Origin of the sequence: Stenotrophomonas sp. PvP093, assembly GCF_017876915.1 — a bacterium.
Taxonomy (GTDB): domain Bacteria; phylum Pseudomonadota; class Gammaproteobacteria; order Xanthomonadales; family Xanthomonadaceae; genus Stenotrophomonas; species Stenotrophomonas muris.
Window position 1 is genome coordinate 733,099 of record NZ_JAGIOX010000004.1, and the last position, 115,010, is coordinate 848,108.

The window sequence follows — 115,010 nt, forward strand, 5'->3', positions numbered from 1 at the left end:
GAGTTCAGTTTCCTGTCGCGGCTGCTGCCGTCGCTGTACTACGGCGAGCGCGCCAACGGCGAAGCAGTGCCGTTGCCGTGGTGAACGGCGCGCCGGTCATTCAACCAGCGCATCGTAGCCTTCGCCACTGAACTGGATCAGGCAGAAGCCATGCCCGAACGGATCGGCCAGTACGGCGATGCGTCCCCAGCGACGCTCGCGCACGGACTGCTCGAGTGTCGCCCCGGCCGCAACTGCACGTGCCAGCGCGGCTTCAATGTCATCCACCACCCAGTCCAGGTGCAGCGGCGTCCAATGACGCTCGTAGTCGCGCACGTCGCCGTCTTCCGTGGCGGCGCTGCCGGCGTCGTTGTGCAGCAGGTAGAGCGGCGTTGGCCCACCGAGCAGCTCCACGGCGCCCGGGCCGAGACGGCGGCCGATGCGCAGGCCGAAGGCCCGGATGTAGAAGTCTTCGGCGGCGGCCAGGTCGGGCACGTCCATGTTGACGATGAAGCTGTGGGCAGTGGCGTTCATGGCAGCGATGGGCGGCATCCGGTGGTCGCAGTTTAGTCCTGCCGCGTGGTGCCGCCGGTTCATCTCCTGCGCGGATTCGGGCAAGCTGGGCGGTCTCGATCGACAAGGACATCCATGAGCGCGCTATCCGGCATCGAACAGGCCACCGGCCAGACCTTCCCGCCCCTGTTCAAGCAGTTGCATGCAGCGGGTCGGTTGAGCTGGGGTGCTCCCCATCCGGAATGGTCCGAGGTGGTATTCCCGGCGCTGCAGGCAGAACCGCCGGTGCTGCTGTACGCCCAGGACTATGAGCCGTTGGAACACGATGAACTGCTCGAGGCGTGGCAGGAGCTGACCGCGGAGGATCATTACAATCCCCTGCGCACTGACCTGCAGTTGCTGCCCTTTGCGCGGACCGGCGCGGGTGACAGTTACTGTTTCTGGAGCAACGCGCCCGGTTTCAGCGAACCGCCGGTGGTGATGGTGTGGCATGACGACGACCGTGCCGACGTGCTGGCCGCCAGCTACCAGGATTTCGTGTTCCGCAAGATGGTCGAAGCGGTTGCCGACTACCAGCGGCCGTACACACTGCTGTCGCACGGCGAGCTGGCCGGGAATCTGCAGCGCTGGCTGCAGACTCACCATTCCTTCCTGCGCGGCGACCAGTACGCGGCATTGCAGCGGCTGTTCGCCCGCGTTGACGATATTGAAGAAGGGAACTTCAGCGAAGACGAGGCACAGGCCATCGTCGCTGAAGTGATCGGCTTCGAGCGGTTGGACGAGTCGTTCGCCTACGTGCGCGAGGACGCCTGAGGGCTGGGGTCGGATCCGGGCGCAGCGTGGCTCTGACTCCTTGTTCGCCGAACAGGGGTCAGAGCCCTTTCCGTTGGAAAGGGATCCGACCCCGTGCGGGCCCCGTGCGGGATCAGCCTGCGGCCGGGTAATCGAGATAGCCCGCCTCGCCGCCCCCGTAATAGGTGCTGCGGTCGGGCGTGGCCAACGCGATGTTGCGCTGCAGGCGTTCGACCAGATCCGGGTTGGCGATGAACGGCTGGCCGAACGCGGCAAGGTCGATGGTGCCGGCCTCGACCAGCTGCAGGGCGCGTTCGCGGGTCATGCCGCCGGCCAGGATCACGGTGCCACCGTAGGCCTGCTTGAACTGCTGCAGGAAGGCCTCGCCCAGCACCGACTGGCCCGCCTGCTGGTTGCCGTTGAGATGCACATAGGCCAGGCCGCGCTTGCCCAGTTCCTCGGCCAGGTACAGATAGGTGGCCTCGTTGTCGGGGTAGAACGGCATGTCGAAGGTGAGATTGTTCGGTGCCAGGCGCACGCCGATGCGCTGCGCACCGATGCGCTGGGCCATCGCATCGACGGTGTCCAGGATCAAGCGCGCGCGGTTGGGCAGCGAGCCGCCGTAGTGATCTTCGCGCTGGTTGATGACCGGGTTGAGGAACTGTTCGAACAGGTAGCCGTTGGCGGCATGCAGTTCGATGCCGTCGAATCCGGCGGCGATGGCGTTCTCTGCGCCGCGCACGAAGTCGTCGACGATGCCGGGGATCTCTGCGGTCTCCAGTGCACGTGCCGGGGTGGGATCGGCGTGGCCGCGGCTGCCATCGTCCAGGTACACGAACGAGGTGTTCTTCGGTGCGCTGGCCACCGGGCGGGTACCGGCGCTGACCGGTTGCCCACCGTCGGGCTGCAGCGAGGAATGCGACATGCGGCCGACGTGCCAGAGCTGGGCGAAGATCGTGCCCTGTGCGGCATGCACCGCCTCGGTGACGAGCTTCCACCCGGCCACCTGCTCGGCCGACCAGATACCCGGGACGTCGATGTAGCCCTGGCCCTGCGGCGAGACCGGGGTGCCTTCACTGATGATCAGGCCGGCGCTGGCGCGCTGCCGGTAGTACTGCGCGGTGAGTTCGTTGGCGACCGCACCGGGGTTGCGGGCGCGGGTCATCGGGGCCATCGCGATGCGGTTGCGCAGGGCGGTGCCTGCCAGATCGAAGGGGCGGAACAGGGCGGCGATCATGTCGGTCATCTCGGTGTGGGGGAAGGCGCCAGCGGCGCGATGCACACAGGATGGAGTTGACATGCGGACGCATAAAGCGCTTCGATCTCCCTGGGCGCGGGACTATTTGTCCCCAATGGAGCGTGATAGATGCTGCCGCTGGAATCGTTGAATGGCCTGGTGACCTTCGTTACCACGGCCCGCTCAGGCAGCTTCACCGAGGCTGCCGACGCGCTGGGCATCTCGCGCTCGGCAGTGGGCAAGGCCATCGCCCGGCTGGAAGCGCGGCTGGGCGTGCGCCTGTTCCACCGCACCACGCGGCGCATCGCGCTGACCACCGATGGCGAGGCGTACTACGCATCGTGTGCGGCGGCGCTGGAAGAAATCTCCGCCGCCGAGGCCTGCCTGGGGTCGGCCGGCCTGCCCAGCGGACGGCTGCGCATCGACATGCCGTCCTCGTTCGGGCGGCTGGTGGTGCTGCCCGTGCTGCTGCGCCTGTGCCGGCAGTACCCGGACCTGCAACTGACGATGACCTTCACCGATCACTTCGTTGATCCGGTCGAAGAGGGCATCGACCTGCTGATCCGCTTCGGCGGGTTGCACCAGGCCGAGCACCTGGTCGCGCGCCGGCTGGGTCGCCAGCGCCTGGTCACCTGCGCATCGCCGGAGTACCTGCAGGCGCATGGCGTGCCTGCGACCGTGGAGGAACTGGCGCAGCATCGCAGCATCGTTGGCTTCCGTCATGGGCAACCGGTGGCGTGGCGGATTGGCAGTGATGATGCCGAGGGAACATTCATCCCGAACGCGGCCTACCAGCTCAACGATGGTGACGCGGTGATCGATGCGGCCATCGCAGGACTGGGCATCTGCCAGATGCCCATTTCACTGGTACGCCGACATCTGGAATCCGGCGCGCTGCACTCGGTGCTGGATGCGCACATGCAACGGCATATCGACATCCATGCGCTGTGGCCACCGACCCGGCACCTGCGGCCGAAGGTGCGCTATGTGGTGGATGAACTGGCGCGGCTGGCGGGTGAGGGCTTGTTCGATTGAACCGGCACGATTGAGCGGGATGGTTGCCCGTGTATACTATCCCCCAGTATAGTTTCGAGGTGGCCTGATCATGCCGCACTCCCCCGAAGAGAAGAAGAAGGTCCTGGCCCGCGTGCGCCGCATCCGTGGCCAGTGCGATGCGCTGGACCGCGCGCTGGAAGCTGGCGCCGACTGCGGGCCGGTGCTGCAGCAGATCGCCGCCATCCGTGGCGCGGTCAACGGCCTGATGTCCGAGGTGATGGAGGCCCATCTGCGCGAGGAGTTCGGGCAACCCGCCGCCTCCGACGAACAACGCGCCGAACGCGTGCGCGACATGAGCGCGTTGATCCGTTCATACCTGAAATAAACGACGGCGCAACATGGCGCCGCCCATCCTGTCATTGCCTGTCTCTGGAGAGTCCATCATGAAGTCCCGTGCCGCCGTCGCCTTTGGTCCCGGCCAGCCGCTGCAGATCGTCGAGATCGACGTCGCCCCGCCGAAGAAGGGCGAAGTGCTGGTGAAGATCACCCACACCGGTGTCTGCCACACCGATGCGTTCACGCTGTCCGGCGATGATCCGGAAGGCCTGTTCCCGGTGGTGCTGGGCCATGAAGGCGCCGGCATCGTGGTTGAAGTGGGCGAGGGCGTGACCAGCGTCAAGCCGGGCGACCACGTGATTCCGCTGTACACCGCCGAGTGCGGCGAGTGCCTGTTCTGCAAGAGCGGCAAGACCAACCTGTGCGTGGCCGTGCGCGCGACCCAGGGCAAGGGCGTGATGCCCGATGGCACCAGCCGCTTCAGCTACAACGGTGAGCCGCTGTACCACTACATGGGTTGCTCGACCTTCAGCGAGTACACCGTGGTGGCCGAAGTGTCGCTGGCGAAGATCAATCCGGAAGCAAACCCGGAACACGTCTGCCTGCTCGGCTGCGGCGTCACCACCGGCATCGGCGCGGTGCACAACACCGCCAAGGTGCAGGAAGGCGACAGCGTGGCGGTGTTCGGCCTCGGCGGCATCGGCCTGGCGGTGATCCAGGGGGCGCGCCAGGCCAAGGCTGGCCGCATCATCGCGGTGGACACCAATCCGTCCAAGTTCGAACTGGCGCGCGAATTCGGCGCCACCGACTGCATCAACCCGAAGGACTTCGATAAGCCGATCCAGCAGGTCATCGTTGAAATGACCACCTGGGGCGTGGACCACAGCTTCGAGTGCATCGGCAACGTCAACGTGATGCGCGCGGCGCTGGAATGCGCGCACCGTGGCTGGGGCCAGAGCGTGGTGATCGGCGTGGCCGGTTCGGGCCAGGAGATCTCCACCCGTCCGTTCCAGCTGGTGACCGGCCGCAAGTGGATGGGCACCGCCTTCGGTGGCGTGAAGGGCCGCAGCCAACTGCCGGGCATGGTCGAGGATGCGATGAAGGGCGATATCGAACTGGCCCCGTTCGTCACCCACACCATGGAACTGGACAAGATCAACGACGCCTTCGACCTGATGCATGAAGGCAAGTCGATCCGTTCGGTGGTCCACTACTGAGCCGCGGCGTGGGCTGGTTCGACGCCCTGCGCAGGCCGCGTGCGGAGGATCCGCGCGCGGCCCTGGTCGACCCGATCGAGCAGGCGCTGCGCGCGCTGGGGTGGGTCGAGGGCGGCGTGGGTCCACCGCGCGTGGTGGACTCGCCCTTCGGCATTGATGAAATGCCGTTCGAGCACTGGCTGGCACAGGTATTCCTGCCGCGCCTGCACGAAGCCCGCGCCGACGGCCAGTGGCCACCGCGCAGCGACGTGGCGGTGGCGGCGTACCGCAACCTGGACGGCCAGCCTGGCGTCGAATCGTTGCTGCGCCTGCTGGCACAGCTGGATGAACTGATCAACCAAGGCGTCCACGCCGGGCGTGGATAAGCCGACCAAGGTCGGCATCTACCAGAAGCACGCGTGCGCTGACGCGCCGCGCAGGAGAGCACCATGGAACGCATTGAACACCGCGCCTGTTTCGGCGGTTGGCAGGATGTCTACCGCCATCATTCGACCACGCTGGGCTGCGACATGCAGTTCGCCGTGTACCTGCCGCCGCAGGCGGAAACGCAGACGCTGCCGGTGCTGTACTGGCTGAGCGGGCTGACCTGCACCGAGCAGAACTTCATCACCAAGGCGGGCGCGCAGCGCTATGCGGCCGAACACGGCGTGATCATTGTCGCGCCTGATACCAGCCCGCGCGGTGATGACGTGGCCGATGCCGAAGGCTACGACCTGGGCAAGGGCGCAGGGTTCTACCTCAACGCCACCCGTGCGCCCTGGGCGAAGCACTTCCGCATGCATGACTATGTAGTGCACGAGTTGCCGGCGCTGATCGAAGCGGAGTTCCCGGCGACCGGCGCACGCGCCATCAGCGGGCACTCGATGGGCGGCCACGGTGCGCTGGTGATCGCGCTGCGCAATCCGGGGCGCTACCGCAGCGTGTCGGCGTTCTCGCCGATCGTCGCGCCCAGCCATGTTCCGTGGGGGCAGAAGGCCTTCCACGCCTACCTTGGCGACAACCCGGCCGACTGGGCGCAATGGGACGCCTGCGCATTGATTGCCGCGGCCAGCGAGCGCCTGCCGTTGCTGGTCGACCAGGGCGAGGCGGACGAGTTCCTGCAGACCCAGCTGCAGCCGCAGCGCCTGCAGGAGGCCTGCGCCGCTGCCGGCCATCCGCTGACCCTGCGCCTGCAGCCCGGCTACGACCACAGCTACTACTTCATTGGCAGCTTCATCGGCGAGCACATCGCCCACCACGCCCGCGCCCTGCACGGCTGAGCCCCCGGGAAAAAGGGGACGGAGGGGATTAAGTCGCATTTGCCGCTGTGCCGCAAACGACTTAATCCCCTCCGTCCCCTTTTTCAGCGATGGATCACACCCTCGTGGCGTCGCCCCGCGCTATCGTGCGCGTAGACGGCCTTGCGGATCGGGGGATGCATGCCGGTAGTGCTGGCGCTGCTGTATGTGCTGTGCCATGGCCTGGTGCTGGCCTTGTGGCCTGGTCCGGCCGGGGTAGGCTCCTTCGTTTTCCTGACCGGTGCCCCGTTGCTGGCGGCGGCCGCCTGCCTGTGGCGGGCCCGCCGCGACCGCGCGGCACTGGGGTGGCGCGCCACGGCATTGGCGCTGCTGCTGTGGGCCGGCGGCATGGCGTTCAACATGATCGACGCCCTGGGCGCCGGGCGTGCCGATTTCACCCCGCGCGCAAGCCTGTTCCTTTACGTGCTCTACGGTGTGCCCCTGGTGTTCATCCTGGCCAGGGCGCGCCGGGAACGGGTCAGCATCAGCCTGATCGATGCGGCCATGGCGGCGCTGCTGGGCGTGCTGTTCTTCGTGCACGCGCAGTCGTTCGCCGCCCGCGTTGACATCGACGACCACGCGTTGTCCAACATGCAACGCATGTTCGATATCCAGAACCTGTGCATCGCCGTGTTCGCGGTGGTGCGCTGGCTGGCCGGCGACGTTCCCGAGCGGCGTACCTTTTTCCGCGCGCTGGCGATGTATGCGGCGACCTACCTGTTGGTGGCGTATTACATCAACCACTACACCTCCGGTGATGCGTTCGGTGCCTATGCGGATCTGCTGATCGATCTGCCGTTCCTGCTGCTGGCGCTGCTCGCACTCAGCCAGGCACCGGCGCGGGTCCTGACGCCGCATCCGCGGATGGCGCGCACGGTGCAGGCGGCGGGCCCGATGATCCTGCCGCTGCTGCTGCTGGTGGTGGGCACCCTGGTGGTCGACCATGCCCGGCCCCTGGCCGTGAGCGGTTTCGTGGTGGCGACGCTGGGGTTCGGCCTGCGCAGCATCCTGCTGCAGGTGGACCTGATGGAACGGCAGGCCTCGCTGGACCAGCTGGCGCGCCAGGATGGCCTGACAGGCGTGGCCAACCGGCGCGAGTTCGACGCGCTGCTGCTGGCCGAGTGGAATCGCGCACGGCGCAGTGGCACCGAGCTGGGCCTGCTGCTGTTGGATATCGATCATTTCAAGGCCTTCAACGACCGCCACGGCCATCCCGCCGGCGACCGCTGCCTGCAGGCCGTGGCAGCGGTACTGAAGGCGAGCGCCGGTCGCGCCGGTGACAGCGTCGCACGTTATGGCGGCGAGGAATTTGCGGTGATCGTGCCCGGAAGCGCGCTGTCGGGCGTTCTGGCGCTGGCCGAGCGCCTGCGCCAGGCGGTGGAAGCGCTGCCGTTGCCGGAAGGATCGGTCAGTATCAGCATCGGCGTGGGTTACCTGCATCCGCCGGCTCTGGCCAGTGCCGATCAGTTGCTGGCAGACGCCGATGCCGGCCTGTATGCCGCCAAGCGGGCTGGCCGCAACCAGGTGATCCTGCATGCGCACGTGCTGGATGACGAGGGCAGCACGCACGGAACGATGGACTGCTGAGCAGCTCTCTGCATGCGATCACACGGGGGGCGCGACGGCTTATCGCTGCCGCGACCAGCCGGTCGGATCGAGCAGCCTCAGCCCGACCGGTGACAACGAGCGCTGCCGCAACGGCAGGTTTGCCGCCTGCACGGCCATTGCACAGCGCGCCAGCTGCTGGCGCAACGGTGCCAGCGAGTCGTCCTCGCGGGGCCGTGCATGCCGCCATTGCGCGATGCGCAGCAGGCAGACCAGCAGGTCCAGTTCACTGGCGGCAATGAAGGGAGAGCCGGCCGGCAGCAGATCGATCGGAGCGGCGGGGGTGGCCAGCAGCGGCAGCAGGCCGACGAAGGCGTCGCAGCCCTCCTGGCCAAGCCCGAGTCCGCTCAGCTGGGCAAGGCCATCGGCCTGCAGATCGGGGTCGCGCAACTGCCGTATCGCGCCCAGCAGCGCCTGCTCGCCACGGCCGAACTGTCGACCGAAGGCGCGGTAGTTGACCCGGGTGGGAAACAACGGGGAACGGGAGGCCATGGTGGCTAGGGCTGTGGGTCGCGGGTTTCCACCAGCACCGGACAGGGCGCGTGGTCGATGGTCCATTGCCCGATCGAGGGTTCGAACAGGCGTTCCAGCCGGGACAGGTGGCGATGGCCGATCACGATCAGGTCGCACTCCAGGCGCCGGGCCTGCTCGCTGATGACTTCGCCGGGATCGCCGGAGGGGATCTGCGCGATGGCATCGACGCCGCGCTCGCGCAGTTCGGCCAGGGCTTCGGCCAATACTGCCTCGGCGCGGGAGCGCTGGCGGGCGGCTTCCGGATACTCGGTGCGATCGGCTTCGCTGGCATCGGCCGCCAGCGCGAATTCGGGGTCGAGCACGCACAGCAGGTGCAGGCGGCTGTGGGGGCCGGCGATGGCGGCGGCCAGGTCCAGCACGCGTGCGTGCTGGGGGCCACCATCCAGGGCGACCAGCAGGGTAGTGAACATGGATGTCTCCTTGGCAGGACGGGGATGGTCGCCGATGTCACCGCGCGCACCCATGCCGTGCGCGACAGTCAATGAATGCGTCGAACGCAATCCACAGTGGTTGCAAGTGCCGTAGAGTCATCTGATTTACTGGAGACTGTCATGCCCCTGCCGGACCTGAACCTGTTGCTGGCACTGGACGTGCTGATTGACGAATGCAGCGTGGCCGCCGCCGCGCGCCGCATGAACCTGAGCGCGCCGGCGATGAGCCGCACCCTGGGCCGGATCCGCACTGCGCTGGGTGACCCGGTGCTGGTGCGTGCCGGCCGCGGTCTGGCGCCCACGCCCCGCGCGCTGCAGCTGCGCGAGCAGGTCCGCGATGTGATCGAGCAGGCCCACCGCGTCTTCAACGCTGGTCGTGAAGTGGACATGCGCGTGCTCGAGCGAACCTTCAGCGTGCGCGCCAATGATGTCTTCATCGGCGGATTTGGCGGTCGCCTGCGCGAGATCTTCCGCCAGCAGGCACCGCGCGCGGTGCTGCGCTTCGTGCCCGAGGGCGATACCGACGATGATGCGATGGCGCAGGGCCGGATCGACCTGTACATCAGCACCGCCGGCAAGCATGCGCCCGATACCAAGGTGCAGAACCTGTTCAGTACCTCGTTCATGGGCGCCGCGCGCGAGGACCATCCACTGTTCGACGAGGAGATCAGTGCAGAGCGCTTTGCCGCGTGTGACCACATCGCGGTGTCGCGCCGTGGCCTGCCGCGTGGGCCGATCGATGATGACCTGGCCACGCTCGGCCTGCAGCGCCGCGTGGCGCTGATCAGCCCGACCTTCCACGGTGCGATCTTCGCGGCGGCCGAATCAGACCTGATCCTGCCGCAGATGCCAAGCGTGATGCTGGAGCGGATCGTCAGCATGCGCCTGCCGCTGCGCCTGTTCCCGCTGCCGATCCCGGTGCGTACCGCGGCCATCGTGCAGGCCTGGCATCCGCGGCTGGACAACGATGCCGCGCACCAGTGGCTTCGCCGTTCGATCAAGACCATGTGCGAGCGCGTCGAGGACGCCCACCGCTGAGACCCGCAGGCGTGCGCTGGACGCACGCCTGGGATGCCGGCGACGCCATTTTTCACAGGGTACCGGCTCCCTAGACTGCGCTCCCCGGAGTTTCACTGAGCGCATTCCAATGACCCTCAACATGCCGTGCACTGCACGGATCGGTGCCTGGCGATGAGTGCGCCGGCCGCCGCTGTCCCGGCCGCCGCAGCGCCCCGTCCTGCCGCCGCCCTCGGGCTCGATCGCCGCATTCTGGTCGGCCTGTGTGGCGTGCTGCTGGCGGTGCTGGTGTCCGGCTTCAACGAGAACATCACCAAGGTCGCGCTGGCCGACATCCGTGGCGCGATGGGTTTCAGCGTCGACGACGGCAGCTGGATCGTCGCCCTCTACAGCGCGATGTCGGTCAGCGCGATGGCCTTCGCGCCGTGGTGTGCCGCCACCTTCTCGCTGCGCCGTTTCGCGCTGGCGATGATCGGTGGCTTCATGGTGCTGGGCGTGCTGTGCCCGCTCGCCCCGAACCTGCAGGTGTTCCTGCTGCTGCGTGCATTGCAGGGCCTGTGCGGCGGTGCACTGCCGCCGTTGCTGATGAGCGTGGCGCTGCGCTTCCTGCCGCCTGGCATCAAGCTGTACGGCCTGGCCGGCTACGCGTTGACGGCGACGTTCGGCCCGAGCATGGGCACGCCGCTGGCCGCGTTCTGGGTCGAGCAGGTGGGCTGGCACTGGGCGTTCTGGCAGATCGTGCCGTACTGCCTGGCCGCCATGGCGATGGTCGGCTGGGGCCTGCCACAGGACCCGCTGCGGCTGGAACGCTTCGCCCAGTTCGATGGCGTTGGGCTGCTGCTCGGCCTGCCGGCGCTGGTGCTGCTGGTGCTGGGCCTGGTGCAGGGCCCGCGGCTGAACTGGTTCGATTCGCCGATGATCACGCTGATGATCGGTGGCGGTGCCGGCCTGATGGTGCTGTTCATGATCAACGAATGGTTCCACCCGCTGCCGTTCTTCAAGCTGCAGTTGTTGGCCAATCGCAATCTCAGCTACTCGCTGGTCACGCTGGGTGGCGTGCTGTTCGTGCTGCTGGCGGTGATCTCGATCCCGTCCGGCTTCCTGGCCAGCGTGCAGGGCTACCGGCCGCTGCAGACCGCACCGATGCTGCTGTGGGTGGCACTGCCACAGGTGATCGCGCTGCCGCTGGTGGCGGCCCTGTTGAACATCCGCGCGGTGGACTGCCGCTGGGTGCAGGCCACCGGCCTGGCGACGCTGGCACTGGCCTGCTGGCTGGGCTCGCACCTGGACGTGGCCTGGATCCGCGACAACTTCCTGTGGGTGCAGCTGCTGCAGGTGTTTGCCCAGCCGATGGCGGTGCTGCCGCTGCTGATGCTGGCCACCGGCGGCCTGGCGCCACAGGATGGCCCGTTTGCCTCGGCCTGGTTCAACACGGTCAAGGGCTTCGCTGCGGTGCTCGCCGGTGGCGTACTGGATGCCATCGCCCAAGGCCGCCGTCATTTCCATTCCACCGTGCTGGTCGACCGCCTTGGCGAGCAACCGTGGCTGGCCGATGGCCCGCAGCTGGGCGCGCGCCTGCATGCACAGGTACAGGCGCTGACTTCGGCCGACCTGTACTGGGTGGTCGCACTGGTGGCGCTGGCCTTCATTCCCCTCATTGCCTGGATGCCCACCCGCATCCATCCGCCACGCGCCGTGGCCTGAACCTTTCGCAGGAACCCCTCATGACGATCAATCGAACCCCTCTCAACACCGGCCTGGGCCTGGGCGTGCTGGCCCTGGCCATCGGCGCGTGGCTGCTGCTGCGCGATGGCGGTCACCAGACCACCAACAATGCGTACGTGGTGGCCGACTACACCCTGGTAGCGCCGAAGATTGCCGGCTTCGTCAGTGCCGTGGAGGTAGAGGACAACCAGTCGGTGAAGGCCGGCGACGTGCTTGCCCGCATCGACGACCGCGACTACCAGGTGGCACTGCAGGCTGCGCGTGCCGACCTTGCCAATGCCCGTGCACAGCTGGCCAATGCGCAGGCCGCACTGGCCCAGCAGGACTCGCTGATCGCGCAGGCCAGGGCCAGCGTCGATGTCAGCCGTTCCGAACTGACCCTGGCCAGTGCCGACCAGCAGCGTTACCGCGAACTGGCCCGTGATGGCGCCGGTACCGTGCAGAACGCGCAGCAGGCGCAGTCGAAGCAGGCCGTGGCCAGTGCGCATCTGCAGCAGGGCCAGGCCGCACTGTCGACCGCACGCCAGCGCACCGACATCCTCAGCGCGGGCGTGCAGGCTGCACAGGCGGCGGTGCAGCGTGCAGAAGCGGCACAGGCACGCGCCGAACTGGATCTGTCGCACACCGTGCTGCGCGCGCCGATCGATGGCATGGTCGGTCGCCGCGCAGTGCGCGTCGGTGCCTACCTGACCCCGGGTACGCCGGTGGCTGCGGTGGTCCCGCTGAAGCGCGCCTTCGTGGTCGCCAACTTCCAGGAAACGCAGATGACCCGCATGCAGGCCGGCCAGCAGGTCGAACTGAAGGTGGACGTATTCCCGGGCACGCCGCTGCGCGGGCACATCGACAGCATTGCACCAGCCACCGGCGTCACCTTTGCTGCAGTCGCACCAGAGAACGCCACCGGCAACTTCACCAAGGTGGTGCAGCGCATTCCGGTGAAGATCGTGCTGGAGCCGGGCCAGCCGCTGCTGGACCAGCTGCGTGCCGGCATGTCGGTGGAAGCCAGCGTTGACCTGGGCAGCCGCGCGCGTGCGCAGAGCGTGCAGCACGGACCGGGCCACAAGCGCGGGGAGGGCGCATGAGCGCCGTCACCGTTTTCCGCACCTTCGTTGCGGCCACCCTGTGCACGGCCCTGGCTGCCTGCGCGATGGGCCCGGACTTCGTACGCCCGCAGGCGGAACTGCCCGGCCACTGGCGGGGTGGGGCTGTCGCCGGCAACGCCATCGATCAGGACGCCGCCTGGTGGGCCGGCTTCGACGATCCGCTGCTGGGGCAGCTGGCCCACCAGGTGCTGGCGGCCAACCTGGACCTGCAGCTGGCCGCCAACCGCGTGCAGCAGAGCCGCACCGCGCGCGGCATCACCGCCGCCGATCGCCTGCCCAGCGTCAGCGCGAGCGCCAGTGGCGTGCGTGCACGCAACAGCGAGGTGGGCCTGAATGATCCGTCCGGCAACGGCGGCCGTGATGACTACGGGCTGTTCCAGGCCGGTATCGGCCTGGGCTGGGAACTGGACCTGTGGGGCCGTGTGCGGCGCCAGGTGGAAGCGGCCGACGCACGCGTGCAGATGGCCGAAGAGGATGCACGCGCCGTGCGCATCGCGCTGCTGGCGGAAACCGCGCGTGATTACCTGCAGCTGCGTGCGACGCGGCAGCTGCTGGCGATCACCGAGGACAACCTCAGCATCGCGCATGACATCAAACGGCTGACCGAGGCGCGCCAGAAGCAGGGCGTGGCCAGCACGCTGCAGGTGTCCAGCGCGGCCGCGCAGGTGGCTTCGCTGCAGGCGCGCATTGCGCCGCTGCGGCATCGCGAATCGCAGCTGCGCAATGCGCTGGCGTTCCTGCTGGCACAGCCGCCGCAGGCACTGGACGCGCAGCTGCAGGATGTACGCCGTGACTGGCCGGCGTTGCCAGCGGTGGCGGTGGGTCTGCCGAGTGAACTGGCCGAGCGTCGCCCGGACATCCGTCGTGCCGAGGCGGCACTGCATGCGGCAACGGCCGGCATCGGCGTGGCCGAGGCCAGTTTCCTGCCGCGCATCACCTTGAATGGTGACGCAGGCTTCCAGGCCAAGCAGCTGGATGACCTGGATGGCTGGAACGCGCACCGTTTCAGCATCGGGCCGTCGATCAGCCTGCCGATCTTCCAGGGCGGGCGGCTGAAGGCGAACCTCGCGCTGAGCAGGCTGCAGCAGCAACAGTCGGCCCTGCAGTTCCGCCGTACCGTGTTGCAGGCCTGGCATGAGGTGGACGACGCCATGGATGGCTACAGTGCCGAGCAGCAGCGCACGGTGCAGCTGCACGTGGCGGTGGATGAGAGCGAGACGGCACTGGGGGCGGCGCGCCGGCAGTACCAGGCCGGCGTGGTCGACATGCTGGACGTGCTGACCACCCAGCGCATCGCGCTGGACAACCAGGCCGCGCTGGCCAACAGCCAGGCCGCCGCCGCGATCGCGCGGGTGGAGCTGTACCGCGCGCTCGGTGGCGGCTGGTAGCGATAGGGAAACGCCGGGCCATGCCCGGCGGTTCGTCGGTAGTTGCCAACCTTGGTTGGCAGTTTTTTTGGAGCGCCAACCAAGGGTGGCGTCTACCAGAGCATGGTCATCGGCACCGGGTCGATCACGACACGGGCACGGTAGCGCCGGGCCATGCCCGGCGGGCGGGTGCCTCAACGCACGTCGCGCAGTTCCCAGTGGCTGCCGGCCAGCAGGCGCAGGCGCTGCTTGAACACGTCACTGTCGATGCGGGTAGTGGCGACCAGGTTGATGCGCAGGTCCTTCTGCTCGCCGGTCACGGTGGCCTCCGGGTCGGTCACGCCCCACTGCGGTTCCACCGCATCCGGGTCGGGCTGCTTGGCCTTCCAGCGTTCGAACAGCGTGCCGCTGCGCAGGGCATCCTGCAGCTCTTCGGCGAAACCGGCGGCGCCCTGGGAATGGAAGGACAGGTCAGGGTCGTTGCCGCGGGCCTTGGACGGATCGGGCAGGCTGATGTGGTACTGCGCAGGCATGGAGTTCTCCTTGAAGTGCGGCAAGGCTGGCACAGTCGGGGTGGAATCGATGTGCAGATTCCTGCCGTGGCCAGCGCTCATTCGAACCGATGCGGCCCATCGGCAAATCCCACGGTGACTGCGCCCTTGCCGACGTTGACCATGCCGGTCAGGCTCATCACCGATTCGTACACGGTCACGCCATGGCCGGCGCAGACCTCTTTCATCTGTGCATAGCCGGGCAGGCTGCGCAGCTCGTCCAGTTCGCCGCCGTAGCTGACGCACACCGTCGGCGTCATCAGCCCGGCACGCACGCGCTGGCCGACCACCGCGAACAGCTTCTGCACGGCGCTGTCGAAGCCCTTGATCTTGGCCACCGGCCCGGTCTCGCCACGGTAGCCGTGCAGCACCGGCTTGATGTCCAGTGCACTGCCCAGTGCCGCGCTGAGCAGGCCGACACTGCGGTCGCCCTTGTGCCGCGCGCGTGCGCGCATGTAGTACAGGTCGCGGGTGATCATGTAGCCGTGCACGTTGCCGGCCAGTTCTTCCAGCCGTTCGCGGATCTGCTGCACGCTGGCGCCACTGTCACGCAGGCGGACAGCCTCCACCGCGGTCACGGCCTGCGCGGCGAACAGGTTCTGGGTATCAAGTACGCGCAGCGCGAACGGCGAGTTGTAGCCCGCTGCCTGCCGCACCGGCTTGTAATCGTTGAGGATGGCGAAGCTGGCCTGCAGCGCGTTGTCGTGGATCGGGCTGCGGGTCTTGGTGATGGTCATGCAGAACACGTGGTCGTAATCGATCACCAGCTGCTGCAGGAACAGGTCGCGGATCTGGTTGACGCTGAAGGGGATGGTTTCCGCTTCAGCGCCATGTTCGGCCACATGCGCGTGCAGGAAGCTCAGGGTGGCCTGCTCATCGCGATGATCGGCCAGCACGGCTTCGCCGATCCGTACGGTGATCGGCAGCAGCACGATGTTGTGCTCGGCAATGAAGTCCTGCGGCAGGTCGCAGGCCGAGTCGACGACGATTCCGATGCGCATCCGCGGCTCCCCCTCCAGGGCGGTTGTAGGTTCGGAAATGTGAAATCTATCTCAAATTCTGGCGTGGCGCGCGAGGGAAACGCGGCACGCCCTGTTCAGCGACTGCGCTGCACGGCCACCGGAAGCTCGGCCAGGCGCTGCCATTCGGGCTGCCGCAGCAGATCCGGGTCGGCCAGCACCGCCGCCATCAGTGGGTGGGCGTCGTTGCCCCAGAACAGTTCGCCATCGATGGCCAGGGTCGGCACGCCGAACACGCCGGTTGCAATGGCGGCCTCGGTGTTCCTCCGCAGCTGCTCCTTGACCGCGGGAGTCGCGATGGCGCTGGCGACATCCTCGATCCCCAGCCGCGCGGCTGGTTCGCGCAGGGCCTCGGCGCTGTCGGCGGCATTGCCGTCGCGCCAGATCCAGTCGAACAGCACGTCCACCGCCTGTGCGCTGCCACCCGCGGCCAGGCACAGGCGCAGGGCAGACAGCGGATTGAACGGGTGGCCCGGCGGGAACCGCAGCGGTGTGCCTTCGGCCTGCGCGGTCCACAGCAGCTGGCGGTAGATGAAGCGGCGCTTGGCCGGAATCTCGGCCGGCCCGAGGTTGCCCAGGTGATGCAGCACGGCACCAAAGGCGATCGGCACCGGCTGGATCCGCGGGAACTCGGGCAGCTGCTTCAGCTTCTGCCAATGCAGGTAGGAGTACGGCGAAACGAAGTCGAAATACCAGCGCAGGGTGGCCATGGTGGTGTCCTTCAATGCGGTCAGGGCTGCGCGTTGCGCAGCAGGTAGCGATCGCGCAGCTCGGTCTGGCGCGAGCGCATCGGCATCGCCCGGCCGCCCAGCCAGACCTGTTCGGCATAGTGCGCCACGTCCAGCGGGTCGCCCTCCCACAGCACCAGGTCGGCACGCTTGCCCGGCTCGATGCTGCCGATCTGGTCGGCCACACCGAACGCCTGCGCCGGCACCCGGGTCAGGCCGGCCAGGCCGTCGGCCCAGGGCAGTCCATTGGCCACGGCATTGCCGGCCAGCTGGCGCATCTTGCGGGCGTTGTGCGAGGCGTCGCCACGCTGCACGAACGAGACTGCCACGCCGGCCCGTTGCAGGCGTGCCGCATTTTCCAGGGTTGCACCGATCTGGTCGAAGCTGGCTGGCAGGTTGGACAGCACGTCGACGAACACCGGCACCTGCGCGGCGGCCAGCTCCGGTGCCAGCTGCCAGGCTTCGCTGCCACCGGCAATGGCGATCTTCACCTTCTCGCGGGCGGCCCAGCGCAGCAGCTGGCGGATGTCCGCCGCACGGTCCACCTCCACCACGATGCGGCCCTGGCCGGCCAGGTAGCGGCCCAGCGTGCGGCGCCCGGCCGGGGTCAGCAGCGCATGCGGTGAGTCCGCGGCGACCTGGCCACGCGCCTCGTCCACCATCTGCTGCAGCAGCATCCATTGCGCCGCACGCGAATGCCCGGTCAGTTCCACTGCGGCCGACCCCAGGCGCAGGAACAGCGCGCGCGGCCCGAGGGGATCGGCGCTGCCGTCCAGCCGCATCACACCGCCCTGGCCAGCGACGAAGCCGCCACCGGTGGCGGCCCCCAGGGCGGTGAAGCCGATGCCGTCCAGGCGCGCCACCGGGATCAGCACCGAGGCCGGGTTGTAGGCCAGGGTGACATCGAATTCGGGGCGCAACGGTTGTTCGCCGATCTTCAGCGTGCTGTCGACCGTGCTCGCTTCACCGGAGACTTCTTCGATGCCGATCTCGGTGATGCCCCCGAACAGCGCGGGTGTCAGCGGGCGGCCATCGGCCTCGACGACGTTGGCCCCGGCCGGTGCGGACAGCCCGTTGCCGACTGCGCGGATGATGCCGCCCTGCACCAGTACATCGGCGTGCTGCAGGCTGCCGCGCGCGCTGGCCGTATGTACGGTGGCGTTGCGGACCAGCAGGTCCTGCGCCTGCGCGGCTGCGGAGAGGCAGGCCAGCACCATGACCGTAGCGCCGAGCCGTGCCCGGCGACGCTTGTTCAACGCGCCCATCAGTGCACCTCCTGGCCGAGCTGGAAATCGGAACGCGGCGTCGCTGCCGGCGCACTGCGGTCGTACAGGCGGCGGCCGTCGATGAAGACCTGTTCGGCCAGCGCGTAGGAACCGAAGGGGTTGCCGTTCCAGACCACTACGTCGGCCATCTTGCCGGCCTCCAGGGTGCCGGTCTGGCCTTCAATGCCCAGCGCTCTGGCGGCATTGGCCGTCATCCAGGTGATGGCATGTTCGGGCGTGATCTCCGGCATGTGCGCGCGGCGCGCGGCGGCGATCACCTTGGCCGCTTCCTGGTTCAGGCGCTGGATGCCTTCGGGCGAATCGGAATGGACGATGGCGCAGCTGTTCTTCGGCCGGTCGACCAGTGCGATGTTCTCCGGAATGCCATCGAAGGCTTCCATCTTGAAGCCCCACCAGTCGGCCCACAGCGCACCGCAGACGCCGTCGGCGGCCAGCCGGTCGGCCAGCTTGTAGGCCTCTACGCCGTGGTGGAAGGCCGCCACCTTGAAGCCGAATTCCTTGGCCAGGTCGAGCATGGTGGCCATCTCGTCGGCGCGGTAGCAGTGGATGTGCACGCGGATGTCGCCTTCGATCGCGCCGGCCAGCGTGTCCAGCTTGAGATCGCGCTTGCCGCCGGCATCACCGGCGCTGTCGCCCTTGTCGCTGCCGAACCAGCCCTTGCGCTTGGCCGGCTTGGGTTTGTTCTTGGCGATGTAGTCGGCAGCATCGATGAAGGCGGCGCGGTAGCCGGCAACGTTGCCCATCCGCGTGGCTGGGGCGACGCCCTTGCCTTCGCCGTAAACCCGTTTCGGGTTCTCGCCGCAGGCCATTTTCAGCCCCCACGGAGCACCCGGGAATTTCATGGCCTGGTAGGTGATGGCCGGCACGTTCTTCAGGGTCACGCCACGGCCACCGACCAGGTTGGCCGAGCCAGGCAGCACCTGCATGCTGGTCACGCCTCCGGCCAGGGCTGTAGCGAAGCCCGGGTCCTGCGGCCACACCGAGTGCTCGGCCCAGACATTGGCGGTGACCGGTGCGGTCATCTCGTTGCCGTCGCTGTGCGCGCCGACGCCCGGGCTGGGGTACACGCCCAGGTGCGAGTGCACGTCGATCAGGCCCGGGGTGACCCACTTGCCCCGCGCATCGATGCGGGTGACCCCGGCATCGGCCTGCAGCTGGCGGCCCACGGCGGCGATGCGGCCCTCGCGCAGCAGCACGTCGGCGTTGTCCAGGCGCTGGCCGGTGCCGGTGAGCACGGTGGCGTTCTGGATCAGCACCGGCGCATCGGGATGCGCCTGGTAGGTGCTGGGGTAGGGATCGGCGACGAAGCGCGGGGCGCCCACCGCCGGTGCCGTGCTCAACGAAACCAGCGCCAGCCCAAGAGCGGCGCGCAACACCATCGATGCCATGCAGAGATCCCCAACCCACGCGTGAATCCGCCGACGCTATCCGTCGTCGATACCACTTGCCAAGTGACCTTGGGCAGGGGCAGGGGTGGGGATTTCCCTATACAAAAATTCTGAACGAAGCATTAATTTTTTGTGACACCTGCCGCTACCAACCGGTGGGACAGCGAGCGCTGACCCGCCGTGAGGTGTGCTTTCCATTGCTCCATGACGGAGCTGCACCTGAAATATTTCAAGGAATCAAGGACGTAACTGCAGATGATTGTCTTCCCGTCGTATCGCTCCACCGCTTCCCGCCGCTCGATCCTCCCCTCACCCCTGGCCTCGGCCATTGTTGGCTCGCTGCTGATGGCCGCCGCTCTGCCGGCGCTGGCCCAGGACAGCAACGCAGACGCCTTGTCGCGTTACCAGTTCCAGCGCAGCCTGCAGGCCGCGTTTGCCGCACCGGTCCTCACCGCTTCGCCGTCGCTGGCCGTCGCCGCCGCCGATGTGGAAGTCGATCCGGAACCCATCATGGGCAAGCCGGGTGATGCCGCCAGCTGGCGCACCACCGAATTCAACAGCGACTGGGGCCTGCAGGCGATCAACGCCGATGTGGCCTACGCACGCGGACTGACCGGCACCGGCATCCGCCTGGGCGTGTTCGACAGCGGCACCGGCCTGGACCACGACGAGTTCGCCGGCAAGGACCACCGCAGCATCCATCTGGCCGATGTGCTGGCCGATGGCAGCCTGTGCGCGCGCGAAGTGCTGAGTGGCCCGGACGCCTGCTTCGCCAGCGACGGTGACCAGGTGGCCGTGTCCTACCAGCTGCTCGACCCGGACTATGCCGATCTGCTGGAGCGCAATGGCTTCTACGAAGGCCTGAGCTACAACGTGCACGGTACCCACGTGTCGGGCACCATCGCCGCCAACCGTGATGGCAACGGCACCCACGGTGTTGCCTTCGGCGCCGACCTGAGCGTGGCCCGCCTGTTCTCCAACAGCGCCACCTACCTGTCGGTGGTGAATATCGGCGGTTCCCTGTATCTGGACGAACAGACCATCGCCGCAATCCAGGCCGACGATTCGATCTACCCGCAGCTGTATGCGCAGATGAACGAGCAGGGTGTGCGCGCCATCAACCACAGCTGGGGCCTGGCCAACGAGCCGACCACAGCGGAAGACCTGGACATGTACCAGTCGCACCCGGTGTTCGCCGCCAGTCTGGCTGCGATGGCCGAAGGTTCGCGCAGCAGCGGCCTGATCCAGGTATGGGCCGCTGGCAACACCGATTCGCCCAACACTTCGCCGGAAGAAGCGCCGATTGCCGGCATGTATGCCTCGCTGCCGCGCGCCGTCGCCGACGTCGAGCCGTACTGGCTGGCCGTGGTCAACGTCAATCAGGACCTGGAGCTGAGCAACCGCTCGATGCGCTGTGGCCTGGCGGCGAACTGGTGCCTCGCCGCGCCCGGCTCGAACATCAACTCGACCGTGTACGGTCCCGATTCGGTGATCGAAGGTGATTTCTACGATGACAATGGCAACCTGGTGGTGGACATCATCAGCCAGACCCCGTCGTCCGATTACGAGGAACTGAGCGGCACGTCCATGGCCGCCCCGCACGTCACCGGCGCGCTGGGCCTGCTGTTCGAGCGCTTCCCGTACCTGGACAGCGCGCAGGTGCGCGACGTGCTGCTGACCACCGCCACCGACCTGGGTGCTGCAGGCGTGGACGATGTCTACGGCTGGGGCCTGATGAACCTGGCTGCGGCCGTCGAAGGCTACGGCTCGCTGCGCGTGGACACCGATGTGGTGATGAACCAGAAGGCCGGCGGCCTGAAGGTGTGGGAAGGTGATGCATGGGACGACTGGACCAATGACATCGGCGGCCCGGGCAAACTGACCAAGAGCGGCATCGGCTGGCTGCGCCTGAGCGGCGACAACAGCTTCAACGGCGCGGTGGTGCGCGAAGGCGTGCTGGAACTGGACGGCGTGAACACGCTGACCAGCGCCGTGGACGTGACCGGCGGAACCTTCCTGCTGAACGGCACCCTGCAGAACACAGCGCTGAACAGCCTGGGCGGCAGCAGCCGCATCACCGCCACCGGTGTGCTGGACGGCTCGGACCTGACCGTCACCGGCGGCGTGGTGTCCTTCAACGGCGTGCAGACCGGCGGCAGCACCTTCGTGGGTGAAAAGGGCACGCTGAAGGGCGTGGGCCAGCTGGGAAACACCACCGTGGCCGGCATCATCGCTCCGGGCAACTCCATCGGCACGCTCACCATCAACGGTGACTATGTGCAGACCGCCACTGGCGTGTACCAGGCCGAGGTGGCCCCGGGCAGCCGCAGCGACCAGCTGCACGTGACCGGCACCGCCACCCTGGGCGGCACCCTGGTGGCGCTGCCGGAACCGGGCACCTACTACCTGGGCGAGCAGTTCAACTTCATCCAGGCCGACGGCGGCGTGAACGGTCGGTTCGCCAGCACCGATTTCAGCGCCTTCTCGCCCTTCCTGCAGTTCGGCCTGGCCTACTCCGCCGCCGGCGCGCGCATTGAAGTGACCCGCGGCAACGCGCTGGCTACCGCGGCCACCACCGCCAACCAGTTGGCCGTGGCCACCGTGGTCGACGGTCTGGCGGTCAACCAGGGCCTGCCGCGTCCGCTGACCATGCTGTTCCCGGAACAGGTGGGCAGCGCACTGGACAGCCTCAGCGGCGAACTGCATGCCGCCACCAGCGCGGCCCTGCTGGAAGGCAGCCGCTACGTGCGTGATGCCGCGCTGGCCCGCCGTGCCGGTGCCGCTGCACCGGGTGCCGAAGGCGGCGACGCCACCGGTGTGTGGGTGCAGGCCCTGGCCGGCAGCACCACGCTGGACGGCAACACCAACACCGCCCGCACCGAAGCCAACAGCAACGGCCTGCTGGTCGGTGCCGACCGCGAGTTCGGCGGCTGGCAGGTGGGCGTGCTGGCCGGTACCGGCCGCACCGACGTGAAGCAGGGCGAAGGGCGCCGTGCGAGGTCGAAGGTGGACAACACCCACTTCGGCGCCTACGCCAGCCACAACTGGGGCGGTTTCGGCCTGCGTGGCGGCCTGGCATGGAGCGAACACGATGTGGACAGTACCCGTGAGCTGGCGTTCGCCGGTTACAGCGACACCCTGAGCGCCCGCTACGACGCGCGTACCCGCCAGGCCTTCATCGAAGCGGCCTACCGCTTCGGTGGCCGCGAGGCTGGCCTGGAGCCGTACGTGCAGGTGGCCCGCGTGGAAGTGGACACCAAGCACGTGAACGAGCGTGGCGGTGCTGCGGCCCTGCAGGGTTCGGTGGACGACGTGCGCACCACCCTGGCCACGGCCGGCGTGCGCTTCGACAAGGGCCTGAAGGCCTCGTTCCAGCAGGACAGCTGGTTGCACGTGCGCGGCGCGGTGGCGTACCGCCACGCCAGCGGCGACCGCAACCCGTCGGCCCGCCTGGGCTTTGCCACCGGCGGTGACAGCTTCGTGGTCAACGGTGCACCCATCGCCGACAGCGCGGTGGTGGCCGAACTGGGCCTCTCGGCCTGGCTGACCGCCAAGCAGCAGCTGGAACTGGGCTACAGCGGCCAGTTCGGCGACGAAAGCCGCGACCACGGTGCCAACCTGCGCTGGTCGGTGCGTTTCTAAGCCACCGGCTCCCGCAGGGAAACCAGGAGGGGCGGCCGTTGGGCCGCCCCTTCTCTTTGTGTGGCAGGGCAGGCGCAGCGTTGCCTACAATGGCGCCCCTGCAGAACCGGACCGGGCATGAAGAGCAAACAGGAAATCGTCGACAACTGGCTGCCGCGTTATACCGGCGTTCCGCTGGACCAGTTCGGCCAGCATATCCTGCTGACCAATTTCGGCGGCTACCTGCACACCTTCTCCGCGCTGACCGGCGCCCCGGTCATCGGCCTGGACCGGCCGATGGCCAGCGCCACCATCGATGGCATCACCATGATCAACTTCGGCATGGGCAGCCCCAATGCCGCGATCATCATGGACCTGCTGTCGGCGGTGATGCCCAAGGCGGTGCTGTTCCTGGGCAAGTGCGGTGGCCTGAAGCGCAAGAACCAGCTGGGTGACCTGGTGCTGCCGATCGCAGCGATCCGCGGTGAGGGCACTTCGGGCGACTACCTGCCGCCGGAAGTGCCGGCCTTGCCGGCGTTCGCGCTGCAGCGTGCGGTCTCGACCATGATCCGTGATCTCGGCCACGACTACTGGACCGGTACCGTCTACACCACCAACCGCCGGGTCTGGGAGCACGACGAGGCGTTCAAGGAGCGGCTGCGGGCGATGCGCTGCATGGCCATCGACATGGAAACCGCCACCGTGTTCGCCGCTGGCTTCGCCAACCACATTCCCAGCGGCGCACTGCTGTTGGTGTCGGACCAGCCGATGATCCCCGATGGGGTCAAGACCGAGGCCTCCGATGCCAAGGTCAGCTCCCAGTTCGTGGAAAACCATATCCAGATCGGTATCGAGGCGCTTAAGCTTATCCGGCGCAACGGCAAGTCGGTCCGCCACCTGCGCTTCGACGAATGATGATGATGGCCTGGCGCGGCGCGCCGGCCCTGGGGAGTAGGTGATGGACGTTGCCGCGCACGTGGTGGAATTCTGGAAAGAGGCGGGCCCTGCGAAGTGGTTCGCCCGCGATGATGCGTTCGACGCGCAGTTCCGCCAGTTGTTCCTGGATGAGCATTTCGCAGCCGCCTCGCGCGCGCGCGAACACTGGCTGGGCAGTGCCGAGGGCGCACTGGCGCTGATGCTGCTGCTGGACCAGTTCCCGCGCAACTGCTTCCGCGGTAGCGCCCATTCCTACGCCACCGATGGCCTGGCCCGGCACTACGCCATGCGCGCCATCGAGGAAGGCCTGGACCTGCAGCTGGTGCCCAAGCTGCGCGCCTTCATCTACCTGCCGTTCGAGCACTCCGAGGATCCGCTGGACCAGGACCGCTCGGTGGCGATGTTCGACGTGCTGGGCGACAAGGAATACCTGCAGTACGCCGAGCTGCACCGCGACATCATCCGCCGCTTCGGTCGCTTCCCGCACCGCAACGCCGTGCTGGGTCGCATTCCTTCACCGGAAGAGCTGGACTACCTGGCCGAAGGCGGTTTCGCCGGCTAAGAAAAAGGGGACGAAGGGGATTAAGTCGTTTTTGCCACAAACGACTTAATCCCCTCCGTCCCCTTTTTAGGGGGCAGATCGCCTTTCCGCAGGAAAGGGCTCTGACCCCGGGCCTTCAATCAGTACTTCGGCACGCCGTTGTCGACGTCTTCCGACCAGGCGTTGATGCCGCCGGTGACGTTGAACACCTTGGTGAAGCCCAAGGCGCGGAACTGCTCGGCGGCCTGCGCGCTGCGGCCACCGTGGTGGCACATGAAGGCCAGCGCGGTGTCCTTGGGCAGGGCTTCCAGCGCGGCGCGGCCGTTGCCGTCGAAGGTCTTGAACGGCACGCCCACGGCGGCGATTTCACGCTCGTCGGCCGGGCGCACGTCCACCAGGGTGATGTTGCCGGCACGCACCAGGTCGTCGGCATCGCGCACGCTGATTTCCTGCACCGGCTTGGGCGCATTCGGGTTGTCGATGGCCAGGCCCTTGCCGCGGATGTCGTCCACCCAGTCGATGGTGATGCCGTTGGCGCGACGGGCGCTGGCCAGGTCGAACTGCACGCGCAGGCCGTTGGACTCGGCGGCGATGGCGCCTTCGTCGTGCGGGGCCAGCTGGAAGTTCGGCTGGAAACCGGCGTCGATGGACAGCTGCAGGGCAGCGCCCGGGGCATCGGCCAGCGCGCCCTTGAGCATTTCCACGGCCGCCGGGGTGACGGTGATGCTCGGCGGGGTACGGTCCGGCGCAGCCAGGCCCAGCACGCTGCTCAGCTCGCCGCTGGCAGCCATCTGCAGCACGATGTCGCTGCCGCCGACCAGTTCGCCGTCGATGTACAGCTGCGGAATGGTCGGCCAGTCGCCATAGACCTTGATGCCTTCACGGATTTCCTGGTCGGCCAGCACGTTGACGTGGGCGAACTCGACACCGAGGTCCTGCAGGGCGCCCACGGCCTTGGCCGAGAAACCACACTGCGGCATCGACGGCTGGCCCTTCATGAACAGCACGACGCGGTTGGCGTTGAGGATGGATTCGATGCGCGAACGCAGGGCGGGATCGAGGGACATGGACGTCGGGGTTCCGGGAATTCGAATCATCAATTCTACCCCTCATGGCATCATGGGGGATGAGCAACGCAGGAACATTGCATCGCATCCCGACCCGGCCCTGGCGCTGGCTGCCCTGGCTGGTGGCGTCGCAGCTGGCCGTGATCCTGGTCTGGGCCCTGGCCGGCTGGCACTGGGGGCTGCCCGTGATGGTGGCCAGCCACGCACTGTTCCTGGTGCCGGTATTCCTGCCCAACAGCCGCTTCTACGCGCCGGTGCTGAGCCGGATGGGAGAGGCCGGCAACAGCGTCTGGTTGACCATCGATGATGGTCCCGGCCCGGAGACCCGTGCGGTGCTCGACCTGCTGGACCGCTACCAGGCCCGCGCCACCTTCTTCCTGGTGGGCGAGCGTGCGCTGGCACAGCCGGACCTGGTGCAGGAGATCCTGCGCCGCGGCCACGACCTGGGCAACCACAGCCACAGCCATCCGCAGGCGCGCTTCTGGCGGCTGGGCCCGGCAGCGATGCGTGCCGAGATCGAGGGCTGCCAGCATGCGCTGCAGGCGGTAAGCGGCCGCCCGGTGCGCTGGTACCGTTCGGTGGTGGGCATGACCAATCCGTTCGTGGCGCCGGTGCTGAAGGCGCTGGGACTGGTGCGCGTGGGCTGGAGCGCCCGTGGCTACGACGGTGTCGGCTGCACGCCGGAGGGCGTGCTGTCGCGGCTGCTGCCGGACCTGCGCCCGGGCGCCATCGTGCTGCTGCATGAGGGGGCCGCCCACGGCCACAACCTGGCGATCATCGAACGCGTGCTGCAGGCGCTGGACGAGCGGGGGCTGAAGGCGCGGCTGCCGGTTCCGTAACGCCGGGCCCTGGTGGTGTGGAGCAGCCGAGCATGGGCTCGGCGCTGCAAGGGTTGGCGATCATCCTGTAGCGTAGCGCCGGCACATGCTGCACTCGGCGCTACAACGCGGGGCGTTCGGCCACCAGCAACCAGCTGTTGAACGGCGTGCGCCCGTGCAGGGGGCGCGGCGCCGTCACTTTCAATCCGGCCTCGGCCAGTGTCGCCTGCAGCACCTGCGGGTCGGGGTAGTGGCGCGGCCGCGTGCCCATCCAGCCGACCAGCCAGGCCAGCCGGTCCGCCACCCGCGTGGTGCGGTCGCGGCCATCGCCGGTGGCCAGTGGCGTGCGCAGCAGCAGGCGGCCGCCGGGAGCGACCCGCATACTGGCCTCACGCAGCAGTGCCTGCTGTGGGCCCGCGTCCAGGTACTGCAGCACATCCAGCAGCAGCACATGCCCGGCCTGCGCCGGCAGCGGCGCCTGCACGTCCAGACAGTCGAAGCGCACAGCGGGCAGGCCGGTGGCGGCACGCTGGGCACGGGCGATCTTGCCGGCATCCACGTCCACGCCCAGGTAGGGCTGGCAGCCACCGCGCTGGCGCAGCACGTGGGCGAACAGGCCCAGCCCGCAGCCCAGGTCCAGCACGGGTTGCCCGTCGCCAGGCAGGTGCTGCAGCACGCCCTCATACAGCGGGTCGCTGCCCAGCTTGCTGCGGGTGTAGTAGTAGTCGCGGCGGCTGGCCCAGGCGTGTGCGGGGCGGAATGCCTCGGCGATCGCGCGGGCCTGCGCGGCGCTCAAGGGTGTGCAGGGCAGGGGCTGGCCGTTCCGTGGCGTGCCATCCATCGGGTCAGTCCGTTCCGCCGAGCAGGTGGGCGGCGACCGGCAGCGCGCGCGCGCTCCACAGCGCGTACATCCGTGCTGAAGGGTGCAGGCCGTCGTCGGCGATCATCGCCGGGTCGCCACCGTGGTCACGGCTGATGTCGGTGATGTCGACGAAGGCCACGCCCTGCTGGGTGCAGATCACTTCAGCGGCCGCGTTGAATTCGTCGGTCTCGATCTCGATCGCGGCCAGGTCACGGCCGCTGCCGATACCGAACGGCGTCGCGCCCCAGTCGGGGAAGGACAGCACCAGCACACGCCCGGGGCGGCCACCGGCAAAGCCGATCGCCCGCTGCAGCAGGGCGTGGAACTGTACGCGGTACTCGTCCAGCGGCCGGCCGCGGTACTGGTTGTTGACGCCGATCAGCAGGCTGACGAAATCGAACGGGCCCTGCGGCGCGGCCGCATCGATGCCGGCGTCCAGCTCGTCGGTGGTCCAGCCGGTGGTGGCGATGGTCTGCGGGTCGGCCAGCGCCACATCCTGCGCACGCAGGGCGGCGGCGAGCTGGTACGGCCAGCGGCCTTCGACCGCAACCGCTTCACCGATGGTGTACGAGTCGCCCAGCGCCAGGTAGGACAGCGCCACGGCTCAGGCCACCGAACGGTGTGGCTTCAGCGGTACGACCTTGGTCGCGTCCTCGGCACGGCGGGCCAGCACGCGGTCGATGCGGGCGAACACATCGCGCATCACCGAGGCTTCCGGCAGCAGGGTCACGCGGAAATGATGGCGGTAGGGCACGTTGAAGCTGGAACCCGGTACCACCAGCACGCCTTCATTGTTCATCAGATCCAGCGCGAAGTTGTGGTCGTCGAAGCCCTTGGCGGCGGCACCGACCACGGCCGGGAACGCGTACAGCGCACCGGCCGGCGCGACCAGCGACAGGTGCTCACTGGCTTCGCAGGCTTCGATCACCGCGCGGCGGGTTTCATACAGGCGGCCGCCCGGGGTGCACAGTTCGGAGATGGTGTCCGGGCCGTTCACTGCGGCCTCGATGGCGTACTGGCCCGGCACGTTGGCGCACAGGCGCAGCGCGCCGAGCAGGTCCAGCGCAGCGCGGAAGTCGCCCAGGCGCGCGTCGTCGCCGCTGAGGTGGGCCCAGCCCACGCGCCAGCCGCAGGCACGGTGCACCTTGCTCAGGCCACTGAAGGTCAGGCACGGGTGGTCGCCGGCCAGCGGCGCGACCGGCTGGAATACCGCATCGTCGTACAGGATCTGGTCGTAGATCTCATCGACCAGCAGCAGCAGGTTGTGGCGGCGCGCGATCTCGACCACGCGCTCGAGCAGTTCACGCGGGTAGCTGGCGCCGCTGGGGTTGTTCGGGTTGATCAGCACGATGGCGCGGGTGCGCGAGGACACCAGCGTCTCGATCTCGCTCGGGTCCGGCTGGAAGCCGTTCTCGGCGGCGCAGCGGTAGTACACCGGGCGGCCATCGTTGAGGATGGTCGAGGCCGACCACAGCGGGTAGTCGGGTGAGGGCACCAGCACTTCGTCGCCCGGGTTGAGCAATGCGCGCAGCGACAGGTCGATCAGTTCGCTGACGCCGTTGCCGACGAACACACGGTCGGGGTGCGCATCCGGTGCGCCACGGCGGGCGTAGTACGCCGCGATGGCTTCGCGTGCGACCGGCAGGCCCTGCTGGTGGGTGTATGGATCGGTGCGGCCCATGTCATCGGCGATCGCGCGCTGCAGGTGCTCGGGCGCGCGGAAACCGAAGTTGCCCGGGTTGCCGATGTTGAGCTTGATCAGCTTGCGGCCCTGCGCCTCCAGCTCCCGGGCTCGCCGCGCCAGTTCTCCGCGGATTTCGTAGCGCACTTCGGAAAGGCGCTCGCGGATGGCCAGGGGCTTGGGCGAGATGGTGGACATGGGGGCTGGGCCGTCAAAAGGCATGGGGATTCCATCCTACCGGAATTGCTGCAGTGCATGGCAAGGGTGCCGGGCTTGTCATTGCTGGGCTGGCAGGGCGCCGGCGCAGGTAGAATGGCGGCGATGACCCAGACCCCCGATTTCATCGCCCTGCAGACCATTGGCTGGCCCTGGCCGGGCCCGGCGCAGCAGGCCGACTGGCAGGCCGCGATGGCCGCACATCCGCAGGCCCGCCCGGCGCGGGTGATCGAACAGCACCGCACCCACTACGTGGTGGCCGATGGCCCGGATGCGTCGATCAAGGCCGAATCGCTGCCGGAATGGCAGCGCCCGCGCTTCCCCAGCCACGAGCGGCCTGCAGTGGGCGACTGGGTGCTGCTGGACGGCATCCGCATTGTCGCGCTGCTGCCACGCCGCACCGCGATCAAGCGTGGCGCCGCCGGCGAGCACTACCACCAGCAGGTGATCGCGGCCAACATCGACACGGTGTTCATCGTCTGCGGCCTGGATGCCGACTTCAATCCGCGCCGCATCGAGCGCTACCTGCTGCTGGTCGGCGGTGGTGGTGCAGAACCGGTGGTGGTGCTGACCAAGGCCGACCAGACCGAGTACAGCGAGGATGCGCTGGCGGTGCTGGAAGAGCTGGAGATGCAGGGCATCGCGCTGCATGCGATCAACGGCCTGGATGCCGACAGTGTGGCGGTGCTGCAACCGTGGCTGGGCCCGGGCCGCACGGTGGTGCTGGTCGGTTCCTCCGGTGCCGGCAAATCCACGTTGACCAACACCCTGCTTGGCGAGCAGCGGATGAAGACCAACGCGGTGCGCGCCAACGATTCGCGTGGCCGCCATACCACCACCCACCGCGCGCTGATGCCGTTGCCGACGGGCGCCTGCCTGATCGACACCCCGGGCATGCGCGAGCTGAAGCCGACCGGCGAAGAGACGCTGTCCGAAGGTGGCTTCGCCGACATCGAGGCGCTGGCCGCACAGTGCCGTTTCAACGACTGCAAGCACCAGCAGGAACCAGGCTGTGCGGTGCGGGCGGCGATCGAGGCGGGCGAGATCGAAGAGAGCCGGCTGCTGAACTACTTCAAGCTGAAGGAAGAAGTGGCTGCCGCTGCCGCCAAACTGGCGGTACGTCAGGCCGAGACCGCGCAGGAGCGCGGCGGCAGGAAGGGCAAGGGCCAGCAGTTCCGCCCGGCAGGCAAGCCGCGTAGGCGCTGATCGGTACCGCGGGGTCGGATCCCATTGCGCCGCAATGGGCTCTGACCCCTGCAATGAACCCGCCACTGCCTGCTTCGAGCGGGTGCCAACAGCCCGCGCCTGGTAGGTGCCAACCTTGGTTGGCACGGGTGTGTCGGCAAGCCCGCCGTCGGCGGATGCCAACCAAGGTTGGCACCTACCAAAGCAGGGGCACGGCGTTATAGTCCGCGCATGGAACCGACTGCGACGCTGGACCGTGACGTGGCCCACCATGCAGCGCTCGATGCGCGCCTGGTCGAGGCCGTGGGAGGCATCCGCCTGCTGGGCCTGACCAGCTGGCCGGCCACGCTGCAGGCACCGTTCCTGGACAGCGTGGCGCGCGGCCAGCCGGTGCTGCCGAAGGTGGATTACCCACGGCTGGACTTCAGCGAAGAACGTCGCGCGCTGGCCGCGATCGCCGCCGACTGCGACGACACTCATCCGCTGGGCCACTACGTGCGGCAGTCAGCGCAGAGCTGGGACCTGGCCGCGCAGCTGCTGGAAGGACTGGGCACCGCCGCCGTTGATACCTGTTCGGTGCAGCTGTTCGGCGCCCCCGAGCAGCCGCTGCCGGGCAATGGCCCGAGCACGCGCGACGCGGCGCGCCACTTCATACAGATTGCCGCCGAACTGGACCACGAACTGCTGGCGCCGGAAGAGCAGGTGCCGGTCTCGGCCATCGCCCTGCAGCTGCAGCTGCAGAATGATCTGGATGCGTTTTTCGAATCGCGCATCATCCAGGTGCAGCTGGATCCGGAACTGGTGTCCAAGGCCGCCGCCGGCCCGACCCGCATCCGCCTGCGCACCAGCGCGCGCTTCAGCGCCTACGATCGGGCGCAGCTGTTCCACCATGAAGCGCTGGTGCATTCGCTGACCGCATTGAATGGCCGCGGCCAGCCGGTACTGCCGAGCCTGGCGTTGTCCTCGCCACGGGTAACGGCGACCCAGGAAGGGTTGGCGACCTTCGCCGAGCAGATCACCGGCAGCATCGACATCGAGCGCCTGAAACGCATCAGCCTGCGTACCGAAGCGATTGCGATGGCACGCGAAGGCGCTGATTTCATCGAAGTGTTCCGCTATTTCTGCGATGCCGGGCAGAACGCGGAAGAGAGTTTCGCTTCGGCCCAGCGCGTGTTCCGTGGCGTGCCGCCGAGTGGCGGCCTGGCGTTCACCAAGGACACGGTGTACCTGCGCGGCCTGGTATCGGTGCATACCTTCTTCCGGCACATGCTGGCCGAGGACCGCCTGCAGGTCTGCCGCTGGTTGTTCGCCGGCAAGATGAGCCTGGCCGATGCGATCGCGTTCGCGCCGCTGTTCGAGGCGGGGGTGCTGAAGCCGCCGCGCTGGCTGCCGCATTGGGTGAGCCGGGCGAACGGCCTGGCCGGCATGCTGGCGTTCTCGCTGTTCGCCAACCGGATACGGATGGACCAGCTGGCGCCGGAATGAAATGCGTTGGCGGATCCTCCTGCGCCTGCCTGCTATCGGCTGGGAGGAGGCGGGGCACCCTGGTCAGGACACGCAAAAGCCCCTCCATGGTGCTCGATGGCGCCATCCATGGCGCCAACGGTCCTGACCAGGGTGCCCCGCCTTCTCCAGACAATTTCCTGCGGGCGCGGCAGCAGGTCCACCAGAGGGATTGCGTTTGAAAAGCTTGAAAAGCAAAGCGCCGGGCAATGCCCGGCTCTTTGCTTTTGCTCTTGCTTTCCATTGCCTCCGCGCCGGCGCTGGGAATTGTCGAGCGCGGGTAGGCAGGCCCATGCAGGACCGTTGGCGCCATGGATGGCGCCATCGAGCCCCCAAGGACGGGTTTACGGCGTGTCCTGCATGGGCCTGCCTACCTGCGCCATGCAGGAACACTCAATGCGCCGCAGCGCCCGCTTCTGACTTAGAACTCCGCCGCCACCGTCATGAACAACTGCCGCGGTGCGCTCGCATGGATCGCATAGCGCGTGCCCTTCGGATCGGTCGGTGCGAACGAACTCAGCTGGCCGGCGTAGCGCTTGTTGGTCAGGTTGGTCGCGTTCAACGACACCCGCACGTTGCGCAGGCCCAGGCCCGGGCCGAAATCGTAGCCCGCACCGGCGTCGAAGGTGGTCACGCCCGGCACCGACTGGTCGTTGGTGTAGGTGTAGTAGCGCTTGCCGGTGTACTTCGCACGCAGGCTGGCGAAGAAGCCGTCGCGGTTCCAGCTGATCTCGCTGGAGGCCATGCGCTGCGGCGTATCCACCGTGATCTTGCCGGCCACCGGAACGATCGCACCGCCCGAGGTGTAGTCATCCTCGTAGGTGGTCTTGTTCCAGGACAGCGCGTTGTACCACTGCAGGCCATCAATCGGCTTGAGGATGAAAGTCAGTTCCGCGCCATGGCTCTTCACCGAACCGACGTTGATGAAGCGCGTCACGCACTCCGGGCGCGTGCCGACTTCGATGCTCGAACACGGGTTCAGCGACAGCAGGCGGTTGTCGAACTTGACGTTGTATGCAGCGATCGAGGCCTGGTACTTCTCACCGAAAGTGCGGAAGCCGGCTTCCAGGCTCTTGGACTTCTCCGGCTCCAGCCCGGCGCTGGCCGCGAACGATTCCGGCGACACCTGCAGCGGGCCGCCGCTGCCACCGCCGACGAAGGCGGCGATGTTCTCGGCGTAGGAGGCGAACAGCTCGTTGTTGGCGTTGAGCTTGAAGCCCAGGCCTACCTGCGGCAGCACCGATTCCTTGGCGGTCAGTGTGCCCGACGCAATGCGGGTTTCAACGCCGGGCTGCGCGGTGGCGCGCATGCGGGTGTTGGGACTCTTGATGCCCACGTCTACGGTCAGGCGCTGGTCCAGGAAGCGCATGCGGTCCTGCACGTAGAACTGGCGCGTGCGGATGTCGAAGTCCTGGTTGAACAGCAAGCGGTCGGGGTTCTTCAGGTACAGGTCGTCCAGGAACGGGCCGCTGATGTAGTAGAAGTTGCGCGACACGTTATGGTCGTTCTGCTCGTACCACAGGCCGGCTTCCAGCTCGTGGATGCCCACCGTCCACGACAGCGCGGCGGTCAGGCCATCGCGGTTGATCGTGTAGTTGGTGCTGCGGATCGAGATCGGCAGCATCCTGTCGGTACCCGGGTAGGACGGCTGGCCCGGTGCCCACCAGTGGCCCTGGCCACGGTTGTCGTGGTGGTAGGCCAGCAGCTTCAGGCGGCCCTGCTCGCCCAGGCGCAGGTCGGCATCGACCGAGTACAGGTTGTCGTCGCGCAGCGCACGGCTCTGGTAGTACGCATCGTCGATGCTGTTGACGCCGCCGCTGAACTTGCAGCGCGCCTTGTTGTAGGTGCCAGGCGCGCAGTACGCGGCGGCGACGGCGCGATCCCAGTCCGGCGCGTAGATGTTCCAGTCATATCCCAGTCCGCGTGCCAGCATGTCCTTGGACAGGTAGGCATAGTTGGCCTGGCTGGCGCGCGAGGTCGCCGCGAACGCACCGAAACGGTGGTCGCCAACGTTCCACACTGCCTTGGCATTGAACTGGCGGGTGGTCTGGTTCTGGTACGGCGCGGCCCACATGTCCTGGTCCTGGTGCACGCCGGACACATAGGCCGAGAAGCCGTTGAGGTCGCCGGTGTCCACGCGCAGGTAGCCGCGGCGCTGGTTGTTGTCGCCGACGGTGACGCTGGCGCGGCCACCGAATTCGGTGGACGGATCCATCGAGAAATACTGGATGGTGCCGCCCAGGTTGCTGGTCGAGGCCACGCCCAGCGAACCAATGCCCTGCGACAGTTCGGCGCCGGCCAGGTTCTCGGCGATGATCGCGCGGGCGATGCTCAGGCCGTTGTAATTGCCGTAGCTGTTGTCGCCCAGCGGGATGCCGTCCAGCGTGTAGCCCAGGCGGCTCTTGTCGAAGCCGCGCAGGCTGATGGTCTGCGATTCCTCGTTGGCGCCAAAGGCATCGTTGGACTGCACCGACACGCCCGGAAGGCGATCGAGGATCTTCTGGCCACTGGTGCCCGGCGGCAGCACCTGCTTGTCCACGGCAGTGATGCGCTGCACCTGGCGGTCTCGCCCTGGCCGATCACAGAGACGGTATCCAGCGTCTGCGCGCTCAGCGCGGCATCGGTGCTGGCGCCGGTATCGGCGGTGGTGGCGGCATGGGCGCTGGCGGCGGCGGAGAGCACGATCGCTACGGCGATCGTCAGGTGTCGGGTCTGCATGGTGGTCCGTTGCATGGGGGGTGATCACCGGCACGCGTGCGCGGTGCAGGGCCACTATGCGAACGGAACATGAAACCTTCTTTACGGAAAACCAACGAATGGTGCAGGGCACCCGCGCAGGTCCCGCAGCCGGATGAAAAAAGGGGCCGGATTCCCTTCGCAAGCAAAGGTTCACCGGCCCCGCGCACTCCGTGGGGGAGGCGGTCCACGCGCAGCGTGGAGACTGGCTTACCCCATGTACAGGCCACCGTTGACCGGATAGTCGGCGCCGGTCACGTACGAGGCTTCATCCGAGGCCAGCCAGGCGCACAGGCCGGCCACTTCCTCGGGGCGACCCAGGCGGCGCACCGGCACCGAGGCCGCCAGCCGGTCCAGTACATCCGGCGGGAAGCTGCTGATCGCCTGGCTGGCGATGTAGCCCGGCGACAGCGTGTTGACGGTGACGCCGCGCGAAGCCACCTCGGCGGCCAGCGCACGGCTGAAGCCATGCATCGCGGCCTTGGCGGTGGCGTAGTTCACCTGGCCGATCTGGCCCTTGTGGGCGCTGACCGAGCCGATGTTGATGATGCGGCCCCAGCCCCGCGTGGCCATGCCGTCGACCACCTGCTTGGTCAGGTTGAACAGCGCATTGAGGTTGGAGGCGATCACCGCGTTCCAGTCCTCCACCGTCATCTGCCGGAACAGCAGGTCGCGGCTGCCGCCGGAGTTGTTGACCAGTACATCGACCTCACCCACTTCGGCGCGGACCTTGGCGAACGCGGCGCTGGTCGAGGCCCAGTCGGTCGCGTTGCCTTCGGAGGCGATGAAGTCGAAGCCCTGTTCGCGCTGCTCGCGCAGCCAGTTGGCCTTGCGCGGCGAGTTCGGCGCGCAGCCGGCAACCACGGTGTGGCCGCTGCGGGCCAGGCTCTGGCAGATGGCAGTGCCGACACTGCCCATTCCACTGGTGACGTAAGCGATTCGAAGCGTCATTGCAGAAGGCTCCTTGGCAAAGGGTCAGGCGGCGAGGGGATACAGGCCGAACAGCAGGCTGCCGACCATCAGCAGCATCGAGATGGCGATGGCCCACTTCAGGGTGAACTTCTGGTGGTCGGCGAATTCGACCTTGGCCAGGCCCACCAGCAGGTAGGTGGACGGCACCAGCGGGCTGAGCAGGTGCACCGGCTGGCCAGCCAGCGAGGCGCGCGCCATTTCCACCGGAGTGATGCCGTAGTTGCCGGCGGCCTCGGACAGGATCGGCAGCACGCCGAAGTAGAACGCGTCGTTGGACATGAAGAAGGTGAACGGCATCGACGCCACCGCGGTGATCACCGCCAGGTACGGGCCCCACGACTCCGGAATCACCGCCAGGAAGCTGTGCGACATCGCTTCGACCATGCCGGTGTTGTTGAGGATGCCGGTGAAGATGCCTGCGGCGAAGATCAGCGACACCACCGACAGCACGTTACCGGCGTGGTTGACCACGCGGCGGCGCTGCTCGGCCAGGTTCGGGTAGTTGATCACCAGGGCGATGGCGAAGCCGACCATGAACAGCACCGGCATCGGCAGCACGCCGATGATCAGCGCGGTCATCAGCGCCACCGTCAGGGCCAGGTTCACCCACAGCAGCTTCGGCCGTTTGATGTCCTCGGCGTCTTCCACGGTCGGCAGCGGATTGCTGTCATCGGACACGCTGTTGTCCATCCAGCTGCCGCCCTTGGGCAGGGTCACCACGCCGAGGCGACGGCGTTCCTTCAAGCCCAGGTACCAGGCCAGCAGCAGCACGCCGGCACAGGCGATCACCATTGACGGGATCAGCGGCACGAACACATCGGCCGGGTCCACGTGCAGCGCAGTGGCCGCGCGTGCGGTCGGGCCGCCCCACGGGGTCAGGTTCATCACGCCGCCGGCGAGGATGGTCACGCAGGTCATGTTCAGCGCGTTCATGCCCAGCCGCTGGTACAGCGGCAGCATCGCCGAGACGGTGATCATGTAGGTGGTCGAACCGTCGCCATCGAGCGAGATCAGCATCGCCAGCACGGCGGTGCCAAGCACGATCTTCATCGGATCGCCCTTGACGAAGCGCAGGATCACCCGCACCAGTGGATCGAACAGGCCGGCATCGATCATCACCCCGAAGTAGAGGATGGCGAACATCAGCATCACGCCGGTCGGCGCGATCTTCTTGATGCCCTCCAGCATCATCTCGTCGATGCCGGCACCGAAGCCACCGATCAGCGCGAACAGGATGGGAATGGTGATCAGGGCGACGAGCGGCGACAGGCGCTTGCTCATGATCAAGTACATGAACGTAATGACCATGCCAAAGCCGAGGATGCTCAGCATCATCTGCGGACTCCTTGCGAAAACAGGACGTGGGGAGTGGAAGGGGCCGGGCGCCGCGCGCCCGGAATGTCAGGCCTAGAAGTCGTACTGCAGGCGGCCGGTGACCGCGCGGGTGCGGTCCACCGTGACCCCGGCCAGGCGGTCGCGGTTGCGGCTTTCGATCACGTTGAGCATGAAGCGCAGGTTGTCGCGCAGGTACCAGTTGCCGCCCAGCGTCCAGGCTTCGGTGCTGCCGCGGCGCAGGTCCGGCGCGCCATCAAGGTGCTGCGCGCCCCACATCTGGTCGTAGCGCAGCGCCACTTCGAATGCACCGGCCTTGTGGCGGATGTCCTTCACCCGCGCGAAGCGTCCGGTCTTGCGGTCATAGGCGCGGCTTTCGCCGGTGACGAACCAGCTGAGCATGCCGTAGGCGGCCATCACGTCGCCGCGCTGGGCGCCGTCATCGAAGGTGGCGCCACTGAACTCGCCCTGCCACGACAGCGGGCCGCGCACCTGCGCGTATTCCAGCGACCACTTGTTGACGTCGGTATCGCGGCCGGCGGAGAAGTCGACCAGGGTCAGGCGGCTCTCGTCGGACAGGTGGCCGGCCGGGCGCGGGCGGATGCGCAGGCCGGGCACGCCATTGGCGCCGGGGTTGTCGTACGCCTCGCGGGCCAGCGACAGGCCCAGGTGCAGCACGTCGCCGTCGCTGGGCGAGGGCGCCCAGGTGACGCGACCACCCGCCGCGCGACCCTTCACCTGCCAGGCGTCGATGCTCTCCAGGCTGTAGAGGCTGGCCGCCCAGGTGAAGTCGCCCGGGTTGGCCTGCCAGGACGCACCCAGGCGGTACAGCGGCGCCAGCGTGGTGCCGGCGTTGCCGCGCTCCAGGAAGCTGCCGTAGTTGGAGCTGGTACGGTCATCCAGCGAGAAATACTGCTTGAACTGGCCCACGGTCAGCTTGCCCGCCTTGCCGAAGCTGCGGGCCAGGTAGACATCCTTGGCCTCGACGCGGTCGCCGGAGAAGTCGGCTTCCAGCTTGTAGTCGACCACGAAGAACTTGCCGGACACATCGACCCATGCACGGCGGATCTCGGTGTCATCCTTGTTCGGCGTTCCGCGGTTGTCGTTGTCGAAGGTGGCGAAGTCCAGGTGCAGGCGGCCACCCAGGGTGGCGGTGACCGGACGGTCGTCTTCGGCGGCGAAGGCCGGCACCGACAGGACAGCCAGCGCCATCATGGCGGCAGGACGCCGCCAGGCAAACGTGAATTCCACAAACCCTCCCAGGTGCGCGCCAGGCGCGCGGCAATCGTGGGCACCGGACGGTGCGCGGCCGCAGTCTGGGTCGGGCAAGCTGTCATCGTCCTGTCAACGGATTGTGCGGTGCAGCGAAAAGCACAGGCCGCTGGGCTCGCCGTGCCGCGCCCGGCGAGCCCAGCGGCGGCATGCGGTAGCATTCGGTTCCCCTCCCACGCGAGTGCCCATGCGCCTGCTGCTGGTCGAAGACAATCCGGATCTGGCCGATGCGATCATCCGCCGGATGCGCCGCAGCGGGCACGCCGTGGACTGGCAGGCCGATGGCCTGGCCGCTGCCAGCGTGCTGCGCTACCAGAGCTTCGACCTGGTGGTGCTGGACATCGGCCTGCCCAAGCTCGATGGCCTGCGCGTGCTGGCCGGCATGCGCGAGCGCGGTGACAGCACGCCGGTGCTGATGCTGACCGCGCGTGACGGCATCGAAGATCGCGTGCAGGCGCTGGATGTGGGGGCCGACGACTACCTGGGCAAGCCGTTTGATTTCCGCGAGTTCGAAGCGCGCTGCCGCGTGCTGCTGCGGCGTGCGCGCGGCCAGGCCAGCGAAGTGGTGCAGATTGGCGGCTTCCAGTTCGACAACGCGGCGCACCGGGTCAGCCTCGACGGGGAGCCGATCGAACTGCCCAATCGCGAGTACCGCCTGCTGGAGATCCTGGTCGGCCGTCTTGGCCAGGTGGTCGGCAAGGACGAGATCGGCAACGGCCTGTTTGGTTTCGATGACGAAGCGGGCCCGAATGCCATCGAGTTGTACGTTGGTCGCCTGAGAAAGAAGCTGGCGGGCGCGCCGCTGCGCATCACCACGGTGCGTGGCGTCGGTTACCTGCTGGAAGCCAGCGATACCCATGCCGACGCCGATGGCTGACACGCGTGCTGCGACTGCGGCGCCGGGTTCGCTGCGGCGCACGCTGCTGCTCTACCTCGGCGTGCTGCTGGCGGTGTTCGCGGTGGCCCTGCTGTTCGCCGCGCGCGATTACGGCCAGCGCGCCGCCAACCGATCCTACGATCACCTGCTGGTGTCCTCGGCGCTGTCCATTGCCGATTCGGTGGCCCTGGTCGACGGCCAGTGGCAGGTCGATCTGCCCTATGCGGCGCTGGACCTGCTGGCGATGGCGCCGGAGGACCGCGTGTTCTACCGGGTGGCCGACAGCCGCGGCACGCTGATCACCGGCTACGGTGATCTGCCGACACCGCCGCGCAGGCCCGGTACCCAGCCGCAGCTGTTCGACGCCCCCTACAGCGGCGAAACCGTGCGCTTCGTGGTGGTCGGCCGCAGTTTCGCCGCGGCCTCGGCACAGGGCGAGGTGCAGGTGCAGGTGGGCCAGACCCGGCGCGCGCGCGAAGCCGTTGCGCAGGACATGGTCAATCGTGCATTGCTGGCGATCGGTGTGTTGTCCGGGCTGCTGCTGGCGCTGGTGGCGTTCGGCGTGCATCGTGCGTTCCGGCCGCTGGTGCGGGTGGAGCGCGAGCTGTCGCGCCGCGAGCCGTCCGACCTGAAGCCGCTCGATGCCCGCGTGCCGCGCGAGATGGACCAGATGGTGGCCGCGTTGAACCGCTTCATGGAACGCCTGTCCAGCAGCAACGAGACACTGCGCGCGTTCATGGCCGAGGCCGCACACCAGATGCGCACGCCACTGGCGGCATTGCGAGCTCAGGCGCAGTTGGCGCTGGATGATGACGATCCTGAGGACATGCGACGCAGCCTGCAGGCGATCGAGCGCAACGCCACGCATATGAGCCGGCTGCTCAACCAGCTGCTCAGCGATGCCAGCGTGATCCATCGTTCGCACCTGCAGCGCTTTGCGGCGGTGGATCTGGCCGAGACCGTGCACCAGGCGTTGCATGAAGCACTGCCGCAGGCAAGCCCGGCACCGCGCGTGCAACTGGCGATGACTGCCGAGCCGGTGCAGGTGCATGGCGACGCGCTGCTGCTGCGCGAGGCAATCAAGAACCTGGTCGACAACGCGTTGAAGTACGGCGGCGACGGCCCGTTGCAGATCGCGCTGACCGTGGAAAGCGGGCAGGCCGTGCTGACCATCGCCGACCATGGCGCAGGCATCGCGGCTGCCGATGCCGTACGCGTATTCGAGCGCTTCGCGCGTGGCGAAGGCGCGCCATCCGGCGGTGCCGGGCTGGGCCTGGCCATCGTCAAGCGGGTGGTCGACAGCCACGGCGGCCGCATCGACCTCAGCAACCGCCCGCAGGGCGGGCTGATCGCCACCATCCGCCTGCCACGGAGCAGTCCATGATCCGCCTGTTTGCCACGGCCGTTGCCCTGCTGCTGGCCCTGCCGGTGCTGGCCGCGCCCGGCGATGTGCGTCGTTTTCCCGCACAGGGGGCGGCCACCGCGCAGCTGCGCATCCACGGCACTACCGACATCGAAGTGTTCGCGGTGGTGATTGCCGATTACCAGCGGCTGCACCCGGGCACCGAGGTGGTGTACGAGGACATCATCACCCAGGACCTGTACGCGCGTTACCTGCACGACCGCGGTGGACCGGCATCGCCGGACCTGCTGATCTCCAGCGGCATGGACCTGCAGACCAAGCTGGTCAACGATGGCCACGCGCTGCCACATCGCTCGGCGCTGACCGCTGCGCTGCCAGCCTGGGCGCAGTGGCGCAACGAGGCCTTCGGCATCAGCTACGAGCCGGTGGTGATGGTCTACAACACTCGAGCACTGCCGTCGGCAAAGGTGCCGCACACGCGCCGCCAGCTGCTGGACCGGCTGCGTGCCGAAGGTGCACCGCTGCGCGGCAGGGTCGGCACCTATGACATCGAGCGCAGCAGTGTCGGCTACCTGCTGGCAACCCAGGATGCGCAGCGCGGCAGCATCGCCGGCGCGCTGCTGGGGGCGCTCGGCGACAACGACGTAGTGCGCGAAGAGCGCACCGGCGTGCTGCTGGACAAGGTGGCCAGCGGCGAGCTGTCGCTGGTCTACAACGTGCTTGGTTCCTATGCGCAGGCACGTGTCGATGCCGGCGCGCCACTGGCCATCGTCGAGCCTGAGGACTACACGCTGGTGGTGCTGCGTACCGCGGTGATTCCGCGTACCGGCCCACACCCGGAAGAAGCGCGGCGCTTCCTCGACTACCTGCTGTCGCCCCGTGGCCAGCAGGTGCTGTCGCGCGAGGCGCGGCTGATGCCGATCGTGACCGGCAACGCACGTGGCGACGATGCGCCCGGCCGCAGCCGGCGTCCGATCCAGCTCGGCCCGGGCCTGCTGGTGTACCTGGATGCGCTCAAGCGCCGCCAGTTCCTCGATGCCTGGCGCAGCAGCGTCGAGCCGGCGGGGCGCTGAGGCTCCGGCCTGCCCGTACAATGGCGGCATGAGCGAATACACCATCCTGATCGCCGACGACCACCCGCTGCTGCGTTCGGCGGTGGTGCAGTCCTTGCGGCAGAGCCTGCCGCTGGCGCAGGTGCGCGAGGTGGCCAGTGCCGATGCGCTGGCCGAGGCGCTCGACGCACAGCCGGACGTGGACCTGGTGCTGCTCGACCTGACCATGCCCGGCGCGCACGGTTTTTCCGCGCTGCTGCACGTGCGCGGCTCGCATCCGGACATCCCGGTGGTGATCCTTTCCTCCAACGACCATCCGCGGGTGATCCGCCGTGCCCAGCAGTTCGGCGCCGCCGGTTTCATCCCGAAGTCCGCGCCGGCCGAGACCATCGGGGAGGCCGTGCAGGCAGTACTCGATGGCGGCCTGTGGTTCCCGGCGATGGCCGCCGAGCGTTCCGAGGCCGATGCACTACTGGCCAGCCGCCTGGCCCAGCTGACCCCGCAGCAGTTCCGCGTGCTGCTCTGCCTGGCCGACGGCCTGCTCAACAAGCAGATCGCCTACACCCTGGGGCTGGCCGAGAACACGGTGAAGGTGCACGTCACCGCCATCCTGAAGAAGCTCGAGTGCCACAGCCGCACACAGGCGGCGGTGCTGGTGAAGGCGCTGGAGCCCGAGGGCGACGCCGGCATCGGGCTGTAGTTTCCAGCCAACGGCGCAGCCCCTCGTGGGTGGACACGTAGAGCAGTTCATGGGTGAGGCCGGGCAGATGGACTGCACAGGGGCCGCTGCAAGTACATCCATGTAAGCTCGGTCGCCGCATCCATGCGGCTCACGCCCCTGCGCAGCCCACCTGCCCGGCCACGGACAGGTTCCGTGCGCATCCACCCACGGAAGAGAAAAGAAGATCAAAAGCAAAGGCAGCCTGACAGGCCGCTTTTTGCAGAGCCGAGCCCACGCTCGGCTGCTTTCTGGCCGGTCCGTGAAGCCGAGCATGGGCTCGGCTCTACACGAGCAAGCGCAGCGCGCGACCCGCTTTTGATCTTATTTTCTTCTCCGTGGGTGCAGGCCACCGAAATCTGTCGGAGGCCGGTCGGGTTGGGTGCGCGGGGGTGTCAGCCGCATGGGCCCGAGGCATGCCTCGGGCGGGTTGGGCAGGACGCCCAACCCCGGTCTTGCCGTGTGCGCAGGACAGCGCACACGAGCAAGCGGCTGCCAAGCCTCCAGGGACGGATTCACGGCGTCCCCCGCGCACCCAACCCGACCGGCCCACCCACGGCTTCTGCTTTCCGCGACCAACCAGACACCACCCACGAGGGGCTGCGCCGTTGGCTGGAAACTACCCGCGATGGCGGATCAGCAACTGACTCATCAGTGCCCGCAGCGCCGGCGGCTTCACCGGCTTGGCCATCATCCCCCAGCCGCGTTCGGCGGCCATCTCACGCAATCCCGCATCGCGCTCGGCAGTAACCAGCACTACCGGCGGGCGGGCCTGCCACAATTCGGCCAATGTCTCGTACAGCACCGGCCCATGGTGATCGCCCATGCGCACATCCAGCAGCACCAGCTCCGGTACTGCGCCTGTTGCTGCCAGCTGCAGCGCCGCCTGTGGGCCATCGGCCAGCGCCACCTCGCAGCCCCAGCGCTCCAGCAGCGCGCGGCTGGCCGCGCACACGTGCGGATCGTCGTCGATCACCCACACCCGGCGACCGCGAAGCGGGTTGTCCGCCGCCGGTTCCTGCACCAGCACCGGCACGGGAGCAGTAGCGGGAATCGCGCTGGCTTCGCCGAACGGCACGCCCACCGCGAACACGCTGCCCTGGCCCAGCTGCGAGCGCAGCCGGATCGGATGTCCAAGCAGGCGACCGATGCGATCGACGATGGCCAGGCCAAGGCCGGCGCCGCGCTGCTGGCCGTCGTGCAGGCGGCGGAACTCCTCGAAGATCTCGCCCTGCAATGCGTCGGGAATGCCGGGGCCCTGGTCGTGCACCTCGATCCACAGCATGCCTTCACGGCGACGGCAGCCGAGCAGCACGCGGCCGCGTTCGCTGTAGCGCAGCGCGTTGGACAGGAAGTTCTGCAGGATTCGGCGCAGCAGGGCTTCATCGCTGACCACCACCGCATCGGTATCGACCCAGTCGACCACCAGGCCACGCGACTGTGCGGCGATGCCGAATTCGCGCGCCAGCGTCTGCAGCAAAGGCCCGAGCCGGAACGCCTGCACTCGGGTCGGCAGGCTGCCGGATTCCAGGCGCGCGATATCCAGCAGGCTGTTGAGGATCGCATCCTGCGCGGCCAGCGCAGCATCGATGTGGTCCGCAGTCTGCTGCTGCGCCGGGTCGCCCAGCTTGCCGCGCAGCACCGAGACGAACATGCGCGCCGCGTTGAGCGGCTGCAGCAGGTCGTGCACGGCCGAGGCGACGAATCGCGTCTTGTAGCGGTTGGCCTGCTCGGCTTCGCGGCGTGCTTCTTCCAGGTCATGGGTGCGCTCGGCGATGCGGTGTTCCAGCGCATCGGCCAGCGAGCGCAGTTCGCGCGCGGCGTTCTTGTAGCTGGTGATGTCGGCATAGCTGGTGACGAAGCCGCCGTCGGGCAGCGGGTTGCCGCGGATTTCCAGCACGGTGCCATCGTCTTTTTCGCTCTCGCGCATGTGCGGGCGGCCGCTGCGCAGGTGGTTCAGGCGGCGCTCGATGGCTTCATCGACCGGGCCCGGACCAAGCAGGCCACGGCGTGCGTTGAAGCGGAACAGTTCCTCGATCGGCCGGCCGACGCGAACCAGGTCCTGCGGGAAGCGGAACAGTTCCAGATAGCGCGAATTCCACGCGACCAGGCGCAGTTCGCGGTCGATCACCACCACGCCCTGCGGCAGGTGTTCGAGGCTGCGGCTGAGGCCGCTGTCGGCATCGGTGGCGGCCTGCAGCAGGCCATCCTGCGCGGTACGCAGTTCCTGTGCATGCTGCTTGAGCAGGGTTTCCAGCTCGCGGCGGCTTCGCAGGCGATGCTTGGCCAGTCGCCGGCGCTGCTGCACGAACAGCACCAGGAAGCCCAGCGCCAGCCATGCAGCGCCACCGGTGAGTGCTGCGGCGCGGCCGGCGCCGGTGGCGGCACTGGCATCGTGCAGCAGGTGCAGGTTCCAGCCTTCGGCGGGCAGCGGCAGGCTCTGCCACAGCATCGGCTGCGGCAGCGCCGGATCCAGCAGGCGCACCATGCGGCCGCCATCGGCCAGCACGTCTTCGGTGCGTGCGCGCAGGGGCTGCAATGCGCGGTCGGCGTACTGGCGGGCGTCCAGCATCTCGCGGCGCTCATCGGCTCCCAGCGGGCGCAGCAGCCGGTAGCGCCAGCTGTCCCGGTTGGCCAGGAACACCACGTCGTGGTCGTCGCTGGCCAGCACCACGTCCGGGCTGCTCAGCCATTCCTGTTCCAGCGCGGACAACTCGACCTTGATCACCACCACGCCCAGCCGCTTGCCGTCTTCTTCGATGGCCTGCGAAAGGTAATACCCGGGCACGCCGGTGGTCATGCCGATGCCGTAGAAGCGGCCACGGCCCTGCGCCAGCGCCTGGCGGTAGTAGGGGCGGTAGCTGTAGTTCTCGCCGACATTGGTGGTCGGCTGGTCCCAGTTGCCGGCCGCCACCGCCACACCGTCGTGGCCGACCAGGGTCAGGGTCGAGGCACGGGTGACTTCGTTGGCGCGTTGCAGCTTGAGGTTCAGCCGCTGCCGTTCGCTGGGCGAGGGCGGCACGCGCAGTGCATGCAGCAGATCCGGGTCAAGTGCCAGCACCTGCGGCAAGGTGCCGAAGCGGTCGATGCGCTGTTGCAGGCCCTGGCCATACAGCTGCAGCTGGCGTTGCACCTGGCTGCTTTCCTCGCCGAGCGCGCGCCGCCAGGCGTAATGACCGGCGGCGACCGCGCACAGCACGGTACCGCCGACCATCACCAGCAGGGTCAGCAACAGCATCCGGTGGCGGCTGAGCCAGTACATGGCGGCAGTCTACGCAGGGCCGGCGGGCGTGGCGTGCACGCCCGCCGGGGTCTGACGTGGAAGGGGTCAGAAGTGCATCTGCGCGCGCAGTTCGAAGATCTCCGGCGTGCTGTGCACGCCACGACGGCTGGCGTCGACCTTCACGTAGTTGGCCTGGAACTTGAAGTGGCTGGTCAGGTACCAGTTCGCGCCCAGCGTCAGGTCGTGCTGGCGGCCGCCGAGGATGCTGCCATCGTCCAGGTCGAGACGGCTGTATCGGGCCAGCAGTTCGACCGCGCCGTAGTTGTGCGCCGGCTTGATGTTGGCCACCGCGCCGGCGTTGTACGGGCGCGATTCGCCGGTCAGCACCCAGCTGGCCATCGCGTACTGGCCACTGCCGGTGTAGTCGGGCTTGCCGTCATGACGGGTGACCGTAGCGCGCAGCGCTTCGGCCTGCAGCGAGAACGGGCCCCGGATCCAGATGCCTTCCAGGCCGGTGCGGCGGATCTGGTCGGCAGTGACCAGCGCACCGGAATCGACGTAGCGGATGTCGGTCAGGCCGGCTTCCGGGCGCGCGCGCAGGCGGGCGCTGGCCTCGTGATGCACGTCGCGGCCATCGCTGTAGCCACGCGGGTTTTCCTGTGAGTAGGCCAGGCCCAGGTGGATCACATCGCCTGGTGCCTTCACCGGCGTCCACACCGCACGCACCGCCTGGGTGGTGCCGGGGTTGTCGCCCTGCAGGTCCTTGCCGCCATAGGCCCCGGCCTGCAGCAGGTACTGCGGGCGCTCCAGCACCCACTCCACGCCGGTGCGGCGGCCTTCGTAGAAGGCCTGCACCGGCAGCGAGGTTTCCAGGAAGCTGCCGGCACGCGAAGAGGTGTTCGCATCCAGGCCGACCGGGGTCTTCATGTAGCCGAAGCGGAAGCGGCCGACGTCACGGCCGAAGAAGGCCTTGCTCTCGAAGCGCACGAACACGTCCAGCCAGGTATCGGCCTGGAAGTCGTAGTAGACCATCGCATCGTAGACGCCCTTCTTTTTCAGCGTCGCGCCGAATTCCTTGCGGCGCACGGCATCGTCGTCCTCGAGGCCACTGGCCGAGGAGAAGTCATTGTAGTCGTAGGCGATGTTGGCGGTGGCCGCCAGCTCGGTGCCATCACCGAAGGTGTACTTGGTCGGCCAGTTGTCGAAATCGGCGGCCGAGGCGAAGGCGGGAAGGGCGGCCAGCGACAGGGCCAGCAAGGTGGGATTCGGGCGCATGTTGGGTGCGGCTCTCTCAGATTGCGTGTGGACAGGACATCAACGGCCGGAAGGGCCGGAACTTTCGCAAAGACTCACCCAGCCGTTCAGCCCGGGCCACCAGCCTCCCCGGGATCGGGCGGTGCGGCGCCAGTGTAGGCACCTGTGCCACCTGAACCGGGAGGCTAGTACCAATAGGTTATCTGCGCTGGCGTGCCTGGCGCGTACAAAGGCGTCCATTGGTCGCACCTCCTGTGCGTGCTGCACAGGGCCTGCGATCAGTTTCCACGGTAACGGTTCCCGTGCAGCTCCGGGGCCGTACGTGCCTGAAAACGCCCCTTCCGGAGTCCGCCATGCACATCCCGACCGCAGCACCGGTGCCTGCAAAGCCGTTGCCGATCTATCGCCAGCTGTACTTCCAGGTGATCGTGGCGATCGTCCTGGGCGCCATCCTCGGCCATTACGAGCCGTTGATCGGCGAGAAGATGAAGCCGCTCGGTGATGCCTTCATCAACCTGGTGAAGATGATCATCGCGCCGGTGATCTTCCTCACCATCGTCACCGGCATCGCCAGCATGACCCACCTGCGTACGGTGGGCCGGATCTTTGCCAAGGCGATGGCGTACTTCCTGTTCTTCTCCACGCTGGCGCTGATCGTCGGCATGATCGTGGCGCACGTGGTGCAGCCCGGCGCCGGCATGAACATCAACCCCGCCGAGCTGGACCAGACCGCGGTGCACAGCTACGTCGAGAAGTCGCACGACCTGACCCTGGTCGGCTTCCTGATGGACATCATCCCGAAGACGCTGCTCAGCGCGTTCGTCGACGGCAACATCCTGCAGGTGCTGTTCGTGGCCGTGCTGTTCGGCATCGCGCTGGCGATGGTGGGCGAGAAGGGCAAGCCGGTGCTGAACTTCCTGGAGGCGCTGGTCGCTCCGGTGTTCAAGCTGGTGCACATCCTGATGAAGGCCGCCCCGATCGGCGCCTTCGGTGCGATCGCCTTCACCATCGGCAAGTACGGCGTCGGATCGCTGATCAACCTGGCCTGGCTGGTGGGCTCGTTCTACCTCACCGCCTTCCTGTTCGTGGCGGTGATCCTCGGCGTGGTCTGCCGCCTGTGCGGCTTCTCGGTGTTCAAGCTGGCGCGCTACCTGAAGGCCGAACTGCTGCTGGTGCTCGGCACCTCGTCGTCGGAGTCGGCGCTGCCGTCGCTGATGGAGAAGATGGAACGCGCCGGCTGCAGCAAGTCGGTGGTGGGCCTGGTGGTCCCGACCGGCTACTCGTTCAACCTGGACGGCACCAACATCTACATGACCCTGGCGGCGCTGTTCATCGCCCAGGCCACCAACACCGAACTGACCCTGGGCCACCAGATCGCCCTGCTGCTGGTCGCCATGCTCAGCTCCAAGGGCGCGGCCGGCGTCACCGGCGCGGGCTTCATCACCCTGGCCGCCACCCTGGCCGTCGTGCCGGAAGTGCCGGTTGCCGGCATGGCGCTGATCCTGGGCGTGGACCGCTTCATGAGCGAATGCCGCTCGCTGACCAACTTCATCGGCAATGCCGTGGCCACCGTGGTGGTCTCGCGCTGGGAAGGCGCGCTGGACCGCAACCGCCTGAAGCTGGCGCTGGATGGCCGCGAAAGCGAACTGCCGCCGCCGGTCGATGCGCTGCCCGAGGCACTGCCGGCCAAGGGCTGATCCAGGTGTGTGGTACCGCGGGGCCGGTCACGACAGTGGTACGGCCCCGCGGCGTTTCAGGGCGTCCCATGGCTGTCATGGGCAACGCCGAAGCTGACATCGCGGTACCGTCGCATACGGCACGGAATTGTGCGGTCGCAGCATGCTTGCGACAGGATAGCGACAGGTCCGGACGCTCCAACGGGGGTATCATCCCCTGTCCCTTCTGCCCATTCATGTAACCCACATCGATGTCCAACGAAGATTTCAAACAGGCCGCCCTCGATTACCACCGGATGTCCCCGCCGGGAAAGATCAAGGTTTCCGCTACCAAGCCCATGCTGACCCAGCGCGACCTGTCGCTGGCGTATTCGCCGGGCGTGGCGTACGCCTGTGAAGCGATCAAGGCCGACCCGCAGCAGGCCAGCGAGCTGACCGCCCGCGGCAACCTGGTGGCGGTGATCTCCAACGGCACCGCGGTGCTGGGCCTGGGCAACATCGGCGCGCTGGCCGGCAAGCCGGTGATGGAAGGCAAGGGCGTGCTGTTCCAGAAGTTCGCCGGCATCGATGTGTTCGACATCGAAGTCGACGAGACCGACCCGGACAAGCTGGTCGACATCATCGCCTCGCTGGAACCGACCTTCGGCGGCATCAACCTGGAAGACATCAAGGCGCCGGAATGCTTCGTGGTCGAGCGCAAGCTGCGCGAGCGCATGAAGATCCCGGTGTTCCATGACGACCAGCACGGCACGGCGATCATCGTCGGCGCGGCGGTGCTCAACGCCATGGCGATCACCGGCAAGAAGATCGAGGACGTGAAGCTGGCCACCACGGGCATGGGCGCAGCCGGCATTTCCTGCGTGAACATGCTGGTGCAGCTGGGCCTGAAGCCGGAAAACATCCTGGCCTTCGACCGCGAGGGCGTGATCCACACCGGTCGTACCGACCTGGATCCGGAAAAGCAGCGCTATGCGCGCGACACCGACAAGCGCACCCTGGCCGAGATCGTCGACGGCGCGGACATCTTCCTGGGCCTGTCGGCGCCGGGCATCCTGACCGCCGACATGGTCAAGACCATGGCGCCGGATCCGGTGATCTTCGCACTGGCCAACCCGACCCCGGAAATCATGCCGGAACTGGCGCGCGCCGCCCGTCCGGACGCGATCATCGGCACCGGCCGTTCGGACTACCCGAACCAGGTCAACAATGTGCTGTGCTTCCCGTACCTGTTCCGTGGTGCGCTGGACGTGGGCGCCACCGCGATCAACGAGGAAATGAAGATCGCCTGCGTGCGTGCCATCGCTGCACTGGCCCGCCGCGCCGCCACCGACATGGGCTCGGCCTATGGCGGTGACACCCCGAGCTTCGGCCGTGAATACCTGATCCCGCGTCCGTTTGACCGTCGCCTGCTGGTGGAGCTGTCGGCCGCCGTGGCCCAGGCCGCAATGGATTCGGGCGTGGCCTCGCGCCCGATCGACGACATGGGCGCCTACCGCGACAAGCTGGCCCAGTTCGTCTACCGCACCAGCCTGATGATGAAGCCGGTCTACGACCGCGCGCGCAGCGACAAGCAGCGCGTGGTGTACGCCGAAGGCGAAGAGGAAGTGGTGCTGCAGGCGGTGCAGAACGTGGTCGATGACGGCCTGGCGCACCCGATCCTGATCGGCCGCCCGGAAGTGATCGAGTCGCGCATCGAACGCCTCGGCCTGCGCCTGAAGATCGGCGAGAACGTTGAAGTCACCAACATCAACGATGACCCGCGCTTCAACGAATACTGGCAGTACTACCATGGCCTGACCGGCCGTCGTGGCGTGACCGTGGCCGCGGCGAAGAACCTGATGCGTTCGCGCCCGACCCTGATCGCAGCAGTGATGGTGGCGCGCGGCGAAGCCGATGCGATGCTGACCGGCATCGTCGGCCGCTTCCACAAGAAGCTGGGCTACGTGCGCAGCGTGCTGCCGCTGGAGCCGAAGGTCACCTCGACCTCGGCGATGACCGGCGTGATCAACCAGCAGGGCGTGTTCTTCTTCGTCGATACCCACGTGCAGGAAGACCCGACCGCCGAGCAGCTGTGCGAAGCGACCCTGCAGGCGGCCTACCGCATGAAGTTGTTCGGCATCGAGCCGAAGGTCGCGCTGCTGTCGCACTCCAACTTCGGCAGCCACGATTCGAAGGACGCGCTGAAGATGCGCCAGGTGCGCGAGCTGCTGCTCAAGCGCAACCCGCGCCTGAACGTGGACGGCGAAATGCAGGGCGACACCGCATGGGATGAAGCGCTGCGCCAGAAGCTGCTGCCGGGCTCGACCCTGCAGGGCCGCGCCAACCTGTTCGTGCTGCCGAACCTGGAAGCGGCCAACATCGCCTACAACCTGGTGCGCGTGTTCACCGATGGCGTGGCGATCGGCCCGATCCTGATGGGCGTGAACAAGCCGGTGCACATCCTGACCACCAGCGCCACTTCGCGCCGGATCCTGAACATGACCGCGATCGCGGCGGTCGATGCGCAGATCCGCAAGCAGCTGGAAGCGGAAAAGAAGGCATAAGCCTTCTTTCCCACTTCCGCTGCCCACGCATTCTTCCTCTACCCCCGCCTTCGGCGCACCCCTTCAACAAGAAGGGGCTCCTGGTCGGAAGAATGATGGCGCTGGCGCGGCTGGACGTCGGCGCAAGTGAAAACACCGGGCATTGCCCGGTGTTTTCATTTGCCGCAACGGCCGCCGAACCTGCCACAGGCGCTACGCCGCCCGGTCATTTCCCTGCAACGCCGTTGCGGCCCAATACGCCCACGCGGCCCGGCCGTGGGAAGGGACCGGACCGGCCTTCCCACCCTGGGCCCGACCAACTTTCATGGGCGAGGGTGTCATGCGTAATCGAGTCACGCGGCGATATTTCCAGCAGCTGTTCGCGCTGTACGCCGGTTTCGTGCAGTCGCGCTGAGGCGTAGAAAGCAGCGAGGTAGAGTCGACCGTTGGTCGACTATCGCGCGAAGCGCGGGGTTTTCGGGGGCTGTACGAAAGTCAGTCGACTAACAGTCGACTCTACCCAGTCGCCCCAATTCCCAGTTGACCAGCCAGTCAGCGCCGCTTGCCGCGGCGTGCAGGGGCCGGCGGCGGTGCATCCGACCGCGGCTTGGCGTACTGGGCCCACAGTGCGGGCAGTGCCTTGCCGGTGTGCTTCTGCCACAGCGCCGGTGCATAGCGGCCATCGCGCAGGGCCGTGTCCAGTGCCAGCACCAGGCCCGGGTGTTCGGCGTCGGCCCATTTCAGGAACGCACCGGTGACCCGGTAGCCGCTGTCGAAGTTCTGACCCTTCTCGACCTTGCCCGGCAGCGACCAGCCCGCGGCGGCATTGTCCATGCCGTAGCGGTCGCGTGCGTAGTCGGCGATGCCCTCCACCAGCCAACCCGGCACCCGTGCGTCGCCATGGCCCGGATAGCCCTGCACGATGTGCATGGCCTCATGGGTGACCAGGTCGATGTCGTTGGGGTGCTGCGCCAGCCAACCCGGATTGATGGTGATCGTTGCCGCCTGGTCCTTGTCACCGACGAAGGCGATCCCGGTGTAGGCCGGATCGATCACGATGCGCACCATCGATGGCGCGGCCGGGTGGAAGTCCGCACGTTCGCGCAGGTAGGCGAAGTAGAACGTATCGATCACCCGCTTGCGCTGCGGCGCGGCCAGGGCGCCACGGGCGTCCTGGTAGTTCAGCGTCACGCCGTCGCGGGTCAGCTGCGCATCAAAGGCCTGGGTCTGGCCGAAGCTGGAGAAGGAAAGGGCAACAAGGGCCAGAGGCAACAGACGGTAGCGCATAGGGCTCATTGTACGGCGCTGGGCGCCAACAGTTCGATCTCCGCCAGCGGCAGCCGGCCCGGCGCGGCCAGGCGCAGCCGGTACTCGCTGTAACGACCGGGTCTGGCGATGCGGAACGGACGGGTCTGGCGGGCAGACTCGAAGGCTTCGCCGCTGCGCTGGTCGAGCACGGTCCAGTGGCCGTTGCCATTGCGCGCTTCCAGCGTCCATTCGCCGCCCTGGATGCGGCCGTCACCGCTGGTCAGCGTATACATCGTCGGCGTGCCATTGCTCAGGCCGGTCAGTGCGATGGTCGCGCCGCCACCCAGGCCGACGGTGGTGGCCGCATCGTCATCGACCAGCGCCGGCAGGGCGCGGCCATCGGCCAGTGTTGCCTTCGCGCCGCTGCCGAGCAGGTCGTGCAGCAGCTGCGGGCGCTGGCCACGGGCGGTCAGCGAGCGCGGCACGTCATCCACGCCGCTGCCCCAGCGCGACGGCTGCGGGCCCATCACGAAGTCCAGCGTCGCGCCCCTGGCGATCAGCTCGTGCGGCACCCAGGTCTTCGTCCAGGGCGTGCCGTTGATCTTCAGCGACTGCACGTAGACGTTCTCTCGCGAATTGTTGGCCGCGTTCACGGTCAGCACCGCGCCGCCCTGCAGTTCCACCCGCGCGTGGCGGAAGGCCGGCGAACCGATCACATACTCCGGGGCGCCCATGCGCAGCGGGTACAGGCCCAGCGAGGCCAGCACGTACCACGCCGAGGTCTCGCCATTGTCCTCGTCGCCCGGATAGCCCTGGCCGATCTCGCTGCCGACGTACAGCCGCGACAGGATCTCGCGCACATGCTGCTGGGTCTTCCACGGCTGCCCGGCGTACAGGTACATCCACGGGATGTGGTGCGCCGGCTGGTTGCTGTGCGCGTACATGCCCATGCGCACGTCGCGCGCCTCAGTCATCTCGTGGATGGTGCCGCCGTAGGAACCGGCCAGTGCCGGGTCCGCGGTTTCCGGCGTGGCGAAGAAGGCATCCAGTTTCGCCGCCAGCTTGTCGCGGCCACCGTACAGCGCGGCCAGGCCTTCGCCATCGTGGGCAGCGGTGAAGGCGAAGGTCCAGCCATTGGACTCGGTGTAGTCGTGGCCCCACACGCGCGGGTCGTAGTTCTTCGCGTCCACGCGCCACTGGCCATCGGCAGTGCGGCCCTGGAAGAAGCCGGCGGCCGGATCGAACATCGTCGTGTAGCTGGCGGCGCGATAGCGGAAGTAGTCGGCCTCTGTGCTGTAGCGCTCTCGTGCGGCCGGCGTGGTCGCACGCTTGGCCAGCGCGTCGGCCATGTTGGCGATGCCGAAATCATTGAGTGCGCCTTCCATCGTCCACGACATGCCTTCATGCACGTCCGCGCTGGCGTAGCCACGGAAGGTCGAACGGTCCATGCCCTTGCGGCCGACATGGCGGTCGGGCGGGACCACGGTCGCGTTCTTCAGCGCGGCGGCGTAGGCCTCGGCCGGATCGAAACCGCCGATGCCCTTCAGCCACGCATCGGCGAAGGCCACGTCCGAGCTGGTACCGACCATCAGGTCCGCATAGCCCGGCGACGACCAGCGTGCGATCCAGCCGCCGGCGCGGTACTGCTCGATGAAGCCCTGCACTAGCTGGCCGGCATCGTCGGGCGTGAACAGTGCATAGGCCGGCCAGGTGGTGCGGAAGGTGTCCCAGAAGCCGTTGTTGACGAACAACTTGCCATCGCGCACGCCGGCGTAACTGCGGGTCGCGCTGCCTTCGGTGTTGTCATCGCTGGCGCTGGCCTGGTTGGCGTAGCGCCACTCCGGTGCGGCGGCGCTGCCCACGTTCTCGTGGCCGGAATTCGGGTACAGGTACAGCCGGTACAGGCTGGAGTACAGCGTGGTCTTCTGGTCGTCGCTGGCATCGCCGATGTCGAAGCGGGCCAGGCGCGCGTCCCACGCGTCCTGTGCGCGGCCGGCCACGCTCTCCAGCGTATCGGCGGCGGCGATTTCCAGTGCGAGGTTGTGCCGCGCCTGCTCCACCGAGATCAGCGAGGTGGCGATGCGCATCGTCACCCGCCGCTCGCTGCCGGCATCGAACTTGATGTAGCCGGTCGGGCGCCCGGTGTCGAGGCGGCCGCTGCTGCGCCAGGGCTTGTCGAAGCTGGCCACCACGTACATGCGGCTGGCGCCGTTGGAGAGGCCGCTGCGCGTATCGGTGTAGCCCGACAGCGTCTGTGTGGCGGCATCCAGAGTCAGGCCACCACGTGCATCGACGTTGTCGAACAGCAGGTTGGCGTCACCGCCTTCGGGAAAGTCGAAGCGGAACAACGCGGCATGATCGGTCGGCGCGATGGTGGCAGCGATGCCGTTGTCGAAGCGCACGTCGTAGCGGTAGGGGCGCGCGCTTTCATGGCGGCGATCGAACGACAGCGCGCGCTTGCGGCGGTCGGCCTCCGGCACGCCACGGCTGGCCGAGGGCATCACCTGGAAGGTCTGGCGGTCACCCATCCACGGGCTGGGCTGGTGGCTCAGCGCAAGCGCCTGCAGCTGCGGGCGGTTCTGTGCGTCGTTCTGTTCGTTCCAGCGGTACAGCCAGTTCAGTGCGCCGGCATCGGTCACCGGGGTCCAGAAGTTGAAGCCGTGCGGCACCGCCGTGGCCGGGAAATTGTTGCCGCGCGAGAAGGTGCCGTTGGCCTGGGTGCCGCGGGTGGTCAGCACCCAGTCGGAGACGCGCTGTGGCTGCTGCCGCGGCTGTGCGTCCAGGCGCACGTCATCAATCCAGCCAGAGACCGGCGCGCCCTCGGCACTGGCCACCTCCAGCTCGATCGCCACCACGCGGCGGCCCTTCAGCGTGGGTACGTCGCCCAGCCGCACTGCCTTGCGCGCCCACTGTTGCGGGTACAGCGTCTTCGATTCGCCCTGCGCGCGTGCGCCGATCGCCACCCCATGCTGGTCGCGCGCCGCACCGGCCGACACGCGGCTGCCATCGTCCAGCAGCAGGTCCAGCGAGACATAGGTCGAAGCGACGGTGTCCTTGCCGACGATCTCCGGCAGCACCAGCCACGACAGCGTGGTATCGGCCTCGATGGGCAGGTCGGCCTTGAACAGTTCGCGCCGCGCGCTGCCGCCTTCGCTGCTGTAGCGCAGTGCATGCAGGCCGCTGTAGCCGGCGTTGCGCTTGGCCGCGTAAGGCGCCGCAGGGCCGTTGCCGATCGTGACCTGAAGTGCACCCGCGGCCTGCGTCGGGGCAGGTTCGCCGGGCTCGAACGAGGTCTGCAGCCCCTGTGCCAGCACCGGCATCGCAGTGGTCGCACAGGCCAGGGCCAGGGCGAGTGGAAGCAGGGCGCGGCGCGGATCGGACAGGGTCATGCAAGGGTCTCCCGGAAGGGCTGGCGGCGGGCAGAACCCGCATCGGCGGACACCACGGACAGCATCGCTCCGCCCGCCAGGCTGGCAGTGGAAGAGGCGATGCCGGTCCGGTGGGGGCGGGCCATGCGATCGGGTTGGATTGGGTGGGTCGGGGTGCGACCTGGCCCGATCCTGCAACAGCCGTCGCGCGCTGGCAAGTGCCATTTAGTTCGATCCAAATGCGGGAAATATCGCTGGAGTCGATTCTGGCGAGCGAACCTGCCGGAACGACCGCGAAATCCCCGGCGCCGCCGCCGCCCGGCGTGCGGCGGGGAGATGCGAGGCATCGGCGGGAGCGCGCAAAGGCCCGTTGTGGCGCAATGTCGGTGCGGCCCAGATGCTAGAATCACAGGCCTCGCAACCCGTTCACCGACATCCGCCATGAGCCATACCGCCACCGCGCCCGCCAACGCCGAGAAGCGCTACACCGTGCACCGCAGCGATCTGCCGTTGAGCTGCCCGACCCCGGAAATGGCGCTGTGGAACTCGCATCCGCGCGTGTACCTGCCGATCGAAGACGAGCCCAACGGTGAAGCGCAGTGCCCGTACTGCGGTTCCGTGTTCGTGCTGGCCGACTAAACGGCGGCCCCTTCGATGCGCCGATTGACCGTGGTGCAGTTGCTGCCGGCGCTGCACTCCGGCGGTGTCGAGCGCTCGACCCTGGAAATCGCTGCTGCCCTGGTCGCGGCCGGCCATCGTGCACTGGTGGTGTCCGCCGGTGGCCGCCTGGTGCAGCCGCTGCTGGACAGCGGTGCCGAGCACCTCACCCTGGACATCGGCCGCAAGTCGCTGCTGACCCTGCGCCATCTGCCGACCCTGCGCCGCCTGTTTGCCGAGGTCGGTGCGGACATCGTGCACGCCCGTTCGCGGCTGCCGGCCTGGCTGGGCCTGTACGCGATCCGCGCCATGCCCGCCGCACAGCGCCCGCACTGGGTGACCACCGTGCACGGGTTGAATTCGCCCAGCCGCTACAGTGCGGTGATGACCAGTGGCGAACGCGTGATCTGCGTGTCCAATACCGTGCGCGCCTTCGTGCAACGCCACTACCCGACGGTGCCGGAAGAAAAACTGCAGGTCATTCCCCGCGGTGTCGATGTCGGCCAGTTCCCACGCGTAGCACGTGCCGACCGTCGCCCGCGGCTGGCCCTGGCCGCCGATTATCCCTGGCTGGCGCAGGTTGATGGCCCGCTGCTGCTGTTGGCCGGGCGCGGTACCCGGCTGAAGGGCCACGCCCACGCGCTGCAGCTGCTGGCCGACGTGCGTGCCGCCGGCGTGCCTGCGCAGCTGTGGATGCTGGGTACCGAGGAACCCGGGCGTGAGGCCTACGTGGCCGATCTGCGCCGCCAGGCTGCGGCACTGGGCGTGGCCGAGGCCGTACAGATCAGCACGCCTACCGCACGCATCGCCCTGGCCTACGCCGCCAGCGATCTGGTGCTGCAGCTGTCGGACAAGCCGGAAGCCTTTGGCCGCACCGTGGTCGAGGCGCTGTCGGTCGGCCGCCCGGTGCTGGGCTGGGACCACGGTGGCGTCGGCGAACTGCTGCAGCAGCTGCAGCCCGGCGGCGCGGTGCCGCTCGGCGACGCGCGCGCGTTGGGTGAACGTGCGCTGGCCCTGCTGGCGCAGCCGCCATCCTTGCCGACCCGCATCCCGTTTACCCTGCAGGCCATGCAGCGCGATACCCTCCGCCTCTATGCCGATCTCGCCGGCTGACCCCGCTGCCATCGTGCGCGACGACCGCGCTGGGCGCTGGGCACCCTGGTGGGTGCTGGCGTACGTGGCGATGTGGCCGTTGCCAGGCATCGCTGAAACCGTGCTCGGCCTTGGCGCGCTCTATGCTGCCGTGCGCATGGTCATGCGCCGGCTGCAGCGCCGCCCGCACCTGTTGAGCACGGCGGCGTGGGCCCTGACCTCGATCTTGTTCCTCGGCTACTGGCTGCCACAGGCGTTCTCGGCCATCGATGCGATCGATCCGGCGGCCTCGTGGACCAAGGCTGCCGCCGGACTTCGCTACCTGCCCTTCATGTGGCTGGTGGCGATCGCGGTAGCCACGCCGGAACGGCGGCGGCTGACCTTCGGTGGCCTGGCGCTGATCACCGGCGCGTGGACGCTGGACGCGTTGGTACAGGCGCTGGCCGGCACCAGCCCATGGTTCTGGTCGCTGGAGCACCTGAAGCTGGCCGTAAGTGGCCACGCGCTGTGCCCGGCCGACGAAGCCGCACTGGCCGACCGCCTCAGTGGCGCGCTCGGGCCCTGCAACCTGAAATTCGGCCAGGTGCTGGCCAGCCTGTCACCCTTCCTGCTGCTGCCGATGGCGCGGCGTTTCGGCAGTGCGGGGTGGTTGCTGGCCGCCGCCGCACTGGGAGGCGTGCTGCTGCTGGCCGGTTCGCGCGCCTCGTGGATCACCTTTGTGCTGGTGCTGGCCTACAGCGGCCTGCGCCAGTTCGGCTGGAAGCGGCTGCTGCTGCTGGCCCTTGTGGCAGCGCTGGGTACGGCCGCACTGACAGCGGGCGTGCCGCAGCTGCGCGAGCGTGTTGCGCGCACGGCACAGGCATGGAACGAAGACGGGCAGGGCGTTGACGAGGCGCTTTCGGGGCGCGCGCGCATCTGGACGGCGGCGGTGTGCATGATCGAGGAACATCCGGTCAACGGTGTCGGTGCGCGCGGCTTCCGTGATGCGTATCCGGCCTGCGTGTCAGACGAGGGCCCCGCCGTGTGGGGCAATCAACCGGCATTGCACGCCCACCAGATCGTGCTGGAAATCCTGGCCGAGACCGGCGTGCTGGGCCTGCTGCTGTGGCTGGCGGCGGTGGCGCAGGCCTGGCGGGCCTGGCGCTATGCACCGCCGGCGGCGCGTGACCGCGCCCGCCCGGCGATGCTGGCGCTGGCGGTTACCGTGTTCCCGCTCAATACGCACCTGGCGTTCTATTCTGCGTTCTGGGGCGGCCTGACCGTGCTGCTGGCGGCCCTGTTCGCCGGCAGTCTGCTGGCCCGCGAATCGGACGAATCTCCGCCGATGCAGTAGTTGCCAACCTTGGTGGGCTCCCCGGGACCGGCCTCGGTTCATCCGGCGCCAACCAAGGTTGGCGCCACGAGGACGCCGGCCCTTCCACCGCATCCGGTTATTTGTAGAAATCACTCCGGCCGCCGGGCTGGCGCTTGAAGCGGCGGTGGATCCACAGGTACTGGTCGGGGGCTTCGCGCACCATCTCTTCGATGGCCTGGTTGACCCGCGTGGTATCGGCTTCCACGTCCTCGCTGGGGAAATTCTCCAGCGGTGCGCCGATCTTCAGCACGTACTTCCCGCCTTCGCGGCGGTGGAAGTACGGGATCACTGCACAACCGGTCATCCTTGCCAGCTGGTGGGTGGCGGTGATGGTCGAAGCGGTGTGGCCGAAGAACGGCACGAACACGGTGTCCTTGCCACGCATGTCCTGGTCCGGCGCGTACCAGAGGAAGCCGCCCTTCTTCAGGTGGCGCACGGTCGCGCGGATGTCCTCGTTGGCGAACATCGCCTTGGCATAGCGCAGGCGGCCGAACTTCACCGCCCACTCGTACACCGGGTTCTTGTGCTTGCGGTACATGCCGGACAGGTCGACGTAGTCGCACAGCAGGCGTCCGCACATTTCCAGGGTCATGAAGTGGCCGGAGACCAGCAGCACGCCGCGGCCTTCAGCCTCCATCTGCCGCAGATGTTCCAGGCCTTCGATCCGTACCTGCGGGCGGATGCGGTCGATGCTGCCCCACCAGGCGCGGATGCACTCGAACACGCCCACGCCCAGCGCATCGAAACTGTCGCGCACCAGGCGCTGGCGCCAGGCTTCGTCCTTCTCGGGGAAGCACAGCTGCAGGTTGACTTCGGCGGCGCGGCGGCGGCTGCCGAGCAGGCGCCAGGTGATCCAGCCGACGCCCCGGCCCAGCGCGCGCTGCAGCATCCACGGCAGGCGGGCGATGGCGAAGGCGCCGAACATGGCGGCGAACATCGGCCAGTTGCGCGGATCGCGCAGCGATGGGCGGACGGCGGTGGAGGCATCTGACATGGGGCCATTCTACCAAGGCGGCCGCGTGTCTTTCCCCGGGGGCTCCCGTATCCTTGCCGCATGCGCAAAGACCCTGTCGAATGGATCCTGCGCGGCCTGTATTCGGTCGTGCTCTACATCCTGCTGCCGATCACCGTGTACCACCTGGTCTGGCGCGGTTTCCGGGTTCGTGAATACTTCCGGCGCTGGGATGAGCGCTATGCCTCCTATCCGCAGCCGACCGGGCAGCCGCGGGTCTGGCTGCACGCGGTCTCGGTGGGCGAGGTCAATGCCGCCGCGCCGCTGGTCAATGCCCTGCGCCAGCAGCGCCCGGACATCCGCTGGGTGATCACCACCATCACCCCGACCGGCTCCGAGCGCGTACGCGCGCTGTGGGGCGACGCCCTGGACCATGTCTACCTGCCGTATGACGTGCCGGGCAGCGTCAACCGTTTCCTCGGCCATTTCCAGCCCAGCCTGGCGCTGATCCTGGAAACCGAGCTGTGGCCGAACATGCTGTTCGGCTGCCGTGACCGCGGCATTCCGGTGTACATCCTCAACGCCCGGTTGTCGGCGCGTTCGCTGCGCGGCTACCGGTTGCTGGCGGCACTGATCCGCCGCGCGCTGCGCACCGTCACCTGCGTGGCCGCGCAGTCGCAGGACGATGCCGAGCGCTTCGTGCAGCTGGGGGCGGATCCCGGCCAGGTGCAGGCGCTGGGCAACCTGAAATTCGACATCGCCACGCCGGATGTGCAGGGTTTCGTCGAACAGTTCCACGCGCGGGTACCGGCCGCTCGTCCGGTATGGATCGCCGCCAGTACCCATGATGGCGAGGAGCAGGCGGTGATCGACCTGCACCGGCGCCTGCGCCAGCGGCATCCGGAGCTGCTGCTGCTGTGGGCACCGCGACATCCCGAGCGTTTCCCGAAGGTGGAAGCGCTGGCGCGCGAACAGGGCTGGAGCGTGGCGACCCGCCGCGTGGACCAGTGGCCACACGCGGCCACAGACGTGTTCGTCATCGACACCCTTGGCGAGCTGATGCCGTTCTATGCCTGCGCCCAGGTCGCCTTCGTCGGCGGCAGCCTGCAGGCCATCGGTGGTCACAACCTGCTGGAGCCGGCCGCGATGGGAACGGCGGCGGTGACCGGCCCGCACCTGCACAACTTCGCGGAAATTTCCCGGCGCATGCGCGAGGCCGGAGCGCTGCTGATCGGCGAGGACGCGCAGGCGGTGGGCGATCTGCTGCAGCACCTGCTCGACGATGCCCAGGCCCGCGAAGACATGGCGAGGGCGGGATGCACGCTGGTCAGCAATGGCCGCGGCGCCCTGCAACGCACGCTTGCCCTGGTGGCGCCGCACCTGCCACCACCGCGCGAGTGATCGCGGCAGCGCGGAGTCAGCGGCGCTGACGAGCATTGTCGTGATCAACTTCATCAATTCTGCTTAGCGACGATTTTTCTGTCGTTGCTGGACCGACCCTGCCGCTGGCAGCGTGCCTGCCATCACATCGTTGCGCACATTCCACCGATTCTGATTCCGCAGGACGACGCAGGCTGCCAGCCTGCTGTCGACCGCGCTTGGGCGGATATCAAGGGAACTTGCGATGGACGGCGACAGGGGCGGGGACGGCACGGGTGGGGCCGGACTGGGGACGGACCATCTGGCGGTGGTGGCGTTGACACTGTTGGTGGGCGGTAGCGTGATCGCACTGGTGGGCCAGCACACGGCGGCACAGGCAGGCCCCGCCATCGTGCTGAGCCTGTTGCTGGCTGCACTGGGGGCCGGCCTGGTGCTGTGCTGCCTGCAGGATCTGGTGCTGCGGTTGCCGGCGGGCGAGGGCCTGCACGGGCTGCTGGCTGCCAGCTGGGGGCCGCGGGTGGCGGGCGTGTTGGGCATGGCGCTGCTGCTGGAGCTGGTGGCGACCACGGCGGGCGTGGCGCAGTCCATGGCCCTCCATCTGCACACGGTGCTGGCCGCCGAAGGCCTCCAGCCCTGCGACTGGCTGCCGGAACAGGTCACGGCGGCGGTGGGCCTGCTGATGCTGGGCGCGCTGGCATTGCTGCCGCCACGGCGTGTGGTGCTGGTGGCCTGCGCCCTGTTGACGGTGAAGATCGGTGCGGGGGTGTTGCTGCTGGCGCTGGCGGCACGTCATGTGCATTACGCGCACTGGATCCCCTGGCTGCCACCGGCGACCGCGCCGTATCGCTTCGGGCTGGGCGGGGTGCTGGCGGCTGCGGTGCCGCTGCTGGGGGTATTTGCCAGCGTCGGCTTGGCACTGGGCTTTCCTGCGTTGCGCCGCCAGGGCGCGATGTGGCAACCGGCAGTGCTGGCGCTGGTCTCGTTGCTGGCGATGCTGCTGCTGATCGTGCTGGCAGCACTGCAGGCAGGGCTGGTCGAGTTTTCCGCGCTTGCCAGTACCCGGCCACTGTCGGTGGCGCTGGAGATGCATCCGCAATTGGAGTGGATGCTGCCGTTGTTGCCGCTGGCGGGGGCTACGGGCCTGGCCGCCCTGCAGCTGGTGCTGCTGATGCTGGCCTTGCGGCTGGCAACATCGCTGTGGCCAGGGGCGGGTGATGCAGTGGGACGCTCCCGCGGTGTGATCGTGGCGGCGGTCGGACTGCCGGCGGTGATGCTGGTGCTGTGGCTGCCGTTGGGCACCCTGCCGGCGCTGCCGGGTCCGGCAACCCTGCTGGTGATGGCGGCGCTGTGCCTGGCGGTGCTGCGGCGGCGGAATGACATGAGGCAGGGCGCAACCGGTCGCGAACTGGTGCTGCCGATGCTGGCGCCCTTGGCGGCCGCGCTGTGCGTCCTTGCGGCGTTGGAACGCCTGCGGGCATGGCCGGGCTGAGGGTTCGCGGGGCCACGCAACGGGTAGCTGCGGGCGGATGCACCGCCTGCAAAAAAGCCACCTCTCGCGACTCATACCCTAAATGTACATAGGATGCATGGGTGGCTTCCTATGTCACTGATACGTATACGGATGTACTCGATTGCATTGCTATGTATAGATGCATAGCAATGCATCGTACGGTGGAGGCGCCGACGGTGACGTCGGCGCTTTTTCTATCGGCCTTTGGTGATCGAATCTCCAAGAATCTTGCGGATCGCTCTTGCAAAGCCAACCTCAAGCACGACCCGTCCCCGTTCGTTGATGATTTCTCCGTGAGTTCCTTCCTTCAGGCCCCGCTCTTGCAGGTAGTCTGGTGATATCGCTTTCCTGAGTGCCTCGCGTTCTGATGGTGTGAACTGCTCAGACAGCGTGAATACAGCCAGAGGCGGTGCTACGCCAGTCGCCGAGATCGTGGCGCCCAGGGGGCGGCGATCAACTGTCACTTGCGTGTGGGCCTTCAGCAAATTGAGCTGCGATTTGAGCCTGTCACGTTCGGCGATGATGCCCTGCATGATGGATCGAATAGCCGGATCTTCGATACGCATCAGATATTCATCACTCGCCAAGACCTTCTTGACTCTCGGTAGAGGCGGGCCAGCGTAGGCCGCCCAAGCCTCAATGAGCGACCGGTAGTCGGCGGATGCTGCGTTATAGAGTGCTCGACCTTTTAGCACTCCTTCGGCCTCTGCCAAGCGGCCAATGGTTGAAATCGAGAAGTCTCGCGAGCCGGTGGCGTGCTGATTACTACAGATCTCATGCATCCTAGCCAGATTCGCCTGCCGATTTGAACGCCCTCCTTTTGCCAGCAGTGCGGCAAGCACAGCGTCGGGGTGCACATTCGTTGTGTCGGTCATGCTTTCACTTCTTCCAGAAGAACCCGGTCGACAGGGATTCCTTGCGCCGGATGTTGAGATACAGACAGCAGATGCGAGAGATCGACGTCGAAGTGCTGGCTGAGACGCACACCGGCGTCCATCAAACGGATCACTTCTCGTTGGCCGAGTATTGGATTGGTTGGATCCATCTGCTGAGATAGATGCCGCATGAACGCATTGCCCGCCAGTAGCTGCTCTTGTTCGCTGAGCGTCATGAACAAGGGCGGTCGGCCATCGTTGTAGAGCACGGCATCGAGAAGCTGACTTCGGCGGAATACCGCCTTTCCTGGGTCAAGATCCGGATACATCTCAACGCTATCGCATATGCCCGTCAGCTGTAGGAGTTCTGACTCTGTCTCCTCGAAGACAGCCTGTACATCAACCATTTCGCCAGCGGCAATCAACTGCGTACCGCCTTCTTGCGAATCGCCGAGGGCCAACTTGCAGCGTTCAATTAGACGCCAGCAAGCCACCAGGTCTTCTGCCAGATCACTGAAGCGCTTCATGGCGCTTTCCCACACCCGCTCTGCCTGTCGGTGTGCGTTCAACGCAACAAAGGGATGCCCGCTGTCCTCAGCGTCAGCCTTCTGCCTTTTGATATTCTGAAGTTCTTCTTCGCGCGTGAGGCAAGTGTTGCGCGCTTCGTCAAAGTGATAGGCGAGTGTGTTGAAGTGCGCGGCAAGCGCTGGGAGGTGATGTGGCTCGGTCACAAACCAGCGGCAGCGTACGCAGTTGCGACTGCCGCCGGGGACAGGTCCGTACTTTTGAGACGTTGCTGATCCCAAGTATGCCCCTCCGTTGTAACAGCCACCTATCGCACTATTGCCCTCATTCTCACTGGTATTGCCTCCAACCAGGCACAACCCATGGTGCATTGGCATCCAGCCCACTGGATTGCGTACGGAGGGATGTTGAGGGATGGCCACGGCGAGGCTAGGGACGCTATTGCAGACCGCCTTTTGAAGCAATTCTTCGTGAGCCGTATCGAGAAGGAAATTCTGAATGCTGACTTCCTTTCCTGCCTCAAGCCGTTCCGCAGCGCTATGCAACAACTTGCGAACATGGGTCGGCCCCGGCTTTGTATAGTAGAGGGTCATCAGCAGCCGACTGTGACCGACGAGCTTCTGCAGAACGGGGAACGGAACTTGTCCTTCTAAGGCCAGTGCGGTGATGAGCGAAACGCGTAGGCTATGAAGCGGAAAGAGAGTGGTCAGCCCGCAATTTTGTTCCTCCACAGGCGGAAGGAATTGAATTGGCGCACCGTTAGAGTGAGTCTCGCCTCGCTCAGCAATGCGGATTTGCAGTGCTGACAGGAGGCGGAACCAGCAGCCCTCAAGCTGGCCGGCGCGCTGCAGAGGTAGATTGGAGGATCCATCGCATTCCTCCGGCAATCTAAACAAGAAGCAGGCATCCGGATAACTACTTAGCTGTATCTCGCTTTTTGCTTGGACGTGACGTGCGTCGAGCTCTCCCCAGGCTGTTCGCCTCGAGACAGGATTGTACTTTTCCTGCCAGTTACGCATCTTCTCTAGCCAATAGAAGACGTCTTGATGGATCGGCCCACCTGCGCACCACGGCATTAGGTAGCCTTTGTCCTCACCAGCCTTCGCCATGTCAGCAGTCTTATTGGTGTTGATGTAGAGCACCGCCCCGGAGGACTCACTCTCACCTAGCTGCTGGCTACGTCGAAATACGCCTAGCTGGACGGGGCGTCGCTCACTTCCCCCAGCGAGGGGACTGGGATTCAACGTCCAAGAACCTGCTTCAAAGCGCCAAGTGTCGGCTTCGCCGGAATCAAGGAATCGTACCTGGTGAGTACGCAGTGGCAGGATTAGCTTTACGAGTAGCGCAACCCAGCGCACCGGGCTCCACATCTCCAGAACCTGTCCGCCACGATATCCCGACTTGAGTTTGCGGATACGCCATACGCAATCTGGGTCTGTTCGATCTATTTGCGCCTCTGTTACCTCAAACCAGTCAGGAGCAGTTCTACCGCGCGTACCAGCTTTCGCCCCCAGTGCCTGCTGCGCCCATTGCCAATCGCGGAAGTGTGGTCCAGCAGCAAGAATCTGGCGAAGTTCGTCGATGTATCCATAGGGCAGCGGCGAATGAACACTCTCATCACGCCTGGGTAGACCCTCTCTGGACATACGAGGGACGGGATTGTGAAACGCCGGGGATACAACCAACTGGCCGTTGTCAGTCTCCTCGCTGAACTCCTTTAGCAGCACGTATTGAAGGAAGGAATTGATGTGATTGTTGTTCTTGATGCCGTCAAAAGAGTTCGGACAAGCAGTGAGATAGAAGTTGGGCACGCTCGTGCTACGAGCGAGGAACACGCTAGGTTCGTGGGGCAACCCCTGTCGCGCAATGAAGCGATCGAAGAAGGCTGATAAGGCTCTCAGCCTGCTGGGCAGCCCCCGAGTCTCGCCTTTCAGCCATTCAACTGCCAAGATTCGCCAAGCAGTTAGGTGCGGATGCTCACGATCGAGCCATCCAAGAGATGTGTCCTGCTCGCGTCCTGCCCCCTTCTTCTTGAGGTGTGCATTCGCCCCTTTATTGATCTCAGTCATCCTTAAATTCCAGAACTCAGATTTATGTCAATCACATTGGCCGTGCTGAGTCCCCTATCTCGCATTCGTTGTGCGGCCGCCTCAAGTGCCATCAGCGCTTCACGGGTACTCGGCTGTGTATAGACCTCTTGGCTTGCTTCAGAGGAGTGGTGCATGAAGCGGCGTATATGCGCTTTTTCAACACCTGCGGTACGCAGCCGGAGGCCGTAGGCATGTCGGTGGCCGTGAGGTGTAGTACCTAATGCCTTGCCCACAGTGAGCCCGATACGCTCGCAGGCGGCCGCATGTGCCTTGTTGTACTGGGTCAGCGTGTACATGGCACCCACGGGCTGGCGGATCAGGTTGATAAAGGCGAATGGGTGGTTGCGATCAATGCGAGCGACCTGTTCCAGATAGCGGTGCCACAACTGCAGGAACCATTCGCCATACTCGGGCACAAACCAGTACGCCTGCTTGTAGTAGGCCTGGTCATGCATGCCGCCCTTCCATCCCGCATGGCGCCGATCCATGACCAAGGTGCGAGGCGCCAAGCCGAATTGTTGGGAAAGGTATTCAGCGCGGGTACCTTTACGCACCCTTCCGCGTTCGTCACGCCAGTCACTAGGAGCAGAGCCGTGGCTCGGATGGTGGATGAGCACTTTTGCCCCCTCTAGGTTGCCCGGGTCTGGAAAAACGTCCGAAATGTAGAGGTGGAAGGGTTCCGACTCGCGGAAGCCTGCGCCGTGCAACAGCAAGGTAATGAGCATGCCGCGGTAGTCCTGGCGTCTACCTGCACGAAATCCTCTCGTTAACAATTCCTCGAATCGCTCTTCGGGAAAGGCGGGAGGCTCCCCGCTCTGCACCTTCGGCAGGCGTTGGCTTCGGACACGATGTCCAGTTTCGGTTGGATGTGCATTTGCTGCCCAGGTGTGACCTAAGAACGCTTTGCTGCGGCGGAACTGATAAGCAGCCTCATCTATCTGTCGATCGAAGGCCCCACCTTGATATCGCGGGTTCAGCCGAGCAGCTTCAGGTCGTATCTCGCTTAACCACGCAAAGAAGTCCGTCAAGTGGGTAACGATGTTCGCGGCATCCTGCGGTGCGCGTGGAGCCCAACAAAGACCGCTCGGATCGAGCCCCGTTTTTCGGTCGAAGGTGCCTGTATACAGCCGCTGCGCAAAGTTCTGGAACAAACGATAGGTGTCACGCTCGGCAGGGTTGGAGAGCAGGTACTCCAGGAACAGCCGTACAGAACGGGTGACTTTCGACATCCACGTCAGGCTACGGTCATGGCTACGGTGCAAGCAATAGTCAAGAAGTGGCTCCAGCACCCCTGCAGGAGTTAGCAGTGCGGGCAACTCAGAATAGGCCCCTGTGGCATCTGTATAGATGCGGGCCTTCACGGTCACGAACATAGACCTACGCCATCTGACCGCGCATCCAGTAGATCGCGCTCAGGGACTGATGGAGATCAGGATGCCTGGCTACATCCAACGGCAAGTTGTCGACAGTCATTGGAGCATCTGAACAGGCGCCACAGTCACATACCATGTAATTTTAGGGGAGAAGTTCATGGGGCGCTAGGCGTAAAAAAGCCCCTACGAGAGGGGCTCTGGGGTGTTTCCAGGGGCTAATCCACCCCAACTATGTATCTTTAGCTGGGGGGAATAACTTGCGGGTGGCTTCTTTGTTGCCGGCAGGGCGACGGATCAGTGCGTGGTCGTTGCCGGATTGCCCGCGTCCTGGGTCAGCAGGCGGTTGACGTCCTGCAGCTCTGCCACGTCCAGCGCACCCAGCGACTGGCTCAGCAGCAGGCGGTTCTGCAGGAAGGTGTAGCGGGCCTGGGCGTAGTCCAGCTGCGCCGAGAACAGGATGCGCTGGTTCTGGATCACGTCCAGCACGGTACGGGTACCGACTTCCAGGCCGACCTGCGAAGCGTCGTACGCGCTCTGTGCCGAGACCACGGCCAGGCGACGGGCCTCCACTTCGCTGATGCCCTGTACCAGGGTCTGGTAGGCATTGCGGGTGTTGCGGTCCAGGGCGCGCTTCTGCTGCTCGTAGCCGTCCTGGGCGATGTCACGCTGGGCCAGCGCTTGGCGCACGCCGGACTGGGTGGCACCACCGGAGAAGATCGGCACGCTCAGGGTCAGGCCGATACTGTTGGTGCGGGCGTCCGGCGACAGCGAACCGGAACCAGTGCTGTCACCCCAGGTCGCGCTCTTGCCCCAGCTGCCGCCCAGCGACAGGGTCGGGTAATGGCCGCCACGGGCGGCCTGCACGCCAGCCTCGGCGGCGCTGACCTTCAGTTCCTGCGCCTTCAGCGCCGGATTCTGGGTGGTGGCCTGCTGCACCAGCTCATCGATGTTGCCACGGTTGGCCGGCACTTCCGGGCGGAAGTCGGCCGGCAGCCCACGCAGGTTGGTCACCGGCTGGCCGGTCAGTTCGGTCAGGGCCTGGTAGTTATCGGCCAGGGTGTTCTGCGCAACGATGGTGTTGGCACGCGCCTGGTCGTACTGGGCGCGTGCTTCGTGCACGTCGGTGATCGGCGCCAGGCCCACTTCCAGGCGCTTGTCGGCGAAGTCGAACTGCTTCTTCGCGGCCGCTTCATTGGTCTGTGCGGCATTCAGCGATTCGATCGCCACCAGCACGTTGAAGTAGGCCGCCGAGGTGCGCACGATCAGGCTGTCGTTGGCCGAATCGAGGGTGAAGTCCGCCGCCTTGCTCAGCTCGCGCTGCGAACGCAGGTTGTTGATCTGGGTCCAGTTGAACAGCGTCTGGCTGCCGTCGATCGTGTAGGTGCGGCGCTTGTTGGTGAACGAGCCGGAGTTGGCGTCGGCGTTCGGCTCACTGCGCGTGCGGTTCAGCTGGGCCTGGCCGTTGATCTGCGGCAGCAGGGCGGCGCGCGCCTGCACGGCGCCTTCCTTGTCATACAGCCGGGTCGATTCGGCGGCGGACAGCTGCGGATCGCCATTGCGCGCCATTTCGTAGACCTGCAGCAGGTCGGCGGCATGGGCGGACAACGGCAGCAGGGCAGTGGCCAGCGCAACAGCGAGGGATCGGCGGATCATTGCGGCTTCCTTGGACTCAGAGGTGGAACTGGGGGGCCGGGGCGGCACCACGCAGGTAATCGATATCGGTCTCGAACAGGGACTCGCTGCTGCCGTCGGCCTTGACCAGCAGGGCCTCCATCGCCGGCGAGCGGCCGTGGATCACGAACAGGCGACCACCCGGACGCAGCCACGAAGCGAACTGTGACGGCACCACGTCGACCGCACCAGTGACACAGACCACGTCAAAGCGGCGTTCGGTCTGCCAGGACAGGGCGTCGGCCACTTCCACGCGGACGTTGGTGCCCAAGCCGGACGCGTCCAGGCGGGCGCGCGCGGCGGCGGCCAGCTCCGGGTCGATTTCCAGGCTCAGCACGTCGCGCGCCAGCGCGCCGATGCAGGCCGACAGGAAGCCGCTGCCGGTGCCGATTTCCAGCACTTCGTCACCCGGCTGCAGGTCCAGCGCCTGCAGGGTACGGCCCTCGATGACCGGCTTCATCATCTTCTGGCCATGGCCGATCGGCAGTTCGACATCGGCGTAGGCCAGTGCCCGGTGTGCATCGGCGACAAAAGCCTCGCGCGGCAGGCGGGCCAGGACGTCGAGCACCTTGATGTCCAGCACGTCCCAGGGACGGATCTGCTGTTCCACCATCAGTTCGCGGGCGTGGGCGTAATCAATCGTCATGAGGTTCAAATCCAGCGCAGTGGGCCGGCCATTTTACCGGTGCCGGAGGCCGGCGGCGCGCCCAGAGCATCAGCTGCCGGGTGGCCGGGGTCGCAGTGCCGGAAGTCATCGCGACCTCCGGTTCGTTCAGTTTTGGTTATTCAGCCGTCCCGGCCCCTCGCGGCGCATAGGCGCGCAGGAAGAAGTCGATGCTGGCAGTCACGTGGGCAAGAGGGTCGCATTCCACCGGTGACAGTGGCATGCCGCACATCATATGCATGTGCACTTCGCCCTTGACCAGGGTCAGGAACTGCTCGCCAGCCAGCGAATAGTCGGTGATTTCCAGCTCGCCGCGCTCGGCGCGTGCCCGCAGGAAGTCAGCCAGGGCCTCGCAGGTACGTTCCGGTCCTGCCTTCCAGAACAGCTCGCGCAGGCGTTCGTCGGTCTCCGGCGCCATCATCATGCGCTGGATCGAGATCGCCGCATCGGACGTGATCAGTTCGAAGAAAGCCAGACCGATGCCGATCAGCTGGTCGCGCAGCGGGCCGTCCGCGTCGGCCACGAACAGGGCATCGGGCAGCATTTCAATGCACTTCGACTGCACGGCCTCGGAGAACAGGGTCTCCTTGTCGCCGAAGTGGCTGTACACAGTCAACTTCGAGACGCCGGCCTGAGCGGCGATGGTGTCCATGCTCACGCCGGTATAGCCCTGTTCGATGAACAGTGTCTTGGCTGCTTCAAGGATCGCCGCGCGCTTGCCGAGGTCCTTGGGGCGCCCGGGTCCGGCGGCCTTGGCAGCGGGCTTGGCCGACGGCTTGCGGGAAGTGTGAGAACTCATCACCACAATACTAGACCAAGCGGTTCGATATTTATACTATACCGGCCGGTTTATTAAATTGGGCCGGCAGTCGCGGCTCCCCCCTTAGTTGCAACCCTGCGTTATCAGGACGTTGACCGATGAAGATCGTGCGCTGGATGGGCGGTATGGTGTGGATGGCTGCGCTGGCAGCCTGTTCGGGACAGGAACAGGCGCCCCAGGCGGCCGTTCCGGTGCTGGTGGTTCACCCTGGCGAGCAGGCCGGGCAGGCGCCGGCGGCGTTCCCGGGCACGGTGCGTGCGCGGCAGGAAAGTCCACTGTCGTTCCGCGTTGGCGGCAACTTGGTCAAGCGCCACGTCGATGCCGGGCAACGGGTGAAGAAGGGCGACGTGCTGGCCGAGCTGGACGTGGCCGACTTCGCGCTGCAGGCCCGCGCCTCGCAGGCGCAGCTTGCTGCGGCCGAAGCCGATCTGGTGCGTGCCCGTGATGACCTCAAGCGCTACCAGGTGCTGGCCGACCAGCAGCTGGTCAGCCGCTCGCAGCTGGACCAGCAGTCCGCCGCCTTCAAGGCCGCGCAGGGCCAGGCCAACGCCGCCCGCGCCAACCTCGATGTGCTGCGCAACCAGGCCGACTACGCACAGCTGCGCGCGCCGTCCGATGGCGTGATCGCCAGCCGTGAGGCCGAAGCCGGGCAGGTGGTGTCGGCCGGCCAGACCATCTTCAACCTGGCCGCCGATGGCGGGCGCGAAGTGCTGATCGACCTGCCCGAGGCCACCATCCGCGACTATGCGGTGGGCCAGCCGGTCGAGGTGGAGCTGTGGAACCGTCCTGGCCAGCGCCTGCCAGGCACGATCCGCGAGATCGCCGCTGCCGCCGATCCACAGGCACGCACCTATGCAACCCGGGTCAGCCTGCCCGCCGATGCGCTGGCCGATGTCGAACTGGGCCAGAGCGCGCGCGTCTACAGCAGCGCCGGCCGCCACGGCACCCTGCAGCTGCCGCTCGGTGCGCTGCAGCGCGGTGCCAACGGTGCCGCCAGCGTGTGGGTGGTCGATCCGGCCAACAGCACGCTGAAGGCCGCGTCGGTCACCACCGGTGCCTATGGCAGCGAATCGGTGCCGGTGCTGTCCGGCGTGAATGCGGGTGACTGGGTGGTCGCTGCCGGCGGACACCTGTTGCGTGCCGGCCAGCCGGTGATCGCCGTGGACCGCCAGAACCGCCCGGTGCTGAAGCCGGCCACGCCGGCCGCTGCCGCCAAGGCCAAGGAGTAAGCCGGTGCGCCGCTTCAATCTTTCCGAGTGGGCGTTGTCCAACCGCCCGCTGGTGCTGTTCGCGATGCTTGCCTTCGCGCTGATCGGCGCATGGTCGTACAAGCATCTGGGCCAGTCCGAGGATCCGCCATTCACCTTCAAGGCGATGGTGGTGCGCACGCTTTGGCCGGGCGCCACCGCCGAACAGGTCTCGCGGCAGGTGACCGAGCCGATCGAGAAGGCGCTGATGAACACCGGCGAGTACGAGTTCATCCGCTCCTATTCGCGCCCCGGCGAATCGCAGGTCATCTTCATGGCGCGCGACAGCCTGCGTTCCAAGCAGATCCCGGACCTGTGGTACCAGGTTCGCAAGCGCGTGGGCGACATCCGTGCGACGCTGCCGCGCGAGATTGTCGGCCCGTTCTTCAACGATGAGTTCGGCGACACCTACGGGAACATCTATGCGTTGACCGGCAAGGGCTTCGACTACGCGGTGATGCGCGACTACGCCGACCGCATCCAGCTGGAACTGCAGCGCGTACCCGATGTCGGCAAGATCGACCTGGTCGGCCTGCAGGACGAGAAGGTGTGGATCGAACTGTCCAACACCCGGCTGGCAACGCTGGGTGTGTCGATGCAGCAGGTGCAGCAGGCGCTGGCCGACCAGAATGCGATCACCGGCACCAGCTTCTTCGAGACCGCCACCGATCGCGTGCAGCTGCGCGTGACGGGCCAGTTCAACGACATCGACGCCATCCGCCAGTTCCCGATCCGTGCTGGCGACCGCACCGTGCACCTGGGCGACATCGCCGAGGTCAAGCGTGGCTTCGCCGATCCGGCGTCGCCGAAGATGCGCTTCATGGGCGAAGAGGCGATCGGCCTGGCGGTGGCGATGAAGGATGGCGGTGACATCCTCAAGCTGGGCGCCAACCTCGACGCCGAGTTCGAGCGGCTGCAGAAGACCCTGCCGGCCGGCATGCAGCTGCGCAAGGTGTCCGACCAGCCGCAGTCGGTGGAGGAGTCGGTTGGCGAGTTCGTGCAGGTGCTGACCGAAGCGGTGGTGATCGTGCTGCTGGTCAGTTTCTTCTCGCTGGGCCTGCGCACCGGCCTGGTGGTGGGCGTGACCATTCCGCTGGTGCTGGCGATGACCTTCTTCGTCATGCATTACTTCGACATCGGCCTGCACAAGATTTCGCTGGGCGCACTGGTGCTGGCGCTGGGCCTGCTGGTGGACGATGCGATCATCGCGGTGGAGATGATGGCCACCAAGATGGAGCAGGGCTTCGATCGCCTGCGCGCGGCCAGCTTCGCCTGGGAATCGACCGCGTTCCCGATGCTGACCGGCACATTGATCACGGCAGCTGGCTTCCTGCCGATCGCCACGGCGGCATCGAGCACCGGCGAATACACCCGTTCGCTGTTCCAGGTGGTGACCATTGCACTGGTGGTGTCGTGGATCGCAGCGGTGCTGTTCATCCCGTACCTGGGCGACAAGATGCTGCCGGACCTGTTCAATCCGCAGCCGCCGAAGCCCGGCAGCCTGTCCGCGCGTTGGCTGGCCAAGCGCCAGCAGTGGGCCGACCGCTATCCGGCGCTGGCCAACCTGATCGCACCGCCGCAGCATGGGCACGACCACGATCCCTACCAGCGCCCGTTCTACCGCAGCTTCCGGCGCTTCCTCGACGCCTGCCTGCGCCGCCGCTGGTGGGTGATCGCCGCGACCGTCGCCCTGTTCGTGTTCTCACTGATGATGTTCCGCTTCGTGCCGCAGCAGTTCTTCCCGGACTCGACCCGGCCGGAACTGATGGTGGACATCGAGCTGGCCGAGGGGGCGTCGCTGCGCTCGACCCAGGCCCAGGCCGAGAAGCTGGAGAAGCTGCTGTCCAGCCGCGAGGGCATCGCCAACTATGTGTCCTATGTGGGTACCGGTTCGCCGCGCTTCTACCTGCCGCTGGACCAGCAGCTGCCGGCGACCAACTTCGCCCAGTTCGTGGTGCTGGCCAAGGACATCAAATCGCGCGAAAGCACTCGTGACTGGCTGCTGCACGAGGTGATTCCGAAGTTCCCGGACGTGCAGATGCGCGTGACCCGCCTGGAGAACGGCCCGCCGGTCGGTTATCCGGTGCAGATGCGCATCTCCGGCGAGCACATCGAGAAGGTGCAGGCGATCGCGCGCCAGGTCGAGGCCAAGGTGCGTGAGAACCCGCACGTGATGAACGTCAACCTGGACTGGAGCGAGCCGAGCAAGGTGGTGCGGCTGGTGATCGACCAGGAGCGTGCCCGCGCGCTGGGCGTGAGCAGCGCCCAGGTCAGCCAGTTCCTGGCCAGTTCGCTGGCCGGCCAGTCGGTGAGCGTGTATCGCGAAGGCAACCGCCAGATCGAGATGCTGCTGCGCGGGCCGGCCGATGAGCGCAACCAGCTGGAGCTGCTTTCCAGCCTGTCGATGCCGACCGCCAACGGCGGCAGCATCACGCTGTCGCAGGTGGCGACGATGGAGTACGGCTTCGAGGACGGCATCATCTGGCACCGCAACCGGTTGCCGACCGTGACCGTGCGCGCCGACATCAGCGATGGCATGCAGGCGCTGGACGTGGTGCACCAGATCGTGCCCACGCTGGATGGCATCCGTGCCGAGCTGCCCAGCGGCTACCTGCTGGAGACCGGCGGCACCGTGGAGGACTCGGCGCGCGGCCAGAACTCGATCAAGGCCGGCATGCCGCTGTTCCTGGTGGTGGTGGCGACGCTGCTGATGCTGCAGCTGCGCAGCTTCTCGCGTGCGGCGATGGTGCTGGTGACCGCGCCGCTGGGCATCATCGGTGCGACCCTGTTCCTGCTGCTGTTCCGTGCGCCGTTCGGCTTCGTCGCGCTGCTGGGCACGATCGCGCTGGCGGGCATGATCATGCGCAACTCGGTGATCCTGATCGACCAGATCCAGCAGGACATCGATGCCGGGCATGATCGCTGGCATTCGATCATCGATGCCACGGTGCGCCGCTTCCGCCCGATCGTGCTGACCGCGCTGGCGGCCGTGCTGGCAATGATTCCGCTGTCGCGCAGCGCGTTCTATGGCTCGATGGCGATCTCGATCATGGGTGGTCTGATCGTGGGTACGGTGCTGACGCTGGTGTTCCTGCCGGCGTTGTACGCGGCGTGGTTCCGGGTGAAGCCGGACGAATCCGGGGCGTAATGCCCCGGGTTCTGCGGCTGCACCCATCCACGCATGGCGTGGATGGATCTGCTCGCGGAATCTGCCTTCTGTAGAGCCGAGCCATGCTCGGCTGCGCTTTGCGCGATGATGGGATGAGTCGAGCATGGCTCGACTCTACAGAAACATCCCCGTAGGGCGTGGATCTACCGCAGCGGGTCGTTGCCCTGGTAGGTGCCAACCTTGGTTGGCACTGACGCATGCATCCACGCATGGCGTGGATCTACTGCAGCGGGTCTTTGCCCTGGTAGGTGCCAACCTTGGTTGGCACTGGAGCATGCACCCACGCATGACGTGGATCTACTGCAGCTGCAGGCCGGCCCGCAGCGCTGGCAGCAGCCACTCGACGAACACCTGCACGCGCAGTGCACGGTGTTGCCGATGCGGTTGCAACAGGGTCACCGGCAGCGGCTGCGCCGCGTACTGCGGCATCACCTCCACCAATGCGCCTGACTGCAGCTCGGCCTGCACGTCGTAGCGCGGAATCTGCAACAGCCCCAATCCCGCCACGCAGCACGCGATCGAGGCCTCGGCGCTGTTCACGCGTACCCAGCCGGGCATCGGCAGCGTGCGCAGCTGGCCGCCATCCTGCCATTCCCACGGTTCCACCCGTGCCGTGGTCGGCGACGCATAGTTCACCGCGCGGTGCTGCGGCAGGTCGGCAGGATGCTGCGGAACACCGTGCTCGCGCAGGTAGGCCGGCGCGGCCACGTTGACGAAGTCGAGCTGGCCCAGCGTGCGCGCCACCAGGCTGGAATCGCCCAGCTGGCCGACCCGCAGCACCGCATCGCAGCCGTCTTCGATCAGGTTCACCGCGCGGTCGGTCATGCCCAGGTCCAGTTCCACCTGCGGGTAGCGCGCGAAGAAATCCGGCAACGCCGGGGCGATGATGCGACGGCCGATGCGGCTGGGTACGTCGATCTTCAGCAAACCGGCCGGTTGCGCGTCGTCCTGCCGGAACAGCGACTCGGCGTCTTCAACCTCCGCGATCAGGCGCAGGCAGCGGGCATGGAACACGTCGCCGTCATGGGTGGTGGATACCCGTCGGGTCGAGCGCTGCAGCAGGCGGGTGCCAAGCCGCTGTTCCAGCTCGGCAATCGCCGCCGAGACGGTCGAGCGGGGCAGGCCGAGCTGGTCGGCGGCACGGGTGAAGCTGGCGCATTCCACGACCCGGGTGAAGATGCGGAAGCGATCGATCCGGTCCATTGTTCGCTGGTCCTGGAAAGTTAAGTCAATGTGGCGGGCTTTATCCGCATTTTCTGCACGATATCGTCGTCAGGGCAGGGTTGCCACCCCGGGCAGCCCCCTCCTGAGACCGAAGCCATGACCGACCATTCCCTCAAGGGCAAGACTGTGCTGATTGCCGGTGGTGCCAAGAACCTGGGCGGCCTGATCGCCCGCGACTTCGCCCGCCAGGGTGCCAGCGCCGTCGTCATCCACTACAACAGTGCCGCCACCCAGGCCGATGCAGAAGCAACCGTTGCCGCCGTGCAGGCGGCCGGCAGCAAGGCGGTGGCCCTGCAGGGCGACCTGACGTCGGCGGCAGCGATGGAGCGCTTGTTCGCCGATGCCGTGGCCGCAGTCGGCCGTCCCGACATCGCCATCAATACGGTCGGCAAGGTGCTGAAGAAGCCGCTGCTGGAGATCAGCGAAGCGGAGTATGACGAGATGAGCGCGGTCAACGCCAAGGCCGCATTCTTCTTCCTCAAGGAGGCCGGCCGCCAGGTCAACGACGGCGGTCGCATCTGCACCCTGGTCACCTCACTGCTGGGTGCGTTCACGCCGTTCTATTCCAGCTATGCCGCCACCAAGGCGCCGGTCGAGCATTTCACCCGCGCGGCGTCAAAGGAGTTCGGTGAGCGCGGCATCTCGGTGACTGCGATCGGGCCGGGCCCGATGGACACGCCGTTCTTCTACCCGGCCGAGAGTGCCGATGCACAGGCGTACCACAAGACCGCGGCCGCGCTCTCGGCGTTCACCCGTACCGGCCTGACCGACATCGCCGACATCGTGCCGTGGATCCGCTTCCTGGTCACCGATGGCTGGTGGATGACCGGGCAGACCATCCTGGTCAATGGTGGGTACACCACCAAATAATGCAGCCGCGCATGGCGTGGATCTGCTGCGCGAAATTCGAATGATCCACGCATGGCGTGGATCTACAGTAGAGCCACCCCATGGGTGGCTGCGCACAATGACCAAAGGCAGAGGCGCCACGCATGGAGTGGCGCCATCGGATCAGTTGAGTTTGGCCAGCACCGCATCCGTGGCGGCGGGGGTACTCACGGCCTGGCCCTTGGCGGCCAGGTCGGCAGTGAACACCCCATCATCCAGCACCGCGTGCACCGCCGCTTCCACTGCTGCGGCTTCGTCTTCCAGCCCCAGCGAATGGCGCAGCAGCATCGCCGCGCTGAAGATCGTCGCGTAGGGATTGGCGATGCCCTTGCCGGCGATGTCCGGGGCCGAACCGTGGATCGGTTCGTAGATGCCGACCGCACCCGGTTCACCCAGCGAGGCCGAGGGCAGCAGGCCGAGTGAGCCGGCCAGCATCGAGGCTTCGTCGGTGAGGATGTCGCCGAACATGTTCTCGGTGACGATCACGTCGTACTCGCGCGGCTTGGCCAGCAGGTGCATGGCCATCGAATCGACCAGTTGGTGCTCCAGCGCCACCTCCGGGAACTCCTCGCGGCCGATGCGCGCGGCCACGTCGCGCCACAGGCGCGAGGTTTCCAACACGTTGGCCTTGTCCACCGAGGTGACCTTGCCACGCCGCTGCCGGGCCAGGCGGAAGGCACTGCGCAGCACGCGCTCGATCTCGGCCACGGTGTAGCGGCACAGGTCGCTGGCACTGTCGGCATCGCGGGTCTTGTCGCCGAAGTAGATGCCGCCGGTCAGTTCGCGCACCACCACGAAGTCCACACCCTGCAGCAGCTCGGCCTTGATCGGCGAGGCGTGCAGCGCGGCCTCATGGGTGCGCACCGGGCGCAGGTTGGCGTACAGGCCCAGCGCCTTGCGGATCGCCAGCAGGCCCTGTTCCGGACGCACCTTGGCGTTCGGGTCGGACCACTTCGGGCCACCGACTGCGCCCAGCAGCACCGCGCTGGCGGCCTGGCAGGCGGCCAGGGTCGACGCCGGCAGCGGTTCGCCGTGGCGGTCGATGGCGATGCCACCGATGTCGTGCTCGCTGAAGGTGAAGCTGTGGTTGAAGCGTTCGGCGACGGCCTTCAGGACGGCGACTGCCGCGGCGGCCACCTCCGGGCCGATGCCATCACCGGGCAGGACAACAATTTCAGCGTGCATGCTCACTCTCGTAACGTTCGATTTCAGGGACACGGCCCAACAGATACCCCAACTGGTCGACACCTTCCAGCAGGCAGGTCTGCGAGAAGCCGTCCAGCGGGAAGGAATAGACGCGGCCGTCCGGCGTGCGCAGTTCGCGCGCGGCCACGTCGATGGTCAGCTCATCATCCGGGCGCTGCATCAGCGCCTGCACGTCGGCCTCGTCCAGCACGATCGGCAGCAGGCCGTTCTTCAGCGAGTTGCCGCGGAAGATGTCGGCGATCTCGCTGCTGACGATGGCGCGCAGGCCCAGGTCGGTCAGCGCCCACGGTGCATGTTCGCGCGACGAGCCGCAGCCGAAGTTGCGACCCGCCAGCAGGATGCTGCGGCCGGCGTTGTGCGGCTGGTTGAAGGCGAAGTCGGCCACCGGTGAACCGTCGGCCTGCCAGCGCCAGTCATTGAAGGCGGTGCGGCCCAGGCCGGCGCGTTCGGTGGTGGACAGGAACCGCGCCGGGATGATCTGGTCGGTGTCGATGTTGGTCTGGCGCAGCACCACGCTGGCCGAGGTCAAGGTACGGAAACCGGCCATCACGCCACCTCCTGTGCGAACAGCTCGCGGGTGTCGGCGACATGCCCGTTCACCGCGGCCCACGCCGCGCTCATCGGTGAGGCCAGCAGGGTGCGCGAACCGGGACCCTGGCGGCCTTCGAAATTACGGTTGCTGGTACTCACGGCCAGTTGCCCGGGCGCGACCAGATCACCATTCATGGCGATGCACATCGAGCAGCCCGGCTCGCGCCATTCGGCACCGGCCGCGCGCACGATCTCATGGATGCCTTCGGCCTCGGCCTCTCGCTTGACGATCTCCGAGCCCGGCACCACCAGCATGCGCACCCGGTCGGCGACGCGACGACCGCGCAGTACCTGCGCCACCTCACGCATGTCACTCAGGCGGCCGTTGGTGCAGGAACCGACGAACACCACGTCCACCGGTGTTCCGGCCAGCGCCTTGCCGGCCTGGAAATGCATGTAGTCCAGGCCCTTCTGTGCGGCGGCATCGTTGGCGGCCGGGATCGGCGCATCCACCGCGATGGCGGTACCCGGGTGGGTGCCCCAGGTCAGGGTCGGGCGGATATCGGCGGCGTCGATGTGCACTTCGCTGTCGAAGCGCGCGCCGTCATCACTGCGCAGCTGCTGCCAGCGCGCCACCGCAGCCTCGAAATCGGCGCCCTTTGGGCCGCGCGGGGTGTTGGCGACGAAGTCGAAGGTGACCTGGTCCGGCGCCACCATACCGGCACGCGCACCCGCTTCGATCGACATGTTGCACAGGGTCATGCGCTGTTCCATGTCCATCGCTTCGATGGTGCTGCCGCGGAACTCGATCACGTGGCCGGTGCCGCCATTGACGCCGATCACGCCGATGATGTGCAGGACCACGTCCTTGGCGCCGACACCCGGCGCCAGCGGCCCATCGACGGTGATCGCCAGCGTCTTCGCCTTGCGCTGCAGCAGGCATTGCGTGGCCAGCACGTGGCCGACCTCGCTGGTGCCGATGCCGAACGCCAGCGAACCGAAGGCACCGTGGGTGGAGGTGTGGCTGTCGCCGCAGACGATGGTCATGCCCGGCTGGGTGAAGCCCTGCTCGGGCGCGATCACGTGGACGATGCCGCGGTTGTCCGAGGCCATGTCGAACAGCTCGATGCCGTGCTCGGCGCAGTTGCGCGCCAGCGTGGCGACCTGTGCCTCGGAGGCGGCGCTGGCATAGGGCAGCGTGCCGTCCGCGGCGGCCGGCAGGGTCGGCGTGGAGTGGTCCATCGTCGCCTTGGTGCGGTCCGGCCGGCGCGGCGACAAGCCGCGTTCGCGCAGTTCGGTGAAGGCCTGCGGCGAGGTCACCTCGTGGATCAGGTGCAGGTCGATGTACAGCACGGCGGGCGCGCTGTCGGATTCGGGAACCACCACGTGGGCGTCCCACAGTTTGTCGTACAGGGTGCGGGGTGCGGAAGTCATGCGTATGCCTGGCAGAAGTACGAAATAGCGAACATCAGTAAGGAAAGCGGAACGGTCAAGTCAGCGACGGCGGGCGAGCACACGCAGGCGCACGTAGTCGGCCAGCGGCTGGCCAGATGCGTCACGCGGCAGCTCGGCCAGCAGTGCGGTGGCCGCCTCGCGCACGGTGGCGCGGGCCTCGGCCGCCAGGTCGTCCAGCAGCGGTGCGGCGAATACCCGCAGCCAGCCGGCCACGCCGGTCGGCAGTGCGGTCGGGCGCGGCGTGCACTCGATCAGTTGCACCTGGAAGCCATGCTGGCGCAGGCGATCGGCGTAGGCATCGGCCGTCGGGAAGTACCACCGGAAGGTGCTGGCGCCATGCCCGTGGGCCACGCGCGCGGCCTGCACGGCCGCGACGATCGTGGCCACGTTGCCGTGGCCGCCGAACTCCGCGACGAAGCGGCCACCGGGGCGCAGGGCGCGGCGCACGCCTTCCAGCACGCGGTCCGGAGTCGTCATCCAATGCAGTGCCGCATTGCTGAACACCGCATCGAACTCGCTGTCGAACGACAGTGCGTGGCCGTCCATCAGCTGGGCGTCGACGCCGCGCGCACGGGCGGCGATCACCAGTTCCGGCGAGGCATCCACGCCGTGGATGCGCGCACCGCTCAGGGCCAGTTCGGTGCTGAGTACGCCATCGCCACAGCCCAGGTCGAGGATGCGCTCACCGGCGCGCGGGTCGAGCAGGCGCGATACCGCACCGCCGAGCAGCGGCACGAAGCCGGCATCGATCGCATAGTCCTGGGCGTTCCACTGCTGGCCAGCGGCGCTGGCCGGGGTGGGGGTGTCGAAGGCGCTCATGGTGGGATCCTCAGGCGGTGGCGGAAGCGGGAACGTCGGTGCTGCTGTGGACGGCGGCCTGACGCTGGCGCAGCAGGCGGTTGGCCACATCCAGCCAGGCCAGCGCGGAGGCTTCGATGATGTCCTTGCTGGTGCCGGTGCCGTCGTACTCCACGCCGTCATGGCGCACACTCAGGTTGGCTTCGCCACGCGCATCGGCACCGATGCCGACGCTGTGCACGTGATAGCTGTCCAGCATCAGCTGCACGCCGGTGGCGGCCGACAGCGCGCCGAACAGCGCATCGACCGGGCCGTCGCCCTGCGCGGTCTCGGCCACGCGGTTGCCATCCGGGTCGGACAGTTCGACCAGCGCGTTGGCGCGGCTGCCGACGTCGCTGATGGTCATCGAGGCCAGGCGGTAGCCCTGCGCGCTGGAGCCGCCCTGCATCAACGTCTGCAGGTCGGCATCGGTGACCACGCGCTGCTGTTCGCACAGGCCCTTGAACTGCTCGAACACCAGCTTCAGTTCGTCTTCGTCCAGCCAGAAGCCCAACGCACGCAGGCGCGCTTCGACGGCGGCGCGGCCACTGTGGCGGCCCAGCACCATCTGCGAATCTTCCCAGCCCACGTCTTCCGGACGCATGATTTCGTAGGTGCCGCGATGGCGCAGCATGCCGTGCTGGTGGATGCCCGATTCATGGGCGAACGCGTTGGCACCGACGATGGCCTTGTTGCGCTGTACCGGCATGCCGACCAGACGCTGCAGCAGCTGCGAAGTGCCGACGATGCGTGGGGTGTTGATCGAACTGTCCTGTTCGTAGAAGGCCTGGCGGACCTTCAGCACCATCGCGATCTCTTCCAGCGAACAGTTGCCGGCGCGCTCGCCGATGCCGTTGATGGTGCACTCGACCTGGCGTGCACCGCCTTCGATGGCGGCCAGCGAGTTGGCCACCGCCAGGCCCAGGTCGTTGTGGCAGTGCGCGCTGAAGATCACGTTGGCCGCGTTCGGCACGTCGGCGACGCCGGCGATGACCTGCTGGAACATCGCGCGGATTTCTTCCGGCGTGGTGAAGCCGACGGTGTCGGGCAGGTTGATGGTGGTGGCGCCGGCGGCAATGGCCACGCGCGAAACCTCGATCAGGTAGTCCAGCTCGGTGCGGGTGGCATCCTCGGCCGAGAACTCGACGTCGTCGATGTAGGAACGGGCCAACGAGACGTGCTTGCGTACCGACTCCAGCACCTGCTCGCGGGTCATCCGCAGCTTGTGCTCGCGGTGCAGCGGGCTGGTCGACAGGAACACGTGCAGGCGCGGGTTGGCTGCCGCTTCCAGTGCACGTGCGGAGGTCTCGATATCGGCCTGCAGGCAGCGCGACAGCACCGCCAGGCTCAGGCTCGGGCGGCGCAGTTCGCGGCCGATCAGCGCCATCGCCTCGCGGTCGGATTGCGAGCTGGCCGGGAAGCCGGTCTCGATGATGTCCACGCCCAGTTCGTCCAGCGCACGCGCCATCACCAGCTTCTGCGGCGGGCTCATGCTGCAGCCGGGGGACTGCTCGCCGTCACGCAGGGTGGTGTCGAAGATGCGGATGCGCGGGGTGGTAATTCGTTCGATGGTGGTCACAGGGAAATCTCCTCGACAGCGGGTGCGACGGCTTGCAGGGGGGAAGGGGAAGAGGCGGGGGAGGCGAGGGCGCTGGCCTTGGTCGGCGAGCGCGGGGTTTCGCTGCGCCGTCGCCGCGGTTTGCGTGGCGGGCGCGGACGGATGTCGGTGAGCAGGCCGGCCAGGACACCGGCATCGATGTTGCCGCCGGACACCACCGCACACTTGCGGCGGCCGGCGACGCGGCGGCCGGCCGCCAGCGCCAACGCGCCCGCGCCCTCGGCGATGATGTGTTCCTCCAGCGCAAGCCGGACCAGCGTTTCGCGCAGTTCGGCCTCGCGCACGATCACCACATCGTCCAGCAGCGAGGTGCACAGGCGGCGGGTCAGGAAGCCGGGAATCTTCACCCGCACGCCGTCGGCCAGAGAGGCAACCGGGGCGATCTCGCGCACGTCGCCGCGGATCGCACGTGCCATCGAATCGACGCCTTCCACCTGCGCGCCAATCACGCGCACGCCCTGCGATTTCAGCGCCAGTGCAACGCCGGAGGCCAGTCCACCGCCGCCGATCGGCACGATCACCACGTCCGGCGCGTGTGCGGCCAGCTCGATGCCGACCGTGCCCTGGCCCGCGATCACATCGGCGTCGTCGAACGCGGACAGGAAGCGGTAGCCGTGTCGCTGTGCCAGTTCGACCGCGAAGGCGTAGGCCTCGTCGTAGCTGGTGCCGTGCTGGCGAACGGTCGCGCCCCAGTGGGCGACGCCGGCGATCTTGGTGGCCGGTGCGCCATGCGGCATCACGGTGATGGCCGGCACGTCCAGGCGGTAGGCCGCCCACGCCACGCCCTGGGCATGGTTGCCGGCCGAGGCGCAGATCACCGGCCGGGTATCGCCGCGCTCGCGGCCGGCCAGCAGCGCGTTCAACGCGCCGCGTACCTTGTAGGACCCGGTGCGCTGCAGGTTCTCCAGCTTCAGCCAGGTGCCGAAGCGCTCGGCATGGTGCAGCGGGGTAGGCGGCAGGAAGCGCCGCAGCCGGGCCTGCGCCGCCAGTACGTCGGCGACGCTTACGTCGCCGACATCGCTTTCCTGGCTGGCATCAGCGGCCGGCATGGGCCACCAGCGCGGTGCGGGCGACCGCCGCATGCGGGCACGGGCGGCGAAGAAGACGCCTCCGTACCGGCACCGTGGTCACTACGGTACGGGTGTTCATACGGATGCTCCTTCCACGGCAGTGACCTGCACGGACACGCAGTCGTAGATCTTCTCGATCTGCCGGCACAGCGTTTCCGCCGGGCGCTGGCCATCCACCACCAGCTGCAGGTGCCAGCGGCCATCGTCGTCGGCCACCGGCGCACCGCTGATCGCGCGCGGTGCGAAGCCGCGGCGTTCGGCCATGCCGATCACGCGCAGCAGCGCGCCTTCGGCCGGGTGCAGCACCAGGTCAAGCCGGTATTGCATTGGGGGTCTCCTGGCGGGCATGGGCGGGGTTGCTTTCCAGCATCGTGCTGTTGGCGGTGTTCGGCGGCACCAGTGGCCACACGTTGGCACGTGCATCGATGGCCACGTGCAGCAGGGCCGGGCCCGGTTCGGCCAGCAGCGCGGCCAGGCCGCCTTCCACGTCGTCGCGGTTGTCGATGCGGGTGGCGGCGATGCCGAACACCTGTGCCAGCGCCACGAAGTCCGGGTTGTCGGACAGGTCGATCTCGCTGTAACGCTCGGCGAAGAACAGTTCCTGCCACTGCCGCACCATGCCCAGCGAACTGTTGTCCAGCAGCACGATCTTCACCGGCAGGCGGCAACGCGCGATGGTCGCCAGCTCCTGCACGTTCATCATGAAGCTGCCGTCGCCGGACACCAGCACCACGGTGCGCTCCGGGCATGCGAACTGCGCACCCATCGCCGCCGGCAGGCCGAAGCCCATGGTGCCCAGCGCGCCACTGGTCAGGTGGTTGCGCGGGTGGTTGAAGCGGCAGTGCTGCGCCACCCACATCTGGTGCTGGCCGACATCGCAGGCGATCACCGCATCGGCCGGGGCCAGCTCGCTCAGGCGCTTCAGCAGCGCCGGGGCGTAGATGTGCTGGCCCGGTGCGTCGTAGCGTGCAGAGAAGCGGTCGCGGTGCTGCGCGCAACGCCTGCGCCACGCGTCCTGGTGGGCCTTGGGGGAGGGGAAGGCCGCACGCAGGGCACGGATGGCATGGCCGACGTTGCCAGGCACGGCGACATCGGCGCTGCGCAGCTTGGAGATCTCGTAGGCGTCGGCATCGATATGGACGACGCGGGCGAACGGTGCGAACTCGGCCAGCTTGCCGGTGGCGCGGTCGTCGAAGCGTGCACCCAGCACCAGCAGCAGGTCGCTTTCCTGCACCGCCATGTTGGCCGCGCGGGTACCGTGCATGCCCAGCATGCCCAGTGACTGCGGATGGCTGGCCGGCAGCGCGCCCAGGCCACGCAGGGTCATCACGGTGGGGATGGCGCTGGCTTCGACGAAGTCGCGCAGGTCCTGCACCGCATCGCCCAGCGCGATGCCGCCACCGGCGTAGACCACCGGCTTCTCGGCGGCCGCCAGTGCGGCGATGGCTTCGGCGATGGCCGCTTCGGCCGGCGCAGGTGGCGGCTCGACGCTGCTCGGCACGTGCGCCGGCAGGTGGCTGGCATCGGCCAGCTGCACGTCCTTGGGCAGGTCGATCAGCACCGGGCCGGGCCGGCCCTCGCGGGCGACGCGGAAGGCATCGGCGACCACGCGCGGCAGGTCGTCGACGCTGCGCACCAGCCAGCTGTGCTTGACGATCGGCATGGTCAGGCCGAACACATCCAGTTCCTGGAAAGCGTCAGTACCCAGCAGCGGCGTGGCGACCTGGCCGGTGATGCAGACCATCGGCACCGAATCCAGCATCGCATCGGCAATGCCGGTGACCAGGTTGGAGGCGCCCGGGCCGGAGGTGGCCACGCAGACGCCGACCTGGCCGCTGGCGCGGGCGAATCCATTCGCCGCCAGTGCGGCACCCTGCTCGTGGCGCACCAGGATGTGCTTCAGCGACGAATCCACCAGCGCGTCGTAGAACGGCATGATGGTGCCGCCGGGATAGCCGAACAGCGTGCGGATGCCTTCGGCTTCCAGCGCCTGGGTCAGCCAGCGCGCGCCGTTGGGCGGCGCGCTGCGGTGTGTGGAAGAGTTCATGGGGGAACCTTGCAAAGCGGGTGGGGGAGGGCCGCGCGGTTACGCGGCCTGTCCTTGCAACCAGACCATCTTGGCGCGCAGTTCCTTGCCCACCTTCTCGATCGGGTGCTCCAGGTCGGCCTGCTTGAACCGGTTGTAGTTCGGCAGGCCCGCTTCGTACTCGGCCACCCAGTTCTTGGTGAAGGTGCCGTCCTGGATGTCCTTCAGCACTTCCTTCATGCGCGCCTTGGTGCCGGCGTCGATCACCCGCGGGCCGCTGACGTAGTCCCCGTACTGCGCGGTCTCGGAGATGAATTCCAGCATGCGCGAGATACCGCCTTCATAGAACAGGTCGACGATCAGCTTCAGTTCGTGCAGCACTTCGTAGTAGGCGATCTCCGGCTGGTAGCCCGCTTCGACCAGGGTCTCGAAACCGGCCTGCACCAGTGCCGAGGCACCGCCGCACAGCACCGCCTGCTCGCCGAACAGGTCGGTCTCGGTCTCTTCCTTGAAGGTGGTCTGGATCAGGTTGGCGCGTGCACCGCCGAGGCCGGCCGCATAGGCCAGTGCGTACTCGGCCGCCTTGCCGCTCTTGTCCTGGTAGACCGCCCAGATGCAGGGCACGCCACGGCCGATCTCGTACTCGCGGCGCACCAGCGCGCCCGGGCCCTTGGGCGCAACCAGCACCACGTCCAGGTCGTCGCGCGGCCTGATCATGTCGAAGTGCACGTTCAGGCCGTGCGCGAACAGCAGCACCGCACCCTGCTTCATGTTCGGCGCCAGCACGTCGTCGTAGAGCTTCTTCTGCACCATGTCCGGGGTCAGCACGGCGACCAGGTCCGCATCCTTCACCGCGTCGGCCGGTGCTTTCACGGTGAAGCCGTCGGCCTGTGCCTTGACTTCGGTCGGGCCGCCCGGACGCAGGCCTACCACCACGTCGAAGCCGGATTCGCGCAGGTTCAGTGCGTGGGCGCGGCCCTGGCTGCCGTAGCCGATGACGGCGATCTTGGTCTGGGGCAGGTCGTTGGTGCTCATGGGGGAGGTTCCTTGCGGTGGGAAGAAAAAAAGAACGGCCGGTCGTCGAGGTGACGTACCGGCCGGTCAGGGGAAAGCGGTGGAGGAGGCACCATGCGCCGCGCAGGCACAGCCACCACGAGGCGTGGCGGCGGTGTGGGTCCGGGTTTTGCGTTGGGCGTTGTGCATGGTGGTTGCGTCTGAAACCAGGTTCTGAAATGAAAAAACCCGCACCGGGGCGGGTGCGGGTTTTTGAAGAGTTCCGGTGTATTCGTTGCTTACACGCTGGCTCGTCCCGCACCTGTTGGTTGGGTAATAAGTACGAGCACAAGAATCGAACGCAGCGAGGCGGCGCCGATGTCGGCGGCTTCGTTGTGGGTTCGCGGTGGCGTGTTGTGATGCAACATGTGATCGAGAGAAACACAGCCGTTTTGGCGATGTCAACCCTCGCGACGGAATTCTTGTTGGTTTCCGTTGCATCCGGCGCAATCGCCTGTGGCACAAGGATGGTTGCCGCTGAAAGTGTTTCGGTGAACCGGAATTCACTCCTTTCAGGGCGGTTTTTGCGCGGAATCCGGCGGATCCTCGCCTTGCTGGGTGCGGACCTTGCACACCCACCCCAGGATCAACGTCCATGACCTCTGCCCGATACCCCAGGATGGCCGCAGCGGCGAAGATCGGGGGACCACCCTTCCATCGGAACCCGACCGTGTCCCGACGCCTTGCCCGTTCCCTGCTGGCCGCCGCTGTACTGGCCGCTGTGCCCGCACTGTCTTCGGCCGCCGACCGCATCACCGGCCACACCTTTGCCACCCGTTCGGAGGTGATCGCCCCGCATGCGATGGCCGCTACCTCGCAGCCGCTGGCCACCCAGATTGCACTGGACGTGATGAAAGGGGGAGGCTCGGCGGTGGACGCGGCGATCGCCGCCAACGCCGCGCTTGGCCTGATGGAGCCGACCGGCAACGGCATCGGTGGCGACCTGTTCGCCATCGTCTGGGACCCGAAGACGCAGAAGCTCTACGGCTACAACGGTTCGGGGCGCTCGCCGAAGTCGCTGACCCTGGCCGAGTTCCAGCGACGTGGCCTGAAGGACATCCCGGCTACCGGCCCGCTGCCGGTCTCCGTGCCCGGCGCGGTCGACGGCTGGTTCGCGCTGCACGACCGCTTCGGCCGCAAGCCAATGGCCGACAACCTGGCGCCGGCCATCCGCTACGCGCGCGAGGGCCATCCCGTCGCCGAGGTGATCGCCTACTACTGGGACCGCTCGGTGCCCAAGCTGTCGCAGTACCAGGGCTTCAAGGAGCAGTTCACGATCAACGGCCACGCCCCGCGCAAGGGCGAGATGTGGAAGAACCCGAACCTGGCCAGCACCCTGCAGCAGATTGCCGACGGCGGACGCGATGCCTTCTACAAGGGCGCCATTGCCCACACCATCGGCGATTACTTCAAGGCCAATGGTGGCTACCTGAGCTACCAGGACATGGCCGACCACCAGGGTGAGTGGGTCGAACCGGTCAGCAGCAACTACCGTGGCTACGACGTGTGGGAGCTGCCGCCGAACAGCCAGGGCATCGCCGCGCTGCAGATCCTCAACGTGCTGGAAGGCTACGATTTCTCGAAGATCCCGTTCGGTTCACCCGAGCACGTGCACCTGTTCGTCGAAGCGAAGAAGCTGGCCTTCGCCGACCGTGCGCGCTTCTATGCCGACATGGCCTTCCAGCCGGCGCCGGTGCAGAAGCTGATCTCCAAGGAATACGCCGCGCAGCGCCGCGCACTGATCTCGATGGACAAGGCGCTGAAGGAAGTGCAGCCGGGCACGCCGAAGCAGCTGGAAGAAGGCGACACGATCTACATGACCGTGGCCGACGCCGACGGCATGATGGTGTCGTTGATCCAGTCCAACTACCGCGGCATGGGCAGCGGCATGGCGCCGCCGGGACTGGGCTTCATCCTGCAGGATCGTGGCGAGATGTTCGTGCTGCAGAAGAACCATCCCAACGGCTATGCACCGGGCAAGCGGCCGTTCCAGACGATCATCCCGGCGTTCATCACCAAGGGCGGCAAGCCGTACGCCAGCTTCGGCGTGATGGGCGGCGCGATGCAGCCGCAGGGCCACGCGCAGATTGTGATGAACCTGGTGGATTTCGGCATGAACCTGCAGGAAGCCGGTGACGCACCGCGCATCCAGCACGAGGGCTCGACCGAACCGACCGGGCAGGCCACGGCGATGACCGACGGTGGTGAAGTGAATCTGGAAACCGGCTTCCCGTACGAGACGGTGCGTGCGCTGATGCGCAAGGGGCATCGCATCGTGTTCGCCGATGGGCCTTATGGCGGGTACCAGGCGATCATGCGCGACCCCGAGAGCGGGGTTTATTACGGAGCTTCGGAGAGTCGCAAGGACGGGCAGGCGGCGGGGTATTGAGGGTTCCCGGCCACCGGGCTGAGCCCCCTCTGCGGTGGGTTCAGAAGCGGAATAGCTTGTTGGGCCGGGTGGGTAGGCTGTTCGGGGGACGCCGCAAGTACGTCCTTGTAGGCTTGGCAGCCGCATCCATGCGGCTGACACCCCCGCCCAGCCCACCCACCCGGCCTCTGACAGTTTTCTGCGGCCGCCACCGCAGGAAGAAAAAAGAAGATCAAAAGCAACAGCAACAGCAACAGCCGCGTGCTGATGGTTGGGGTCGGATCCGTTTTCCGCAGGAAAACGGATCCGACCCCTTCTTGTTTTCCCGATACACCTCATCCACGCATGGCGTGAAGAACCAACCGTCACCGGAAATCTGTCGGGGGTGGGGCGGTGTGGGTGGGCAGGACCGTTGGCGCCATGGATGGCGCCATCGAGCCCCCAAGGAGGGGTTCACGGCGTGTCCTGCCCACCCACACCGCCCCGCCAAACCTTCAGCATCCCAGAGCCGGTTTAGACGTTGCCGTTGCTTGAAAAAAGCAGTGCAGCCGCAGGCTGCAAAACACCCTCAATCCTGATCGTGCGCGCGTGCGGCCTCGGCCTGGGTCTCCTCCTGCGCCGCCATCTCGCGCGCGATCCACGCATCGATCATGTGCCGCTGGCGCTGCGCCTGCCGCCGCTCACGCGTGTACTCCTGGTCGAGCACGCGGTACAGCGACACCATCACCAGCACCATCAGCAGCGCGAATGGCAACGCCGCAATCGTGATCATGCCCTGCAGCGCATCCAGGCCACCGGCCAGCAGCAAGGCCGCTGCGATCAACGCCACCGCAATGCCCCAGGCCAGCTTGCGCTTCAACGGAGGATCGCCTGCTTCGTCAGTGGACATGCTGGCCAGCACCAGTACCGCCGAGTCGGCCGAGGTCACGAAGAAGATCATCAGCAGTACCAGTGCGATGCACGACAGCAGCAGCGGCAGCGGCATGCTGTCGAACAGCGTGAACAGCACGGTCTCGTAGCCATTGCCCAGCGCCTGCACCAGGTCGGCATGGCCGAAGATCTGTGCCCACAGCGCGGTGCCGCCGAATACCGCGAACCAGAAGAAGCCCAGCAGCGTCGGCGCGAGCACTACGCCGATCACGAACTCGCGCACGCTGCGGCCGCGCGAGATGCGTGCGATGAACGACCCCACGAACGGTGCCCACGAGATCCACCAGGCCCAGTAGAAGATTGTCCAGTCCGCCACCCAGGTGCTGCCGGAGAACGGTGACATGCGCAGGCTCATCGTCACCAGCTGGTTGAGGTAGGAGCCCAGCGTGGTGGTGAAGGTATCGAAGATGAAGCCGGTCGGCCCCAGCACCAGCAGGATGGCGGCCAGCAGGGCAGCCAACGCCAGGTTGAAATTGGACAGCCACTTCACACCTCGCTCCACGCCACTGGCGGTGGAGGCCATGTACAGCACGAAGGCGACGGCAATGATGGTCATCTGCACTGCGACGGTAGCCTGCACGCCGAACACGCGCTCGATGCCGGCGGCGATCTGGATGGTGCCGAAGCCCAGCGTAGTCCCGACACCGATCGCGGTGGCGACCACTGCAGCGATGTTGACCGCCCTACCGATCCAGCCGCGATGGTGGCGGCCGATGATCGGCTGCAGCATGTCGCTGACCAGGCCGCGGCCGTTGCGGTTGAACTGGAACCAGGCCATTGCCAGCCCGATCAGCGCATAGATGGCCCACGGATGCAGGCCCCAGTGGAAGAATGCATAGCGCATCGAGGCGCGTGCCGCATCCAGGCTCTGCGGAGCAAGCCCTTCCGGTGGCTTGCTGAAGTGCGAAATGGGCTCGGCGGCGCCCCAGAACACCAGGCCGATGCCCATGCCGGCGGCGAACAGCATCGACATCCAGCTGGCTCGCGAGAACTCGGGCTCGGCGTCTTCGCCACCGATGCGCAGGTTGCCGAAGCGACCGAAAGCCAGGTACATCAGGAACACCAGGGCCAGGAATACCACCAGCAGGTACAGCCAGCCGACGCTGCGGATGACTTCTGCCAGCATCGACTGCACCACGGCATTGAAGGGGCCTGGTGCAATACCGGCAAGCAGCACCAGCAGGAGAACCAGTGCGATGGAAACGCGAAACACCATGAAGGAGCTTCTCCGATCAAGGGATTGAGGGGAGCGAGCAGAGCTTGCAGCGAAGGACCGGCGGCATGCAGCGCGAACCGGGCAGGGGCCGCGTCGGCGGCGAAGGACGCATCGGTCGCTGGAGGGCGACGGACGTGCACGTTACTGAACGCGACGTCATGGTTCTGTTAACGAACAACGATCCGGATCAGATCCGCTTTCCACAGGAAAGCGGATCTGACCGCGGGGGCAACTCCCGGAGCGGGCGGTCTATGCTCTAATGCACGCCAAGAAGCGGGGGTACCGCGGCCATGTGGCCACGGTTGAGACAGTCCCTTGGAACCTGATCCGGCTCATACCGGCGTAGGGAAGCTTTGCAGTGCAGCCGTGCCCGGACACCGCCCAAGGACCGTCCGTGCGCGGTCGCAGTGCGCCGCCGCTTCGTCCCTGACCTTCCTGGACGATGCCCGATGAACGCACAGCTCTCCGCCCTGCAGCAACAGGCCCAGCAACTCTCCGAATCCGTGACCCGGCCCATTCCCGGCTCGCGCAAGATCCACGTACCCGGTTCGCGTCCGGATCTGCAGGTGCCGATGCGCGAGATCGCGTTGACCCGCACGCCGACGCTGTTCGGCGGCGAGGAGAATGCACCGGTCACGGTCTACGATACGTCGGGCCCGTACACCGATCCGGACGCGCGTATCGATCTGTCCGCGGGCCTGCCGGCGCTGCGTCGTGGCTGGGTGGAGGAGCGCGGCGATACCGAACAGCTCGACGGCCTGAGTTCGTCGTTCGGCCGCGACCGCGAGCACGATCCGAAGCTCGATGCTGTGCGCTTCCCCACACGCAGCCTGCCGCGACGTGCACGTGCAGGCGCGAACGTCACCCAGATGCACTATGCGCGCCGCGGCATCATCACGCCGGAAATGGAATTCGTCGCCATCCGCGAAAACCAGCGGCTGGACGCGATCCGCGATGCCGGCCTGCTGCAGCAGCACCCGGGCGAGGCGTTCGGCGCCTCGATCCAGAAGATCATCACGCCGGAGTTCGTGCGCGATGAAATCGCGCGCGGCCGCGCGGTGCTGCCCAACAACATCAACCATCCGGAAAGCGAGCCGATGATCATCGGCCGCAACTTCCTGACCAAGATCAACGCCAACATCGGCAACAGCGCGGTGTCCTCGGGCATTGCCGAAGAGGTGGAGAAACTGGTGTGGGCGATCCGCTGGGGTGGTGACACCGTGATGGACCTGTCCACCGGCAAGCACATCCACGAAACCCGCGAGTGGATCATCCGCAACTCGCCGGTGGCGATCGGTACCGTGCCGATCTACCAGGCGCTGGAGAAGGTCGACGGCCGCGCCGAAGCGCTCACCTGGGAGATCTTCCGCGACACGCTGATCGAGCAGGCCGAGCAGGGCGTGGACTACTTCACCATCCACGCCGGCGTGCTGCTGCGCTACGTGCCGCTCACCGCCAAGCGCGTGACCGGGATCGTCAGCCGTGGTGGTTCGATCATGGCCAAGTGGTGCCTGGCGCACCACAGGGAGAATTTCCTCTACACGCACTTCGAAGACATCTGCGAGATCATGAAGGCCTATGACGTGACCTTCTCGCTGGGTGACGGCCTGCGCCCGGGCTGCATCGCCGATGCCAACGACGCGGCGCAGTTCGGTGAGCTGGAGACGCTGGGTGAGCTCACCAAGATCGCCTGGAAGCATGATGTGCAGACCATGATCGAAGGCCCCGGCCACGTGCCGATGCAGCTGATCAAGGAGAACATGGACAAGCAGCTGCGTGAATGCGGCGAAGCGCCGTTCTACACGCTGGGGCCGCTGACCACCGACATCGCGCCGGGCTACGACCACATCACCAGCGCGATCGGTGCGGCGATGATCGGTTGGTTCGGCACGGCGATGCTCTGCTACGTGACGCCGAAGGAACACCTCGGCCTGCCCAATCGCCAGGACGTGCGTGACGGCATCATGGCCTACCGCATCGCCGCGCATGCGGCCGACCTGGCCAAGGGCCATCCGGGCGCGCAGGTACGCGACAACGCACTGAGCAAGGCGCGCTTCGAGTTCCGCTGGGAAGACCAGTTCCACCTTGGCCTGGATCCGGAGAAGGCCAGGGAGTTCCATGACGAAACGCTGCCGAAGGATGCGCACAAGCTGTCGCACTTCTGCTCGATGTGCGGCCCGCACTTCTGTTCGATGAAGATCACCCAGGATGTGCGTGACTACGCCGAGGCCGGCATGAAGGAGAAGTCGGAGGAGTTCCGCGCCGCGGGTGCCGAGGTCTACCACCAGGGGTGATGCGCAGACGGTGGTGCCGGCCCGCGGCCGGCACTACCGCTCATCACGCCGCTCCCGGCTATCCTCCGCCCATCATCCCGGGGAAAGGACACCATGCCTGTTGCCATGACCACCCGTTGGCTGGCCATTGCCCGCCGGCATCCTTCGGCCTGGTTGCTGGGCGCGCAGCTGCTGGCGGTGCTGCTGTATCCCGCGCTGGATGACACCGCCGCCGGCCGCGCGGCACTGGGCATGTTCGGCATGGCGGTACTCGGCCTGGCGCTGTGGGTGGTCCAGCGCAGCCCGCTGGGCACCTGGCTGGCGCTGTTGCTGGCCATTCCCTCGGTGGTGTTCTCGTTGGCAGGCGCATTGCTCGAGCGCACCGCATTGCTGACCACCGCGCAGGTGCTGGAGAGCCTGCTGTACTTCTACACGGCTGGCGCCCTGATTGCCTACATGCTCCAGGATCACAAGGTCACCCGCGACGAACTGTTCGCAGCTGGCGCAACCTTCACCCTGCTGGCGTGGGCGTTCGCCTTCGCGTTCGCGGTGTGCCAGCAGTGGTATCCGGGCAGTTTCCAGGGCACCGGCGGGCAGGCGCAGCGCAGTTGGATGGAGCTGCTTTATCTCAGCTTCAGCTTGCTGTCTGGAGTCGGCTTGAGTGACGTCGTGCCGCTTCATCCACAGGCACGAGCACTGGTCATGCTGGAGCAGTTTTCCGGCGTGATGTACGTGGCTTTGGTGGTTTCGCGGCTGGTCGGATTGACCATGCTGCGGCGCATGTGAAAATGAACGCCAGATAAAAATTTCGCGCCCAAGAGGGCGCGAATGATGTCGCGAATTATGTGAATGCGTCGGCGAGAGAGAGCCTGATGTCGACCACGCGATAGGCGAGGTAACTTGCATAGGCTAGTATTCGCGCGCTCGATTGTTTTTGCGGTATGCGCCGATGCTTTGTGCGGAGTCTGGCTTTTCGCTGTTCCCAGGACGGGACCGTAACGAAGGCAAACACTGCCCGGGACCTGTCTCTACTGTGTAGCAGAAAATGAACAGCAGTGAAATACAGCCACCCGTGTCCGATCGGATACGGATAGGAGAGTGCATCGTCACTCTGTCCTCGCGCGAAGTCGAGGTCGTCGGTGCGCGTCGTCCGCGCCGGCTGACGCCGAAGGCGCTGGGCGTGCTGCGCGTGCTGCTGCGGCAGCCGGGCCGTGTGGTCACCCGCGACGAGTTGTTCGCCGAGGTGTGGCCGGACACGCTGCCGACCAACGATGTGCTGACCCAGGCCGTTACCCAGCTGCGCAAGGCGTTCAGCAACGACGACGACAGCGGCCAGGCCTACATCGAGACCATTGCCAAGACCGGCTATCGGCTTCTGGTACCGGTACAGGCGCTGGACGATGCGGAGCCGTCGGCTGCGGGCTTGCCTGACGACGAAGGTGTGGACGTGCAGCCCGCACTCGCCGCCGCTGCGGTGCTGCCCGCGCGCGCGCAGGAATCGCGCCGCCGCTGGCGCCATGTCCGCCGCCGCGTGCTGCTGGCGCTGGGCGTGTTGATGCTGGCCACGCTGCTGGTGATGACCACGCTGCTGCTGCGCCGCGCACCGGCCAGCAGTTCGCCGGTGGAGGCCGCCGTGGAGAACGGCACGCGGGTGATCGGCAGCCCCCAGCGTCCCTATCGGTTGATCACCGCAACCAGCGGCTTTGAAACCTATCCCACGCTGTCACCGGATGGTTCGCTGGTGGCCTATGAAGGCGCCAACGAAGATGGCAATGGCGGTGGTGCGATCAAGGTACAGACCTCCGGCAACGCGCCGGCGCGCCAGTTGCTGGCGCCGCCGGCCGGTGCCGTCGATCGATTCCCGAACTGGTCGCCGGATGGTCGCGAAATTGCCTTCGCACGGTTCTCCGCCGACGGTGGCTGCCAGGTGCTGATCGCCAGCGCAACCGGTGGCGCCCTGCGCCAGGCCACGCGCTGCGATGGCACCGAGCTGCTCAGCTTCGACTGGACGCCCGATGGTCGCGGCCTGGTGTTCGGCAGCATGGTCGGGCGCTACGCGCACCGTGGCATCCGCGTGCTGGACCTGGCCAGTGGTCAGTGGCGCGCGCTGGCGTACAGCGTCGACCAGGACGACTTCGACTACGCACCGCGTTACTCGCCCGACGGGCAATGGCTGGTGTTCGTGCGCAATCCGCAGCTGGGCGATCTGTGGCGGGTGCCGGCCGCGGGCGGTACGCCCGAGCAGTTGACCAACGAGGCGGCAGAGCTGCGCGGATGGGCCTGGCTGGACGATGGCCGCACCATCGTGTTCGGTCGCCGCGTGGACAGCGAGGCGCGGCTCTATTATCTGGACGTCGAGCGGCACACGCTGCGCGATGCCGGCCTGGATGATGCGCAGTGGCCCGCCGTGTCGCGACGTGGCGGGATGCTGGCCTTCGTCCACCGGCGCGCGCAGTTCGGCGTGTTCAAGGTGCCGGTGCAGGGCAGCGGCGCGCCCGAACGCCTGTTTGCATCCAGTGGCCGCGATGGGCAGCCGATGGCAGCGCCCGATGGCCGCCAGCTGGTCTTCACCTCGGATCGCTCCGGCAGCTTCGCCCTGTGGTGGGCGGACATGCAGCGGCCGGATTCGCTGCGCCCCATTGAAGGGCTGCGGCCGGAAGCGCGGCAGGCACCGGACTGGTCGGCCGACAGCCGCCAGCTGCTCGTGGTCGGCCGCGACGCGCATGGGCGCACGGTGGTCTACGAGATCGCGCCACGCGATGAACGCCTGCAACCTTTGCCGGTCCCGGCCGAACAGCCGCTGCAGGCCCTGTATGGCGCGTCGCCGGAGCAGTTGTTTGTGGTCGAGCGCGATGCCGACCAGCGCACCCGGTTGAGTCTGTTCGACCGCAGCACCCAGCCCTGGCGCCGGTTGGCCAGCATCGAAGGGGTGTCGCAGGCGCGCTTCGACCGCAGCAGTGGCCGCGTGTTGTTCACCCGCCTGGCCGCAGGTGGCCTGTGGTCGGCCGACGCCGCGTTGTCGTCGGGCAGCGTGCAGCAGATCAGCGATGACCGGCCCAGCCGCTGGCGATACCGGGCCTGGACCGTGGCCGGCAACACTGGCGTCGGTTACCTCGGCACTTCGAGCACGTGTGGCACCACCTTCGTGCGCATCCTGCCCGGCCGCGCGGAGCCGGAACGCTGCCTGGATGCGGAGCGGCTCAGCGCCGGCAACGGACTCAGCGCCAGCGCTGACGGGCGTGACCTGTTCGTGGCGATGGCGGTCAGCGATGGTGCCGACATCGGTGTGATGCGGTTGCCCGAACGCCCCCCCGCGCTGTTCCCGGCGTTCTCCAAGTTGTTGTTTTTCAGTGGAAATGGGCCTTCGTAATTTCTTCGTCTGGATCTCGTCGCGAATTCGTGGCGATCTCGTCGGGCTTTCCTGACGCGGTGCCGCCTGATTAGGCAAAACGGAGTCCTGTACTAGGCAAATCCGTGGTGCCCCCATGCGTCAACTCTCGCTGGCCGATCGCGGCCAAACCGTCTCCCTGGACCGGTCGCTCGACGATGTCACGCCGACCTGCCTGGGCGTGGCCCGGCTGGGCAGCCTGCAGACCGCCGGCTCCAGCTTCACTGTCTGGATGCAGGTGCGTGGCAGTTCGTGGGTGGAGGCCAAGGAAGGGCGATTCCGCCTGCGCCAGGGCGAGTGGATCGCCTTCGAGAAGGAATCGCGGCCGTTGGTGCAGGCCGGTCGCAACGGGTTGTGCGTTGGCCTGAACCTGAACGTTGAAGCGCTTCGCGTGCTGACCGAGATGGCCGACTGTGGCCTGTATGCCGGTCGTGGCCGCATGAACCGCAGTGACGCCCGCGTTGCGCTGCGCTTGTGGCGCGATGCGCTGGCCAGCGGCCAGCCGGCCCAGGCCTTGCGTCCGCTGCTGCTGCACCTTGCTGGACTGCAGCGCGGCCTGGCCGACAACGTGCAGCGCTGCCCGGGCCGCTCGCGCAGCCGCAAGCGCCAGGTGTTCGGCCGCATGCAGCGTGCGCGCCTCTATCTGGAAGGCAACAGCCACCGGGTGGTGCGCATCGGCGAACTGGCCGAACTGACCAACTTCTCCAGCTGGTACCTCTCCAAGACCTTCCAGAGCCTGTACGAGGAAAGCCCGCAGTCGCTTTCGGCACGACTGCGCCTCGAACGCGCCGCCGACCTGCTGCGCGACACCGACATGATGGTGGGCGAGGTCGCCGCCGCCAGCGGCTTCGACAACTGCTGCAGCTTCGCGCGTGCGTTCCGCGCCCGCTACGGCCAGTCCGCGTCGCGCTTCAGGGAGAACGGCGGCTTGCTCCCGCCAAAATCCGCAAAGTCTCCGGTTGGTTCGCGCAAATACAGCGCTGCAACGCAATCGTAACGTGCTGGGGTGTTTTAACACGCTGCTAACACGTACCTTGGAGAGATAGATGAACGTTCGTAATCCCGCAGTGCGGTTCGGCTTGCTGCCGGCCGGCATTGCGCTGGCGCTGGCGCCGGCCTTTGCTTCGGCTCAGGAAGCAAAGGGCACCACCGACCTGGACCGCATTTCGGTCACCGGCTCGCGCATCCGCGGCGCCTCGGTGGAGACCCAGCAGCCGATCCTGACGATGACCCGCGAATCCCTGGAAAAGCAGGGCTTCTCGAGCGTCGCCGACGTGCTGAACAACCTGACCTCGGCCGGTTCCCCGGCCATTTCGCGTTCGGAGTCGCTGGCTTCGGGCGAGAACGTGGGCGGCTACTACGTCGACATCCGCAACCTGGGCGCCGAGCGCACCCTGGTGCTGATGAACGGCAAGCGCCTGGGCGCTTCGACCTCGGGTCTGCAGGACCTGAGCCAGATCCCGATGTCGGCCGTTGAGCGCATCGAGATCCTGAAGGACGGCGCCTCGTCGATCTACGGTTCCGACGCCATTGCCGGCGTGGTCAACGTGATCACCCGCAAGAACTTCGACGGCGGCGAAGCCAATGTCTACGTCGGCCAGTACGGCAAGGGCGACGGCGACAGCGAAACCTATTCGATGACCCTCGGTGCCCGCGGTGAGCGCGGCAGCCTGACCCTGTCGGCCGAGTACTCGAAGCAGGATCCGGTGTGGGCCAAGGACCGCTGGTACAGCCGTGACGGCTCGCTGGGTCCGAACTCCACCTCGGCTGATTGGAGCCCGATCAGCCAGAACGGCAGCTGGTGCAACCCGAAGCTGTACGACTGCAGCAAGTCGAGCGCGGTGTGGCAGACCCTGAACCCGGGTGGCAATCCGAAGAACCCGAACGACTACCACGCGATCACCGAAGACGAGTTCGCCAACTCGAACGAGCAGATGACCCTGCTGACCGGTGTGAAGCGCAAGTCGGTCTACATCAACGGCACCTACGACTTCACCGATTCGATCAGCCTGAACACCGACGTGCTCTACAACGAGCGCCAGACGTTCCAGCAGATCGCCGGCTATCCGTACCAGTCCGCTTCCAAGTCGATCAACACCCCGCTGTCGGCAGACAGCGCCTTCAACCCGGTTGGCCAGGACGTCAGCTTCCGCCGCCGCCTGTGGGAAGTGCCGCGTACCACTGACAGCCAGCTGAAGACCCTGCGCTTCGCTCCGACCCTGACCGGCTTCTTCGAGCTGGGTGGCAAGACCTTCGACTGGGATGTCGGCGCGCTGTGGAACCGCAACGAGTCGATCAAGAGCAACCGCGGTGACATGAGCCTGATCGGCGCGCGTCAGGCGCTGGGCCCGTCGTTCATCGATGCCGGTGGCGTTGCCCGCTGCGGCACCGCCGCCAACCCGATCCTGGGCGATTGCCGCCCGTGGAACCCGCTGCTGCCGTACGGCGTTGAGGGTCAGGGCTCGCTGGCGAACCAGGAGCTGCAGGACTTCCTGTTCCCGACCTTCACCACCCGTGGCGTCACCAAGACCACCAGCTTCACCGCCAACCTGTCGGGCGCCATCGTGACCCTGCCGGCCGGCGACCTGGGCTTCGCCCTGGGTGTCGAGCACCGCAAGGAAGAAGGCAGCTACGTGCCGGACGCCTTCGCACAGTCGGGCCAGTCCACCGGCCTGGGCCAGAAGCCGACCCGCGGCCAGTACGATCTGAACGAGGTCTACCTCGAACTGAACGTGCCGCTGCTGGCCGACATGGCCTTCGCCAAGGAACTGACCCTGAACGTTGCCAGCCGTTATTCGGACTACAGCAACTTCGGTGGCACCACCAACAGCAAGTTCGGCCTGACCTGGCGTCCGCTGGATGAACTGCTGGTCCGCGGCACCTACGCCGAGGGCTTCCGCGCTCCGACCATCAGCGACCTGTACGGTGGCCTGAGCTCGAGCTTCGAGTCCTACATCGATCCGTGCGGCGTGAAGGCTCCGGGCAGCGTTGCAGGCAATGCCGCGTGCTCCGGCGCAGGCGTGCCGGCCAACTACGTGCAGCTGGGCCAGGCGGGCAAGGAATGTTCGACCCTGCCGTGCCAGTCGGGTGACCAGTTCATCTCGGGTGCCAATCCGAACCTGAAGCCGGAAACCTCCAAGAGCACCACCTTCGGCCTGGTGTGGAGCCCGCGTTGGGTGCAGGGCCTGGACGTGTCGCTGGATTGGTACAAGTACGAAATCAGCGACATGATCATCGCTGACAGCGTCGACCGCATCCTGCGTGACTGCTACGTGCTGGGTAACGCTTCGCGCTGCTCGAGCGTGACCCGTGCGGCTGACGGCCACGTCAGTGCGATCACCTACGGCACCGCCAACCTCGGCAAGATGGAAACCCAGGGCTACGATCTGGGCATCAAGTACCGCCTGCCGGAACTGGCCATTGGCCAGTTCAGCATCGACTGGCAGACCAGCTACACCGCCAAGTACGACGAGCAGCGCCAGAACAGCGCGGGCGACAACATCATGGTCGGCCGCGTCAGCGAGCCGGGCCTGTTCCGCGTGCGTTCGAACCTGGGCGTCAACTGGCAGTACGGCGATTTCGGTGTGAACTACACCGCGCGCTACTACTCGGGCATGAAGGAAAGCTGCATCTCGCTGGCTGACGGCTGGTGCGATGCTCCGAACCACATGGCCAACGGTGAGACCGATCCGCTGCGTCACACCGGTTCCAACACCTTCCACGACCTGCAGGTCAGCTGGAAGGCGCCGTGGGATGCGACCATCGCCCTGGGCGCGAACAATGTGTTCGACCACAAGGGTGCCCTGCAGTACTCGGCTCCGAACTCGGCGTTCGCCTACTACGGCGGCTTCGACGTGGGTCGCTTCCTGTACATGAAGTACACCCAGCGCTTCTGATTCATCGAAGTGCGGTAGCAACAGAAGGAGGGCGGACCGCAAGGTCCGCCCTTTTTTTTGTAGGGGAATTCCGGAAATTGTTGGAAGGTGAGCGCAGTCACGGTCCCGTCGTGTCGTAATCAACACAGTCAGGAGGTCCACTACCGGACGCTTGCATGTGGAGAGGGATATGAAGAACACGTTGCTGCGGCAGGCATCGGCCGCTGCATTGATCTACGCAACGCTGGTGGGCGCAGTGTTCGCGCAGGGCCTCGGGGTCTGCGGCGGTGGGCTCTACTGTGAGGAGTTCCGCCAGCAGTGCCTGGCCAGTGGCAAGTCACCGGTCATCTGCGAGTCGCAGTACCGTCGCTGCGTGCAGGACGCCTGCGGTACCCGCTGATATGGAAGGGGCGCACCTTGTGGGTGCGCCCTCTGTCATCCGGACATCATGCAACGCGCTCAGGCGTCGCTGGGCACCAGTCCCATCAGCGCATTGGCGTGTTCGCGCCATTGCGGCAGTTTGTTCAGCACGCCTGCGCGCTGCAGGTAGTCCTCGTCCACCGGATCGCCATTGACCAGCGCCAGGGCCACGTGCACCGCACCGGTCACCCAGAAGCTGCGGGTGTTGGCGCGCTGCGGCTGCAGGTGGAAGGCCACCGCTTCGATGATCGGCATCGGCAGGCCCCACAGGCCCAGCAGGTAGGCGCCGGCCTCGGCATGGCCAGGGCGGGTGTCGCCGGCCAGCGAGGGCTCGCTGCGCTCGTTGCGCACACCCGGCAGCAGCAGGCCGATGTCGGCCAGCAGCGCGGCAGTCGCTCCCAGTTCGGCACTGGATTCGGGCAGCAGGCGTGCGGCGAGCCGCGAGGCCAGCAGTGCGCGCTGTTGCAGCGAGTTGCGCTCGGCGGCCGACAGCGTCGGTGCGGAGAACACTTCGCTGGCCAGCACCAGGTCACGCAGCGTGGCCAGGCCCAGCCGGGTCACGGCGGTGCGCAGGTCGGCAATGGTGCGGCCCTGGCTGAAGAAGGCCGAGTTCGACAGTTGCAGCACCTTGGCGGCGATCGCCGGATCGGCGGCGACCAGCTTGGCGACATCGGCACTGTCGGCGTCGTCGTCATGTTCCAGGGCCTGGGTCAGGCTCAGGTACAGGTGCGGCGGCGAGGGCAGTTTCTCGATACGGCCGATGGCATCGCGCAGGCGCGGGCTGTCCAGCACTTCGCGCAGTTCTTCCAGGCTGGTCAGTGCCTCCAGCAGCACTTCCGGCGCCAGCGGCAGCGGTAGGAAGCGGTGGGCGACACCAATGAGGCGCGCCGGCGGCGGCCGGTTGCCATGCTGCGCATCGACCAGCGCGATGCGGATGGTCTCCGGGCGCAAGGTCCGGATCTGCCCCAGCAGCGTGGTGGCATTGAGATCCGGCAATTGCGGGCAGACGATCACCGCGTCCACGCCCTGCGTGGCCACCGCGGTCATCGCGGCCTGGCCATCGGTGGCGGTCAACGGCTGCCAGTCTTCCCCAAGATCGGCAATGAATTCGGTCAGCTCGGCCGGCAGGCTGGCTGCATCCCCAACAAGCAGAATACGCACGACACATTCCCCTGGCTGTCTCGACGATGGATGTCGATGACGTGTGAAGTGACGCAATTTACCTAATACGGCAGCAAGAGTGATGTGCCGTCGTCATGAAACGTGACCCGCATCGCTCCGGCAGGGTACCGCCGGAGCGATCCGGTTCAGGCTCAGGCCTTGCTGTCGAGATGGCGCTGGTGCGCCTCGATCAGGATCTGCTTGGCCTCAGCGGCGCCGCCCCAACCGTCCAGCTTGACCCACTTGCCCTTCTCCAGGTCCTTGTAGTGCTCGAAGAAGTGGCCGATGCGCTCCAGCCAGTGGCTCGAGACCTGGGCGATGTCTTCGACGTGGGCGTAGCCGCTGAAGATCTTCGAGACCGGCACGGCCAGGATCTTCTCGTCGCTGCCCGCCTCGTCGCTCATCTTCAGCACGCCGACCGGACGGCAGCGCACGACCGAGCCCGGCACCAGCGGCAGCGGCAGCACCACCAGCACGTCGGCCGGATCGCCGTCGCCGCACAGCGTGCTCGGCACGTAGCCGTAGTTGCACGGGTAGCGCATCGGGGTGGAGAGGATGCGGTCGACGAAGATCGCGCCGGTTTCCTTGTCCACTTCGTACTTCACCGGCTCCGAGTCCTTCGGGATCTCGATGATGACGTTGATTTCTTCCGGCGGGTTCTTGCCGGGCGAGACGAGTTCCAGACCCATGGTGTGCTCCAGGTGGGGGGATATAGACGGATAGCTCACCATTTTATGCCTTTGCCGGGCGCTGTGCAGCGGGCGGGTCGCCGACCTGCCGACGCGGCAAGGCCTGACGGGGGGCGCCGCCCTTGGCCGATGGGCCAGGAGGGCAGGCCGGCGCAGGCTGGACGCTCATTCCCGAGGAGTTCCGCCGATGTCCTGGTATGCCCGATGCATGGGGGGCGTGCTGTTGCTGGCGTCCCTGCCTGTCTCCGCCCGCGGTCTGCACGTGGACCTGATCGATTACCCCCGGCCCGAGGCCAACTGGGAGCGCGCCTACGGGCTGCAGGCCGCCCTGGCAAGGGAGTTCGACCGGCTCTGTGCCGATACCTGGTGCGAAGGTGAGTACAGCAACTACCGGGTGATGGAGGTCCGCTGCGCGGTGCTGGCCCATCGCGGAACGGTGCAGCGCTGCGCCTGGGTGGTGGTGGCCAGCGAGCTGGCCGTGCAGGCCGATACCGGGGAGGTGCAGGTCGACAATGGCCGCTGGGTCTGTCCGTTGGAGTTGGGGCCAGGGGTACCTGTTGACGCCTTCCATGCTTCACTGGAAGCACCAGATGGCCTGACGGCGAACCTGCCTGGACTTGACCATGGCCTGTTCGACGCGCTGCCGGACTGCCTCCGGAAGACCGGGAGGGTGGGGTGATGCGCGTCTTCCCGGCACGATGGCTGGTCTGCGCGCTGCTGATGGCAGCCAACGCCCAGGCGACCCCTCAATTTGTCGATGCCCGTGACTACCCGAATCCGGCAACCGGGCGCGAGCGCTTCCTGGCGGCCGAACGTCTGTTGGTGCGCGGCTTTGACGATATCTGTGGGGATACCTTCTGCGAAGGGCAGTATTACAACCTGCGGGCGATGCGCTTGCGCTGCTCAGTGCAGCGGGCCACCGGTGTCGTGGCCCGTTGTGTCTGGACGTTCGCCGGGAGCTACACCTGGGTCCAGAAGACCGGGCAGATCGATGTTGACCAGGGACGCTATGCCTGCATGCTGCCACTGGCGGCGGGAACCCGCCTGGACGAGCTGCTGGCAGCGTGGGAGCGCGCCGGGCATGAAGCCCTGCATGCCACCCTGCCCGGAACCAGCACCCACGTTTACGATGGGCTGACTGATTGCCTGTGACCATTTCGACAATGCAAACGTGACTGATTCGCATTTGCGGAGTAGCATGCGCGGCGCCTCCCGTCTGTCGTCCCGGCTCCGCGCATGTCCTCCAATGCTGCCTCCCTCACCGAACTGCTGATCCGCGAGCGGCCAGCGCTGCTGCGCCGGGTGCAACGTATTCTGGGGGGCGACAACGGCGCCGAGGACGTGATCCAGGCGGTGTGGTTCAAGGCCCGTGGGGTCGATGACAGCCAGGCCATCGACAATCCGCGCGCCTATCTGTACCGGCTGGCCGCCAACCTGGCCACCGACCACGGCCGCGAGTCGACCCGGCGCAACCGCCTGTTGGCCGATCACTACCTGTGGGGGCCGGACGAGGTGATCTCCACCGAAGAGCAGGCCATGGCGCAGGACGAGCTGCAGCGGGTACTCGACGCGGCCGGCCATCTGCCGGAGCCGACCCGCACCATCTTCCGGCTCAACCGCCTTCAGGGCCTGACCCAGGCCGAGATCGCACGCCGCCTTGGGGTATCGGTGACCACGGTGGAGAATCACGTACGCACCGCGCTGCAGCGCCTGGCCTGGGCCCGCAGCGGCCGATGATCGCGCCGCCTTGGGGCTGGCCTTCGCGCAAACGTCTTGATCATTGGACCGTGGATGCGGTCCAGTTCCCCCGCCCCGCGCTTGAATGCGCCTGTCCGCCAGCCGATGAGCCCGCCGAACATGCTGCCTGCCGCCAATGACGATGCCCTGGCCGAGCAGGCCCGGGACTGGATCGCGTGGCTGGCCTCGGGCGATATCAGCGACGCGCGCATGCAGGCGTTCGAACACTGGCTGCAACAGCCGGGGCACCGCAGGGCCTTCGAACACGAGCGCGCGCTGTGGCGCAGCGTCGGGCCGCGAGCGCAGCCGGCCCGCGTGGCTGGTCGACGCCCGCGCCGACGGCGTTGGGCCATGGCTGCGGCGGCAATGCTGGCGATGCTGGTGGCATGGCCGGAGGCGTGGCTGCGCCTGCAGTCCGATCACCGCAGCACGCACCAGGTGCAGAACGTGCTGCTGCCTGATGGCAGCCGTGCGGTGCTGGACGCCGACAGTGCGATTGCCGTGCACTTTGATGCGAACGCCCGCCAGGTCGAGCTGTTGCGCGGGCGTGCCTGGTTCGAGGTCAGTCCGGATGCGCAGCGACGTTTCAGCGTGCGCGCCGGCAATGGCGTGGTCGAGGACATCTCGACCGCCTTCACCGTGGCGCGGGGCCACGACCAGGTGGAAACCCAGGTCGGGCAGGGCAGGGTACGGATGGCCAGCCCGGTTGACGGTGGCTGGACCTACCTGCAGCAGGGCCAGCGCGCGGCCTACGGTGAACACAGTGGGGTGAGGCGATTGGGGGACGTTGCGGCCGACAGCGTCGGCGCCTGGCGTCAGGGCGAGCTGCTGTTGGAACAGGCCCGCGTCGCTGACGCGGTGCAATGGGTGGGGCGCTATCGCGCTGGCCCGACCTTCGTGCGTGGTGATCTATCGCAGCTGCCGGCGGTAAGCGCGGCGTTGCGCATCGATCGCCCGGAACAGGCGCTGGATGCGCTGGCCGCGACGGCTGGATTGCAGGTGACCCGGCTGCCGCTCGGCGTCGCCATCGTCCATCGGTAGATCCACGCCATTGCCCCGGTGCCGACCAACGGTCGGCACCCACCACTGCAACCAGCCACGCAACCGTCGGCACCTGCTTCGACTGCAAATCCCCTTGGGGTTGCCACGCTTTCATCCGTCTTACTCCGCGAACGTACCCGCCGCCGCCACGTACGTCGCCGTGTCCGCCCGTGTTGCGGATGACGCCGCGTTCGCGGCACCGATTACCTGACAGGTTCCCCCATGTTCGACTTCCATCGCCCGGGCCGCGTGCTGCGCCCGTCCCGCCTGTGCATCGCGTTGCTCGCCGCCGGCCTGGCCAGTGCCGCGCCGTCCGTACTGGCGCAGAGCGCCAGCAGCGACCACGCGGCCGTGCTGCGCTTCGATATTCCGGCGCAACCGCTGGATGACGCGCTGCGCAGCTACATGCGCCAGTCCGGTGTGCAGGTGGTCTATCCCGCATCGCTGGCACGTGGCGTAACCTCTCGCGCGGTCGGCGGCAGCCTGTCGGCCAACGAGGCGCTGCAGCAGCTGCTGCAGGGCAGTGGCCTGGCAGTGCGCCGGGTCAGCGCCGATGCGGTCACCCTGGAAGCGGCAACGCCGTTGCAGGCCGACAGTGGTGTGATCGTCACCGACACGCTGAGTGTGGCCGGCGACCGCGTCGGGAGCGGCGCGACCAGTGATGAAGCACGCCTGCTCGACAGCTATCGCAGCGTGGGTTCGACCACCACGCTCAATCGCACGCATCTGGAGCGTTTCCGCGGCACCTCCAACGGCGACATCGTCAAGGGTGTGGCCGGTGTCACCGCCGGTGATCCGCGCGTGGGCAACGGCTTCGACGTCAACATCCGCGGTATCCAGGGCCAGGGCCGCGTGCCGGTGATCATCGACGGTGGCCAGTCCAGCATGGATACCTACCGTGGCTACGCCGGCCAGTCGCAGCGCACCTACCTCGACGCGGACCTGATCTCCAGCCTGACCATCACCAAGGGCCCGAGCCTGCAGGCCAACGCGTCCGGTGGCATCGGCGGCGTGGTCGAGATGGAGACGTTGAAGATCGGTGACGTGCTGCGCGAGGGCCGCGACGTCGGCGTGCGCGTGCGCGGCGGCCTGGCCAATGGCAGTGCCAACAGCCTGCCGTCCTACAGTGCGGCACCGCGCACCGATCGCAGCGCCACCGGCAGCCAGTTCTTCAACGTGGCCGCCGCAGGGCACTGGGACCGCTTCGATCTGGTCGCCGCCTACGCCTACCGTGACAACGGCAACTACTTCTCCGGCCGCCATGGCTACGACGACTTCCCGCAGGATCGGCGCACGCTGGCGCCGCTGAATCCGCCGCGCACCGAGGTTTTCAATACCTCTTCGCGCTCGAAGTCGGCGCTGCTCAAGGGCACCTGGCGCATCGACGACACGCAGACGCTGGAAGCCGGCTATCGCCGCTATGAAGGCACTGCCGGCGAGATCATGGCCTCGCAGATCATCCGCGTGGATCGTGACCGCATTCCACAGTGGGATCCGGGCCACGTCGACATGGACAGCTACAGCCTGCGCTACCGCTTCAATCCGGACAGCGAGCTGATCGACCTGCGCGTCAACGCCGCGTACACCGACACCGACAGCGTGATGTACAACAGCCTGACCGGCATCACCCCGTGGTACTTCGACCGCCGCACCGAGTGGTATGACGCGCCCAGCTTCAGCGGTGACCCCGGCTACAAGGATGCCTACCGCAATCCGCTGCGGCACAAACGCTTCGGCCTGGATGCCAGTAATACCTCCAGGTTCGACACCCGCGCCGGTGCGTTCACCCTCGACTACGGACTGTCCTACAGCGACGAAGACATCGCGCCGGGCAGTTCGGGGCCGGTCATGCACGATGACCTGGTCAACAACCGTTTCCTGCGCAACGCCGAGCGCAAGGAGTACAGCGCCGTGGCCTCGCTGAAGTGGCAGCCCGATGAGCACTGGGAGCTGCTGGCCGGCGGCCGCTGGAACCGCGTGGATGTACATGACCGCAACCGCCTGGCCACGCCCGATGCCTATGAAGTGCAGGGACAGTACCGCTACACCGAACTGCTCAATGGCAACCCAGCGCTGCCGTCGTGGCGGGCCAAGCGCATCGCGCTGCTGAACTGGTACCCGGATGCCAACGGCAACTTCACCCGGGAATCGCTGCTGGCCTCGCCGTACAAGAAGGGCACGGTGGCCGACATCGGTGGCTGGAACTTCTACGACGCTGGCAAGGCGCAGGATCTGGAAGTGCCGGTCAGCTGGAGCTGGTCGCAGCCGATCCGCCGCCGCGACAGCGCGTTCTCGCCGACCGCCAGCGTGGCCTATCGCTTCAGCGAAGACACCATGGTCTACGTGAAGTACGCCGAAGGCACCAAGCTGCCGAGCTTGTTCGAGACCACGCTGGGCCTGTTCACCGCCGCCAAACCGGTGGGCGAGCTTAAGCCGGAGCGCGCGCGCAGCTGGGAAATCGGCGCCAGCACCCTCCGCTACGACCTGTTCACTGCCGGCGACCGCCTGGCGCTGAAGCTGGCGTATTTCGATACCCGTATCGACGACCTGATCACCCGTGACTACCGCACGCTGTCGGCGGGCCTGATCCGCAACGTCGACCAGTTCAAGGTCTCGGGCATGGAGTTCCAGTCCAGCTATGACAGCGGCAAGGTATTTGCCGATCTGTCCGCGCACTACTACTTCAAGGCCAAGACCTGCGCGCCGGACATCGCCGCCGAGCGCCGTGCCTATGGGGCGCAGCGCAGGAACGGCGAGCTGGCCAACACGCCCGACTGCGTGGACGGCGGCTTCGAGGGCTCGTACACCAATACCCAGAACCCACCGCGCTACATGGTCAACCTGACCCTGGGCTCGCGCCTGTTCGACGAGCGCCTGACCTTCGGCACCCGCGTGGTCCACAACGCCGGCCCGATCAGCAAGCTGGACAAGGACTGGAACGTGGGCCTGTCGGCGATCCAGCAGCTGTACCGGCCAACCACGCTGGTGGACCTGTTCGCCAGCTGGAGCTTCAACGACCAGCTCTCGGTGGAAGCCGGCGTGGACAACCTGACCGACCGCTACTACCTGGACCCGCTGGCCCTGGGCGTGATGCCGGCACCGGGCCGCACCGCCCGGCTGGCGTTGACCTGGAAGTACTGATCGGTCGCGGATGAGCGCTGGGGTCGGATCCCTTTCCTCCGGAAAGGATGAACGGCGGGGTCGGATCCCTTTCCTCCGGAAAGGGCTCTGACCCCACCAGCGGGGGATACCCCGCTTACAGCCCCGTCGCCGCCTTCACCGCGTCCTCGTGCAGCGACTCGTTCAGCTCATCCACCACGGTGGTCCATGCCGCATCGGCCTGCAGCGACTCGGACAGGAACTGGCGCTGCGCATCGTTCCAGTACGGTGCCTCGACCACTTCCACATCGGTGGCCAGCTGGTGCTCGCGGATGAAGCGGGCGATGCCCTCGGCGCTGGCGTCCAGGCCCAGCTGCAGGAACAGGTTGGTCATGCGCGGTTCGGTGGTGATCATCGTCGGTTCCTGCGGTAAGAAGGGATGCGCCATTATCGGCGCACATAGCCTTGGGGAAAGCCCCGTGGCGAACGTCTACAGCAGGACGACCCCCTTGGCATCCCCCATGAACGCACACATCGCCCCTGAAGACAGCCGCAGCCTGCGGCTCAAGGCCGCCACCCGCGACAGCCATGGCGCCCTGGACAAGCGCATCATGGCCGGTGACATCTTCGCCGACCGCAGCAACTTCGCCCGGTTCCTGCGCGTGCAGTACCGCTTCCATCGCAGCATCGATGCGCTGTATGCCAACCCTGCGCTGGACGCACTGCTGCCGGACCTGGGCGAGCGCCGCCGCCTGGCCCAGGTGGCGCGCGACCTGCAGGATCTGGAGCAGACGCTGCCCGGGGCCGACATCGCGGCGTTGCCGTCCGATCTGGAACTGCCCGCCGCGTTGGGGTGGCTGTATGTGGCCGAAGGGTCCAACCTGGGCGGCACCGTGCTGTACAAGATGGCCGCCAGGCTCGGCCTGGATCGTGATTTCGGCGCCCGCCACCTGGCCGCGCATCCGGATGGCGCGGCGCGCCACTGGCGCGAGTTCACCGCTGCGCTGGACGCGGTACCGCTGAGTGCCAGGCAGGAGCAGCAGGTGATCGATGCGGCCGACGCCGCGTTCCGCAGCGTGCACGGCCACGTCGAAGTGGAATTCGCCTGATGCCTGGTGCCCGCCTGCGGATGCAGCGCTGATGCGTTGGCTCTGGTTCGCGCTGGGATGGTTGATGGTCGGCCTCGGGGTGATCGGCGCGTTGCTGCCGGTGATGCCGACCACCATCTTCCTGATCCTCGCCGTGGGCTGCTTCGCACGCAGCTCGCCGAAGTTCGAGCAGCGCCTGCTGGCGCATCCGCGCTACGGCCCGTCACTGCGGCTGTGGCGTGAGCAGGGTGCGGTGTCGCGCAAGGGCAAGGCATTCGCCAGTGCCGGCATGGCCGTCGGTTTTGCGCTGTTCTGCTGGGGAGCGCACCCGTCGTGGCGCCTGCTGCTGGGCGTGGGCCTGTTCTTCGCGGTCAGCGCCGGCTACGTGCTCAGCCGACCCGCGCCGCGGCTGCAGCCCCATCCGGTCGTGGAAGTGGACGACGCCAATGATCCGCGTGCGACCCGCCGTCGCGCAGCGACCCCTGATGCTGATGGAAACCGAGACGATGCTGCCTGCTGACCTGGCCCCTGTGGCCGCCCCCGCATTGACCCCGTGGGGCATGTACCTGGCCGCCGACGTGGTGGTGAAGGCCGTGATGATCGCGCTGGCACTGGCGTCGCTGGCCACCTGGACCGTGCTGCTGGCCAAGGGCTGGGAGCTGGCGCGGCAGGCCCGGCAGCTGCGTGCGGCACGCGCGCTGTTGCTGCAGTCCGCACAGCTGCCGACGCAGAGCGAAGAAGCGACCCTGCAACAGGGCGCTGCACTGACGATGCTGGACGCTGCACGCACCGAACTGCGCCTGTCGCAGGAGCTGGACAGCCACGACGGCATCAAGGAGCGCGTCGCCTCGCGCCTGGAACGCATCGAGCTGGAAACCGCGCGCGTGCAGCGGCGCGGTATCGGCGCGCTCGCCAGCATCGGCGCGGTGGCGCCGTTCGTCGGCCTGTTCGGTACGGTGTGGGGGATCATGAACAGTTTCATCGGCATCGCCCACAGCAACACCACCAGCCTGGCGGTGGTTGCGCCCGGCATCGCCGAGGCCCTGTTGGCGACAGCGCTCGGCCTGGTCGCGGCGATTCCCGCGGTGCTGGTCTACAACCATTTCAGCCGCGTGCTGGCCGGCCTGCGGGGGCTGCTCGGCGATCTGTCGGCGGCCGTGCAGCAGCTGGTGTCGCGCGATCTTGATCGTGCCGTCCCGCGTGCCGCTGCGGCGCCGCTGCGCGCGGTGCACTGAGGCGCGACGATGGCGATCAGGACCGCGTCCGACCGCGACGATGCCCCCGAAGAAGCGCACGAGATCAATGTCACGCCCTTCATCGACGTGATGCTGGTGCTGTTGATCATCTTCATGGTGACCGCACCGCTGGCCACGGTGTCGGTGCCGGTGCAGCTGCCGGCCAGCAGCGCCAATGCCGCGCCGCCGGAACAGGCACCGGTGTACGTGACCGTGCAGGCCGACCTGTCGCTTCGCGTTGGCGAACAGGCCGTAGCGCGCGACGGGCTGGCGGCTGCATTGCAGGCGGCCACTCACAGTGACACCGCGCAGCGTATCTTCCTGCGCGCCGATACCCACGTGCCCTACGGCGAACTGATGGCCACGCTGGATGCATTGCGTGCGGCCGGTTACCTGAAGGTGGCACTGGTCGGCCTGGAGCAGCGCACGCAATGAGCGGACTGCGGCGCTGGGCGACCAGCCTGGCGATCGTACTGCTGGTGCACGCGCTGCTGATCGGCGCGGCCTGCTGGTGGGTGGCGCGCGCACCGGTGCAGGCTGCAACGGCTCCCCCGGCAGCGCTGACGCTGGAGCTGGCGCCGATGGCGCAGGCACCGCCGGCGCCGCCGCGCGAGGTCGCCACCGGGCCGCTGCAGCAGCAACAGCAGCGGCAGCAGGCGCCAGCGCCAGCCGTGCGTGAGCAACCCAAGGCACCCGTGCAGCCGCAGGGTGAGCTGCCTCCGCCAGAAGCGCCGGAACCAGCGCCCGCGCCGGACAGCGCCGATGCCAACGTCGCGCAGACCAGCGCACCGCCGCAGGTGGCCGCCGACGCTGCCGCACGCTACACCGCGCCGCAGACCACGGCGGGTGAGCGCAGTCGTGCCGAGGCGACCTGGGAAGGACGCCTGCTCGGGCACCTGCAGAAGCACCGGCGCTATCCACGCCAGGCCGAGCGGCTGCGCCAGCAGGGCGTGGTCTACGTGCGCTTTGCCGTGGCCCGCGACGGTGTGGTTTCGGCGGTGGTGCTGGGCCGCAGCAGCGGCTTCGCGCTGCTCGACCAGGAGACGCTGGACACCGTGCAGCGGGCCAGCCCGCTGCCGGCGCCGCCGGCCGAAATGGCCGGCGACCCGGTGGAAGTGATGGTGCCGGTGTCGTTCTTCCTGCGTGGGCGGTGATTGACGGTGGGGTCGGATCCCTTTCCGCAGGAAAGGGCTCTGACCCCATCGAGGCCGTCATCCACGCATGGCGCGGATCTACAACAGCGGCACCAGCAGCAGCGCCACGATGTTGATGATCTTGATCAGCGGATTGATCGCCGGGCCGGCAGTGTCCTTGTACGGATCGCCGACGGTGTCGCCGGTCACTGCCGCCTTGTGTGCCTCGCTGCCCTTGCCGCCGAAGTGGCCATCCTCGATGTACTTCTTGGCGTTGTCCCAGGCACCGCCGCCGGTGGTCATCGAAATGGCCACGAACAGGCCGGTCACGATGGTGCCGATCAGCAGGCCGCCCAGCGCGCGTGGCCCCAGCAGCAAGCCGACCACCACCGGCACCGCCACCGGCAGCAATGACGGCACGATCATTTCGCGGATCGCCGAGCGGGTCAGCATGTCCACCGCCTTGTCGTACTGGGGCTTGCCGGTGCCCTGCATGATGCCGGGGATCTCGCGGAACTGGCGGCGTACTTCCTCCACCACCGCACCGGCGGCGCGGCCGACCGCTTCCATCGCCATCGCACCGAACAGGTAGGGAATCAGGCCGCCGATCAGCAGGCCGATGATCACCGTGTGGTCGCTGAGATCGAAGCGGAACTCCTGGCCGGGATTGGCCGCCTGCAGGTTGTGGGTGTAGTCGGCGAACAGCACCAGTGCGGCCAGCGCCGCCGATCCGATCGCATAGCCCTTGGTCACTGCCTTGGTGGTGTTGCCCACTGCATCCAGCGGATCGGTGATGTCGCGGATCTCCGAGGGCAGCTCGGCCATTTCGGCGATGCCACCGGCGTTGTCGGTGATCGGGCCGTAGGCATCGAGGGCGACGATCATGCCGGCCATCGACAGCATCGCAGTAGCGGCGATGGCGATGCCGTACAGGCCGCCCAGCGCGAAGGCTCCCCAGATCGCCGCACACACCGCCACCACCGGCAGCGCGGTGGACTTCATCGAAATGCCTAGGCCGGCGATGATGTTGGTGCCATGGCCGGTGGTCGAGGCCTGCGCCACGTGTTGCACCGGCTTGTACTGGGTGCCGGTGTAGTACTCGGTGATCCACACGATCAGCCCGGTCAGCACCAACCCGATCAACGCGCAGCCATACAGCGCCATCGGTCCATGCACGTTGTCAGACATCAGCCCGGTGGTGATCGGATAGAACGCAACCGCCGCCAGCACGCCGGAGACGATCACGCCCTTGTACAGCGCCCCCATGATCGAGCCGCCCGGCTTCACCTTGACGAACAGCGCACCGATGATCGAGGCGATGATCGATACGCCGCCCAGCACCAGCGGGTAGAGCACCGCGTTGGCGCCGGCCTCGGCCAGCATCAGGCTGCCCAGCAGCATGGTGGCGATCACGGTCACCGCGTAGGTCTCGAACAGGTCGGCGGCCATGCCGGCGCAGTCACCGACGTTGTCACCGACGTTGTCGGCGATCACCGCCGGGTTGCGCGGATCATCTTCGGGAATACCGGCTTCGACCTTGCCGACCAGGTCGGCGCCGACGTCGGCTCCTTTGGTGAAGATGCCGCCGCCCAACCGCGCGAAGATCGAGATCAGCGACGAACCGAACGCCAGCCCGACCAGCGCGTGCAGCGCCTGCTCCATCGGCAGGCCCATGCGCAGCAGCAGTGCGTAGTAGCCTGCCACGCCCAGCAGGCCCAGCCCGACCACCAGCATGCCGGTGATCGCGCCGCCGCGGAAGGCGACGTCCATCGCCGCGCTGATGCCCTGGCGCGCCGCCTCCGCGGTGCGCACGTTGGCGCGCACCGACACGTTCATGCCGATGTAGCCGGCGGCGCCGGACAGCACCGCACCGACCGCGAAACCAATCGCGGTGTACCAGCTGAGGAACACCCCGACCAGCACGAACAGCACCACGCCGGCGATGCCGATGGTCAGGTACTGACGGTTGAGGTAGGCACGCGCACCTTCCTGGATCGCGGTGGCGATCGCAACCATGCGCTCATTGCCGGTGGGTTGGCGCAGGATCCAGCGCGCCGAGACGATTCCGAACAGGATCGCGAGAATGGCGCAGCCCAGCGCCAGTGACAGCCCGTGACGTTCCAGCATTAGACCCCTCCGCAGAATGGATGTAGGCATCCAGTGGCGATGAACGGCACCACGAGGGGGACGACGGGCTGCAGCCTGGAACCAACCCGTACCGACCTTGGTGGTCGTCCGACGTATGGCGGTGTTCAGCATTCCCTGGTGCCCGCAGTATGCGTGCCGCTCTTTGTAGAGTCGAGCCATGCTCGACTGGCCCGTGGGAGCCGCGCCGCATGACCCGTGGGCGCCCTGCCAATGAACGCGTCGACATGCGCGCGGACCCGCCGCCAGGCAAGGGCATGATTTGCGAGCCACCGGCCTTTGCACCCCGTTAAGCCAGCCTCTGCAAGCCTGCGCGGAGTCCCGATGGAGATCCCCCATGCGCCTGTCCCTGTTGATGCTCGCCGCCCTGGCCCCGGCCGTGCCGGCACTCGCTGCGGAAACCCCGGAGCTGCAGCGTGCCGTGGGCGCACCCCAGGCGGTGGGCGCGGTGCATACGCTGCGGCAGATTCCCGAGGCCTGCGCACGCCTGGAAGGTGCGTTCACCGGCGATGCCGCCGCCCCGTACCGCTTCTCCGCCGTGCGTACCAGCGAGCAGTGCCAGCCACGTGCGCGCTTCGTCGACTACACCAAGGCACAGCCGAGTGCCGACAAGGGCTGGAAGCTCAACGATGTGATCCGCGTGCCCAACGCGGCATGCCCGGCGCAGCAGGCGGTGGTGCGGGTGTGGCGCCTGCCGTCGAGCAACAAGATCGAGCTGGATGGGCAGGGCCAGTCGCGCATCTATCTGGAAGAGGCCAAGAAGCAGGCGGCAGCCGGCCAG

Annotated in this window: 92 protein-coding genes, 1 pseudogene and 1 riboswitch (2 of these 94 only partly in view); of the genes and pseudogenes, 50 read left to right on the forward strand and 43 right to left on the reverse strand. The window is 67.0% G+C overall.

What is annotated here, in order from left to right:
• On the forward strand, window positions 1-84 hold the 3' end of the coding sequence (locus J3A72_RS06075; RefSeq protein ID WP_049440661.1) for a hypothetical protein. The gene continues 612 nt to the left of window position 1, outside the view; the window shows 84 of its 696 coding nt (coding positions 613-696); the start codon falls outside the window, past its left edge; its stop codon occupies window positions 82-84.
• 12 nt (window positions 85-96) lie between these two features.
• Here J3A72_RS06075 and J3A72_RS06080 read toward each other — a convergent pair whose 3' ends face one another.
• A complete protein-coding gene (locus tag J3A72_RS06080) occupies window positions 97-513 on the reverse strand; it encodes a VOC family protein (protein ID WP_014648391.1) in 417 nt (138 codons plus the stop codon).
• A gap of 114 nt (window positions 514-627) precedes the next feature.
• Between J3A72_RS06080 and J3A72_RS06085 the strand changes: the two genes are divergently transcribed.
• A complete protein-coding gene (locus J3A72_RS06085) occupies window positions 628-1,305 on the forward strand; it encodes an SMI1/KNR4 family protein (RefSeq protein WP_075076355.1) in 678 nt (225 codons plus the stop codon).
• Between the two features lie 112 nt (window positions 1,306-1,417).
• Here the strand turns inward: J3A72_RS06085 and J3A72_RS06090 are convergent, their stop codons facing one another.
• The gene (locus J3A72_RS06090; protein ID WP_075076358.1) at window positions 1,418-2,521 is read right to left on the reverse strand and encodes an alkene reductase; all 1,104 of its coding nucleotides are present in this window, start codon (window positions 2,519-2,521) and stop codon (window positions 1,418-1,420) included.
• Between the two features lie 129 nt (window positions 2,522-2,650).
• Between J3A72_RS06090 and J3A72_RS06095 the strand changes: the two genes are divergently transcribed.
• The 6 genes from J3A72_RS06095 to J3A72_RS06120 all read left to right on the forward strand — a co-directional run bounded on the left by J3A72_RS06095 (window position 2,651) and on the right by J3A72_RS06120 (window position 7,934).
• A complete protein-coding gene (locus J3A72_RS06095) occupies window positions 2,651-3,556 on the forward strand; it encodes a LysR family transcriptional regulator (RefSeq protein ID WP_046432481.1) in 906 nt (301 codons plus the stop codon).
• A gap of 70 nt (window positions 3,557-3,626) precedes the next feature.
• On the forward strand, window positions 3,627-3,902 hold the full coding sequence (gene frmR / locus J3A72_RS06100; RefSeq protein WP_005411009.1) for a formaldehyde-responsive transcriptional repressor FrmR: 276 nt from the start codon (window positions 3,627-3,629) through the stop codon (window positions 3,900-3,902).
• A gap of 58 nt (window positions 3,903-3,960) precedes the next feature.
• On the forward strand, window positions 3,961-5,070 hold the full coding sequence (locus J3A72_RS06105) for an S-(hydroxymethyl)glutathione dehydrogenase/class III alcohol dehydrogenase (RefSeq protein WP_049440659.1): 1,110 nt from the start codon (window positions 3,961-3,963) through the stop codon (window positions 5,068-5,070).
• A gap of 8 nt (window positions 5,071-5,078) precedes the next feature.
• Complete coding sequence (locus tag J3A72_RS06110; RefSeq protein ID WP_049440658.1) at window positions 5,079-5,435, forward strand: YqcC family protein; 357 nt, start codon at window positions 5,079-5,081, stop codon at window positions 5,433-5,435.
• Window positions 5,436-5,498: 63 nt separating this feature from the next.
• Window positions 5,499-6,329 carry an S-formylglutathione hydrolase gene (gene fghA, locus J3A72_RS06115; RefSeq protein WP_053496248.1) on the forward strand — a complete coding sequence of 277 codons (831 nt, stop codon included), beginning with the start codon at window positions 5,499-5,501 and terminating at the stop codon, window positions 6,327-6,329.
• A gap of 159 nt (window positions 6,330-6,488) precedes the next feature.
• Window positions 6,489-7,934: a GGDEF domain-containing protein gene (locus J3A72_RS06120; protein WP_049408786.1), complete on the forward strand. Its 1,446-nt coding sequence runs from the start codon at window positions 6,489-6,491 to the stop codon at window positions 7,932-7,934.
• A 39-nt stretch (window positions 7,935-7,973) separates the two neighbouring features.
• Here J3A72_RS06120 and J3A72_RS06125 read toward each other — a convergent pair whose 3' ends face one another.
• Both J3A72_RS06125 and J3A72_RS06130 read right to left on the reverse strand, forming a co-directional pair.
• On the reverse strand, window positions 7,974-8,444 hold the full coding sequence (locus J3A72_RS06125; RefSeq protein ID WP_075076354.1) for a hypothetical protein: 471 nt from the start codon (window positions 8,442-8,444) through the stop codon (window positions 7,974-7,976).
• Between the two features lie 5 nt (window positions 8,445-8,449).
• On the reverse strand, window positions 8,450-8,896 hold the full coding sequence (locus J3A72_RS06130) for a universal stress protein (protein WP_046432504.1): 447 nt from the start codon (window positions 8,894-8,896) through the stop codon (window positions 8,450-8,452).
• 141 nt (window positions 8,897-9,037) lie between these two features.
• On the opposite strand from J3A72_RS06130, the gene J3A72_RS06135 reads away from it, so the two are divergent.
• The 4 genes from J3A72_RS06135 (at window position 9,038) to J3A72_RS06150 (ending at window position 14,150) form a co-directional block, all read left to right on the forward strand.
• A complete protein-coding gene (locus tag J3A72_RS06135; protein ID WP_014648381.1) occupies window positions 9,038-9,955 on the forward strand; it encodes a LysR family transcriptional regulator in 918 nt (305 codons plus the stop codon).
• Between the two features lie 153 nt (window positions 9,956-10,108).
• Entirely contained in the window at window positions 10,109-11,638 is a 1,530-nt protein-coding gene (locus J3A72_RS06140) for an MFS transporter (protein ID WP_075076353.1), read from the forward strand.
• Between the two features lie 20 nt (window positions 11,639-11,658).
• Window positions 11,659-12,741: an HlyD family secretion protein gene (locus tag J3A72_RS06145; protein WP_032956599.1), complete on the forward strand. Its 1,083-nt coding sequence runs from the start codon at window positions 11,659-11,661 to the stop codon at window positions 12,739-12,741.
• Window positions 12,738-14,150 (forward strand): efflux transporter outer membrane subunit, encoded by a 1,413-nt coding sequence (locus J3A72_RS06150; RefSeq protein WP_075076352.1) that lies wholly within the window; start codon window positions 12,738-12,740, stop codon window positions 14,148-14,150. Before J3A72_RS06145 ends, J3A72_RS06150 begins: the two co-directional genes overlap by 4 nt.
• 173 nt (window positions 14,151-14,323) lie before the next feature.
• On the opposite strand, the gene J3A72_RS06155 is transcribed toward J3A72_RS06150, so the two are convergent.
• The 5 genes from J3A72_RS06155 to J3A72_RS06175 all read right to left on the reverse strand — a co-directional run bounded on the left by J3A72_RS06155 (window position 14,324) and on the right by J3A72_RS06175 (window position 19,101).
• On the reverse strand, window positions 14,324-14,662 hold the full coding sequence (locus J3A72_RS06155) for a hypothetical protein (protein ID WP_005410998.1): 339 nt from the start codon (window positions 14,660-14,662) through the stop codon (window positions 14,324-14,326).
• Window positions 14,663-14,739: 77 nt separating this feature from the next.
• Window positions 14,740-15,681: a DegV family protein gene (locus J3A72_RS06160; RefSeq protein ID WP_032956590.1), complete on the reverse strand. Its 942-nt coding sequence runs from the start codon at window positions 15,679-15,681 to the stop codon at window positions 14,740-14,742.
• A gap of 95 nt (window positions 15,682-15,776) precedes the next feature.
• On the reverse strand, window positions 15,777-16,409 hold the full coding sequence (locus J3A72_RS06165; RefSeq protein WP_032956588.1) for a 2-hydroxychromene-2-carboxylate isomerase: 633 nt from the start codon (window positions 16,407-16,409) through the stop codon (window positions 15,777-15,779).
• 20 nt (window positions 16,410-16,429) lie between these two features.
• The gene (locus J3A72_RS06170) at window positions 16,430-17,692 is read right to left on the reverse strand and encodes an amidohydrolase family protein (RefSeq protein ID WP_075076351.1); all 1,263 of its coding nucleotides are present in this window, start codon (window positions 17,690-17,692) and stop codon (window positions 16,430-16,432) included.
• Window positions 17,692-19,101, reverse strand: a complete 1,410-nt coding sequence (locus tag J3A72_RS06175; protein ID WP_075076350.1) for an amidohydrolase — start codon at window positions 19,099-19,101, stop codon at window positions 17,692-17,694. Before J3A72_RS06175 ends, J3A72_RS06170 begins: the two co-directional genes overlap by 1 nt.
• 255 nt (window positions 19,102-19,356) lie before the next feature.
• On the opposite strand from J3A72_RS06175, the gene J3A72_RS06180 reads away from it, so the two are divergent.
• The 3 genes from J3A72_RS06180 (at window position 19,357) to J3A72_RS06190 (ending at window position 24,220) form a co-directional block, all read left to right on the forward strand.
• A complete protein-coding gene (locus J3A72_RS06180; RefSeq protein ID WP_075076349.1) occupies window positions 19,357-22,743 on the forward strand; it encodes an autotransporter serine protease in 3,387 nt (1,128 codons plus the stop codon).
• Window positions 22,744-22,860: 117 nt separating this feature from the next.
• A complete protein-coding gene (locus tag J3A72_RS06185; protein ID WP_005419211.1) occupies window positions 22,861-23,637 on the forward strand; it encodes an AMP nucleosidase in 777 nt (258 codons plus the stop codon).
• Window positions 23,638-23,680: 43 nt separating this feature from the next.
• Window positions 23,681-24,220 (forward strand): DUF924 family protein, encoded by a 540-nt coding sequence (locus tag J3A72_RS06190; protein ID WP_014648372.1) that lies wholly within the window; start codon window positions 23,681-23,683, stop codon window positions 24,218-24,220.
• A gap of 119 nt (window positions 24,221-24,339) precedes the next feature.
• Here the strand turns inward: J3A72_RS06190 and grxD are convergent, their stop codons facing one another.
• Window positions 24,340-25,266, reverse strand: a complete 927-nt coding sequence (gene grxD, locus J3A72_RS06195) for a Grx4 family monothiol glutaredoxin (protein ID WP_075076348.1) — start codon at window positions 25,264-25,266, stop codon at window positions 24,340-24,342.
• A 59-nt stretch (window positions 25,267-25,325) separates the two neighbouring features.
• On the opposite strand from grxD, the gene J3A72_RS06200 reads away from it, so the two are divergent.
• Window positions 25,326-26,105 carry a polysaccharide deacetylase family protein gene (locus J3A72_RS06200; RefSeq protein WP_049440647.1) on the forward strand — a complete coding sequence of 260 codons (780 nt, stop codon included), beginning with the start codon at window positions 25,326-25,328 and terminating at the stop codon, window positions 26,103-26,105.
• A gap of 100 nt (window positions 26,106-26,205) precedes the next feature.
• Here the strand turns inward: J3A72_RS06200 and J3A72_RS06205 are convergent, their stop codons facing one another.
• From J3A72_RS06205 to J3A72_RS06215, 3 genes are read right to left on the reverse strand one after another with little or no spacing between them, the layout of a single operon-like run.
• Window positions 26,206-26,925, reverse strand: a complete 720-nt coding sequence (locus J3A72_RS06205; protein ID WP_209571981.1) for a class I SAM-dependent methyltransferase — start codon at window positions 26,923-26,925, stop codon at window positions 26,206-26,208.
• A gap of 4 nt (window positions 26,926-26,929) precedes the next feature.
• Window positions 26,930-27,547 carry an SGNH/GDSL hydrolase family protein gene (locus J3A72_RS06210; RefSeq protein ID WP_053495757.1) on the reverse strand — a complete coding sequence of 206 codons (618 nt, stop codon included), beginning with the start codon at window positions 27,545-27,547 and terminating at the stop codon, window positions 26,930-26,932.
• Between the two features lie 3 nt (window positions 27,548-27,550).
• Window positions 27,551-28,825 (reverse strand): pyridoxal phosphate-dependent aminotransferase, encoded by a 1,275-nt coding sequence (locus J3A72_RS06215; RefSeq protein WP_075076347.1) that lies wholly within the window; start codon window positions 28,823-28,825, stop codon window positions 27,551-27,553.
• Window positions 28,826-28,939: 114 nt separating this feature from the next.
• Between J3A72_RS06215 and rsgA the strand changes: the two genes are divergently transcribed.
• Complete coding sequence (gene rsgA / locus J3A72_RS06220; protein WP_075076346.1) at window positions 28,940-30,049, forward strand: ribosome small subunit-dependent GTPase A; 1,110 nt, start codon at window positions 28,940-28,942, stop codon at window positions 30,047-30,049.
• 210 nt (window positions 30,050-30,259) lie between these two features.
• A complete protein-coding gene (locus tag J3A72_RS06225; protein WP_075076345.1) occupies window positions 30,260-31,513 on the forward strand; it encodes a flavohemoglobin expression-modulating QEGLA motif protein in 1,254 nt (417 codons plus the stop codon).
• A gap of 439 nt (window positions 31,514-31,952) precedes the next feature.
• On the opposite strand, the pseudogene J3A72_RS06230 reads toward J3A72_RS06225, so the two are convergent.
• The 4 genes and pseudogenes from J3A72_RS06230 to J3A72_RS06245 all read right to left on the reverse strand — a co-directional run bounded on the left by J3A72_RS06230 (window position 31,953) and on the right by J3A72_RS06245 (window position 37,786).
• Window positions 31,953-34,249: pseudogene (locus J3A72_RS06230) on the reverse strand (TonB-dependent receptor).
• Window positions 34,250-34,477: 228 nt separating this feature from the next.
• Window positions 34,478-35,218 (reverse strand): acetoacetyl-CoA reductase, encoded by a 741-nt coding sequence (gene phbB, locus J3A72_RS06235; RefSeq protein ID WP_005419193.1) that lies wholly within the window; start codon window positions 35,216-35,218, stop codon window positions 34,478-34,480.
• A gap of 24 nt (window positions 35,219-35,242) precedes the next feature.
• The gene (locus J3A72_RS06240) at window positions 35,243-36,571 is read right to left on the reverse strand and encodes a CitMHS family transporter (RefSeq protein ID WP_012481220.1); all 1,329 of its coding nucleotides are present in this window, start codon (window positions 36,569-36,571) and stop codon (window positions 35,243-35,245) included.
• Between the two features lie 75 nt (window positions 36,572-36,646).
• Entirely contained in the window at window positions 36,647-37,786 is a 1,140-nt protein-coding gene (locus J3A72_RS06245) for a porin (RefSeq protein WP_032956563.1), read from the reverse strand.
• A gap of 244 nt (window positions 37,787-38,030) precedes the next feature.
• On the opposite strand from J3A72_RS06245, the gene J3A72_RS06250 reads away from it, so the two are divergent.
• Genes J3A72_RS06250 through J3A72_RS06265 form a run of 4 tightly spaced genes read left to right on the forward strand, consistent with a single transcriptional unit; the run spans window position 38,031 to window position 41,835 of the window.
• Complete coding sequence (locus J3A72_RS06250; RefSeq protein WP_005419188.1) at window positions 38,031-38,720, forward strand: response regulator transcription factor; 690 nt, start codon at window positions 38,031-38,033, stop codon at window positions 38,718-38,720.
• Window positions 38,713-40,104 carry a sensor histidine kinase gene (locus tag J3A72_RS06255; protein WP_075076357.1) on the forward strand — a complete coding sequence of 464 codons (1,392 nt, stop codon included), beginning with the start codon at window positions 38,713-38,715 and terminating at the stop codon, window positions 40,102-40,104. Before J3A72_RS06250 ends, J3A72_RS06255 begins: the two co-directional genes overlap by 8 nt.
• Entirely contained in the window at window positions 40,101-41,156 is a 1,056-nt protein-coding gene (locus tag J3A72_RS06260; protein ID WP_075076343.1) for an ABC transporter substrate-binding protein, read from the forward strand. The genes J3A72_RS06255 and J3A72_RS06260 overlap by 4 nt, the downstream gene beginning before the upstream one ends.
• A gap of 28 nt (window positions 41,157-41,184) precedes the next feature.
• Window positions 41,185-41,835, forward strand: coding sequence for a response regulator transcription factor (locus J3A72_RS06265; protein ID WP_014648360.1), 651 nt, complete (start codon window positions 41,185-41,187; stop codon window positions 41,833-41,835).
• A 637-nt stretch (window positions 41,836-42,472) separates the two neighbouring features.
• On the opposite strand, the gene J3A72_RS06270 is transcribed toward J3A72_RS06265, so the two are convergent.
• Both J3A72_RS06270 and J3A72_RS06275 read right to left on the reverse strand, forming a co-directional pair.
• Complete coding sequence (locus tag J3A72_RS06270; protein WP_075077181.1) at window positions 42,473-45,115, reverse strand: PAS-domain containing protein; 2,643 nt, start codon at window positions 45,113-45,115, stop codon at window positions 42,473-42,475.
• Between the two features lie 66 nt (window positions 45,116-45,181).
• The gene (locus J3A72_RS06275; RefSeq protein ID WP_032959491.1) at window positions 45,182-46,351 is read right to left on the reverse strand and encodes a porin; all 1,170 of its coding nucleotides are present in this window, start codon (window positions 46,349-46,351) and stop codon (window positions 45,182-45,184) included.
• A 332-nt stretch (window positions 46,352-46,683) separates the two neighbouring features.
• Between J3A72_RS06275 and J3A72_RS06280 the strand changes: the two genes are divergently transcribed.
• Together J3A72_RS06280 and J3A72_RS06285 are read left to right on the forward strand one after the other, a co-directional pair.
• A complete protein-coding gene (locus J3A72_RS06280) occupies window positions 46,684-48,027 on the forward strand; it encodes a dicarboxylate/amino acid:cation symporter (protein WP_075077182.1) in 1,344 nt (447 codons plus the stop codon).
• Between the two features lie 230 nt (window positions 48,028-48,257).
• Window positions 48,258-50,549: an NADP-dependent malic enzyme gene (locus J3A72_RS06285; RefSeq protein ID WP_014648356.1), complete on the forward strand. Its 2,292-nt coding sequence runs from the start codon at window positions 48,258-48,260 to the stop codon at window positions 50,547-50,549.
• A 531-nt stretch (window positions 50,550-51,080) separates the two neighbouring features.
• On the opposite strand, the gene J3A72_RS06290 is transcribed toward J3A72_RS06285, so the two are convergent.
• Complete coding sequence (locus tag J3A72_RS06290) at window positions 51,081-51,824, reverse strand: basic secretory protein-like protein (RefSeq protein ID WP_032959489.1); 744 nt, start codon at window positions 51,822-51,824, stop codon at window positions 51,081-51,083.
• Window positions 51,821-55,165 (reverse strand): GH92 family glycosyl hydrolase, encoded by a 3,345-nt coding sequence (locus J3A72_RS06295; protein WP_075077183.1) that lies wholly within the window; start codon window positions 55,163-55,165, stop codon window positions 51,821-51,823. The genes J3A72_RS06290 and J3A72_RS06295 overlap by 4 nt, the downstream gene beginning before the upstream one ends.
• A 420-nt stretch (window positions 55,166-55,585) precedes the next feature.
• Here J3A72_RS06295 and J3A72_RS06300 point away from each other — a divergent pair, with 420 nt between their 5' ends.
• From J3A72_RS06300 to J3A72_RS06310, 3 genes are read left to right on the forward strand one after another with little or no spacing between them, the layout of a single operon-like run.
• Window positions 55,586-55,783, forward strand: coding sequence for a zinc-finger domain-containing protein (locus tag J3A72_RS06300; protein ID WP_005410967.1), 198 nt, complete (start codon window positions 55,586-55,588; stop codon window positions 55,781-55,783).
• Window positions 55,784-55,798: 15 nt separating this feature from the next.
• The gene (locus tag J3A72_RS06305) at window positions 55,799-56,914 is read left to right on the forward strand and encodes a glycosyltransferase (RefSeq protein WP_075077184.1); all 1,116 of its coding nucleotides are present in this window, start codon (window positions 55,799-55,801) and stop codon (window positions 56,912-56,914) included.
• Window positions 56,895-58,226 (forward strand): O-antigen ligase family protein, encoded by a 1,332-nt coding sequence (locus tag J3A72_RS06310; RefSeq protein WP_075077185.1) that lies wholly within the window; start codon window positions 56,895-56,897, stop codon window positions 58,224-58,226. The genes J3A72_RS06305 and J3A72_RS06310 overlap by 20 nt, the downstream gene beginning before the upstream one ends.
• A gap of 97 nt (window positions 58,227-58,323) precedes the next feature.
• Here J3A72_RS06310 and J3A72_RS06315 read toward each other — a convergent pair whose 3' ends face one another.
• Window positions 58,324-59,241: an LpxL/LpxP family Kdo(2)-lipid IV(A) lauroyl/palmitoleoyl acyltransferase gene (locus tag J3A72_RS06315; RefSeq protein WP_014648350.1), complete on the reverse strand. Its 918-nt coding sequence runs from the start codon at window positions 59,239-59,241 to the stop codon at window positions 58,324-58,326.
• 60 nt (window positions 59,242-59,301) lie between these two features.
• On the opposite strand from J3A72_RS06315, the gene waaA reads away from it, so the two are divergent.
• Together waaA and J3A72_RS06325 are read left to right on the forward strand one after the other, a co-directional pair.
• Window positions 59,302-60,600 (forward strand): lipid IV(A) 3-deoxy-D-manno-octulosonic acid transferase, encoded by a 1,299-nt coding sequence (waaA, locus tag J3A72_RS06320; protein WP_014648349.1) that lies wholly within the window; start codon window positions 59,302-59,304, stop codon window positions 60,598-60,600.
• A 223-nt stretch (window positions 60,601-60,823) separates the two neighbouring features.
• Window positions 60,824-62,068, forward strand: a complete 1,245-nt coding sequence (locus J3A72_RS06325) for an amino acid transporter (RefSeq protein ID WP_075077186.1) — start codon at window positions 60,824-60,826, stop codon at window positions 62,066-62,068.
• 215 nt (window positions 62,069-62,283) lie between these two features.
• On the opposite strand, the gene gmtX is transcribed toward J3A72_RS06325, so the two are convergent.
• From gmtX to J3A72_RS06355, 6 genes are all read right to left on the reverse strand, one after another.
• Window positions 62,284-62,964, reverse strand: a complete 681-nt coding sequence (gene gmtX, locus J3A72_RS06330) for a gamma-mobile-trio protein GmtX (RefSeq protein ID WP_049417537.1) — start codon at window positions 62,962-62,964, stop codon at window positions 62,284-62,286.
• Window positions 62,961-65,558, reverse strand: a complete 2,598-nt coding sequence (locus tag J3A72_RS06335; RefSeq protein ID WP_049417539.1) for an integrase family protein — start codon at window positions 65,556-65,558, stop codon at window positions 62,961-62,963. Before J3A72_RS06335 ends, gmtX begins: the two co-directional genes overlap by 4 nt.
• A gap of 2 nt (window positions 65,559-65,560) precedes the next feature.
• Window positions 65,561-66,952, reverse strand: a complete 1,392-nt coding sequence (gmtY, locus tag J3A72_RS06340; protein ID WP_049417540.1) for a gamma-mobile-trio recombinase GmtY — start codon at window positions 66,950-66,952, stop codon at window positions 65,561-65,563.
• 294 nt (window positions 66,953-67,246) lie between these two features.
• Window positions 67,247-68,605, reverse strand: a complete 1,359-nt coding sequence (locus J3A72_RS06345; protein WP_014648347.1) for a TolC family outer membrane protein — start codon at window positions 68,603-68,605, stop codon at window positions 67,247-67,249.
• Window positions 68,606-68,621: 16 nt separating this feature from the next.
• Window positions 68,622-69,269: a protein-L-isoaspartate O-methyltransferase gene (locus tag J3A72_RS06350; protein ID WP_075077187.1), complete on the reverse strand. Its 648-nt coding sequence runs from the start codon at window positions 69,267-69,269 to the stop codon at window positions 68,622-68,624.
• 136 nt (window positions 69,270-69,405) lie between these two features.
• Window positions 69,406-70,086, reverse strand: coding sequence for a TetR/AcrR family transcriptional regulator (locus J3A72_RS06355; protein WP_053495622.1), 681 nt, complete (start codon window positions 70,084-70,086; stop codon window positions 69,406-69,408).
• A 119-nt stretch (window positions 70,087-70,205) separates the two neighbouring features.
• On the opposite strand from J3A72_RS06355, the gene J3A72_RS06360 reads away from it, so the two are divergent.
• Window positions 70,206-71,336: an efflux RND transporter periplasmic adaptor subunit gene (locus J3A72_RS06360; RefSeq protein ID WP_032958176.1), complete on the forward strand. Its 1,131-nt coding sequence runs from the start codon at window positions 70,206-70,208 to the stop codon at window positions 71,334-71,336.
• Window positions 71,337-71,340: 4 nt separating this feature from the next.
• The gene (locus tag J3A72_RS06365) at window positions 71,341-74,502 is read left to right on the forward strand and encodes an efflux RND transporter permease subunit (RefSeq protein ID WP_075077189.1); all 3,162 of its coding nucleotides are present in this window, start codon (window positions 71,341-71,343) and stop codon (window positions 74,500-74,502) included.
• A 318-nt stretch (window positions 74,503-74,820) separates the two neighbouring features.
• On the opposite strand, the gene J3A72_RS06370 is transcribed toward J3A72_RS06365, so the two are convergent.
• Window positions 74,821-75,726, reverse strand: coding sequence for a LysR family transcriptional regulator (locus tag J3A72_RS06370; protein ID WP_075077190.1), 906 nt, complete (start codon window positions 75,724-75,726; stop codon window positions 74,821-74,823).
• A 117-nt stretch (window positions 75,727-75,843) separates the two neighbouring features.
• On the opposite strand from J3A72_RS06370, the gene J3A72_RS06375 reads away from it, so the two are divergent.
• Entirely contained in the window at window positions 75,844-76,617 is a 774-nt protein-coding gene (locus J3A72_RS06375; protein WP_209571983.1) for an SDR family oxidoreductase, read from the forward strand.
• Between the two features lie 141 nt (window positions 76,618-76,758).
• Here J3A72_RS06375 and leuB read toward each other — a convergent pair whose 3' ends face one another.
• From leuB to ilvC, 9 genes are all read right to left on the reverse strand, one after another.
• Window positions 76,759-77,820 carry a 3-isopropylmalate dehydrogenase gene (leuB, locus tag J3A72_RS06380; protein WP_046432428.1) on the reverse strand — a complete coding sequence of 354 codons (1,062 nt, stop codon included), beginning with the start codon at window positions 77,818-77,820 and terminating at the stop codon, window positions 76,759-76,761.
• On the reverse strand, window positions 77,810-78,388 hold the full coding sequence (gene leuD / locus J3A72_RS06385) for a 3-isopropylmalate dehydratase small subunit (RefSeq protein ID WP_075077192.1): 579 nt from the start codon (window positions 78,386-78,388) through the stop codon (window positions 77,810-77,812). The genes leuB and leuD overlap by 11 nt, the downstream gene beginning before the upstream one ends.
• On the reverse strand, window positions 78,388-79,806 hold the full coding sequence (leuC, locus tag J3A72_RS06390) for a 3-isopropylmalate dehydratase large subunit (RefSeq protein WP_032958185.1): 1,419 nt from the start codon (window positions 79,804-79,806) through the stop codon (window positions 78,388-78,390). Before leuC ends, leuD begins: the two co-directional genes overlap by 1 nt.
• Before the next feature lie 60 nt (window positions 79,807-79,866).
• Window positions 79,867-80,646, reverse strand: coding sequence for a class I SAM-dependent methyltransferase (locus tag J3A72_RS06395; protein ID WP_075077193.1), 780 nt, complete (start codon window positions 80,644-80,646; stop codon window positions 79,867-79,869).
• Window positions 80,647-80,656: 10 nt separating this feature from the next.
• Window positions 80,657-82,243, reverse strand: coding sequence for a 2-isopropylmalate synthase (locus tag J3A72_RS06400; RefSeq protein ID WP_046432422.1), 1,587 nt, complete (start codon window positions 82,241-82,243; stop codon window positions 80,657-80,659).
• The gene (locus tag J3A72_RS06405) at window positions 82,240-83,331 is read right to left on the reverse strand and encodes a threonine dehydratase (protein WP_049420878.1); all 1,092 of its coding nucleotides are present in this window, start codon (window positions 83,329-83,331) and stop codon (window positions 82,240-82,242) included. Before J3A72_RS06405 ends, J3A72_RS06400 begins: the two co-directional genes overlap by 4 nt.
• 96 nt (window positions 83,332-83,427) lie before the next feature.
• On the reverse strand, window positions 83,428-83,679 hold the full coding sequence (locus J3A72_RS06410; protein ID WP_014648335.1) for an ACT domain-containing protein: 252 nt from the start codon (window positions 83,677-83,679) through the stop codon (window positions 83,428-83,430).
• Entirely contained in the window at window positions 83,663-85,399 is a 1,737-nt protein-coding gene (gene ilvG / locus J3A72_RS06415) for an acetolactate synthase 2 catalytic subunit (RefSeq protein WP_014648334.1), read from the reverse strand. Before ilvG ends, J3A72_RS06410 begins: the two co-directional genes overlap by 17 nt.
• Before the next feature lie 39 nt (window positions 85,400-85,438).
• A complete protein-coding gene (gene ilvC, locus J3A72_RS06420; RefSeq protein WP_014648333.1) occupies window positions 85,439-86,413 on the reverse strand; it encodes a ketol-acid reductoisomerase in 975 nt (324 codons plus the stop codon).
• A gap of 688 nt (window positions 86,414-87,101) precedes the next feature.
• Here ilvC and ggt point away from each other — a divergent pair.
• Entirely contained in the window at window positions 87,102-88,820 is a 1,719-nt protein-coding gene (gene ggt, locus J3A72_RS06425) for a gamma-glutamyltransferase (protein ID WP_075077194.1), read from the forward strand.
• Window positions 88,821-89,367: 547 nt separating this feature from the next.
• On the opposite strand, the gene J3A72_RS06430 is transcribed toward ggt, so the two are convergent.
• The gene (locus tag J3A72_RS06430) at window positions 89,368-90,945 is read right to left on the reverse strand and encodes a BCCT family transporter (protein ID WP_209571985.1); all 1,578 of its coding nucleotides are present in this window, start codon (window positions 90,943-90,945) and stop codon (window positions 89,368-89,370) included.
• A 265-nt stretch (window positions 90,946-91,210) separates the two neighbouring features.
• Window positions 91,211-91,312, forward strand: a riboswitch (TPP riboswitch).
• An 82-nt stretch (window positions 91,313-91,394) separates the two neighbouring features.
• Between J3A72_RS06430 and thiC the strand changes: the two genes are divergently transcribed.
• The 6 genes from thiC to J3A72_RS06460 all read left to right on the forward strand — a co-directional run bounded on the left by thiC (window position 91,395) and on the right by J3A72_RS06460 (window position 100,881).
• Entirely contained in the window at window positions 91,395-93,239 is a 1,845-nt protein-coding gene (gene thiC / locus J3A72_RS06435; protein WP_032955989.1) for a phosphomethylpyrimidine synthase ThiC, read from the forward strand.
• Between the two features lie 93 nt (window positions 93,240-93,332).
• Complete coding sequence (locus J3A72_RS06440) at window positions 93,333-94,004, forward strand: ion channel (protein WP_014648329.1); 672 nt, start codon at window positions 93,333-93,335, stop codon at window positions 94,002-94,004.
• Between the two features lie 259 nt (window positions 94,005-94,263).
• Window positions 94,264-96,588 carry a winged helix-turn-helix domain-containing protein gene (locus tag J3A72_RS06445; RefSeq protein WP_014648328.1) on the forward strand — a complete coding sequence of 775 codons (2,325 nt, stop codon included), beginning with the start codon at window positions 94,264-94,266 and terminating at the stop codon, window positions 96,586-96,588.
• Window positions 96,589-96,703: 115 nt separating this feature from the next.
• Window positions 96,704-97,603 carry a helix-turn-helix transcriptional regulator gene (locus J3A72_RS06450; protein ID WP_075076027.1) on the forward strand — a complete coding sequence of 300 codons (900 nt, stop codon included), beginning with the start codon at window positions 96,704-96,706 and terminating at the stop codon, window positions 97,601-97,603.
• A gap of 49 nt (window positions 97,604-97,652) precedes the next feature.
• Window positions 97,653-100,502, forward strand: coding sequence for a TonB-dependent receptor (locus J3A72_RS06455; RefSeq protein ID WP_014648326.1), 2,850 nt, complete (start codon window positions 97,653-97,655; stop codon window positions 100,500-100,502).
• A 169-nt stretch (window positions 100,503-100,671) separates the two neighbouring features.
• Complete coding sequence (locus J3A72_RS06460) at window positions 100,672-100,881, forward strand: hypothetical protein (protein ID WP_014648325.1); 210 nt, start codon at window positions 100,672-100,674, stop codon at window positions 100,879-100,881.
• Window positions 100,882-100,940: 59 nt separating this feature from the next.
• Here the strand turns inward: J3A72_RS06460 and J3A72_RS06465 are convergent, their stop codons facing one another.
• Together J3A72_RS06465 and ppa are read right to left on the reverse strand one after the other, a co-directional pair.
• Entirely contained in the window at window positions 100,941-102,062 is a 1,122-nt protein-coding gene (locus tag J3A72_RS06465) for an HDOD domain-containing protein (protein WP_014038392.1), read from the reverse strand.
• A 152-nt stretch (window positions 102,063-102,214) separates the two neighbouring features.
• Entirely contained in the window at window positions 102,215-102,751 is a 537-nt protein-coding gene (gene ppa / locus J3A72_RS06470) for an inorganic diphosphatase (RefSeq protein ID WP_005410935.1), read from the reverse strand.
• A gap of 187 nt (window positions 102,752-102,938) precedes the next feature.
• Here ppa and J3A72_RS06475 point away from each other — a divergent pair, with 187 nt between their 5' ends.
• From J3A72_RS06475 to J3A72_RS06495, 5 genes are all read left to right on the forward strand, one after another.
• Window positions 102,939-103,430 carry a hypothetical protein gene (locus J3A72_RS06475; RefSeq protein ID WP_075076026.1) on the forward strand — a complete coding sequence of 164 codons (492 nt, stop codon included), beginning with the start codon at window positions 102,939-102,941 and terminating at the stop codon, window positions 103,428-103,430.
• Entirely contained in the window at window positions 103,430-103,903 is a 474-nt protein-coding gene (locus tag J3A72_RS06480) for a hypothetical protein (protein WP_075076025.1), read from the forward strand. The genes J3A72_RS06475 and J3A72_RS06480 overlap by 1 nt, the downstream gene beginning before the upstream one ends.
• 84 nt (window positions 103,904-103,987) lie before the next feature.
• On the forward strand, window positions 103,988-104,488 hold the full coding sequence (locus J3A72_RS06485) for an RNA polymerase sigma factor (protein ID WP_014038389.1): 501 nt from the start codon (window positions 103,988-103,990) through the stop codon (window positions 104,486-104,488).
• Window positions 104,489-104,593: 105 nt separating this feature from the next.
• The gene (locus tag J3A72_RS06490; protein ID WP_049408701.1) at window positions 104,594-105,529 is read left to right on the forward strand and encodes a FecR domain-containing protein; all 936 of its coding nucleotides are present in this window, start codon (window positions 104,594-104,596) and stop codon (window positions 105,527-105,529) included.
• A gap of 222 nt (window positions 105,530-105,751) precedes the next feature.
• Entirely contained in the window at window positions 105,752-108,670 is a 2,919-nt protein-coding gene (locus J3A72_RS06495) for a TonB-dependent receptor (protein WP_075076024.1), read from the forward strand.
• 115 nt (window positions 108,671-108,785) lie between these two features.
• Here J3A72_RS06495 and J3A72_RS06500 read toward each other — a convergent pair whose 3' ends face one another.
• Window positions 108,786-109,043 carry a DUF2789 domain-containing protein gene (locus J3A72_RS06500; RefSeq protein ID WP_006390068.1) on the reverse strand — a complete coding sequence of 86 codons (258 nt, stop codon included), beginning with the start codon at window positions 109,041-109,043 and terminating at the stop codon, window positions 108,786-108,788.
• A gap of 106 nt (window positions 109,044-109,149) precedes the next feature.
• Here J3A72_RS06500 and J3A72_RS06505 point away from each other — a divergent pair, with 106 nt between their 5' ends.
• From J3A72_RS06505 to J3A72_RS06525, 5 genes are read left to right on the forward strand one after another with little or no spacing between them, the layout of a single operon-like run.
• Window positions 109,150-109,737, forward strand: a complete 588-nt coding sequence (locus J3A72_RS06505) for a biliverdin-producing heme oxygenase (protein WP_075076023.1) — start codon at window positions 109,150-109,152, stop codon at window positions 109,735-109,737.
• Window positions 109,738-109,768: 31 nt separating this feature from the next.
• Window positions 109,769-110,236 carry a YbaN family protein gene (locus J3A72_RS06510; RefSeq protein ID WP_053495203.1) on the forward strand — a complete coding sequence of 156 codons (468 nt, stop codon included), beginning with the start codon at window positions 109,769-109,771 and terminating at the stop codon, window positions 110,234-110,236.
• Window positions 110,223-110,951: a tonB-system energizer ExbB gene (gene exbB, locus J3A72_RS06515; protein ID WP_014648318.1), complete on the forward strand. Its 729-nt coding sequence runs from the start codon at window positions 110,223-110,225 to the stop codon at window positions 110,949-110,951. The genes J3A72_RS06510 and exbB overlap by 14 nt, the downstream gene beginning before the upstream one ends.
• Window positions 110,952-110,960: 9 nt before the next feature.
• Window positions 110,961-111,386 (forward strand): TonB system transport protein ExbD, encoded by a 426-nt coding sequence (exbD, locus tag J3A72_RS06520; RefSeq protein ID WP_075076022.1) that lies wholly within the window; start codon window positions 110,961-110,963, stop codon window positions 111,384-111,386.
• Complete coding sequence (locus tag J3A72_RS06525; protein WP_014648316.1) at window positions 111,383-112,105, forward strand: energy transducer TonB; 723 nt, start codon at window positions 111,383-111,385, stop codon at window positions 112,103-112,105. The genes exbD and J3A72_RS06525 overlap by 4 nt, the downstream gene beginning before the upstream one ends.
• Window positions 112,106-112,183: 78 nt before the next feature.
• Here J3A72_RS06525 and J3A72_RS06530 read toward each other — a convergent pair whose 3' ends face one another.
• Window positions 112,184-114,211, reverse strand: a complete 2,028-nt coding sequence (locus J3A72_RS06530) for a sodium-translocating pyrophosphatase (RefSeq protein WP_075076021.1) — start codon at window positions 114,209-114,211, stop codon at window positions 112,184-112,186.
• Window positions 114,212-114,566: 355 nt separating this feature from the next.
• On the opposite strand from J3A72_RS06530, the gene J3A72_RS06535 reads away from it, so the two are divergent.
• A protein-coding gene (locus J3A72_RS06535; protein ID WP_075076020.1) for a hypothetical protein crosses the window boundary here: on the forward strand, window positions 114,567-115,010 show its 5' portion. 60 nt of this gene lie beyond the right edge of the window; only the first 444 of its 504 coding nucleotides appear in the window; it begins with the start codon at window positions 114,567-114,569; the stop codon falls past the right edge of the window.

Coding starts and splice junctions, on each gene's coding strand:
- J3A72_RS06080 (WP_014648391.1), bottom strand. CDS start 513: ATGAACGCCACTGCCCACAGCTTCATCGTCAACATGGACGTGCCCGAC.
- J3A72_RS06085 (WP_075076355.1), top strand. CDS start 628: ATGAGCGCGCTATCCGGCATCGAACAGGCCACCGGCCAGACCTTCCCG.
- J3A72_RS06090 (WP_075076358.1), bottom strand. CDS start 2,521: ATGATCGCCGCCCTGTTCCGCCCCTTCGATCTGGCAGGCACCGCCCTG.
- J3A72_RS06095 (WP_046432481.1), top strand. CDS start 2,651: ATGCTGCCGCTGGAATCGTTGAATGGCCTGGTGACCTTCGTTACCACG.
- frmR (WP_005411009.1), top strand. CDS start 3,627: ATGCCGCACTCCCCCGAAGAGAAGAAGAAGGTCCTGGCCCGCGTGCGC.
- J3A72_RS06105 (WP_049440659.1), top strand. CDS start 3,961: ATGAAGTCCCGTGCCGCCGTCGCCTTTGGTCCCGGCCAGCCGCTGCAG.
- fghA (WP_053496248.1), top strand. CDS start 5,499: ATGGAACGCATTGAACACCGCGCCTGTTTCGGCGGTTGGCAGGATGTC.
- J3A72_RS06120 (WP_049408786.1), top strand. CDS start 6,489: ATGCCGGTAGTGCTGGCGCTGCTGTATGTGCTGTGCCATGGCCTGGTG.
- J3A72_RS06125 (WP_075076354.1), bottom strand. CDS start 8,444: ATGGCCTCCCGTTCCCCGTTGTTTCCCACCCGGGTCAACTACCGCGCC.
- J3A72_RS06130 (WP_046432504.1), bottom strand. CDS start 8,896: ATGTTCACTACCCTGCTGGTCGCCCTGGATGGTGGCCCCCAGCACGCA.
- J3A72_RS06135 (WP_014648381.1), top strand. CDS start 9,038: ATGCCCCTGCCGGACCTGAACCTGTTGCTGGCACTGGACGTGCTGATT.
- J3A72_RS06140 (WP_075076353.1), top strand. CDS start 10,109: ATGAGTGCGCCGGCCGCCGCTGTCCCGGCCGCCGCAGCGCCCCGTCCT.
- J3A72_RS06145 (WP_032956599.1), top strand. CDS start 11,659: ATGACGATCAATCGAACCCCTCTCAACACCGGCCTGGGCCTGGGCGTG.
- J3A72_RS06150 (WP_075076352.1), top strand. CDS start 12,738: ATGAGCGCCGTCACCGTTTTCCGCACCTTCGTTGCGGCCACCCTGTGC.
- J3A72_RS06155 (WP_005410998.1), bottom strand. CDS start 14,662: ATGCCTGCGCAGTACCACATCAGCCTGCCCGATCCGTCCAAGGCCCGC.
- J3A72_RS06160 (WP_032956590.1), bottom strand. CDS start 15,681: ATGCGCATCGGAATCGTCGTCGACTCGGCCTGCGACCTGCCGCAGGAC.
- J3A72_RS06165 (WP_032956588.1), bottom strand. CDS start 16,409: ATGGCCACCCTGCGCTGGTATTTCGACTTCGTTTCGCCGTACTCCTAC.
- J3A72_RS06170 (WP_075076351.1), bottom strand. CDS start 17,692: ATGGGCGCGTTGAACAAGCGTCGCCGGGCACGGCTCGGCGCTACGGTC.
- J3A72_RS06175 (WP_075076350.1), bottom strand. CDS start 19,101: ATGGCATCGATGGTGTTGCGCGCCGCTCTTGGGCTGGCGCTGGTTTCG.
- J3A72_RS06180 (WP_075076349.1), top strand. CDS start 19,357: ATGATTGTCTTCCCGTCGTATCGCTCCACCGCTTCCCGCCGCTCGATC.
- J3A72_RS06185 (WP_005419211.1), top strand. CDS start 22,861: ATGAAGAGCAAACAGGAAATCGTCGACAACTGGCTGCCGCGTTATACC.
- J3A72_RS06190 (WP_014648372.1), top strand. CDS start 23,681: ATGGACGTTGCCGCGCACGTGGTGGAATTCTGGAAAGAGGCGGGCCCT.
- grxD (WP_075076348.1), bottom strand. CDS start 25,266: ATGTCCCTCGATCCCGCCCTGCGTTCGCGCATCGAATCCATCCTCAAC.
- J3A72_RS06200 (WP_049440647.1), top strand. CDS start 25,326: ATGAGCAACGCAGGAACATTGCATCGCATCCCGACCCGGCCCTGGCGC.
- J3A72_RS06205 (WP_209571981.1), bottom strand. CDS start 26,925: ATGGATGGCACGCCACGGAACGGCCAGCCCCTGCCCTGCACACCCTTG.
- J3A72_RS06215 (WP_075076347.1), bottom strand. CDS start 28,825: ATGTCCACCATCTCGCCCAAGCCCCTGGCCATCCGCGAGCGCCTTTCC.
- rsgA (WP_075076346.1), top strand. CDS start 28,940: ATGGCGGCGATGACCCAGACCCCCGATTTCATCGCCCTGCAGACCATT.
- J3A72_RS06225 (WP_075076345.1), top strand. CDS start 30,260: ATGGAACCGACTGCGACGCTGGACCGTGACGTGGCCCACCATGCAGCG.
- phbB (WP_005419193.1), bottom strand. CDS start 35,218: ATGACGCTTCGAATCGCTTACGTCACCAGTGGAATGGGCAGTGTCGGC.
- J3A72_RS06240 (WP_012481220.1), bottom strand. CDS start 36,571: ATGCTGAGCATCCTCGGCTTTGGCATGGTCATTACGTTCATGTACTTG.
- J3A72_RS06245 (WP_032956563.1), bottom strand. CDS start 37,786: ATGATGGCGCTGGCTGTCCTGTCGGTGCCGGCCTTCGCCGCCGAAGAC.
- J3A72_RS06250 (WP_005419188.1), top strand. CDS start 38,031: ATGCGCCTGCTGCTGGTCGAAGACAATCCGGATCTGGCCGATGCGATC.
- J3A72_RS06255 (WP_075076357.1), top strand. CDS start 38,713: ATGGCTGACACGCGTGCTGCGACTGCGGCGCCGGGTTCGCTGCGGCGC.
- J3A72_RS06260 (WP_075076343.1), top strand. CDS start 40,101: ATGATCCGCCTGTTTGCCACGGCCGTTGCCCTGCTGCTGGCCCTGCCG.
- J3A72_RS06265 (WP_014648360.1), top strand. CDS start 41,185: ATGAGCGAATACACCATCCTGATCGCCGACGACCACCCGCTGCTGCGT.
- J3A72_RS06270 (WP_075077181.1), bottom strand. CDS start 45,115: ATGTACTGGCTCAGCCGCCACCGGATGCTGTTGCTGACCCTGCTGGTG.
- J3A72_RS06275 (WP_032959491.1), bottom strand. CDS start 46,351: ATGCGCCCGAATCCCACCTTGCTGGCCCTGTCGCTGGCCGCCCTTCCC.
- J3A72_RS06280 (WP_075077182.1), top strand. CDS start 46,684: ATGCACATCCCGACCGCAGCACCGGTGCCTGCAAAGCCGTTGCCGATC.
- J3A72_RS06285 (WP_014648356.1), top strand. CDS start 48,258: ATGTCCAACGAAGATTTCAAACAGGCCGCCCTCGATTACCACCGGATG.
- J3A72_RS06290 (WP_032959489.1), bottom strand. CDS start 51,824: ATGAGCCCTATGCGCTACCGTCTGTTGCCTCTGGCCCTTGTTGCCCTT.
- J3A72_RS06295 (WP_075077183.1), bottom strand. CDS start 55,165: ATGACCCTGTCCGATCCGCGCCGCGCCCTGCTTCCACTCGCCCTGGCC.
- J3A72_RS06300 (WP_005410967.1), top strand. CDS start 55,586: ATGAGCCATACCGCCACCGCGCCCGCCAACGCCGAGAAGCGCTACACC.
- J3A72_RS06305 (WP_075077184.1), top strand. CDS start 55,799: ATGCGCCGATTGACCGTGGTGCAGTTGCTGCCGGCGCTGCACTCCGGC.
- J3A72_RS06310 (WP_075077185.1), top strand. CDS start 56,895: ATGCCGATCTCGCCGGCTGACCCCGCTGCCATCGTGCGCGACGACCGC.
- J3A72_RS06315 (WP_014648350.1), bottom strand. CDS start 59,241: ATGTCAGATGCCTCCACCGCCGTCCGCCCATCGCTGCGCGATCCGCGC.
- waaA (WP_014648349.1), top strand. CDS start 59,302: ATGCGCAAAGACCCTGTCGAATGGATCCTGCGCGGCCTGTATTCGGTC.
- J3A72_RS06325 (WP_075077186.1), top strand. CDS start 60,824: ATGGACGGCGACAGGGGCGGGGACGGCACGGGTGGGGCCGGACTGGGG.
- gmtX (WP_049417537.1), bottom strand. CDS start 62,964: ATGACCGACACAACGAATGTGCACCCCGACGCTGTGCTTGCCGCACTG.
- J3A72_RS06335 (WP_049417539.1), bottom strand. CDS start 65,558: ATGACTGAGATCAATAAAGGGGCGAATGCACACCTCAAGAAGAAGGGG.
- gmtY (WP_049417540.1), bottom strand. CDS start 66,952: ATGTTCGTGACCGTGAAGGCCCGCATCTATACAGATGCCACAGGGGCC.
- J3A72_RS06345 (WP_014648347.1), bottom strand. CDS start 68,605: ATGATCCGCCGATCCCTCGCTGTTGCGCTGGCCACTGCCCTGCTGCCG.
- J3A72_RS06350 (WP_075077187.1), bottom strand. CDS start 69,269: ATGACGATTGATTACGCCCACGCCCGCGAACTGATGGTGGAACAGCAG.
- J3A72_RS06355 (WP_053495622.1), bottom strand. CDS start 70,086: ATGAGTTCTCACACTTCCCGCAAGCCGTCGGCCAAGCCCGCTGCCAAG.
- J3A72_RS06360 (WP_032958176.1), top strand. CDS start 70,206: ATGAAGATCGTGCGCTGGATGGGCGGTATGGTGTGGATGGCTGCGCTG.
- J3A72_RS06370 (WP_075077190.1), bottom strand. CDS start 75,726: ATGGACCGGATCGATCGCTTCCGCATCTTCACCCGGGTCGTGGAATGC.
- J3A72_RS06375 (WP_209571983.1), top strand. CDS start 75,844: ATGACCGACCATTCCCTCAAGGGCAAGACTGTGCTGATTGCCGGTGGT.
- leuB (WP_046432428.1), bottom strand. CDS start 77,820: ATGCACGCTGAAATTGTTGTCCTGCCCGGTGATGGCATCGGCCCGGAG.
- leuD (WP_075077192.1), bottom strand. CDS start 78,388: ATGGCCGGTTTCCGTACCTTGACCTCGGCCAGCGTGGTGCTGCGCCAG.
- leuC (WP_032958185.1), bottom strand. CDS start 79,806: ATGACTTCCGCACCCCGCACCCTGTACGACAAACTGTGGGACGCCCAC.
- J3A72_RS06395 (WP_075077193.1), bottom strand. CDS start 80,646: ATGAGCGCCTTCGACACCCCCACCCCGGCCAGCGCCGCTGGCCAGCAG.
- J3A72_RS06405 (WP_049420878.1), bottom strand. CDS start 83,331: ATGCCGGCCGCTGATGCCAGCCAGGAAAGCGATGTCGGCGACGTAAGC.
- J3A72_RS06410 (WP_014648335.1), bottom strand. CDS start 83,679: ATGCAATACCGGCTTGACCTGGTGCTGCACCCGGCCGAAGGCGCGCTG.
- ilvG (WP_014648334.1), bottom strand. CDS start 85,399: ATGAACTCTTCCACACACCGCAGCGCGCCGCCCAACGGCGCGCGCTGG.
- ilvC (WP_014648333.1), bottom strand. CDS start 86,413: ATGAGCACCAACGACCTGCCCCAGACCAAGATCGCCGTCATCGGCTAC.
- J3A72_RS06430 (WP_209571985.1), bottom strand. CDS start 90,945: ATGGTGTTTCGCGTTTCCATCGCACTGGTTCTCCTGCTGGTGCTGCTT.
- thiC (WP_032955989.1), top strand. CDS start 91,395: ATGAACGCACAGCTCTCCGCCCTGCAGCAACAGGCCCAGCAACTCTCC.
- J3A72_RS06440 (WP_014648329.1), top strand. CDS start 93,333: ATGCCTGTTGCCATGACCACCCGTTGGCTGGCCATTGCCCGCCGGCAT.
- J3A72_RS06445 (WP_014648328.1), top strand. CDS start 94,264: ATGAACAGCAGTGAAATACAGCCACCCGTGTCCGATCGGATACGGATA.
- J3A72_RS06450 (WP_075076027.1), top strand. CDS start 96,704: ATGCGTCAACTCTCGCTGGCCGATCGCGGCCAAACCGTCTCCCTGGAC.
- J3A72_RS06455 (WP_014648326.1), top strand. CDS start 97,653: ATGAACGTTCGTAATCCCGCAGTGCGGTTCGGCTTGCTGCCGGCCGGC.
- J3A72_RS06460 (WP_014648325.1), top strand. CDS start 100,672: ATGAAGAACACGTTGCTGCGGCAGGCATCGGCCGCTGCATTGATCTAC.
- ppa (WP_005410935.1), bottom strand. CDS start 102,751: ATGGGTCTGGAACTCGTCTCGCCCGGCAAGAACCCGCCGGAAGAAATC.
- J3A72_RS06475 (WP_075076026.1), top strand. CDS start 102,939: ATGTCCTGGTATGCCCGATGCATGGGGGGCGTGCTGTTGCTGGCGTCC.
- J3A72_RS06480 (WP_075076025.1), top strand. CDS start 103,430: ATGCGCGTCTTCCCGGCACGATGGCTGGTCTGCGCGCTGCTGATGGCA.
- J3A72_RS06485 (WP_014038389.1), top strand. CDS start 103,988: ATGTCCTCCAATGCTGCCTCCCTCACCGAACTGCTGATCCGCGAGCGG.
- J3A72_RS06490 (WP_049408701.1), top strand. CDS start 104,594: ATGAGCCCGCCGAACATGCTGCCTGCCGCCAATGACGATGCCCTGGCC.
- J3A72_RS06495 (WP_075076024.1), top strand. CDS start 105,752: ATGTTCGACTTCCATCGCCCGGGCCGCGTGCTGCGCCCGTCCCGCCTG.
- J3A72_RS06500 (WP_006390068.1), bottom strand. CDS start 109,043: ATGATCACCACCGAACCGCGCATGACCAACCTGTTCCTGCAGCTGGGC.
- J3A72_RS06505 (WP_075076023.1), top strand. CDS start 109,150: ATGAACGCACACATCGCCCCTGAAGACAGCCGCAGCCTGCGGCTCAAG.
- J3A72_RS06510 (WP_053495203.1), top strand. CDS start 109,769: ATGCGTTGGCTCTGGTTCGCGCTGGGATGGTTGATGGTCGGCCTCGGG.
- exbB (WP_014648318.1), top strand. CDS start 110,223: ATGCTGCCTGCTGACCTGGCCCCTGTGGCCGCCCCCGCATTGACCCCG.
- exbD (WP_075076022.1), top strand. CDS start 110,961: ATGGCGATCAGGACCGCGTCCGACCGCGACGATGCCCCCGAAGAAGCG.
- J3A72_RS06525 (WP_014648316.1), top strand. CDS start 111,383: ATGAGCGGACTGCGGCGCTGGGCGACCAGCCTGGCGATCGTACTGCTG.
- J3A72_RS06530 (WP_075076021.1), bottom strand. CDS start 114,211: ATGCTGGAACGTCACGGGCTGTCACTGGCGCTGGGCTGCGCCATTCTC.